The following is a 115,343-nucleotide window of genomic DNA, read 5'->3' as shown; positions in this document are numbered from 1 at the left end:
TCCATGAACTATAACCCTAACAATTCCATCCAAATCATAAATCTCATTTAATACCTTCTCTGTAGTTTCTGCCTTCAAATATCTGTGTGGAAATATTTTTACATCAACAACCTTTATCACTTCACTCATAAATTTCACCTCATTTTTCATAACTCTACTATTTCTTTCAACCTTTATAATACTTTCGATAAATTTAATATTACTTTAAGAAAATTAAAAATTTAAATTTTATTATCTAAATTCATAAATAAAGTTTGCGGATAAACCTAAGTAATATATATCTCTTAAACTCAAATAATGAAAAAGCAAATTCACCAATTCAATCTTTTTATATTACTACATTATAATTAATTTTAAAGGAACAGAATCTAATTTTATGAGGTGTTTATTATGAGAAGAGAATTTCCAGAAGAAGGAGATATAGTTATAGGAACTGTAAAGGATGTTAAGCCGTATGGAGCATTCGTAGAGCTTTTAGAATACCCAGGAAAGGAAGGAATGATTCACATCTCTGAGGTTACATCAGGATGGGTTAAAAACATTAGAGACCACGTTAAAGTTGGGCAGAGAGTTGTTGCAAAGGTTTTGAGAGTTGATGAGAGGAAGGGACATATTGATTTATCCTTAAAGAGAGTTACTGAGCAGCAAAAAAGGGCAAAAGTTCAAGAATGGAAGAGATTCCAAAGAGCTTCAAAGATGCTTGAAAGAGCTGCTGAAAAATTGGGTAAAAGCTTAGAGGAAGCTTGGGAAGAGGTTGGCTATTTGTTGGAGGATGAGTTTGGGGAGCTATACAATGCCTTTGAAACAATGGTTATTGAAGGGAAAGAAGTTTTAGATGATTTAGAGATTAGTGAAGAATGGAAAAATGTTTTATATGAAGTAGCTAAGGAGAGTATTGAGCTAACAAACGTTGAAGTTGAAGGAGTTATTGAGATGAAATCTTACGCCCCAGATGGAATTAAACAAATAAAGAAAGCATTAACAACAGCCTTAAAAGCTAACCCTTATGAGGATGTTGAGGTTAAGATAACCTATATAGGAGCTCCAAAGTATAGGGTTGTTGTTATAGCTCCAGATTACAAGAGTGGAGAGGAGGTTTTTAAAAAAGTTTGTGAAAAGGCAGTAGCAACAATTAAAAAACTTGGTGGAGAAGGAACTTACTATAGGGAGAGTAAGAAATAAAGATAAGTGGTAGAGATGAGAATGAAAAAATGTCCAAAATGCGGGCTATATACTTTAAAAGAAATCTGTCCAAAATGTGGAGAGAAAACGGTAATTCCAAAACCACCAAAATTTTCTTTAGAGGATAGATGGGGAAAATATAGGAGAATGTTAAAAAGAGCTTTAAAAAATAAAAATAAGGCAGAGTAATTTTCTTTTTTTATATCAAAATTTTACATTTCTGGGATATTATGCAACTTAGATTATCATCAGGAAATGTATTAAATGAAAAAGTCCATAAAGTGGGGATTATTGCCCTTGGGTCATTCTTAGAAAATCATGGAGCTGTTTTGCCAATAGACACTGATATAAAGATAGCATCTTATATAGCTTTAAAGGCATCTATTTTAACTGGGGCTAAGTTTTTAGGAGTTGTTATTCCATCAACTGAATATGAGTATGTTAAGCATGGCATTCACAACAAACCAGAGGAAGTTTATAGCTATATGAGATTTTTGATAAATGAAGGTAAAAAAATTGGTGTAGAGAAGTTTTTGATAGTTAATTGCCATGGGGGAAACATCTTAGTTGAAAGTTTTTTAAAAGATTTAGAGTATGAGTTTGATATAAAGGTTGAGATGATAAATATAACCTTTACACATGCATCAACTGAGGAGGTTTCTGTTGGTTACATTATTGGAATAGCTAAAGCTGATGAAGAAACTTTGAAAGAGCACAACAACTTTGAAAAATATCCTGAAGTAGGAATGGTTGGGCTAAAAGAGGCAAGAGAAAACAACAAAGCAATAGATAAAGAGGCAAAAGTTGTTAAAAGATTTGGAGTTAAGTTGGATAAAAAACTTGGAGAGAAAATTTTGAATAACGCAATAGAAAAAGTTGTTGAAAAAATAAAAGAAATGATAAGGTGAAATTATGGGCTGGGAGAATGCTCCATCTCATATATGTAGGGGAGGAGATTTGAGAGGTTTAGCTTTTTGCTGTCCTCCAATAAAATACTGTCCTATTCATAAAGCGTTAGCTGTATTGAAAATGTCACCAGAGGAGTTTATAAGAATAAAGGAAGAATTTGGAAAGAGGACAAAACTTGGTTTAGGAGAAAATACATGCTTTGGTAGTTTAGTTTGGTGTTGTAAAATAACAAAACCCTGCCCTTACAGGGATTATGAGCTTGCTAAAAACAACATAAGTCCAGATGAATACATGGAGCTAAAAAAACAGCTTGCTGAGGAAATTATAAGAAATAGCCAGTTTTTTAAAGAGGCAGTGGAAGTTTTTGTTAAAAAAGGCATTCCAAAAGATATTGCTGAAAAATGTATCTTAGAGACAGGAGATTTAAAGAAAGCCTATGAAATGGCTATAAAAATGATTGATAAGGATTAAGATAATGGGATTTTGTTTTCCTGAAATGTTTTAAACATGTCATACTCTTCTTTTGATAGCTTATAGATGGAGTATTTAACATCTTCAACAATACACATGCTCTTTAACAATCTGTAACTTTTTTCTCCATCATAATCATTTAAAAATGCATATACTGGTTTTCCATCTTTAGCTACAATATATCCAATTTCACTACCCTCAATCTTAATTAAACATGTTCCGTAAGATAGAGCATCAATCAATGAAACATTTTCTAAGATTATAGGTTTTTTTGAAGATATTATTTTCTTAACAACATCGTTAATTGAATCTCCAAACAATAAAACGCCTTCAGGATATTGATTTTTTAAAGAATTTAATTCTTCATTGGATATTTTCTCAATTTTTGCAATTATTTCACTAACGGCAAATGTTGTTTTTAGTTTGCTAATTGCTTTCTTCCCAAATAAAGTTTTTCTACCAAAATATACTGCAAAAACCTCTCTCTTGTTTTTATAAACAACAATCCCTTTTTCATTTTTAAATCTTTTTGGCATAAAAATAACTTTATTTATGTAAGTTAAATATTTATATACATCGTTGTAAGAATTCAAAATAACCTCATTCTCAAAAACCAGGCTTAGCTTAGAAATTTCAACAATAGATTCCTCTGGTTTAAAATTTATAAGAGCAGATTTTACTTCCTTTTCATTTCCTTGATAAATCTCTATTAAAAACTCGTCTGGAATTTGTGAAAATATCTCTTCTAAACTTTTTTCTCTACCATTAAACTTTGATGAGATAAGTTTTGAGTCAATGTAAAAGAGAAGGGCATTGTCTATTCTAATAATTCCTGTAAAATTAACCAATCCAGAAATAATTTCTTTTAAATCTTCAATTCTTCCAAATTTTGAATACACTTTCTCCATAATCTCACAAAAATAATGACGGCGCAGGGGGGGAATCGAACCCCGAGGGCTCTCGCCCTCGACGGATCTGAAGTCCGCCCCGGGCTACCAAGCCCGGTACCCCGCGCCACATTAATGGGTAGTAGGCAGTAATATTGATAGACATCCAAAATATATAAAAGTTTTTCATACAAAATGTAATATAGCTATTAAAATATCTAATAACGAATACTGTTTGTCAATTTAAGATAAAATAAAATATTTTTTATTTTTTAGAAATTTTCCTTTAAAAAATTGAAATAATAACGTTTATATATGAAGTTTGGTAATAACTTAATCTTAATCTATAATGATTTATAATGACAGATTGGGTGAGGTTATGGATTTAAATACTTTGATAAAAATCATTGAAAAAGTTGGTAGAATTGAGATTGAGGATATAAAAATCACCGCAGATGAATTAATTATAAATATCCCATCAGCCCCTCCAATAGTTATTCCTCAAACACCATCAATAAAAGAAAAATTGGCTGAAGAAGGAATTATAGAAATTAAAGATGTCCCAGAGTTAGATTGGGAACCACCAGTTGAAAAATATCCTGGATATATAAGAGAAGTCCAATTTGGAAAACCAAAATCAGAAGGAGGAAGAGGAAAAGTTGTGAAAATTGGGGGACAGAGAGCTTTATATAGATTTGAAGAACCACAGCCAAATCCACCAGTTGTTACTTTCGATATATTCGATATACCAATGCCAGGATTACCAAAACCAATTAGGCAGTTTTTCCAGGATGTTATGGAAGACCCTTGCGAATGGGCAAAGAAGTGTGTTAAAGAATTTGGGGCAGATATGATAACAATTCACCACATCTCCACAGACCCAAAAATTAAAGATAAAAGTCCAAAAGAAGCTGCAAAATTAATGGAAGATTTATTACAGGCAGTTGATGTTCCATTTGTTATTGGAGGTAGTGGAAATCCTCAAAAAGACCCTTTAGTTTTGGAAGCATGTGCTGAAGTAGCAGAAGGAGATAGATGCTTATTAGCTTCAGCAAACTTGGAGTTGGATTATAAAAAGATAGTTGATGCAGCTATGAAATATGACCACAACGTATTAGCATGGAGTATTATGGACCCAAATATGGCGAGAGATTTAAATAGAAAACTTGTTGAAGCTGGTTTGGACCCAAATAGAATAGTTATGGATCCAACAACATGTGCTTTAGGTTATGGGATTGAGTTCTCAATCAACGCAATGGTTAGATTAAGATTAAATGGATTGAAGGGAGATGAGTTGGTTAATATGCCAATGTCATCTGGAACAACAAACGCTATTGGAGCAAGAGAGGCATGGATGAACAATCCTGAATGGGGGCCAAGAGAGTATAGATTACCATTATGGGAAATAACTACTGGAATTACGATGATGATGTGTGGAGTAGATTTATTCATGATGCTCAATCCAATATCAGTTAAAACACTGAAAGAGATTGGAAAAACTCTAACAACCAAGCCAGGAGAGGTTAAACTAAACACAAACAACTATGAGTGGATTGTCAGCCCATAGGAGGAGACCTCCTATTGGGATACCTCCCGTCCATTAAGTTGGGGCTATCAGCCCCAATTAATGTCCAAGCTTAGTTAAATACGTAAGATAAACACCAACAACTACGATTAGATTGTGGCAAAGGCATAAAATTGTAATATAATTGTAATTATTAATCTAAAGGTGATAGAATGCCAAAAAAGATTAGTGCAATGGATATTTACAAATTACTGCCAAAAACAAACTGTAAAAAATGCGGTTATCCGTCATGCATGGCATTTGCTACAAAACTGTTAGAGAAAGAGGCAACAATTGACCAATGTCCTATATTAAACACCCCAAAATTTGAGAAAAATAAAAAGAAGATTATAGAGCTTATCTCTCCACCAGTAAAAGAAGTTTGGTTTGGGAACGAAGAAAAAAAGGCGGTTATGGGTGGAGACGAGGTAATGTATAGATATCAGTTATCATTCTTTAACCCTACACCAATTGGTGTTGATATTAGCGACGAGTTAAGTGAAGAAGAAATTAAAAATAGAGCTAAGGAAATAGAGAACTTTGTATTTGAAAGAACTGGAGAAAAGTTAAAATTAGACTTTATTGTTATAAGAAATGCATCTGGAGATGTTGAGAAGTTTAAAAAAGCTATAGAAATTGTTGAAAAAGAAACAAAGATGCCTATTTGCATTGCCTCATTAAATCCGGAGGTTATAAAGGAAGCTTTAAAAGTTGTTAAATCAAAGCCAATGGTCTATGCCGCAACAAAAGAAACGTTAAATGATTTCATAAAGGTTATTAAAGAAGTTAAAAAGGACGTTGTTTTGGTTTTATCATCAAATAATGTTAAAGATTTAAAAAACATGGCTGCAAAGTGCTTAGCTAATGGTATTGAAGATTTAGTTTTAGAACCTCACACATACCCAGAAAATATCGCTGAAACATTAGATTTGAATGTAATGATTAGGAGGAGTGCTATTGAGAAGGAAGATAAATACTTAGGATTTCCAATATTAAATTTACCAATTAACGCTTATTATTATGCTTTAAAAAATGAATGCCCAATCTCTGGATTTTTTGAGGATAAAGAGGTTGTTGCTAAGATGTTTGAGGCTACAATAGCCAATACATTGATGAACAGATATGCAGATGCTTTAATTATGCATGGAATGGATATATGGGAATTAATGCCAGTCCTAACATTGAGACAGTGTATCTATACAGACCCAAGAAAGCCACAGGCAGTTGAGCCAGGCTTATACCCAATTGGCAATCCAGACGAAAACAGCCCAGTTATATTAACAACAAACTTCTCATTAACATTCTACACAGTTACAGGAGACTTTGAGAAAGATAACGTTACCTGCTGGCTATTGGTTATGGACACTGGAGGAAAGGCTGTTGATGTTTCAGTTGCAGGAGGGCAGTATAATGGAGAAAATGCTAAAAAATTAATTGAAGAGACAGGAATCGCTGATAAAGTTAGCCACAGGATAATAATATTGCCAGCTTTAGCTGCTTCTACAAGAGGAGATATTGAAGACAAAACCGGCTGGACATGTGTTGTTGGAACAAGAGATTCATCTCAAGTTGGTGACTTCTTAAGAAATAACTGGGATAAGATATTAAAAGAATGGAAGGAGAAGAATCAAACAGCTTAAATACATTATTTAAATATTTTTATAAAAAAGAAAAATTGTAGGTTTGGAATTTCTGATTTTGTTGTTTGGTTTATTGATTGTCTTGTTGAATATGTTTGGATTTTGAAAATAAGAGTATTTAGGAATTATTTATTTAGAGGTTTTAAATTTAATTTCTAAGGGTTTGCTGGTTTGATTATTTAGAATATTTGAGTTTATTGAATTATTCAGATTTTTAAAAATAAAAATTAAATAATTATCTAAATAAGATTTCTCTAACTAATAAGTTAAATTTTTGAATTTAAGGAGATAAGAATGCTCTGTTTTATTAAAGGGAGAAAATTTTAAATATTAAAAGAATTAAAATCAGACCGATTCGGAATGGAAACTCATCACAAATAATGTGTGGCTCTCCAAGAATAAACATTTCATTAAAATCAGACCAATATGGAATAAAAATAATTTTTTATTTAGTCTAATTCAATAAATTTGAAAAATAGGAACTAAATTTTTAACTCTTTTAGTTTCTAAAAAAATAGAAATAAATTTAATAGTTTGGATTTTTAAAACTTTTTAAACATCTCTTCTATAATTCTTGCAAATGCGGGTCTTGTTATAAATATCCCTATTAAAACCCCTGCTATTGTAGTTATTGCAAATCCTTTTAACATTCCCACCCCAAGAACAAATAGAGGAAGCATAGCTGCGATGGATGTTGCCGCAGAGGCAAATATTATAAAGAAAGCCCTTTTAATGCTTGCCCTTATCTTACCAGCTCCTCTCTTTAATGCCTCATCAGTTATGACAATTTGGTTATCAACTCCAGTTCCTACAGCAGCAATAATCCCTGCTATTGAAGGTAAATCTAACTTCCAATCTATTAAAGAAGCAAAGCCCAATATAATAATAACTTCTGATATACAGGTTATTAAAATTGGGATTGCTATCTTTGGCTGTTTGTATCTAATACTGACTATTATCCCAACAGCTATAAACGCCAATAATAAAGCAATAGCTGTTCCTTTTAAAAATTCTTTACCAAATTCTGGAGATATTGTAGATATATATTCAATATCCAATTTTACTGGCAAAGCTCCAGATTTTAGAGCTGAATAAATAGCCATTGCTTCGTCAATCTCTTCTTTAGTTGGAGGGTATGCTCCAACAGTAATAACCTGCTGTGGATGAGGTTTTCCATCAGCTAAGTCTGGAGATAAGACAGGAGCTGAGATTAACTTTCCATCCATATACAACTCAACTTTATGATATGCCTTACCTTTAGCAACTTCGGCAAACTTTTTAGCTCCTTCTAATGTTAATTCAAAAGGAACTCCATAAGCCCAAGTTTCCCCTTGTGGAATCTTTGTTGGAAGTTCAACATTCTGCACATCACTTCCAGTATATGCAGTTATATTGTCAATCTTTGCTACAAAAACCCCTTGTTGTTTCAATATTTTAATTATCCTATCAGTATCACAACTTTTTGGAATTTCTACAATAATTTCATCATTTCCTCTTGGATATATTACTACATCGTTTAATCCATTATAATTCAATCTTTCTGTAATAATTTTAATTGTTGCCTCTATTTCTTTGTCACTCATTGGTTTCTCTGCTTTTAAAACAATAATCGTTCCTCCACTTAAATCAATCCCAAAATCAAGTCCTTTAAATACGATTAAGAATACAGATAGAGTAACAAATATAATTAAAATCAGTATTTTTCTATCTTTCAGTAGTTTTGATATATCCATTTATCCCACCTATACCTATATAAGTTGGTAAATTTTAACAAACTCTTTTAAAATTTATAACATTTGTGGTGATTAATATGGACTTTGATATAACTGTTATCGGCTATATTGCTGGAACTTTAACAACCTTTGCATCTCTCCCCCAATTAATAAAGTCTTTGAAGGAGAAAGATATGAGCAACATCTCATTAGCTTTTGTTATAACATTCACAACTGGACTGACACTCTGGTTAATATATGGAATATTAAGAAATGATTACCCAATAATAGTATTTAACATTTTGTCTTTAATGTTTTGGATACCGATAACTTATTTGAAAATAAGAGATGAGATGAGAAAATCTTAATGAAAGCTAAATATAGAAAGTGGGGCTGAACATAGTAAAGCCCACTCGGAGTATAGTAATAGAGGTTCCTCTATATGCTTGCGATACCGATAACCTATCTTAAAATAAAGGAAGAGATGAAGAAATCTTAGATATTGACTATTATCTTATTTTGTATATTTAAATTTAAAAATAAAGCATAGGATGAGAAAATGAAATGGGATGAAATTGGGAAAAATATTGCAAAAGAGATTGAAAAAGAAATTTTACCATATTTTGGAAGAAAAGATAAATCTTACGTTGTTGGAACTTCTCCAAGCGGAGATGAAACAGAAATTTTTGACAAAATTAGTGAAGATATTGCCTTAAAATATTTAAAATCGCTGAATGTTAATATCGTGAGTGAAGAGTTGGGTGTTATAGATAACAGTAGCGAATGGACTGTAGTTATTGACCCAATAGATGGTTCTTTTAATTTTATAAATGGAATTCCATTTTTTGCATTCTGCTTTGGAGTATTTAAAAATAATGAGCCATATTATGGCTTAACCTACGAATTTTTAACTAAAAGTTTTTATGAGGCATATAAAGGAAAAGGAGCTTATTTAAACGGAAGAAAGATTAAAGTTAAAGACTTCAATCCAAATAATATAGTTATAAGCTACTATCCAAGCAAAAAAATAGATTTAGAAAAATTAAGGAACAAAGTTAAAAGAGTGAGAATATTTGGAGCTTTTGGTTTAGAAATGTGTTATGTAGCTAAAGGGACTTTAGATGCTGTTTTTGATGTAAGACCTAAGGTTAGAGCTGTTGATATTGCCTCATCATATATAATCTGCAAAGAAGCAGGAGCCTTAATAACAGATGAAAATGGAGATGAACTGAAATTTGACCTAAATGCAACAGATAGATTGAATATTATTGTAGCAAATAGCAAAGAAATGTTAGATATAATTTTAGACCTCTTATAACCTTAAATATTTTTAGATACTTTCAACTTTTATAGTGTTAGTTTTCTTTTGACCTATTGGATGACCTAATGTGATTAAGTAAATCCCCTTTCCAATTTCTTTTTTAGCCATTTCTCTACAGGTGTTGATTATTTTCTCCATATCATCAAATTCTTCCATCAAACAGCTTTCAACTCCCCAAACCAATCTCAACCTTTTTAAAGTTCTTATATTTGGCGTTGGAGCTATTATTTTACTATTTATCCTTAATTTAGATATTAACTTAGCAGTTCTTCCAGAATATGTTGGAGTTATAACTAACTTAGTATTTAGCTTCTTATATAGCTCATAAACAGCATATACTAAACCTTCATCAATGCTCTCAACCTCTAAACAAACTCTATCACCAAACTCCTCATAATGTTCATCTGCCACTTTGGCAACCTTATTTAATACCTTTATCGCCTCTATTGGGTATTTTCCAATAGTTGTTTCGTTGGAGAGCATTAAGCAGTCAGTTCCATCGTATATGGCATTAGCTATGTCTGTAACCTCAGCTCTTGTTGGAAATGGATTGTTTATCATAGAATCCAATATTTGTGTGGCTGTTATTGACAAAATTCCATATCTATTAGCTATTCTCAATATATTCTTTTGTTCAATTGGAATATTTTCTATTGGAACCTCTACACCCAAATCTCCCCTTGCTACCATCACTCCATCACTTTCTCTTGCTATCTCTTTTATATTCTTTAATCCCTCCTTAGTTTCTATTTTTGATATTACCTCACAATCTCCTTTGTATTCTGATATAATATCTTTTAATTCCTTAACATCTTCCTTATTCCTAACAAATGATAAAGCAATATATTCAAAGTCCTTTTCTACAGCGAATTTTATATTCTTCAAATCAGTTTCATCAATTATTGGGAGTTCTATCCTTGTATCTGGAAGATTAACTCCCATACCTTCTTTAATCTCTCCCCCAACTTCTACAACTGCGATAATTTTATCAGTTTTTTCTACAACTCTTAGCTTAATTTTCCCATCGTTTATTAAAATAAAATGCCCTTCTTCAATTGTGTCTATATTGTAGTTGAGCTTTATATCCTCTCCAATAACAACCTTCTCCCCCATTTTTAATATTTTATTTTTTAATTTAACTTCTTTAATTCTAATTTTTATTCCCTTCAAATCCATAACTTTGGCGATATTATTTTTTTCCAATATATTCAAAAACTTTTCACAATAATCTGTTGTGGCATGAGACATGTTAAATCTAACTCCATCTATCAAATTTATTGCTTTATCTAATTTATTTTCTAAGGATGGTCCTAAAGTGACTAAAATTTTAGTTTTTCTCATCATTCCCACCAAAATTCATTATAGGAACAAATCAAAGTCCTGATTGTATTTTTTACCTATCCTTAAAGCAATCTCTGCCTTAGCTAACTCTCTACCAAAATAAGATGCATGGTCTAACTTTTTTATTAAATTTAATCTTATCGCGGTTTCATAAATTTCTTTTGGTTTCTTTCCTCTAATTATTAAAACTGGTTCTCTTCTTTTATTAAAGTATATTGCTACTATCTCTTTGTTCTTCCTATCAATTTCTATTTTAAAACTTCCTTCATCCAATATCTGCCTCTCATCTTCTTCAGCTTTAATTATTGGGATATTGTAACTATTGAAGGTTATTTCCTCCTCAAATCTTTTATCCTTATAATTTATCAAATTGTAGCCAATATCCTTTGGCAGAGAGTTCCTTTTTTTAGCCAAAAACATCATCTTTGAGGCAATCTTTAACTCTTTTATTGAAAATTTACACTTAGCACTTGCCTCTGGTGTAAATAATATATTAGCTCCAATCTCAGCCCCAATAGCTGCTAACAAAGCATTGACTCCATTACTATCAGCATCAAAAAGCTCTGTAACATTTCCAACACCAAAAAATAGTGGCAATTTATTTCTTTTTTTAAATTCTCTACATGCAATAACGCTCTCTATAAAACTGCATCCGGCATTGTTTATTGGCTCTAATATTGGGTCAGCAACTATTTTTTCAATTCCAGCATCTATTAGCTTTTTTATATTCTCCTCTAAGGATTTAATTTTGCCTTCAATAGTCTCTGGGACATAGTTTGTTTTATAATTTGTTGGCAGAACAACAACTGCCGTTTCTGAATCTTTTAAATATGGAATTAGCTCATCTAAATTCCCAGCATCAACACTCAAAATCATATCTGCCCCTAAATTTATTGCCTCAATTAATTCTTTTGTGTTTAATGTATCTACACTAATTGGATTGTCAGTTAAATCTCTCGCTATCTTTAGCATATCTTTAATTTTATCTGCATTATTTTCATTGCTAACCATTCCCAAATCAATCATATCAGCCCCACTTTCTAAGTAATATATTATTTTCTCCTCCAACTCTTTCTCTTTTAGCCATGGGGCATGGACTATCTCTCCCAAAACTCTCATTGGGAATTTATCTCCAACTTTTAATTTGCCTATCTTTATATCTCCTTCTCCTAATTCCTGCTCCTCTGCTTTCTTAATCTCCTCCTCACATTTCTTTCTAATAATTTCTAATAACTGCAAATCGGCATACTCTTTAGTTGATAGTTTTATCTTATCCAGATTTTCAATCAATATTGGAATATCAGAAGCTTCTCTTGTAGATTTAAAGCATTTTATTCCGGTTTCTTCCTCAACATTCTTTAAATCATGTCTTATCAACCCAGTTACTAAAACAAAATCATAAATATCTTTTAATTTTTTTCCTAATTTGTTTTCTAATTTTTTAATTTCTTTAATTATTAAATTAGGTGTTAAAAAAGCAGCTACAGAGATATTTGCTACATGCACATCTATAAAATCATATTTTTTCACAGCATCTTTAACTTTCCTTTCAGCTAATTTTCCAGTGATTATTAGAATTTTCATAATCTCCCTCAAACTTTCATAGTCAATATAAGATTTAGGACTTTCGTAGAAATAAATTTTTTAAAGAAAATTTATGCTTAAGGGCATCTAAATGCCTTTTAATATATAATACTGCGAAAGTCTTAAAATGAAAACTATAAATGTAATTAAATTAAAACATAATTTATACTTAGCTAAATTTGGTGGATAGTATGAAGTTCGTAGAAAAAGCAAAAATAGAGTTTGAAAATCCCATAGTTATTGAAGCATTTCCTGGAACTGGATTAGTTGGAAGCATAGCAGGTTTTCAAATAATAAAAGACCTAAACCTAAAATATTTTGGATACTTTGAAGTTGATGGAATCCTTCCACTCACAACTATTGAGAAAGGCATTCCCTACCCTCCAGTGAGAGCGTATGCAAACAAAGATTTTATTATTTTATTTTCAGATATAATAATCTCTCCATTTAAGATTAATGGATTGGCGGAGTTTATAGTTAAAACATTTTCAAACAAAAATCCAAAACTATTTGTTTCTCTTGGAGGAATAATGGCAGGAAAATCAGAAAAAGTATTTGGAATAGCAAATAAAGAAGAGTTGATAGAAGATTTAAAAAATTATGTTGAAATATTTGATTTTGGAGTTGTGGGAGGAATGGGGGGAAATTTATTAATAAAATGCCATGACAATGGGTTTGATGCTATTGGTTTGTTGGCTGAAACTGTTGGAATTAGACCAGACCCAAGAGGGGGGGCTAATCTATTAGAGGTTTTGAATAAAATGTTCAATCTAAATGTAAATATTGAAAATCTCATCAAAGAGGCTGAAGCTATTGAAAACAAACTTAAAGAACTGGCAGAGCAACATTTAAAGATGATGTCAAAGAGTAGAAAGGAATATCCAATGTACATTTAACTACCATAGGAGGAAACCTCCTATTGGTATGAACCTTTTAGTAAAAGGTTCATCAAAACCTAACACCTCCTCGCTTATGCTCGGAGGTGTAAATTAGCAATATTAGGGGAGTATCCCAAGAGGGGCGTAGCCCCTTTATGGTGTGGATACCACACGTCCATTAAGTTGGGACTTTCAGTCCCAATTAATGTCCAATCTGAAGATTTTATATTGTTTGAATATGCTAAAACTTTCGAATTGGTATTTTGGTGGTATTATGAAGGTTTATGGATTATTTGGAATTAATGAAAATGCAATTAATGATTTTATTGAAAATCATATAAAGACATTCACTATAATCAATGCATTAAACTTAGAGACAGTTAAAAACCTAAAAGAAGGAGATTTGGTTTTTATAACATCAACACTTAGGGAAGATTTGAGGAATGGAACTGAAGGAATTTTAGGAAGGGTTATAAATGTCTCTTTAGTCCCTCAAATGATAAACGGCTTTGAAGAGAAGGAAATTATAGCTGGAAGGGTTCAATTGGAAATGTTGGGATTTGCTAAATGTGTTAAATATGAATCCATCCATGTAGAGATAACATTTAGAATGTATTAATTTATTTTTGGATAATTTTATTTTTGTGTTCTTCTTCAACAGATTTTGCCCACTTTATCATTTCATTATAGACTTTATCTTGCTTCAATAGATTTTCATTGCCTATCAAAATTAGCTTTCTCTTAGCTCTTGTTATGGCAACATTCAACCTCCTCAAATCCTTCAAAAATCCAAAGTTCTTTGTTCTAACGAATGAGATAACTATAGCCTCATTCTCCCTTCCTTGGAATCCATCTACTGTATTAACCTCTATGTCTATGTTATGCTCTTCAAACAACCTCCTCAAATACCTAACTTGGGCATCGTAAGGAGTTATAACGTTTGTTGGTATCTTATACTTTACAAGTTTTTTAACTATCTCTAAAACCTTCTCCGCCTCTTCTATGTTGTAATAAGATGGAGATTCTTTATCTTTCCTTTCAATCCCTTCAACATTTATAAATTGAACTGGGATTTCGTTTATAATATCTCTATCAACCTCATCAATCTCCTCCTCTTTAACTAAATCTAATAAAGTGATGTTTTTAACGCTCTCATCTGCCTTTAATTTGTTGTTATAAAACATCTTATTTGGGAATTCCATGATTTTTTCGTTCATTCTATACTGAATCTCCAATATTGATGAAAATTCTGGATATTTTTTAATCAATCTCTCAAATAAAGTCTTTTTTAGCTCTTCATTCTCACTTAAAACTGTTGGTGGTAATTGCTTATGGTCTCCAGCCATGATTAGCTTTCTTCCTTTAACAATTGGAATTAAGCAAGAAGGCTCCATTGCTTGGCTTCCTTCATCAATAACAATCACATCAAACTCCCAGCCTTTCAAAATTTCTGAACCAGCCATAGAGTTTGTTGCTACGATAACATCTGCCTCTGCTAAAATCTCATTCATGATTTTTTCAGTAATTTCATCCAAATTATTGATGATTCTTTTAATCTTTTTATTTCTTATAATCCATTCTGCCATACTAACGATTTTTTCCTTAGGAATCCCTCTGTAGGATTTCTTTCTTTTAGCTACTTTTAAAATCTGCTCATCACTCATTCCTCTCCTCCATCTTGGGGAGGGCTTTAAAAATTTATCCCTCTGTTCTTTAATTTCTTTAATCTTCTCTCTTAAAGCTAGGATTTCTTGATATTTCTCATGATTTTCAATTAGATAGGGGAGAGAGTGTTGAATCAAATCCTTTGAAATCCTTGTTGGATGCCCTACCCTAACAACTTTTAAATCTGGATATTTTTTTATTAGGTACTCTAAGATGTTATCTGCTGCTATGTTTGAATCTGCTGTAGCTAAAACCTTATGTTTGTTAAATTTAACCTCTTGGACGATAACCTCTGTTATAGTTCTTGTCTTTCCAGTTCCTGGAGGGCCGTGAATTAAATACAAATCCCTACTTAAAACTGCCTTTTTAACTGCTAATTTTTGTGATTCATTTAAATTTTTATCATAGAACTCTAATTTGATGTCCTCTCTTAAAGGTTTTTCTGGGTGTTCAATGCCTAATATTATATAAGCTAATTTATCCCTCTTTCTTGCAAATTCTCTTAAAGCTTCTTTCATTCTTTTAAATGTTATGTCATTTACGTATAAATCAACTCTTACTCTTTCTTTATAAACCCATTTTGGGACATCAACATCAAAGGCAACATCTATAAAGTTCTTTCCTACGTATATGACATTCGCATATAAATCACTCTGCAATGGGTTTTCTTTACTAACTAAAACAACGTCTCCCGGAGATATTTCTGTTTTAAATGGCTTTTTTCTCCCAAATCTTACAATGGTGCAACCTAAGCTCTCTCCTAAAAATTTCCCTTTTAAATTTAAAATTGCTCTTCCAACATTCTCTCTCTTTTTGCCTAATTTAATAATCTCATTTTTATGAAAATCCATCTCACATCTTCTCTCAATCTCAATCAAATCCATGAATTTCTTTACGTATAAATCAACTAAATTCAAGCTATCACCACTTTTAAACCAATTCTGCAACTATTATATTATCCTTATTTCTCAAAATTCTCACTTTAACTGTCTTCCCTATTAGATTTTGTTCATTATTGCAGTTAATTATCTGAATTACCCTATCCTTAGCAACTCCCAAAACTTCTCCTTTAACTCTTCCATCTAAAACAACTTTTACTTTTGTTACCTCACCAACTTTGAATGGATAAGGCAATCTTTTCCTCTTATGCGTTCCAAAATCCTTTGGTGAAGTTATGAGCTTAACCTCTATACCTTTCTTCTTATATTCTAACTCATATTTCCCTAACAAATAATAAAACTTCTCAAAATCCCAAACCTTCATTTTTTTAGGTCTTCTACCTAATTGATAAACCCTACAAAGTTGGCAACCTAAAATGGGGTCTTTTTTCCCGGTTAATGGATTAATAATGTTTTGAGGATTTTTCTGCTCTAAATCAACAGCATACTCAATAACTCTCTTAAATTCCTCATCGTTTATGTTTGGCAATAAAAGGGGAGCAATCAATAGATGAATCTTAGAGTTTTTTATATATTCAGCAATATCTAAAATCTTCTTAATATTGTAATCTCTCCTACCAGAGAGCATTTTAGCCATTTTTTCATCTAAGGCATTGATAGATAAGTTTATCCTATGCAACCCGGCCTCTTCTAACTCATCTATTAGTTTATAATTTAAAACTGTCCCGTTTGTTTGCATGGAAACGATACCATTACCTTTTTTATTTATCTCTGCCAGTTCTTGAACTAAATCAACTAATGGATAATAAAGGCTTGGCTCTCCCTGCCCATCTAAATGTGCCTCAATAAACTTATTTTCCTTAAAATCAACAATCTTTTTGTAATTCTCAATTAAATACTCTAAATCAACATAGTAATCATTTTTTCTTGTTTTAGAAAACTCTCCTTCATCCACTGAGCAAAATATGCAGTTTAAATTACAGCCACAATGCCCTCTAACTTGGATTATATTTCTACCTCTTTCAATTAAACCAAAGGCAGTATGCCCTATTAGAGGAATTGGCTCATTTATATATATAGTTTTTCTCTTTGTTATTTTGCTCTTTAAATTGTTAGCTATGCTATAAGAAATTAAGTTTAAAATCCCAACCTTTATATTTTCAGCTCTTTTTGGATGAGCATTAATTTTTATTATTGAGCCATCAATTTCAACCTCTTCATAAGGAATTTCAACTTCAATCTCATAAATTTTGTTTATTTCAAGGATTAATGTGTTATCTTTGTTTTTAACGTCGGTTATCATCCTGTATTGTGATAAATCTAAGCACACCATAATCCCACAACATTCAAATATTTACATTAATTAAAAACAATTTAAACAATCTTGTTATATTGGGTTATTATTATTCTAAAAGAAGATTTTGCAGTTACTAATATTGTCCAAATTAAAAAAAGCTCAAAATATTTGGTGCGGGGGATGGGGTTTAAAGCATAGGGCTTCGCCCTATTGCTATACCCAGGATACATTGCTTCCTAATGGAAGCAATGCCTCTTCTAACCCGCTATCAAATATTTGGTGCGGGGGACGGGATTTGAACCCGCGAACCCCTACGGGACCAGACCCTCAATCTGGCGCCTTTGACCTGGCTTGGCGACCCCCGCCCTTAAAGGCAAATTTTATTTATAAACCTCCCTATATAAAACTTACGCCGAAAAGTATATATATGGGTTTGTAATTATAATGATGTTGCGTGCCGAGGTGGCTTAGCTGGTTATAGCGCCCGGCTCATACGGATATCCCAGGCTTTACGCCTGGGTCCTGGGAAACCGGGAGGTCGAGGGTTCGAATCCCTCCCTCGGCACCATTTTTATTCCATAGGGCTTCGCCCTATTGGGATACTCAGAGCAGGGTTGCCAGAGGCAACCCCACTTTCTTTTAAGAGGCATTGCCGAGCGTAGCGAGGCAATGCATCCTATTTTGATGAAATGGAAAGCTACGCTTTCCAGCTATGAAAACTCTTTTAGTTTTCATTTAACCGAAGCGTTAGCTTCGGGCTACAAAATCTGAAAGATTTTGTTTAACTTTTTCTAAAAGTTTCGTTTGTATCCCTCCCTCGGCACCATTTTATTATTTTATTTTAGGTTGTTATATTTATTTTTTTAGATTTATGGATTAACTATTTTTAAATAGTATTTATTTTTTAAATCTTAACTTAACAGTTTTTAATGGTGAATTTATGAAAATTATTGTTTGTATAACCGGGGCGAGTGGAGTCATTTATGCAAAAAGATTGTTAGAGGTATTGAAAGATAGAGCTGAAGTTAATCTAATTATCTCAAATTCAGCTAAAAAAATAATTAAAGAAGAGCTTGATATTGACTGGAAAGAAATAAAAAAATTAGCGACGGACTATTATGAGAATGATGACTTTTTCTCACCTCTTGCATCTGGTTCAAACAAATTTGATGCTGTTGTAGTTGTGCCTTGCTCAATGAAAACTTTATCAGCCATAGCCAACGGATACTCAGCAAATTTAATAGTTAGAGTTTGTGATATCGCTTTAAAAGAAAGAAGGAAATTGATAATTATGCCAAGAGAGATGCCATTTAATAGCATACATTTAGAAAATATGTTAAAACTTTCAAATTTGGGAGCTATAGTAATGCCTCCAATTCCTGCTTTCTATAATAAACCAAAAAATGTAAATGATATAATTAATTTTGTTGTTGGAAGAGTTTTAGATATTTTGGGAATAGATAATAGCTTATTTAAAAGATGGGGAACTGTTTAAAGTATAATTCTAAAATTTCTGAAAACAATAAAATTTTTAATTGAAGAAATATAATATTTTATTAAGTGTTGTATAGTTTAATTTGGTGATATCATGCTCGATAAATTAGGAGAAAATTTAAACAAAGCCCTAAACAAACTAAAAGCTGCTGCCTTTGTTGATAAAAAATTAATAAAAGAAGTTATAAAAGATATTCAAAGGGCTTTAATACAGGCAGATGTTAATGTAAAATTGGTTTTAAAGATGAGTAAAGAAATAGAGAGGAGAGCTTTAGAGGAAAAGACACCAAAGGGTTTATCAAAGAAAGAGCATATCATAAAGATTGTCTATGAAGAATTAGTCAAATTATTGGGAGAAGAGGCAAAAAAATTAGAGTTAAATCCAAAAAAACAAAATGTTATCTTATTAGTTGGTATTCAAGGTTCAGGAAAAACAACAACTGCAGCAAAATTAGCAAGGTATATCCAAAAAAGAGGGTTAAAACCTGCTTTAATCGCAGCTGATACCTACAGACCAGCGGCTTATGAGCAGTTAAAGCAGTTAGCTGAAAAAATCCACGTGCCAATATATGGGGATGAGACAAGAACAAAATCACCAGTAGATATTGTTAAAGAGGGGATGGAGAAATTTAAGAAGGCAGATGTTTTAATTATAGATACTGCTGGAAGACATAAAGAGGAAAAAGGTTTATTGGAAGAGATGAAGCAAATTAAAGAGATAACAAATCCAGATGAAATCATATTGGTTATAGATGGGACTATTGGGCAACAAGCAGGAATTCAAGCTAAAGCGTTTAAAGAGGCAGTTGGAGAGATTGGGAGTATAATAGTAACTAAGTTAGATGGTTCTGCTAAAGGAGGAGGGGCGTTAAGTGCGGTTGCTGAGACAAAAGCACCTATAAAATTCATTGGAATTGGGGAGGGGATTGATGATTTAGAACCATTCGACCCTAAAAAATTTATATCTCGACTGTTAGGGATGGGAGATTTAGAGAGCCTATTAGAAAAAGCTGAAGACATGGTTGATGAGAAAACAGAAGAAAGCATAGATGCAATAATGAGAGGGAAATTTACTTTAAATGAGTTGATGACTCAATTAGAAGCAATTGAAAACATGGGTTCAATGAAAAAAATCCTAAGTATGATTCCTGGATTTGGAGGAGCTATGCCTAAAGAGCTTTCTCATTTAACTGAGGCAAAGATAAAAAAATATAAGGTAATTATAAGTTCAATGACTAAGGAAGAGAGAGAAAATCCAAAGATTATTAAAGCTTCAAGAATCAGAAGGATTGCAAGAGGTTCTGGAACTACAGAAAATGATGTTAGGGAGGTTTTAAGATATTATGAAACAACAAAAAATGCCATAGATAAGTTGAGAAAGGGTAAGATGTTGAGAATTGGAGGACCTTTAGGACAAATAATGAGACAATTAATGTTTAAGGAAGGATAATTCTTTTTTATTTTCTATTTAGCAATTTTAATCTCAGATATAATAGAATCAAATACTTTAGAAGTTTAAAATTTTTATATCTCTTTTTATATATTTTAGGGATTACCTATAGTGTTTTTCAAACTTAATAAAATTTCTAAGGCACTTATATAAAAGCCTATAGGGCTTTTATAAATACCTTATACCGTAAAACATTTGAAAAACACTATAAAAATTTGTAGAGGTTATGATTATGAAAACAATCAAAGAGATTAATGAAAAGATTAAAAAAGGAGAGGCTGTTGTTGTAACAGCGGAAGAGATGATAAAAATAGTTGAGGAAGAAGGAGCTAAAAGAGCGGCTGATTATGTTGATGTTGTTACAACAGGAACATTTGGAGCTATGTGCTCATCTGGAGTATTTATAAACTTTGGACATTCAGACCCGCCAATAAAGATGTTAAGGATTTATTTAAACAATGTTGAAGCTTATGGAGGTTTAGCTGCTGTTGATGCTTATATAGGAGCTGCACAACCGAACGAAGACCCAGATGTAGATATTGATTACGGAGGAGCTCATGTTATAGAGGATTTAGTTAGAGGAAAGGAAGTTGAGCTTTATGCTGAGGGATATACAACTGACTGCTATCCAAGGAAGGAGGTTAATGTTAGAATAACGTTAGATGATGTTAATCAGGCAATTATGGTTAATCCAAGAAATTGCTATCAAACTTATGCTGCAGCAACAAACAGTAGGGAGGAGAAAATATACACCTACATGGGCATTCTACTTCCTGAATATAACAACGTTCATTATTCAGGCGCTGGACAGTTAAATCCTTTACAGAATGATTATAACCCAGAAACAAAATCATTTAATACCATAGGTATTGGAACAAGGATTTTCTTAGGAGGAGGAATTGGATATGTAATTGGTGAGGGTACACAGCATAACCCACCATTTGGAACATTAATGGTTAAAGGAGATTTAAAACAGATGAATCCTAAATTTATAAGGGCTGCTACAATGCCAAGGTATGGAAGCACGTTGTATGTTGGTATAGGCATCCCAATCCCAGTTTTAAATGAAAAGATAGCTGAGAGATGTGCTATTAGAGATGAAGATATTGAAGTGCCAATCTATGATTATGGATTTCCAAGGAGGGATAGACCATTAATAGCAAAAACAAACTATAAAGTGTTAAGAAGTGGAAAAATAACATTAAATGTAAATATAGATGGGAAAGATGTTGAAAAAACCGTAAAAACTGGTTCTGTTTCAAGTTATAAGATGGCAAGAGAGGTTGCTGAAACCCTCAAACAGTGGATTTTGGATGGGAAGTTTTTACTAACTGAGAGGGTTGATACTTTAGGAAGAGCTGAAAACAAGCCAATGAAGTCACCAATAACATTAGTTAAGGATATTTTAAGCAAACCACCAATAACTGCTCATAGCAATATATCCATTATGGAAGCTGCTAAGATTTTGATAAAGCATAATATAAACCATCTTCCTATAGTTGATGAACATGGGAAGTTAGTGGGAATAATTACATCGTGGGATATAGCTAAAGCTCTTGCTCAAAACAAAAAGACAATTGAAGAGATTATGACAAGAAATGTAATAACTGCTCATGAAGATGAACCCGTTGACCATGTAGCGATAAAAATGAGTAAATATAACATTTCTGGTGTTCCAGTGGTTGATGACTACAGAAGAGTTGTGGGCATTGTAACATCTGAAGATATCTCAAGATTATTCGGAGGGAAAAAATGAGAAAGAGAGTGTATTACTGGACAGATTCAGAGCATATAAACAAGCCAGTTATTTCCGATACTATATTAAATACAGGAGTTAAGATAAACATATTAAAAGCTAAGGTAGAGCCACAGGAGGCATTTTTGATATTGGAATTGTTTGGTAGTAAAGAAACTATAGAGAAAGCTTTAAATTATCTATCAAAATTTGGAGAAGTTGAGGAAATCTCTAAAGTTATAAAAAGGGATTTGGAGAAGTGTGTGCATTGTGGCTGTTGCATAACCCAATGCCCTATTAATGTAATTTATATGGATGAGGATTATAATGTAGTATTCAAAGAAGAGGACTGTGTCGGCTGTAAAAACTGTTTAAAAGCCTGTCCATTTAAAGCAATTGAGATTTTTGAGTAATATATTTATCACGCTGAAAGAGTTTAGACTTATGTTTAATAAATTTAAAGGCTTTATTTCTTTATTTAAATAATATTTATTTAATTTCTAAGGGTTTGCTGGTTTGATTGTTTAGAATATTTAACTTAATCAAATTATTTGAATTTTTGAAAATTAGGATTAATTAGGCAAGTAAATAAGATTTCTCTAACAAATAAGTTAAATTTTTGGATTTAAAAAGATAAAAATACTCTGTTTTAGTAAAGAGATAAAATTTTAAATACTAAAAGGTTTATATTGTAAGATGGTTATTTATCCTTAGAAAAATATGGTATAGAAAAGCTTAAATATTAAGAGTGATGAAATATATTATGTTGTGAATGATTACCCTATTAAAATAAGACCTCTTGGAGGATGGAAATTAGGTAGAGAAATCACGGCAAAAACAGGTAGAGTAACAATTAAAATAAGACCTCTTGGAGGATGGAAATCTTTATCCTTATCAATCTTCTGTTTTGGCATGATTTTATTAAAATAAGACCTCTTAGAGGATGGAAACTAATTTTATTATATGGGAATTCTGCTTGCAAATTTATTAAAATCAGACCGTTTCGGAATGGAAACAATTTAAACAAAATATCGCAAAATCAGATTTCTGGAATAAAATACTAATTAAATTCTATTTTTTAAATATTTATAAATAAATTTATAACTTCAATAATAGGACTTTTGTAGGAGTAAATATTTCTTGACTTATATCTACCTTCATATAAATTCTATAATGTTTTGAAAGATACTACAATTCTCATATAAAGATAATAGTATATAAACTGCTAAAGTCCTATTCAAAGAAGGTAAAGTTTAAATAGCATAATCTGCTATTATAGTCAATCAATGTTTTTATAACAACAAAAAGAGGATATATGGTTTTTTGCAAAAGTTATTAAATTGACGAAGGAAGATTGACCGCCTTCTATAAGAAGGCGTTCATTATATGCCTTAATGTATTCTAAATATTTGCAAAAACTATAAAAACACAAATTAAAGATTTTAAGGTGATAACTTATGTCAAAAGGAACTCCATCAATGGGTAAAAGAAACAAAGGTTCATATCACATAAGATGTAGAAGATGTGGGAGAAGAGCCTACCACGTAAGAAAAAAGAGATGTGCTGCATGTGGATTTCCAAATAAAAGAATGAGAAAATATTCATGGCAAAATAAGAAAGTTAATGGTAAGAGAATAAAATAATTAAAATAATTAATTAGAAATTTTATTCTTTTTTAATTGAATTTATAGTATCTTTCAAAACACTTTGAAATTTTCCTTATTAATAAATAAGCTTTATAAATTTTGAAAGACACTATATTACCATTTGGCAATTGGGATAGTTTTTTATATAAATTAAAAGTTATAGTTTTTTGATAATCTTATTTTGGTGATAAAATGAGCGACCTTGAAAATATTGACTATTATGATTATAAGGCATTATTAAAGAGAGCAAGAAGTCAGATTCCAGATTACGTTTTCCAAAAAGATAGATTTGAACTTCCAGAAATTGAGATTTTGATAGAAGGAAATAGAACAATAATAAGAAACTTTAGAGAGTTGGCTAAGGCAGTTAATAGAGATGAGGAATTCTTTGCTAAGTATCTTTTAAAAGAGACTGGTAGTGCTGGTAACTTAGAGGGAGGTAGATTAATCTTACAGAGAAGAATCAGCCCAGAGTTATTAAAATCAAGAATTAATGACTTCTTGAGGGAGTATGTTATCTGTAGAGAGTGCGGTAAGCCAGATACCAAGATTATTAAGGAGGGAAGAGTTCATTTACTCAAATGTATGGCTTGTGGTGCTATAAGACCAATAAGAATGATTTAAATACCATAGGAGGATGCCTCCTATTGGGATATCACATGTCCATTAAGTTGCCCCTTACAGGGGCAATTAATGTCCAATAGGTTGGAATCCCTTTCTACGAGGGATGCTCATAAAAATTTTGATGAAACAGAAAGTTTCAATTCTGGCTACAAAAACTCAAAAAGTTTTCATTTAATCGGAGCGGAGCGAAGAGCTACAAATCCGTTAGGATTTATTTAACCAAAGCGTAGCTTCGGTAATGAAAACCTAACAGTTTCCATCTAAACGTTTATAAAAAGTTCCAAGGGAAATCATGGAAGTAAAAGCCATGGAGATTTTTAAAAAATATCTCTCTTTAAATATTCCAAAAAAGATTTTAATAACCTATTTTTTGTGTTGGGCAGGATTTCTGTTTTCTTTCTCTGTAGGGAAGTTCCTTTTATATTTATCATCTATTTTAAAATCCAATTTTATATCTGAACCAGCTAAATTAGCTCAAAGTGTTGGAACTGCAAAATTTAACGCTGTTTCTTCAGCTGTATCGAATACTGTTGGGGTAAAAAATGCTTACTTAACTTATGCTCTTTCATATATAGTTTCTAATTTTATGGGGTGTTTGATTATAATGTTTGCTCTTGGAGCACTTGCTTATTTATATAAGAAAGACTTAGAAAAAGCTAAAACACTTGAAGAGAAAGAAGAACTATTTAAGTGTTATCAAAAATATCTATTAATATTATTTATCTTTACTGTCATAAATCCACTGACTGGATTAATTGGAGTAAATCTTCAATATTCTGATTTAATTGCTGTCCTTCCACATGGATTTTTTGAATTTTTTGGATTTGCCACTGCAGTCGTTGTTGGAGTAGAATTATCAAATAAAATTCTCCCAATAGTTAAAAGAGAAATAACAAGTAAAAAAATAGTAATTCTTATAGCTTGTTCCTTTATATTTATCTTTATTGCTGGAATGTTGGAGCCAATTGACTGGTTTATCTATAGCTATGCAAAAGCTTATGGAATTCCCCTATTAGCTGCCTTTGCAACTGGGTATAAAAACTTATTTTTGTATCTAATTTCTATGCTTTTTAAATCTTGAGGTGATACGATTAAAGTATTGGCTATAGATATATCTGGAAGGCATCATGAAAATGATATATTTTTTAGAGTTTATGCTGGGGTTTTAGTTGAGATTAAAGCAGATAGAATTGTGCATGTGGAAAAAATAGATGTTATGGTTAAAGAAGAAGAAACTCAGAAGTTGAGAGATATTGTTAAAGAGGTTAAGGAGTTAATTGATAAAGTTGGAGATGAGTTTGATTACATTCTATGTGAAAGAGGAGAGTTTTTCAACATATCCAAGGATATTATTTCAGCAATTTTAAAAAAAGAGGTTATATTTCCAAAGACCAGAGGGGAGTTGGAAGCGATAAATATAGCCCACCATGTTTCTTATTCTGTTAGGAAACTGCTTATAGAAGAAAAAAGAAAAAGTTAATAGAAACTTTATATTGCCTGGTAAAAAATAAAAAGCTGAAACATAATAAGATAGTTTTTAAGAAATAAACTTTGGTGATTCTAATGTATGAGATAGTTAGATACGAAGGAGGGGTTTATAAAAACAACATCTTCAAAGAATGGATTGAGGATATCGGAGGTTTTGTTATTCAAGAGCACGTTATGCAGTTAGACGTTTATATGACCTTGGCAATTCCTCAAAATGAACTTGAAAATATCAAAGAGGAAGCTAAAAAATATAAGGGTAAGATTATAGAAACCCCGTTGGCAGGGACTGAAATAGCTGTTGTGGCTCCAAGTTTATCAAGACATCACCTCCCACATACTGCCTGTGATATTTCAGAATATTTGAGAAGATTTGGAGCTAAGCCAAACATGATTGGTTTAGCAAGAGGGGTTGGGAGAGACATAGCCCAATTGAGAGAAAAAGAAAGGAGATTAATAGAGGAGCATGATTTGGCTGTTTATGTAATGGGTAATTTTGAGGATTGCATTAAAAATAAAACCCATCTATTTGATGTGGATATTCCAGTTGTTGTTACTGGAGGACCTGAAAAAATAGATATTCCTTACCCGTATGTTGGAAATCTTGGGAGAAGAAGCCATAGATTAAGGCATGGAGAAGAAATTAGAGCTTTAAGAAAGATGGTTGAGGTAATAACAGAACTTATAAATGAGAGGAGGAGAGAGTTATCTTACGACCCTCCAATTGTTCCACCAGTAGTTGTTAAAGATGAGATTGAGAAGCAGGTTGAAGAAGTTTATTCAATTTTATCTCCAATGCCTATCGTTACTCAATTGGATGGTTTGAGAGTTAAGTTAGATTATGATAAATATGCAGATAAAATTAGGGAAGTTAAAGTCAAAAACTATACATTGGGAGATATAGCAGATATTAAAAGAAGTGAGATGAAAAACTATATATTAATAAAAATAAAACCAAAATCAGAAGTTGAATTTGAGATGCATAAGGATAAAGCTTAAATTATTTTTATAATTTTTATAAATAACATTACGAGGGAGAAACATGGAGAACTTTAATTTTAAATGCTATGATATAGATGAAAAGGAAATCCCAATACCTCCTGGATTACCTCAATCAATAATTGCCAGATTGATAGAGATTTGTAATGTAAAATTTGACATTAGGGAGGATGAAATATACAATGTTAAATATCCAGTGTTAATAGGAAAAGAAGAAGATTTAAAAGAAGCTAAAAAATATTTAGAGTTAATTACTGAAGCAAAATTGACTTTAAGAGATATTGCAAGATTGGCGAGGAGATTTAAAGTAAAAGCTAAGATTTACACAGATGATGAAGATTTGAGATATATTTTAGATGTTTTGAGTAACGATATAGCCAATAAGGATTATATAGAGATTGTTGAAGAGATGCCAGAAGGAGATAAAGAGGTTATTGAAATTGGAGACAAAAAAATATACGTTGGAATATAAATAAAATTAAATGACTTTAGCCAATAGAGAGACAATATTCATAACATCTATTTCCTTATCTATTTTATTCTCCTCCTTAAACCTTTTTAAGCTATCTCTTATGTGGTATTCACAGAATGGGCAAACTGTAATTACAGCATCTACATTGGCATCATAAATCATCCTTGCCCTACTTTTACCTATTAAGTTAGCAATATCTGGTTTTCCACTCCTAACTCCTCCTCCAGCTCCACAACACCTTGCCTCTATATCAATAAATTCAAGTTCTGGAATGGACTTTAAAATCTCTCTTGGCTGTTTATATATTTTTTGTCCTCTCCTCAAATGACATGGGTCGTGGTAAGTGATTCTCATCTTTAACGGTTTATACTTTAAAAGTCCAACTTCAGTTAAAACCTCTGTTATATCTTTAACTTCAAACTTTCTCTCCTTATAATCGTTTTTTAATGTGCTTCCACAACCAGCACAGATTGTTACAACACAATCAACATCCAACTTGTTAAATATTTCCAAGTTTTTTCTTTTTAGCATTTCAGCAACATCCCTCTGCCCAGTTCTGAAGAATGGTGAGCCACAGCAAACCTGATTTTTAGGAATAACAACTGACACACCATGAGCATTTAAAACCTTTATTGCATCTTTTCCTACATTTTGCAGTCTAAAATCAACTAAACATCCTGTAAAGAAAGCTACTCTTAATTTCTCACTTTCAGCTGGATAGAAATCAGCAACTTGCTTTAATAATGGCAATTCCTCTTCAACAACACTTCTGTTATATTTTAAAACATTTTCCCTAACTTTTAAGTGATTTTCTATATAATAGCCCTTACTAAATGCTAAAGCTCTAAGCTTTTCTATAGCTCTATGAACAATATCAATCTCCTTTGGGCAGACCTCAACACACTTAGCACACGTTGTGCAGTTGTAGATATTTTCAAAGTATGCAGTTATCTCTCTGCCATCTTCGTCCCTCTTATCAAACGCAAATCTCGCCAACTGTCTCATAAAAGTTGGGCCAGGATAGTCGCTAACTTCCCTTGCTGGACATACAGAGAGGCAAGATAGGCAGTCAATACAACCTCTAAGCTCTTTGTTCTCTTCAACATATTTGGGAATGAGAATTTCAAGCTCTTCAGGATAATTTTTTCTTATAAGGTAGTTTTTTATGCCTAATAACTTTTTATAATATGGTTCCCTATCAACAATTAAATCTCTAATAACCTTAAATCCTCTTAATGGCTCAATTATCATGCCATCCTCTACCTTTGTCTCACATGCCAATCTTGGCTCTCCATTTATTGTTACAGCACAACTTCCACACTGAGCATTTCTGCAAGACGCTCTAAATAAAATATTAGCCTCATAATGCTTATTTATATACTCTAAGGCCTCTAAAACTGTTATATTTTCTGGGACTTCATAGCTTTCAAGATACTCTTTCTCTCCGTTAAATCTCTTAACTGTTATCTTTATCATTATCCCATCCTCAAAGAAGCTATTGCAATTATATATAGAGCTAAAAATAAAATTCCTTGCCATCTACCAATCTTTGAGTATTTTGCAAATAAATAGAGTAAAAGGCTCATAATTACCAACACAGCCATTTGTACATTTTCCGCTGGGAGATGCATAAATAAACTTCCAACTGCCAAAGCGCCACCAATATCAGCTATGTTACTTCCAATGACATTTCCTAAGACCATGCCTCCAAGGTTTCTCTTTGCTGCTGCTAAGGAAACCATTAACTCTGGTAGAGATGTTCCAAATGCCACTAAGGTAAATCCAATAACCTTATCAGATATATCTAAAGCTAACGCTATCTTCTTTGCTCCATCAACAAATAATTCAGCTCCAACTAAAACACCAATTAACCCAATTATTAACAAAACTAAGGAGAACACTACTGAAGGGTTGTTTTTATCATTATTTTCTTCTATCTCAGCACTTCCATTCTTTACAGTCCATCTTAAGTAGATAATAAATAAAATTAGCAAAACAACTCCATCAATCCATGAAAATCCATCAATTCCTATAACTGCAGCAAATATAACAAATAGAAGATAAACTAATATATTCTTTTGTAAGTTTTTATCAACTATTATTGGACTTATAATTGCACTTAAGCCAAGGACTAAACCTATATTGCAGATACAAGAACCAATGGCATTTCCTATTGATATGCCCGGAGCATGCATATAAGAAGCATAAGCAGATGTTAATATCTCTGGCAGAGATGTTCCAATAGCCATAACCGTAGCTCCAATGACAAAGTTTGACACATTAAAATGCCTTGCTATCCTCTCACTTCCTAAGACAAACCAATCGCTCCCATAATACAGTAGAATAAGCCCTAATAGAAAATAACCAACCCCTAAAATTAGCATTCTTATCCCTACTAAATTAATTAAAGTTTGTTTTTGAATATATTCTGCAATAATATTTAAACTTAAGCAAAATTTTCAGTTCATCCATATTGTATTTATATTGTCTCCTTTAATAGATAAACCCTATCTCCCTCTCTAACTAAGTGATTTAGCTTAACTCCGACCCTCTCTCCTTTTTTAGCAATTTCAACATCTTTATGGTTTATCTGCATTGATTTAACAACCTCCTCAACACAGCCAGTAGTTTTTCCAATTATTAATATGGTATCTCCAATTTTTAAATCATGCCATAGCTCAATCTCTGCCACACTAACCTTTTTGTAAAAATTAACAACTCTTCCAATCTCAATCTTTCTATACTTTGATGCATTTCCTTCAATCTCATATTGGAAGTCGTGATTTTTATTTATATCTCTAAAGTAAAATCCAGTATCATAGCTCCTATTATAGACCTTCTGAAGCTCTTTTTTGAAATATTCAAGCTTATCATAATAACTGCCGTCTAAAACGCTATCTATTGCTTCCCTATAAATCTTTGTAGTTCTCATCACATAATCGGCATTTTTAGCTCTACCCTCTATCTTAAATGAATCAAAAACCTCCATTAACTCTGGGATGTGTTCTATCATACATAAATCCTTTGGAGATAAAAGATATTTCCCTTCACAAACTATCTCATAAGTGCCGTCATGATGCTCATTAATCAACTTCCACTTTCTTCTACATGGTTGTAGGCAGTCTCCACAGTTTGCATGTCTTCCAAATAAATAGGAGCTTAAAAAGCATCTTCCACTTATAGCAACACATAAAGCACCATGAACAAAGCCCTCAAGCTCTAAATCTACTTTATCCTTCTTTAAATTTTCTCTAATCTCTTTTATTTGATTTAAGGTTAGTTCTCTTGATAATATAACTCTTTTAGCAAACTTTGAATAAAACTTGGCTGTTAAGGAGTTTGTTACGTTGCATTGAACACTTGCATGAACTCTCAGCCCTAATTCATTAGCTAACTGCATAGTTCCCAAATCACTAACTATAACTGCATCAACTTCAGCAGAATTTGCAAAATCTAAAATTTCCTCAACTTTCTTTAAATCATTTTCATAAACAACCGTATTTGTGCAGAGATAAACCTTTTTATTATTATCGTGAGCGTATTTAATTCCTTCTATTAACTCCTCTCTTGTAAAGTTTTTTGCATTTGCTCTCATGTTTAGCTCTTTCAATCCGCAATAAACTGCATCTGCTCCATAATCAATAGCTGTTTTTAGACATGTTAAATCATTAGCTGGAGATAAAAGCTCTACCATAACCATCACTTAGAAATTTTTTTAAATTTTAAATTATATTTGAAGTATAAAATAGCAATAACCAATATGACCTCATTATATAAAAAAGATTATCCTATTGGAACAACTACAGGAATCCCTCTAACATTTTCAATATAAGCATCGACTCCATAAACTGCTTTAATATTCTCTGGATTTATAACTTCTCTCCCTCCTTCAGCATATATAACTCCATCCTTTAGCATTATAAATTTATCGGAGTATCTTAAAGCCAAATTTAAATCATGCATAACTACAATTGAGGCTATGTTTTGAGATTTTGATATATCCATAATGATTTTCATAACCTCCAACTGATTCTTTAAATCTAAGTTGTTTGTTGGCTCATCTAAAAGTAATATTTGAGGCTCTTGCACTAAAGCCCTTGCTATTATTACCTTTTGCAGTTCTCCACCACTCAACTCATTCGTATATCTTAGAGCATAATCCTCTAAGTTTAAAAGCTTTAAAACCTTGTGAGTTATCTCTATATCTCTATCAGAGACTTCCCATTTTATATGTGGCTTCCTTCCCAACAAAACAGCATCAAATACAGTCATGTAATTTCCTTCAGCTCTCTGTGGAACATAACCAACTTTCTTAGCTAATTCAAGATTATCTAAATTCTTTATATCAAAATTATCAATCAATATTGTCCCTCTCTTTGGCTTTAAGATTTTATTTATACATTTTAATAAGGTAGATTTCCCAGCTCCATTAACTCCTAAAATAGAAACAACCTCTCCTCTTTTAACCTCAAATTTTATGTTGTTTAGTATTTGCCTACTTTTATATGCAAATTCAACTCCATCAACAGAGAGAATCATTAAACTCACCTATAATAAATTATGCAAGATATATAGCAAAATTTCCAATATTTTAACTACCATTTCTTCTGATTTTATAACTTTAATTGATTCATCTATGGATGAATCTTTTAAATACATTAAACATCTTAAACACTCCTCCTCTCCTTCAAACTCAAAGATTATCTTATTATTTTCAATTCTCTCAATGCATTTATAATCAATTATTGGCTTTTCTGGAATTTTAGTCATGAATTTTTCACATAGCTCTTTATAAAATGGAAGTGGAGTAAAAGGTAGAAATGAGAGATATCCATGTCTTCTAATATATCCCATTATATCATGATGCAAATACTTCCCTAATTTATGATAGTCTTCTTTATTATCCAGAGAATCCTTTAAAATCCTCTCTAAAAGTTCTTTATTGTTTCTCAATAAAATATAAATTAATTTAAAATAATGAGCAAATATTAAATAATTTACATAACCTTCCCAGTTCAACCTTTTTTCTGATTCGAAGATAAAGGTTATTTTTACAGTTTTTTCCAACATTCCACCCCAAATATTTGGCAAACTAATAATATACTATTATTATACTCTTTTATACATCTTTAACAGCAAGTAAAGAAACATCGGAGCTCCTAAGAAAGATGTTAAAATCCCAACTGGCAACACTATCGGAGCAATTATTGTCCTTGCAAACGTATCAGCAATAAGCAATAAAACAGCCCCAAACAATGCAGAGATTGGAATTAAAAACCTGTAATCTCCTCCAATGCAAATCCTAACTATATGTGGGCAGATTAAACCAACAAATCCAATTATTCCCAAGAATGCTACATTTACTGATGTTAATAATGAAGCTACAAGCATGCCAATCAATCTTGTCCTCTCTGTATTAACTCCTAAGGATTTAGCTGTCTCTTCTCCAGCCTCTAAGGCATTGTAATCCCACCTTTTATACATGAAATATATTAAAGAGGGAATCATAACTGCAGCCATGATATAAATCTCTGTCCATATAGCTCTTCCCAAGTCTCCAAAAGTCCAATAAACCATTGCCGCCAACTGCAAATCATCTGCAAAGTATTGGATGAGCATAGTTCCAGCTGTAAATAGAGAGCTCATAGCAACTCCAGCTAAAATCATGGCCTCTGGAGTTAATCCCCTCAACTTAGCAAGTAATAAGATTACAACAACACCAATCAAAGCCCCTAAGAATGCAAAGATTGTTATCATGTATGGGTTGTTTATAAATATTCTTCCAGTGCTCTCAGCCCCTCCAAAACCAAACATGATTATGGCAAAACATGCACCAAACATTGCTCCATGTGAAATTCCCATCGTAAATGGGCTTGCCAATGGGTTTCTTAAAATGCACTGCATAACTGCCCCAGCTACAGCTAAAGACATTCCAGATATTATTGCGGCAAATATCCTTGGCAGTCTGATATTCCAAATAACTAAGTTTATATCATCTTTTCCATAACCCATTAAGGCATTTACAACCTGATTAACAGTTAATTTATAGTCTCCTACGCATAAGGCATAAATTGAGCTTAAAAATAAAGTTATAAGTAAAATAATCCCAAAAATTATCTTCTTTTTTGTATATAACTTATATTTCTGTGGGATGTCCATACTATCACATTTTTTGAATTATTTTAAAGCTTTTTAGCAACAATCATCTTTGCTGGTGAATTATCTTTAAATCGAAGCGAATCCGAAGGATTCGCTGACTTACGAAAACTCGAAGAGTTTTCGTCAAGTCCTAAAAGTTCTGACATATCAACAACTTCCAAGATTTTAAAACCTAAATCTTCTAAGTATTTTAAATAATCATTGAGATTTAAATCTCCTTCAAATGTGTATCTTATTTTACCCTTCTTAAGCCCTTCTGGTTTAGAGAAGTTCCATTCCATGTTGTTTATATAGTCTTCAATACCCTCTTCCTTATCTGGAAAGAATTGCTTATTTATAAATAAACCTCCTTCATTTAAGGCATTATAAACCTTCTCTGCAATCTTTGGATTTTTTCCACCTGGATTATATGAGCAGAATATTATATCGTAGCCCTTTCCGATATCATCCTTATAAAAATCTCCAGTAATTGTGAAGACGTTTTTTGCATTGTATTTTTTGATAAATTTTTTGGTTTCTTCAATAACATTTGGTAAATCAAAGACATAGCACTTTAAATTTCTGTTTAACATGCTAAATCCAATTGCATACAATCCATGTCCTCCAGCCAAATCAAGAAGTTTTTTGGCGTTTTTAAACTCCTCATATTTTGCCATGTAATTTAAAACCTTCTGCAACTCCCAGCACTTGCATTCATCTGCCATTCTCCTAACAACCTTTGGAAAAAAGTTATCAACATCCATATTTGAGCAGTTGGATTTATTTTTTAAAATATCAGCTAAATTTTCCCAATTTTTAATATTCTCAAAATAGCTGTATATTGGATTGATTATGCTATAATTTGAATCCTTTTTCAGATAGATGTTGGTTATTTCAGCATTTTTGTAATAAATTCTTTCACTTACAACTTTACTCTCAATTAAATCTAATTCATTAAGGATTTTTAGCATATACTCCATTAAAATCAAATCAGCGTCTAAAATCTCTGCCAATTCCTTAGCAGTTTTAAAACTGCTTAAATACTCAAATAAATTTAAATCAATAGCTGTCCTCAACAAATAAAAAATCCTTGCTTTTGAATAAACTTCATCAAAAAGCTTCAATATCTTCTCTGGGCTTTTATCTGGAGATTTTAAAAGCATTTTATCACCAAAATAAAAATTATAAAAAATTAAAAATTAGCTGCTAAACTCTAATTTCTTAAATCCTCCCAATTTCTCTTTCATCTCTTTATAAACTGGCTTTCCAACCAAGAAGGTAAATATCTCATCTGCTTTTTGTTCTGGGTCTATATCTTTAAATCTATCTGGATAAACTACTTTTCCTATATAATAAGCATCAGCAAGAGCTGTTCCTATATTTGTTGTGTAGAAGTTATATGGCAATAAACCATAAACATCTCCATTCTTAAATGCCTTTAATGAGTTGTAAAATTCTTTATTTCTCTTATAGTCTTCAACAACTAACTTCAATCCTCCTTCATCAATGAATATTATATCTGGATTCCATTTTAGAATTTGCTCCTTAGTAACAAATACATGCCCCTCTTTACCCAACTCATCTGCAACGTTCTTTGCATTAACAGCAACAAATGGTGGATATTTGCACTCAGTGCTGTCAATTCCATGCAGTCCTTTGTATCCAATACCTCCAACATAGACACTTGGCTTCTTATCGTCTGGAATATCTTTTGTTCTCTCATTTAAATCATTTTGGCAGTTCTTTATAAATTCAATAACCTCCTTAGCTCTCTCTTCTTTGCCCAATATTTTTCCTGCAAGCTCTAATGATTTAAATAAATCTTCGTTGTTGAATGTTGCCAACTGCCCATAGCTTAAAACAACTACTGGAATACCAGTTTTTTGCTGTAATGCATCAACTTCATCCTTTGGCATGTATGTAACAAATATTACATCTGGTTTGACCTGAATTATAGCCTCTGGGTTTGGTTTTGGACAAGGCCCTCCTTGCCCTATTGTTGGTAAGTTAGCAAGCTCTGGATGTGCAATTCTATAAGGTCTTGTCCATGGAGTCCATTTCTTCTCAGTATCTTCAACTCCAACAACCTTATCCGTTGCGTTTAGATAGACAATAAGTCTTAAACATCCTGGACCACAGCATACAATCCTATTAACTTCTTTAGGCACTTCAACCTCTCTACCATACAAATCAACAACTTTTATGGTGTTAGGAGCTTCACTTGCAGTTGGAGTTTGTTTTTCTATATTCTGCTCCATACATCCACAAAACCCTACGGCAATAATTAGAATTGTTAATAAACCTATTAATTTCTTTAACATATTGTCACCATTTTAGGCTATATGATATGAACAAAAATTTTTAATATCTAATATATATTTTTCGGTAGTTTATCAAAAATAATCGTTAAAAATACATCAATATTCATAAAAATTATATAAAAAATAGAAAAAAGTTATTTAGTTAAAATCTCTACAACATCTTTAATTTCAGATAATTCAGCATTTAACTCCTCTCCCATTAATCCACATTTCATAATCTCCTTATTGTTTGGAATAACTGCAATAACCTTATCTTTATTGACATTTTCAAGAATTAAATCTTTTGTCTCATCATCTACCTTATTAACTATGAAATAAACCTTCTTACCCAATTTCTCTCCAATTTCCTCTATCTTCTTAGATAATCTTATTGATTCATAGGTTGGGTCTATAATTGCAATAATAACATCACATCCTCCCTCAACCCCTCTACCAAAATGCTCTATTCCAGCTTCAGTGTCAACGATAACAACCTCTTTATCCTTCAACTTTAAAGATTTTAAAAACTCTCTTAACAAAGCACCCATTGGACATGCACAACCTTCTCCAAAATCATGGATTTTTCCAATTGCTAAAAGTTTGATATTATCTTTCTCTACTAAATACTCTTTTGGTAAAGAATCTATAGATATCTCTCCCTCAAATAACTCAACTTCTTTACCATCCATTTTTTCTCTCAACTTCTTCATGAACTCCTTTCGTCCTCCAAGATACTCTATAAAGTCCTTTGGCAAATCCATACCAAGCAATTTATGCAAACTTAGATTAGATTCGTCTCCATCAATAACCAAGACATTATGTCCTTTTTTAGCAAACTCCTTTGCCAATAAAGTTGTTATAGAGCTTTTTCCACAGCCTCCCTTTCCACAGATAGAGATTTTCATACCTCTCCCTCAGTCTGATTTAAATTTAATTAAAACCTAATATCTTATTTAGTATAAATCTTTTTCTAACAAGTGGAGGAACATACACTGGTCTGAAACTATGCCAACAGCTTGATTCTCTATCTCAAAGTCTCTTCCATTAATATTATTTTATCTAAAACTTTTGATAAAATGTTTGAATCTATTATTATGCCCTCCAATTAAAATTTTAAAATTAAAAATAAAGTCCAAAAAATAAAACTTAAAATAAGATAATAAAGATTATGCTGCTGGAATGATTAAATCTCTCTCTCCAGCTGGCTCAAACTCTCTTAGAGCCCCTTTAGCTATACATTTTCTTGGCCACTTGAAGTCAAATATCAAGTTGTCGTCAGCAAACGCTACCTTAATTATTGGGTTTAAGCAAAATGCATCTCCCCTTGCCGCATGGGGAGCTTGGGCAATTCCAGCATACTCTGGCTGATGTCCAACGTTCATTGCGTAGTTTGGATAATTTGGTCCTCTACATTCATGCAATAAACCTTCATCACTTCTGATTGATAGTGAGTTAGCTGCTCCACACTGGTCTTGTAAGTCATAACCATAGAATCCTAATCTGCTGTGATACTCCTTATGTAATATCTGGCTTAGATACCATCCATTAATTCCAGCATTTGAGTTTCCTGTTGCAAATGCTACTGAACATCCTGCTGCTGCCGCTGTAACCCCCGCTCTTTGTGACCCACCAAAGTGGTCTTCTAATAAAGCTGGATACTCATCATACTGCTCTAATCCATATAATGTAACTTCAGTTGCTATATCTTTAACAACCTCCATGCTTGGCTTAACTCCACATAATCCATACTTCTTCTCAACATAGTCCATTCCATAATAAACAAAATCATCTAAGATGTCATCTGTGTATGTTGCTGACGCATACTGTGTAAATCCTACTCCTCCAGACATATAGCTTCCTAACCAAACTTGGTCATAAAAGGTAGCTGCTGCACCAATAACCTCCAATGTTACCTGTGCCGGGTCATCTGAAACTCTTGAAGTCTGTATTATGTCAGCGAATATTCCAAATGGCACCCCTCCTGGTTCATTAGGCCCTCTTGCTCTTCTTGCTGGCAGTATCATACCCATTTGAATGACATCAGCGTGCTTTGCAGCGTATGAGAAGTCAGCGATAGCAGCTTCTCCAGCACATAACTTATAGGCAGTAATGAAACTCATCCCTATTTGCATAGCACTCCATCTTGAAACAGTCCCTCCATCACAGCATCTAACAACTATTGTAGGAACCCTACTTACTTGGTAAGTCCTATTTCCAATATATTTCTTAATTTGCTCTGCTTGTTCTTCTGGGAATTCTTTATTTATGTCTATTAAAAATCTCTTGTCAATTTCATCAGCTAATTCATCATTTCCTGTGAATATCTTAGCGTAACAGTCCCAAACTAAACCTGGATGGACTTCAACCATGTGCTCTTGGACAACAGCTCCACCTGGTAAAGCGTGGTTAATTGTTTCCATGTATTCGTTAATTGTTTCTGGTGTAACCTCTACCCCTAATCTCTTCTCTAAGACAGCGTGAGCTGTATCCATCCCTACAATAACAGTTCTCTTAATATCATCAACCAATTGCTGTATTGCTGCGTTATTACAGAAGTGTAAATCATCCCCTTCAACAAATGCATCAGTTCCTGATATTTTGTAGGTCATTAACTTTCTCTGCCCTAATGGAACCCCAATGTCTGGGTTGTAGAATGGAATTCCTCCTCTCTTTTCAATTAATTTTTGAGCAAATTCAACAAACTCTCTTTTTCTTGCTGACTGTCTCCATCCTCCAAATATATAAAATTTGGTGTATTTTTCTTTTGGGTCTTCTTCAAACTTTTCTTTTAAAGCCTTTAGGAAGAGTTTTTTCTCAACATCCATTATTCTTCACCTAATCTCTTTTTCAAATCTTTTTTAAATACTTCTAAACCAAATCCTCCTTTTGTTCTTGCCTCATGGATTATTTGAACAACTTCTAAAGCTTCTTTATCTTCTCTCATTCCGATGTTATCCTTTCTGTAAATTGTTGTTATTTTTGCCAAATAATCGTGTGGTAATGGCTCTCCAACATCTACTGGCTCATCCAATGGTCTTCCAACCTGGTCTTTAACATACAAAACGTGTCCTGTCTTTTCATCATAGATGTATCTCTGCAAACCATCGAACATCAAACCGTTTTCATCCAATCTTAATGAGTGCCCGTGGACAGTAGCTCCTCTAATTCCACAAGTTGCCGGGTCGAAGAACTCTGTGTCAATTAAGAAATTCTTGGAGATTTTTTCTAAGTCAAGCTCTCTCATCTCAATAACTTGCCTTCCTGATAGTGTTCCTGTATCAATCCCTCTAAATCTCCACATGTATGTTCTTGCCCTATCGTAAGGCTGAGCTGGAGCGTTATACATCGAATCAGCGAACTGGATGTATCTAACTCTAACTCCTTCTTTAGCCCCCTGAATCGGCTCAACAATATCTTTAATTGGGTCTTCTTCAAAATCCATCTCTTCCAATGGTGGATGAACCGTCTTATAACTTTCTCCAGGGTTTCTATGCCCCAATATTTTGACTATCTCATCATCTGGAATGTCTCTCAGCTTTTTTAACTCAACCTCTGGATTCATGTGCTTTCTTCTATTCTCAGCAATTAAAGTATTTCCAGGATAAAATTGTGGTTTGTATGCCATCCAATCACCATTTTAAATTACTTTTTCTTTCTCTTTAACCTCTACAGCACCTTCAGCAACATACTTTAGTGGTTCTCTTAAGTGGTCAATAGCACTATAAACAGTTCCTACTAATGCTGATGTTCTTTCAACTGAGAACATTTGAGTTCCTGCGTCTAAACACATTGCAGCTGCAGCACATGGGATAGCAAATCCTTTTGAGTGTCTTGTAACGACGTGGTTTCCATGGAATGTTCCAGGCCCTCCTCCTCCATATATTGAGTGAGAGAAGAATGAGAAACCAACTGCTGTCCCCTCTGCCCTACCAAAATCAACGCTTGGCAAACCAGTTTCGTATTCTAAGATATCGTTGTAGTAGAGGACAGTTGAAGCTACTCCTTGAGCTGCCCTTGCTGCCCCAACATTAACAATAACTGCAGCAACTAAACCTGACGCAGCATAGGCATTCCATAAAGCCCAATCAACTGGTTCATAAACGGTGAAACCAGAAGGCATTGTTTTTAATGGTCTTATGACCCCATCCTCCAAAGCCCTTTCAACAACTGAAGCAACTACAGTTCCAACTGTTCCATCCTTTCCGTTTTCCTTAACAAGCTCATAAGTTAAGTTGTTGGCATTTAATCCCTGAAATGCTAAACCTAATAAGTGCAATCTTTCAAATGCCCCTAAAGCATCTCCCGTTTCAAACATTGCGGTCTGCTCCAATATTGATGCCAAAGCAACAGCATTCAATGTTTTTTTCCTTGTAACTGCTACAATATGGTTTGCCATAATATTTCTCAAACCATAACCTAATCCTTCCAATAAAACTGGAGGTCCTAATAATGTAGCGATATTAGCACCATGGAAATCTACTGTCTGTGGGTATCTCCCCATAACTGCTGTTTTTACTACAGGAGCGTCAAACATATCTACATCAAAGGCATCAACAATTGCCTGAACAGTTGCTCCTCCTCCAATCAGCGCTGATACTGTGTAATCAGCAGCTACTCTCAACCTCTTTGATGGCAATTGTAATAGTAATTGCTTACCTCCGTTGATTAACTTAACAACTGTGTCATCATCTTCTTCAATTTGAACCATTCTTTTAATCTTTTCAGCAATAATTTCAGCGTTTTCTACAATTGGTAAATCTAACTCTCTCCCTGGACAGAAACATGCCTTTCCTCCAACAGCTCCAGTCTTTAAAGCGTTTTCTATTCCTGCCAAGTTTATAGCAACGCTCCTCTTAATGTCATTGACTATTTTCTCAATTGTTGGGTTCTTTAGAGGACTTATCGCTTCTAATGGAACATTTTCCTCCAACAACTTTCCTCTTTCATCATACAAATCTATTCTATCTTCATAATGTAACATTACCAACACCAACCTTTTTGTTAATATATTACTACAGCTATAGAAAATGATAGTAATAGGTATATAAAATTTTCTATTTTATCCTAAAAATTACTAAAAAATGTTAAAATAATAATATTAAAATGATAAAATTAAAAAAATCTTTAAAATCTTTAAAAAAATTTTGAATTCCTCACAGAGGTGAGCCCTATTCAATAGAACTTACGCATTTTTTTGAATCATAAAGAAAGCCTAAAAGTATCATCAATAGCAAATAGAGTATAGCCTCTGCGTAAGTTCCATTGTGGGAGTGATTCCTATGGCATACTCCATATAACAAAATTCATCATATATAATATTTTCGGTTTAATTTTTAATATAAAATTTTATCTTAGATTAAAATATTCATAACATAATATTTGTATATTTAAATTAATCTTTAATAGCAATATTTTTATAAAACATCGTTATTAATACTATCCAGAAAATAAATATTACATGTGATATCATGGAGCGGATTTCATTAACCATCGAGAAAAATCTATTAAAGGAAGTTGATGAAATTATTAATAAGGAAAGAATATCCCGTTCAGAATTTATAAGAAGAGCTTTGGAATACTACGTAAAAAAATACGACTGGTTGAGTAGAATTGAATCAAAGATTGGTGAGATAACCGTTATATATAACTCAAAGGCAGTTGAAGACATCGTTAAATTGGAAAGCCAATATAAGGATATTGTAATTATATCCCTCGAAATTCCATTTGAAGGAAAAATTATTAGGATGATTGCGATTAAAGGGCAGAGGGATAGGATAATAGAATTTACAAATAAATTGAAAGGTATTAGTAGCGTTGAACTTGCTCAACTAACCACAATCAGCATTGAGTGAAATCATGCACAAACTTGAAAAGATTAGGGAGGAGTTAAACTCATATTTCTTAGAAAGAAGGGAGGAGATTGATATAGCCTTAACTTCTATCTTAGCAAATGAGCATACTGTATTCTTAGGAAATCCTGGAGTTGCAAAATCACAATTAATTAGGGCTATAGCTTCCCATATAAACGCCAACTACTTTGAAAAACTTATAACAAGATTCACAACCGAAGATGAGTTATTCGGCCCTTTAAGCATTAAAGAGTTAAAGGATAATGACAGATTCGTTAGAAAAACATCTGGTTATCTACCAACTGCAGAAATAGCATTCTTAGATGAAGTTTTTAAGGCTAACAGTTCAATATTAAACGCTTTATTATCAATAATCAATGAAAGAATTTACCACAATGGAGATAAGATTGAGAAAGTGCCTTTAATTAGTTTGTTTGGTGCATCAAATGAATTGCCAGAGGAGAATGAGTTGTTGGCATTCTATGATAGATTTTTATTTAGGAAAGTGGTTAGAGGGATAAGAAGCTGTGAGAATTTAGTAAAGCTCATTAAATTAGATGAAGAGTATAAACCAAAAACTACCATATCAATAAAAGAACTTAGAAAGATGCAAGAAAAAGCTAATGAAGTTGATATAGAGAATATCATTGGATATTTGGTAGATATAAAGAAGAAATTATCCCAAAACCACATCTATATTTCAGATAGGAGATTTAAAAAGTCAGTTAAAGCTATTAAGTGCTTCGCCTATCTAAATGGTAGAAGAGAGGCAGAAATTGAAGATTTAGAGATATTGAGACATATATTTTGGGATGATATAGATGATATCTTAATTGTTTCAAAGGTAATATTTGATATAACAAACAAATATGCTGAGCAAGTGCTGGATAAGGCAGAAATTATTAAAAATCTCAAAAATGAACTTAAGTACATAGATATTAAGAAAATTGGAGAGTGTAAAAAAGATTATAACAAGTTAATTGAAATTCTCTGTAAGATGGCATATATAAGATTAGAATTGAAAAAAATAAGGAATGAAGCTATAATAAACAAAAGAAAAACTGACTTTATTGATGAGGTAATTAAAGAGACGGATGAATTTAATAATTATATTGAAGGGATTTTAAATGAACTGTGAAGAATATAGAAAGAAATTAAAACTAAATTATGGAAATAGAGAAAAATTAAAGGTTTTGAAGGAACTATATCAAATGGAAGTTGATGAGATAACAAAGTTAAACATTTTAGATGATGTTTTTGAGTTATTGACATCAACGAAGGAGAGGGGGTTTGAGGATATAATATCTACACACTACACTTCTGACTCAAAGAATAAGGCTATTATATATTATTGCATAAAAATTATAGAAAAAGTTGGCATTAAATATCCAAATTTGGTTTATATTTATATTCCTTATTTAATAAAACTCTTAGATAGTGAGTTTGAATGCATTAGATTTGCAAGTGCTGAGGCTTTGGCAAACATCCCTTCAAAACTAACAATCTATGCATATCCAAAACTTATAAAGAAATTGGATAATGAAGTTTATGCCAAAGTGCTGGTTAAGTTAATCATGAAATCAGATAATAAGGAGGCAATTTTATTAAAACTTTTTGAAAATTTTAACGAATATTCTCTCTATGTGATAAAAGAGCTTTATAAATATGATAAGGAGTTAGTTTATGAATTTATCCCATTAATTTTAAAAGAGTTTGGAAATAATGGTTTATATAGTTTTTTGCAAAAGTAATTAAAATTATAAAGGAAAATTGAACGCCTTCAATAAGAAGGCGTTCATTATAACCTTATGTATTTCAAGATGTTTGCAAAAAACTATAATTATGATGCAAGAGATAAAGGCTGATTAACAAATACATTTTCCTCAATTCTGAATTGTTGAGCATAGCTAACTAACTTAGGAAGAGATTTCATCAAATTCTCTACTATACTTACAGATATAAAGTCTGGGATGTTATCATAATCATTTTCAGTGCTTATCTCTCCTTCAATATTTGCTTCAAAGGAAAAGTCTCCATAAGCTTTGATATTACAAACAAAGTTGAATTTTTTTGCGTCTAATTTTTTATACTCAATGTTCCAATCAACATCTAACTCTACCGTTTTATTCTTAGGTATTTTTATTGGGGGCTTTATAGATATACTTAAGAGATTAACCTCCATACTCTCACCGTGTAATACTTTTATACAAGATAGTATATATATTTTATGATTTATTTTAGATTTAGTATTATGGTGAAAGAATGATTAGATATGACAAATATGATAAGATGGTTTGGGAGGGATGTAAGAATAAGATTACCTTCCATTTAAGTGAAAGAGAGACGGAGATAGTGTTTTATCTCTTCTTTAAATATGAAGTTGAAATTTTGACTGAAACTGATTTAATCAAAAAGATTGTGAGGGATAGAAGATTTAAGAATGTAAAATCCATAACTACGTTGGATGAAAACTATTCTTTAATAGCCACTGAATTCTTTTGTGAGAAGCTTAAGGAGTTGAAAGAAAAGGGCAGAGAAGAGGATATAAGTGAATTGTTGGATGAGCTTGAGAGTTATATGGAAAATATAACATCATCTTTTAGTTCTTTTGGTTCTGGTGAGGGATATAAAAGCTATACAGACCCAAAGAAAAAATTAGAATTGACTGAAAAATTATTAAAAAACAACAAACTTAAAGAATTTATGAAAGTTTTAGGAAAGTTTAAAAGAATGGCTATAAAAAAGTATAAAACGAAGATTAAACACTTCTCTGGAGAGAAGTATTCAATAAACTTGGGAAATAATTTAATAAACTTATTATCATCAGAATACAAAAACTTTGCTGAAGAGATATTGTTTGTTGATTTATTGAGAAGATATAATGAAAATAAACCTCTAAATTATAAAATATTGGAGAATAATGAAAACTGCGGGGATTTTGTTGTTTGCTTAGATTTAAGTGGCTCTATGAGAGGAAATAAGGAGATTTGGGCTAAAGCAATAGCCTTATGTTTGATGGATATATCTTTAAAAAGAAATAAAAGATATATATCAATTTTATTTGATGATGGAGTTAGAGATATAAAGATTTATGAAAAAAAGGTATCTTTTGATGAGATTTTGGAATTTGCATCCGTGTTTTATGGTGGAGGGACAAACTTTGAAAAACCTTTAAGAGAGGCGTTAAAGTTTAATGGAGATATTGTCTTTATAACAGATGGAGAGTGTGAAGTCTCTTTAGAGTTCTTAGAGAAGATTAAGGAGGAGAAGCAGAGAAGGAAGATAAAGATTTACTCTATCTGCATAAACACAAAACCAACAGTTAGTTTGAGGCAAATATCAGATGTATCAGTAACAATTTATGAGCTAACGTCAAAAACAGCAGAAAAGGTGTTTGATATGTTGATTTAACAAAAGTTATAAATTTGCAATCTCATATAGATTTAGAATAAAATAATCAACATAGAGGGATTGATAATGAAATTCTTTGATAGGGAGAGGGAGATTAATGAAATTTTGGGCATTTTGGATGAAACTCCAGATAATATCTACTTCATCTACGGCCCTATAAACAGTGGGAAAACTACTCTAATGATGGAGATAATCAACAGATTAAAAGATGACAAAAAATATAGAATCTTCTACTATAATCTAAGAGGAGTTAGAATATCATCTTATAGTGATTTTTTTGATATAATGTTTGAAATTAGGGAGGATAACAAATTTAAACAGATGGTAAAAGATGCTGATGTTTTAGTTGAAGGCATCAAATTTATAGAAAAAACAGCAAAACTGTTCAATGAGAGCATTATTCTCCCTTCTGACTTGGCAAAAGTTATTCTATCCAAACAGAAGGGTTTTGATGTTTTTAGATACTTGGAGAGAGTTTTTAGAGAGATGAATAAAAAGGGTCTAAAGCCTGTAATTATTATTGACGAACTGCAGAGATTAAAAGGATTGAAATCTAATGGAGAGTTGATAGATGATTTATTTAATTTTTTTGTTAGATTGACTAAGGAATTGCATATAACGCACTGTTTTTGTTTAAGCTCTGATAGTTTATTTATTGAGTATGTTTATGATAGGGCTGAACTCAGAGGGAGAGCTGACTATATATTAGTGGATGACTTTGATAAGGAAACTGCCTTAAAATTTATGGATTTTTTATCTGAGGATATTTTAGGCAGGAAACTTTCTGAGGATGAGAAGGAGCTAATTTATAGCTATGTTGGTGGGAAGCCAAAGGATGTTTATGATGTGATTATTAAGCTAAAGCTTGGTAAGGAGTTAAAGGATATCTTGGAGTTCATGCTCAAAGAAGAAATCCAAAAGCTAAAATACTTCTTAGAGGATGTTAAAGAAGATGATGAAGAGCTTTATAACAAAATAGTTGATGCATTGAAGATATTTAAAGAAAATTATGAAATTGAAGATATAAAAATACCTAAGAATATTAGAGAGTTTTTAGTTAAGAAAAATATATTGTTTTTAAATCCAATAGAAGGGACATTAAAGCCTCAAAGTTTTTTAGTATGGAATGCTATAAAGAAATTACTGAATGGACATTAATTGGGACTGAAAGTCCCAACTTAATGGACGAGTTTTGATGAAACTTTTACTAAAAGTTTCCTTTAAAGCCTCAAAGTTTTTTAGTATGGAATGCTATAAAAAAGTTATTATAGAGCTTTGTTTGATAAAGAAGGGGTGTTTCTATGAAATTCTTTGATAGAGAAAAGGAGATTGCTGAAATACTTCATATATTAAATAGAGAGCCAGATGACGTTTATTTTATCTACGGCCCTATAAATAGCGGTAAAACTGCCTTAATCAATGAGATTATTAACAATAGGTTGGACAAGGATAAATATGTTGTGTTTTATTTTGATTTAAGGGAGATTTTTATTTCTAAGTATGACGACTTCATTGAAGTTTTATTTGAAGAATATGAGGGAAATAAAAAGCCAGTAGAAATTATAAAGAGTTTGATAAAGGACGTTCCTTCTCTATGTGGTATTCCAGCACCAAAAAATACATTAGAAGAAATCTTGAAGAAAAAGACAACTAAAAATGTCTTTAGATATATAACTAAAGTATTAATGGATATTAAAAAAGAAGGGAAACAGCCAATTTTAATTATAGATGAATTACAAAAGATTGGTGATATGAAGATTAATGGATTCTTAATCTATGAGTTGTTTAATTATTTTGTTTCTCTAACAAAGCATAAGCATCTATGTCATGTTTTTTGTTTAAGTTCTGATAGTTTGTTTATAGAGAGGGTTTATAATGAGGCGATGTTAGATGGTAGGGCTAAGTATCTATTGGTGGATGATTTTGATAAAGAAACTGCCTTAAAGTTTATGGATTTTTTAGCTAAAGAGAATAACATCAGCTTAACTAATGAAGATAAAGAGTTAATCTATAATTACGTAGGAGGGAAGCCAAAGGATATAAAATATGTTGTTGAAGAAAGCAATTTTAAAGATTTAAAGGAAGTTTTAGATTACCTGTTAAATGATGAGATTTCTAAATTAGATATGTTTTTAGAAATTTTAGATTATTCAAAGCCAAGGGTAGAGGTTGGAAATGAAGTTATTGAGATAAATAAAGAAGATATCATTAAAGCATTAAGATTATTTAAGGATAAGTATGAGATACCTAAGAAAGATATTCCAACACCAGTTTATGTTTACTTAGTTAAGGAGAATATTTTATTTTTAAATCCGCAAAAGAGAATTTTAAAGCCTCAAAGTTATTTAGTCTGGAATGCTATAAAGAGATTGCTATAATTTTAATCCCTACTTGTAGCTTTCAATCTATTTTCATTTAACAATAAATCTAAAGCATCATTTATATCTTTAACAACTATATCAGAGCTTAATATCGTTTTACTCCAAGCTCCTTCATCTCCAATAACGCAGATGCCTAAATCAGCATTTTTTAATAATAGTTCATCGTTATTTCCATTTCCTATAGCAATAATTTTTTTGTTGGGATTTTCTTTTTTTAACTCTTCTAAAATTTTTAATTTAGCTATCTTTTCACTGCCGTATTTCTCTCTATCTACCTTCATACCTTTGACATTTAAGCTTTTAGCAATATCGTTTAAAGTTCCGAAGTATCTGCCGATAAAATATATATTTCAGCTCTTTCTTTTAAAATAGTTAATCTCTCTTTAACTCCCTCTTTTATCTTCCCATCAGTAGCTATTGTTCCATTTAAATCTAAAAGAATAATCATGGTATCAGCCGAATCTGTTTTTTCTATTTGAATTAAGAAAAGAGATATAAAAATGTAGCCATTAGAATTTTTAATAGCTTAGGGATTTTTATAAGCTCCTTCTCTTCTACTTATCTTTCTAATTATTATTATTCTATCATCCCATAAAACAACATATTGAACTCTAAATTTTCCAATTCTAACTCTATAAACCTCATCACTGCCTTTTAATCTTTTAATATCAAATTTTTCTTTTGGAATGGGATTGGTTTTTAATGTTTCTATTAGTTCTTTAAACTTCTTTAAGTTTGAGGGAGGCAAATCCTTTAAATCTTTTAAGACTCTTTTATGTATCTCAACGTTAAACTTCATAATAATCCCAATTCTTTCAAAGCCTCTTCTGCTGGCACAGTCTCTTTTTTATCCAGAGATTTTTTAACATCTTCTATAATTTCTTCATAATCCTCTTCAAATTCCTCCTCTGGAATAGCTAATGCTTTCAATTTTAATAACTTTATTTCTAATTTTTCAATCCTTTCAGAGATTTCATCTCTCAATTTTTTCAATTCATTCAATTCAGTTTCTATTTGTGCTATCTCTTTGTTTATATTGAGCATAGTTATCCCCTTATTTGTCTTATTTTAATTCTTAAGTAGTTTATAATATAAAAACTTTAATCTCTTGTTATCATCGTCCCAATACCCTCCTCTGTAAATATCTCCAACAACAAAGCATGAGGAATCTTTCCATTTATTATATGAACGCTCTTAACTCCATGCTCTAAGGCATATAAGGCACTTTCAGCCTTTGGAATCATCCCTCCCTTTATTCTTCCATCTTCTATCATTTCTTTTAGTTCTGAAGCTGTTAATTTTCTATGCAACGTCTCTGGATTATTTATATCATCCATTATTCCATCAACATCTGTTATTAAAATAAGCTTCTCCGCCTTCAAAGCTCCAGCTATGTCTCCAGCAACGGTATCGGCATTTAAATTATATGCCTCTCCCTTCTCATCCAAACCAATTGGTGATACAACTGGGATGTAGCCGTTGTTTATCAAAATCTCTAATAGTTCAGTATTAACCTCAACTGTCTCTCCAACTCTACCTAAATCAACCTCTATCTCCTCCCCTTTTTCAGTTTTTATTTTCTTTAATTTTTTCTTGGCTAAAATTATCCTTCCAGATTTTCCAGATAGTCCAACAGCCTTTCCACCAAACTTTGATAACTTTGAGACAATGTCTCCATTAATCTTTCCGGCTAAAACCATTTCAACAATATCTAAAGTTTCTTCATCAGTAACTCTCAACCCATGGACAAACTCTGGTTTCTTCCCCATTTTTTCCATTGCTTTGTTGATTTCTGGACCTCCACCATGAACTACAACTGGATTTATTCCAACATACTTCAACAAAACAACATCTTGAGCAGTCCAATTCTTTGCCTTCTCATCAATCATCGCATGCCCGCCATACTTTATGACAAAAATCTTCCCATAAAATTTCTGTATGAATGGAAGAGCTTCCATTAAAATCTCTGCCTTTTCAATCATCTCTATCATGTCCATCCCCATAAAACCTTTTAAGTTTATGAGTGGATAAAGGAATTATTTAAAATTTATCAAACAATAACTTTAAATAATAGAAGCCGTAACTAAGGTAATTAATAAAAATTAAGATTTTAGATAAAACGAGATTTTTGGTAGTTGGTGAGATAAGATGCCGAATTATCATGTGACTTTACAAGCTGCATATATTGTGAGAAACGTAGATGATGTTGAAGACGCTATAAGCGTAACTATATCACAAATAGGGAAGATGTTGAATAAAGAAGGATTGAACTATGTAGATATAGACATTGGATTAACTATCTGTCCGAAATGTGGAGAGTTGGTAGATTGTGTTTTAGTTGTAGCAAGAACAGCTTTGGTTGGTGTTTTACTATCTATGAAGGTATTTAATGCTGAAAGTCCAGAACATGCTATTAGAATAGCTAAGGCAACAATTGGAAAAGTTTTAAAAAATATTCCATTAGAGCCCGTTGATGTTGTAGAGTTAGAAAAATAAAAAAAATTAATTAAATTTTAAATTAAATTAAATTTTATAATTTTATCCTTTTTTAAATCCCAGTCCGAATCCTATTAGGAAAGATGTCCCAAACGAAAATGAATGGATAAGTCCAATAATCTTATCTCCAAACACCAATAACGAATTTTCAAGATTTCCAAGTAATGCTGAAAACGCTTCCTTATTAATGCTAATAACTCCTATTTTAGCCAAATAGAGCAAAGATAATATATAAATCCCTATTAAGAATGCCACTACTTTTATAGCCTTTTTTGCAGCCCAGCCAATAACAAATCCAATAATAAATCCGCTACCTATATCTGGAAGAAACTGTGAGAAGTCCAAAATAATCACCCTATATAAATAACTTATCTAAAACTAAAAAGATTTTCTTTAATTTGGTATATAAAAGTTTCTTTGTGGGAAGTGATAATTATGAAGACATACATTGGAAAGATACATTTAAAATGGTGTAAAAATTGTAATGTCCCATTATTAGGGAGAGTTTGTGAAGTTTGTGGCTCAAAAGCTGAAGAAGTAAAGCTAACTCCACCAGGAGACCCAAGATTGGGATTTCAGTATGACATGGATTTTATAAATAAAATTTTGGAAGAAGAATTTGGAGCTAAAAATGTATTAAATGGAAAAATTATTTTGTTAAATAAAATTCCTGGTAATGAGGAGGCTTATGAGATTATAGTTGATGGAGAAGTTAAATATCTGATATATTTTGATGAAGATAAGGAGAAATGGAAAGTTAAGCTAAAGTTAAATGGAGCAAAGGATTTAATGGAAAAAGGAGCTTACAAAAAAATAATTAAAATAAAGAATGATGTTGTAGAATTTTTAAAAAATAGAAAGGGTTCTGTTTTAAGACCTGGAATAGTCGAATTTACGGATGATATTGAAGAGAAAGATGATGTGATAATAGTTGATGAGAATGACAGAGTTGTTGGTGTTGGATTAGCTGTTGTTTCCTCCGAAGATATAAAAAACATGGAGAAGGGAAAAGTAGTTAAGGTTAGATTTTTTATTAAAGATAATGAAGATTATAAGCCTGGAAAGATTTATGATAACTTAGAAGAGGCATTCGATTTAATGGTTAGAGCTAATGAGGGAGTTATAGATAATTATGAAAGAAATGCTATTGGATTTATAAAAAATACTTATGAAAAAATTAAAAAACCCGTTATGGTTGCATTCTCTGGAGGAAAAGATAGCTTAGTTACTTTAATTTTAACATTAAAGGCTTTAGGTAAAGACATAGATGTTGTGTTTATAGACACTGGCTTAGAATTTGAGGAAACACTAAAAAACGTTGAAGATGTTGAAAGACACTATGGTATTAAAATAATTAGGCTGAGAGGAGAGAATTTCTGGGAGAAAGTTAAAGAATACGGCATTCCAGCAAGAGATTATAGATGGTGTTCTGAAATCTGTAAGTTAGAGCCGTTAAAAAAGTTTATTGAAGAGAATTACGAAGATGATGTTTTGTCCTTTGTTGGGATTAGGAAGTATGAGAGCTTTAATAGAGCTACTAAAAAGAGAATTCATAGAAACACTTACATTAAAAAGCAGATAAATGCCCTCCCAATATTCCATTGGAGTTCTCTGCATGTTTGGATATATCTGTTGAGAGAGAAAGCTCCATACAACAAACTGTATGAGAAGGGATTTGATAGGATTGGCTGTTTTATGTGTCCAGCTATGGAAATGGGAGAGATGAATAAAATAAAAAGAGAATTTCCAAAACTTTGGGAAAAGTGGGAAAATGTTTTGAGAGAATATGCTGAAAAACATAACTTAGGAGAGGGGTGGATAAAAAAAGGTTTGTGGAGATGGAAACATAAAAGGCAATAAACTTTAAGCTTTATATAATGTTTCTTTATATGGAGGGAAACATTTTATAATTATTTCCTTACAAATAGTGAAATTTATTAATTATTTACTTAAAGTGAGATTATGAGGATTGGTGTTGTTATTCATGGACCTGAGATTATAGATAGTGGCTACGCATTAAAAATCATAAATTTACTGAAGAAATTTGGAGAGGTTAAGGCAAAGTTAGGAGGTACAATGGGAAGAGTTGCTGTTATAGACAACAATCTGCAAGATATTATTGATATATCTGAAAAATTGATGCCTTCCCAATCATTAAAAAAATTAGCTAACAATGATATTTTAATTTTAATGAACTATGGAAAATCTAAGATTACAGGGCATACATTTGGAAAAATCGTAGTTGAGAGAGCTAATTTAAATAAACCAATAATTCAGATTGAGAGACCGGGAGAAGAGGATGGAACTATAATTATTTGGAATGATGATAATTCAAAAATTGTTAAAGAAATAGCTAATTATTTATCAAAAGAATTAAATTTAAAGATTGAAAAATGTATAAGTAATGGCTTAGAGGTTTGGGAAAAAGAGGGGAGAGTTTTTAGAAAGGTTCATGGTGTTGATGTTGGTGAAGCAATATTGGTAAATGGCATTGTTGTTGGAAAAGCTAAGAGTAATGAAGTTATTTTAATTGCTGAGAATGGGAAGTTAGTTGATATTATTGGAGGAGAGTTAAAGGAAGGAGGAATTGAAAAATTAAAAAATGTTGATTTAAAAAAGGCAGTTATAAAAACCGGGATTTTGAGGAGGCATCCAACAAATCCAAAGATTGAGAGTAAAGAGATTGATGAAGGATATACAATCATTATAAATCATGCTGGAGAGGATGTTATAGAGATGATTAAAAATAAAGGCGTTGTGGCAGTGATTACAATTGGAGATGATACTACAACAATATGTGGAGATATATTGGCAAGATTTGGAATAAAGATTATTGGCATTACAGATGGGGATAGAGATGAGATATTAAAAAATCCAGTTATATTAAAAGGTTCAGTAATTTTTCTAATTAAAAATATGCGGGATGATGATGTTGGCAGAATATTAGAAAAAAATTTAAACCTTAACAAAAAATACTGCTATCAAGAGCTTTTAGATGAAGTTAAAAAAATATTTAATGATAATAATATTTGTTATGAAGAATTCGTTTATTAAATTTAGCCAATAATGCCTGAAGTTTTTAGTGAGATAATCAGATTTACAACAGTTAATGCAATTGTGATATATAGTAGCATTTTAGTTGAATTTATAGAGTTAATTATAGATTCTTGAGTTTTTGATAAGGATTTAATGCTGTTGCTTAAACTTTCAATCTTTTTGCTATGATGTTTTAAAGTATCTTCCATAAGGTTATATCTATTGCTTATTTTGAGTGAAGATTCCTCTAATGAATGTTTTATATCTCTCATTTCATTTTTAACAGCTATTATTGCGTTATGGGTATTTTCAACAGATTTTTTCATATTTTCTGCAAAATCTAAATATTCTTTTAATTTTTTCTCTAATTCATCCAATTCTGAAACAGATAGATTTATTCTCTCATTTGTTATTCTTAATCCATAATGTATTTCAGTGATATAGTTGTTAATTTCAGAAATTAAGTTATTAAGCTTTGTTATAATTTCATCTAATACAATTTCTGTTTCTAAAACGCTTGAAGAGCTCTTGTCGAGTTCTTCTATTAATTTATTAAGCCAATCAGCTTGTTTATCGTTCATCTTTATCACCTAAACGCCCCTCCCCACAAAAGTTATTTTCAATGCTCATTTAGAAAATTATCAATTTGTAGAAGGAGATTCTTTAATTTATCTTTTAATATTTTAGTTTTTTCAATTAACTCATCTAAATTTTTTCTGTTATCCTCTAACATGTCGTATGCTATTTTAAATTCCTCTATGGCCTGAGTTGCTGACTCCATATTTATAATTTTAAGTTTATCTGTTATTTCTTTTAATGTAGGGATTGATGACGCACAATTCTCAATTTCATTTTTTAAATTGTTAGATGTGCTTTCAATATTTTCAATAACTTTGATTAAATTTTCTAAAGGTTTAACAAATTTTTGGATAATCTCATTATTAGAAAATTTACCACTTTCACGATTTTTTAGAATTATTTGAAAGTTTTTTTCAATAATTTCTAATGTTTTATCAATGTTATCCAACATTTCCGCTAATTGTAATAGCACATTGGAGATACTTTCATTCTCTTTTTTGAATTCTCTGGCACTTCTTAGTAGTGATTTTATAGAACTATCCAATTTTATAAAAAGTTCATCATTTCTATTTTCCATTTGAAACACCCGAAATTCAATTTTTAATTAAGTTCTTTACTTAATAATTATATCATATTATAATTACTTATTTTTAGGTATCAACATCTCGCTAATTTTTGAATAGGGATGACTCCCTCCCTAATTGATATTATTTTATCATCCTCTATTTTAATAATTGTAGAAGGTTTTGAATATTTGCATTTTCCAATATCAATAACATAATCTACTTTTTTCAACACTTCTTTATCTATCTCATCCACAGTAGTAGGGCTTTCTTTTCCAGAAATATTTGCTGATGTGGTTGTTAAAGGAACTATAGAAAGCTCTCTAATAATTGGTTCATCTGGGATTCTTATCCCAATATAATCTTTAGCTACAATATCTGGAATACCTGGTTTTTTCTTTAAAATTATCGTTAAAGGTCCTGGAAGAAATTTATCAATAATTTTTTTAGCTAAATCATTTACATAAGCGTATTTTTCAATCTCATTCTTATCTCTAACACATATTGATAGAGGCTTGTTGAACTCCCTCCTCTTTATATTATAAACTTTTCTTACTGCTTTTTCATTTAAAGCGTTTGCTGAAATACCATATAAAGTGTCAGTCCCACAGATGACAATCTTTCCATTTAATATCTCTTTTTTTAAAAATTCTAAAACTTTTTTTCTCTCCTCTTCATTAAGTTCGTAGATTTTTATTATCTTGTTTTTTAGTCCCATAGGTTATCCCTTTTAAGCATCATAAAGTATTATTGCTCCATACCTACAAACTTTTAAACACTCCCCACACTTTGTGCAGTTATTTTCATTTTTAACAACAACTCTATTGTTTTTTATAGCAAAAACGTTATTTTTACAGACTCTATAACATGATAAACAGTTTTTACATTTGTTATAATCAATCTCAATTATTTTATTTGATTTCTCTTCAATTTTTTCTTTGCCTTTAAATATACCTAAAATTTTAGATAACATTATCTCACCTAAAATAAAAATAATAGCTTATCCAATAATAGCATGTTTTAAAGCCCATAGGGAAACCCTATTGGGATACCCCAACACCTCCTCGCTTACGCTCGGAGGTGTAAATTAAAGGATTTTAGTTTTATAATTTACCCAATAACAGCATGTTTCAAAGCATCTTTGCAGATACACTTTCTCTCTCCAAAGCCATAATTTATAAAGTCCTCAACAACTTTCAAAATTTTATTTTCCATCTCTTTTATTTTTTCCAAAACTTCATCAACTGTTAAAATATTTTTTGATATTCCACAGGCATAGTTTGTTATGTTGCATAGAGAGACATAGCACATCTCCAACTCCCTTGCTAAAACAACTTCAGGATATCCAGTCATTCCTACAACATCCCCCCAGTTTTTGTATATGGCTATCTCTTTTTTTGTTTCAAATCTCGGTCCTTCAGTGCAAACATAAACGCCTTCTCCATAAGAGAAGTTATTTTTATCTAATATTGATTTTAAAATATTTCTCAACTCTGGACAGTAAGGGTCTGTCATATCTATATGAACAACTTTTCCTTCATCGTAAAACGTCTCTTCTCTCTTCTTTGTAAATTCTATAAAATCATTTGGAACAAAAAACATTCCAGGCTTTAAATCTTCTTTTAATGAACCAACTGAATTTATAGCCAATATTCTTTCAACTCCCAACTTTTTTAAAGCGTAGATGTTAGCCCTATAGTTTATTTTATGTGGTGGGATGTTATGTCTTACTCCATGCCTAAATAACAAAACTACTTCGTTTTCTTTATCAATTATAACTCTTGCTTTCCCATATTTTGTATTTATAATCTCTTCTTTGTCTCCTTTTAATATTTCAGCTATTCCTGTCCCTCCTATTATACCAATCACACTATCACCAAAAATAACATGATTAAAAATAAATAAACTAAGTTTTATTTAATAACTTTAAAATAATTTTCTATGTTTTATTTAAAACCCATCTGATAAAAATTTTAATGGATATAATAGATATCCTGAAAAATAAAAATAGATTAAAGTTATAATGCCTCTTTTCCTTCTTCTTTTGTTCTTACTCTTACGACTCTTTCTACTGGTATGACGAAGATTTTTCCATCTCCTGGGTTTCCTGTTCTTGCATTCTCGCATATGATATCAATAACATTATCAACATCTTCCTCTTTTACAACCAACTCAATCTTAACCTTTGGAATTAAATCAACAATATACTCTCTCCCCCTATACCTCTCAACTATTCCACCTTGAACTCCCCTACCCTTAACCTCACTAACAGTCATTCCAACATACCCAGCATCAGACAAAGCCTTTTTAACAATCTCCAACTTCTCCGGTCTTATGATTGCTTCAACTTTTTTCATAATCTCAACCTCATTTTTATAATTTTACAAATTTGGTGGTTTTTAGATTAATTTGAATTTGGTAGTAATCATTTTTATTTTTATCTAAAAGGAAAAAAGATTCTTTATTCCTAAATAATAGGAAGGAAAATTCTTTCCTTAGTAAGTTATATATTTAAGCTTTTCCATTAGGGGAATTAGGAAGATGGGTAGTAGGTAAGATAATTCCTATAAAAGTGTTTGAGGTGAAACATATGGATGGTATTGATGTTTTCTTTTTTATGTGGGCAGCATCGTTAATATTTTTCATGAAGGCAGGGTTTATTGCGTTGGAAATAGGGCAGTTTAGGGCTAAAAACGTCTCATATCATTGTGTTTTAAAGTTGTTGGATTTAGCTGCAGTGTTTATCGCTTATTTGTTCATTGGTTATGGTATCTCTTACGGATTTGAAAATATAATGCCCTTAATAACAGGAACTTTTGATGCTGATTTGGGAGCTTGGTGGATGAAGATGGTTATGTTTGCCGCTGCTGCAGTTACAATTATAACAGGAGGAGTCGCTGAAAGAATTAAAATCTTACCTTACTTTATAGGGGCTTTGATTGTTGGAGGTATTTTGTATCCAATTGTTGAACATTTAGTTTGGGGAGGAGGTTTTGCTAATTTAGGAATAAACTTCCACGACTATGCTGGAAGTGGGGCAGTTCATTTATTTGGTGGTTTAGTTGGTTTAATGGCTGCCTATGTTTTAGGGCCAAGAATTGATAAATATATAAATGGAAAACCACAGGCAATTCCAGGGCATAACATTCCAATAGCTGTTTTAGGAGCTTTTATTTTGGCATTTGGATGGTACGGATTCAACATTGGAAGTGCTTCTGGCATAGCTAATGGAGTAGAGTTGGCAAGCGTAGCTATGGCAACAACAATGGCTTTAGCTGGAGGAATTATAGGGGGAGCATTAAGCTCAAGAAACGACCCTCTTTACACAGCAAACGGTATGTGTGCTGGTTTAGTAGCTGTTTGTAGTGGAGTTGATTTATTCACTCCAATTGGAGCGTTTATAGTTGGTTTATTAGCAGGGATTCAGCAGCCATTTACATACAAGTTTATTGAAGAGAAATTAAAGATTGATGACGTCTGTGCTATAGGGCCAGTTCATGCTATGAGTGGTTTGATTGGAGTTATCTGTGCAGGAATTCCATTCTTATTAAAAGCTGATGCAGTGTCTAAAGTTTCAATTACTGGGCAAATAATTGGGGCTATTGTTATTGCTTTAATTGCAATCGTTGGAGGATTAATTATTTATAAAGGGTTGGATTTAACAATTGGCTTAAGAGTCAGTGAAGAAGCAGAGAAAGTTGGTTTAGATACTGCAATATTGCAAACAACTGCATATTCAGAAGAATAAACTTAATAATTTTTTATTACGCATATTCCTTTTTTTAATCTCCAATTATTTTCCTCGATAAAATATTTATATGATTTTTAGATTTTAAATATTCAGCCAAAAAGATAATTTTATATTGTGATAACATGGAACTTATGATGGCTATTGGTTACCTTGGATTAGCTTTAGTTCTTGGTTCGTTAGTGGCAAAAATTGCTGAAAAGTTAAAAATTCCAGATATACCGTTATTGTTATTGTTAGGTTTAATCATAGGGCCTTTTTTACAAATCATCCCATCAGATTCAGCAATGGAGATTTTTGAATATGCGGGACCGATAGGATTAATATTTATTTTGTTGGGAGGAGCATTTACAATGAGGATTTCACTACTTAAGAGAGTTATAAAAACAGTAGTGAGGTTAGATACAATAACATTTTTAATTACTCTACTTATTTCTGGTTTTATTTTTAATATGGTCTTAAATCTTCCATATACATCCCCAGTTGGCTATTTATTTGGAGCAATAACTGCTGCTACAGACCCAGCAACTTTAATTCCAGTGTTTTCAAGAGTTAGAACAAATCCTGAAGTAGCTATAACGTTAGAGGCGGAGAGTATCTTTAACGACCCATTGGGAATAGTTTCAACCAGTGTTATTTTGGGGTTGTTTGGTTTATTTTCCTCATCAAATCCATTAATTGATTTAATTACACTTGCTGGTGGAGCCATAGTTGTTGGCTTATTGTTAGCTAAAATATATGAAAAAATTATTATACATTGTGACTTCCATGAGTATGTGGCTCCATTAGTTCTTGGAGGAGCAATGCTCCTTTTATATGTGGGAGATGATTTATTGCCAAGTATTTGTGGTTATGGATTTAGTGGTTATATGGCTGTTGCAATAATGGGACTTTACTTGGGAGATGCATTATTTAGAGCGGATGATATAGATTATAAATATATAGTATCGTTCTGTGATGATTTATCTTTGTTGGCAAGAGTGTTTATTTTTGTATTTTTGGGAGCATGTATAAAGCTAAGCATGTTAGAAAATTATTTCATTCCAGGTTTGTTAGTAGCTCTTGGCTCTATATTCTTAGCAAGACCTCTTGGGGTCTTCTTGGGTTTGATAGGTTCAAAACATTCATTTAAAGAAAAACTCTATTTTGCCTTAGAGGGACCAAGAGGTGTTGTTCCTGCCGCTTTAGCTGTAACTGTTGGTATAGAAATATTGAAAAATGCTGATAAGATTCCAGCATCTATAACAAAATATATTACTCCAACAGATATTGCAGGAACAATAATCATTGGAACATTTATGACAATTTTATTGAGTGTTATCTTAGAGGCATCATGGGCTGGAATGTTGGCTTTGAAGTTGTTGGGAGAGTATAAACCAAAGTATAAAGAAGAATCCCACCATTAAAATTATTAAAATTTTTTGGTGAAATTGATGATTATTGAGGGAGAAGTAGTTTCAGGACTTGGAGAAGGGAGATATTTTTTATCCCTCCCTCCTTACAAAGAGATATTTAAGAAGATTCTTGGCTTTGAACCTTATGAGGGGACATTAAATTTAAAATTAGATAGAGAATTTGATATAAACAAATTTAAATATATTGAAACAGAGGATTTTGAATTTAATGGGAAAAGATTTTTTGGAGTTAAGGTTTTACCAATAAAAATATTAATAGGTAATAAAAAAATAGATGGGGCGATAGTTGTGCCGAAAAAAACATATCATAGTAGTGAGATTATAGAGATAATTGCCCCAATGAAACTTAGGGAGCAATTTAATTTAAAGGATGGAGATGTTATAAAAATACTAATTAAGGGAGATAAAGATGAATAATGTAGAAAAAGCCATAGAAGCATTAAAAAAAGGAGAAATAATTTTAGTTTATGACTCAGATGAGAGAGAAGGAGAAACGGACATGGTTGTTGCCTCCCAATTTATAACTCCAGAGCATATAAGGATAATGAGGAAAGACGCTGGAGGATTGATTTGCACAGCTTTACATCCGGATATATGCAATAAATTAGGAATTCCATTCATGGTTGATATATTAGAATTTGCATCTCAAAAATTTAAAGTATTGAGGGAGCTTTATCCAAATGACATTCCTTATGATGAAAAATCATCTTTCTCAATTACAATAAACCACAGAAAGACATTTACTGGAATTACAGATAATGATAGGGCATTTACAATAAAAAAATTGGCTGAATTGGTTAAAGAAGGAAGATTTAATGACTTTGGAAAGGAATTTAGAAGTCCTGGACATGTAACTCTATTGAGGGCAGCAGAAGGTTTAGTTAAAAATAGGCAAGGACACACTGAAATGACTGTAGCTTTGGCAGAGCTGGCCAATTTAGTGCCTATAACCACAATATGTGAAATGATGGGCGATGATGGAAATGCTATGAGCAAAAATGAAACAAAAAGATATGCTGAAAAACATAATTTAATTTATTTAAGTGGAGAGGAGATAATTAACTATTATTTGGATAAATATTTAAAAGATTAAAGGTTAGAGACTAATTATTTTTATTTCTTTTATTTTTTTGATTTTTTGTAATTTTTATCATTTTAATGGGAGATGTAAATGGATAGACATGTAATGGAGGCATTAGGAAAGGCAAGAGTTGTTGTTGAAAATGGCAGAGTTGTTGAAGTTACAGAACCAAAAATAAAATACTGCCCATTGTTTGCTAAGCATAGAGGAATAAAGGAGATAACAAAAGAGAGCATAAAAGAAAACATAGAATTTAGGATAAAGGATTTTGGGCTATTTACAAAAAATAGAGTTGTTGAAGAAAGTAGATATATAGTTCCTTTTGGAGCTTCAGAGATTTTAATGAGTGCTTTAAAGAGAAAAGCTATAGATGTTGCTGTTATAGTGGCTGATTGTGCTGGGACTATTATAACTTCAAATCCAAATTTAGTTCAAGGTCTCTGTGGGAGAATCTCTGGAATAATAGAGACCTCTCCCATTTTAGAGGTTATAGAAAAGATTGAAAAAGCTGGAGGGGTTGTTTTAAATAAAAAAACTGCTGAAATAAATCAGTTTGAAGGTGTTAAAAAAGCTATTGAGTTGGATTATAAAAAAATAGCTGTTACTGTAACAAACTTAGAAGATGCTAAAAGATGCAAATCATTAGAAAATGATGAGATAAAGATATTAACATTTGGTGTTCATTTAACTGGAATTGAGGGAAGTGAAGAAATAGCCAAATACTTTGATTTAGTAACTGCATGTGCATCAAAGGTTTTAAGGGAAAAATTAAAAGGCAAGATAAAAGCACAGATTGGAAAAACTATACCGATATTTGCATTATCTGATTTTGGAAAAGAGATTTTATTGGAGAGAGCTAAAGATTTAGATAAGGTATTAATAAGTATTGAGAACTTGCCAGTATTAAATGATAATCAGCCAAAGCCCTTGATTTAGAAAAATTTTTTTAACAGATATTGTTACAAAACTAAAAACAATAACTGCTATATATCAGCATTTTTAATAACATATTTATACCCAGACATGGGATTAAGTTTTAATGGTGAAAACATGATTATCTTCGGATTATTTGGAAAAACAGGATGTGGAAAGACAGAAATATTAAATGAATTAAAGAAACATCATCCTGTAATAGATATTGAAGAAATTGCAAGAACAAGAGGGAGTATTTTAGGGGATTTATATCACTTAAGTATGAGAAGCCAGGAAGAGTTTGACTATCTAATAAATAAAGAAATTGAAAAGGCTAAAAAATTTGGTTATGCAGTGGTTGAATATGAGGGAAGGAAGATTGGTGGAGAGAAAAAGCTAAAAATTCCTGAGTTGTTGGCTGATATTAAAAACTATACTTACAAAATCTTAATTGACTGTCCTTATGAATGCCAGATAAACAGATTAGTCTCCATTTATAAGCCAAAAAATGAAAAAGAGAAAGAAATTTTGATAAACAAATTTTTAATATTAAAGGAGAGTTTTAAAAAGCCAGAGATGATTGAAGCAGTTGATAACATCATTGAACTCATAAAACAAGACAAATACTATGAAGCAGCAAAATTAATTGAAGAAAAACTTTATAGAGAACATTATATGAGAAATGTGAAAAAGATAAAGCCAGATTTAATTGTTTATAATGAGGATGTTAAAAAATCAGCTAAAATAATTGATGAATTTATTAAGAAAAAATTAAAGGAGCATAATTTAATTTAAGAGGGAAAACATGGACGAGGGAATTTTAGCTCGGCTAATAACCTTTACAGAGGATGTTGTTTTATGTATTGTTTTAAATGATGGGAGGAAGATGATAACTAATGGTAAAAAAATATTGGCTGGAAAAATTGAAGGAGAGCTTGCTTCTTTTATATTATCTGCCTCTAAAGAATTTTTAGAAGATAAAAAGGTCGGTGTAAAAAAATTTAAAGATTACGACATATACTTTGAAAGAATAGATATCAACAAGTTTTTAAAATCCATTGGGGGAGAATTTGTTAAAAATACAATAACTGTTAGTGAGTTGTTAGAGTTGATAAAAAAAGAGGATGTTATTATTGTAGATACAAGAAGTCCAAGAGAATTTAAGGAGGAAACACTCCCTGGAGCTATAAACATTCCACTATTTTTGGATGATGAGCATGCATTAATTGGAAAGACCTACAAGCAGGAAAGTAGAGAAAAAGCTATAGAAATAGCAACAGATATTGTTGAGAAAAGCTTAAAAAGAATTTTAAATGAAGCAAAAAAACTTGATAGGGATAAGTTAATTGTTGTTTTCTGTGCAAGAGGAGGGATGAGGAGTCAAACAATGGCTTTAATTTTACAACTATTGGGTTTTAAAGTTAAAAGATTAATAGGTGGCTTTAAAGCGTTTAAGCATGCAGTAGATAAATAAAAAATTTAAATTTATAAAAGTTTTAAATGTCCTGTTATTTTATCTATTTTCTCATCTTTCTCAGGGCCTATGGCTACAGCTGTCAAAGTTCCTGGCTCTAATTGTGTATGTCCTGCATCTCTAATGATTGAGCACGGCAATCCTTCACTTCTTGCTTTGTTGTAAATATCTATCAACTCTTTTTCAGAATTTACTTTAACCACTACCTTTTTCTGTCCTTCTCTCAACCATTCATCAACAGCCCTTGGATTTTTCCTTTTAGCATCTAAGAAAGCCTCTATTATTGCATGTCCTCCCTGAGCTACCATCTTTCCCTTTCCCATACCTAAATCGTTCCTTATTACTACAACCATCTTCATAATTAAACCTCAAATAAATGTTTAGTATATTGTATTATATTTATACCTAAGAACGCATTAAATACTTATAAATTTAATCATGATGTTTATCAACTAAAAAAATTAAAGGATGAGAAACATGCAGGAAAAAGGTGTTAGTGAGAAAGAAATTTTAGAGGAATTGAAAAAATATAGGAGTTTGGATTTAAAGTATGAAGATGGAAATATTTTCGGTTCAATGTGTTCCAATGTATTACCAATAACAAGAAAAATTGTAGATATCTTCTTAGAAACAAACTTGGGAGACCCTGGACTATTTAAAGGGACTAAATTGTTAGAAGAAAAAGCTGTGGCTTTATTGGGTTCTTTGTTAAATAACAAAGATGCCTATGGACATATAGTTAGTGGAGGGACTGAAGCCAACTTAATGGCTTTAAGATGCATAAAAAATATATGGAGGGAAAAAAGGAGAAAGGGCTTATCAAAAAATGAACATCCAAAGATTATCGTTCCAATAACTGCCCATTTCTCATTCGAAAAAGGAAGAGAAATGATGGACTTAGAGTATATCTATGCCCCAATTAAAGAAGATTATACAATAGATGAGAAATTCGTTAAAGATGCCGTAGAGGATTATGATGTAGATGGCATTATAGGAATTGCTGGAACAACAGAGCTTGGAACTATTGACAACATAGAGGAGCTAAGTAAAATAGCAAAAGAAAACAACATTTATATCCATGTAGATGCGGCATTTGGAGGCTTAGTAATTCCATTTTTAGATGATAAATATAAGAAAAAAGGAGTAAATTATAAATTTGACTTTTCTTTGGGAGTTGATTCTATAACCATAGACCCCCATAAAATGGGGCACTGCCCAATCCCAAGTGGAGGGATTCTATTTAAAGATATAGGTTATAAAAGATATTTGGATGTTGATGCCCCTTATTTAACTGAAACAAGACAGGCAACAATCTTAGGAACAAGGGTTGGATTCGGAGGAGCCTGCACTTATGCAGTTTTAAGATATTTAGGTAGAGAGGGACAGCGAAAAATTGTTAATGAATGTATGGAAAACACCCTTTATCTTTACAAAAAATTGAAGGAAAATAATTTTAAACCAGTCATTGAACCAATATTAAATATTGTTGCAATTGAAGATGAAGATTATAAAGAAGTCTGCAAAAAACTTAGAGATAGAGGCATTTACGTTTCAGTTTGCAATTGTGTTAAAGCTTTGAGAATCGTTGTTATGCCACATATTAAGAGGGAGCATATAGATAATTTTATCGAAATATTGAATAGTATTAAAAGGGATTGATTGAAAAGATTGAAATTGAAAAAGTATTTATATCTTAATAAAATAATAAATATATTAATAATTTATGTATATTAATAATTTATGCTTTTAGTTATTATAAATTGTTATTTTTGGTTATATCTACATATATCTATTAATCTCAATATAATGTTATACAGTATATATTATTTGGCATATACCTTGTAACTTAAAAATTTAAGATGGGGGAGGGGTATGGACGAAACTTGGAGAAAAATTGCTATTAAAAATATAGCAGAAATTAATCAAAAAATAACCAGGTTAGAGTGGCTCTTAAATTCGTATAAAAATGAAGAGGAGATAAAACATATCAATAAAAAGATAAATGAGCTAAAAATTAAAAGAGAAGAGTATATGAAAGCTCTTAGAGAGTAAGATTATTTATTTGTTATTTATTTGGTAATATTTATATTTATTATTTATTACAGCATTTAGCTACGTATATATGTTATAAAAATTGAAAACTTTTCAAAACTTAAGGTTGGAGATGTCAGCGTAATCTTTAAATATCTATTTTCAATATCTCTATGGGTAGGGTATTTTTATCATCTTAACTATTTTGGAGGTGTTGATGATGGAAGAGAGAATATACACAATCCCATTGAGAGATGTTATAAACAAATCAGTTAGAACAAAAAGAGCTCCAAGAGCTATAAAGAAGATAAAACAGTTTTTAAAGAGACACATGAAAGCTGAGATTGTTAAAATTGACAATGAGTTAAATGAAAAGATTTGGGAGAGAGGTATTCAAAAACCACCAGCAAGAGTTAGAGTTAAGGCAGTTAAAGAAGGAAATGTTGTTATAGCTACACTTGCAGAGTAAGGGATGACCATGATTATAAGAAAATACTTCTCAGGAATTCCCACAATTGGTGTATTGGCATTAACAACTGAAGAAATAACTCTATTACCAATTTTTCTTGACAAAGATGATGTTAATGAAGTATCTGAGGTTTTAGAAACAAAATGCCTCCAAACTAATATTGGAGGCAGTTCATTAGTTGGTTCTTTATCAGTAGCAAATAAATATGGGCTATTACTACCAAAAATAGTTGAAGATGAAGAATTAGATAGAATAAAAAATTTCCTAAAAGAAAATAATTTAGATTTAAATGTTGAGATTATAAAATCAAAAAACACGGCTTTAGGTAACTTAATATTAACAAATGACAAAGGAGCTTTAATATCTCCTGAACTAAAAGATTTTAAGAAGGATATTGAAGATTCCTTAAATGTTGAGGTTGAGATTGGCACTATTGCTGAACTTCCAACCGTTGGAAGTAATGCCGTTGTAACAAACAAAGGCTGTTTGACCCATCCTTTAGTGGAAGATGATGAACTTGAATTCTTAAAAAGCTTGTTCAAAGTGGAATATATTGGTAAAGGAACAGCAAATAAAGGAACCACTTCAGTTGGAGCTTGCATTATAGCAAACTCCAAAGGAGCTGTAGTTGGTGGAGACACAACAGGGCCTGAGCTTTTAATCATTGAAGATGCTTTAGGCCTGATTTAATAACTTATTTTCAATTTTGTTGTTTGGTTAATGGATTGTCTTGTTGAATATGTTTGAAATTTGAAAATAAGAGTATTTAGAAGTTATTAATTAGTTCAAAGGATTTTTATTTAATTTCTAAGGGTTTGCTGGTTTGATTGTTTAAAATATTTAACTTAATTAAATTATTTGGATTTTTGAAAATTAAGATTAATTAGGTAAGTAAATAAGATTTCTCTAACAAATAAGTTAAATTTTTGAATTTAGGAAGATAAAAATGCTTAGTTTTAGTAAAGAGATAAAATTTTAAATACTAAAAGGTTTATATTGTAAGATGGTTATTTACCCTTAGAAAAATATGGTATAGAAAAGCTTAAATATTAAGAGTGATGAAGTATATTATGTTGTGAATGATTGCCCTGTTAAAATCAGACCGTTTCGGAATGGAAATCCAGTTGTTATGCTGGGGGTAATGGAGGTTTTTGGCGTTAGTTAAAATCAGACCGTTTCGGAATGGAAATTTATCTGTTATTGATACTTTTCCCTTTTCCCAAATAATTGTTAAAATCAGACCTCTTGGAGGATGGAAATAGATAAGATTGAAGGCATTAAAACAGTATTTACTGAAGATTAAAATCAGACCTCTTAGAGAATGGATAGAGGATGGAAACGGATGAGTATTATATTTCAATGCTTTTAATTTATAAGATAATTAAAATCAGACCGTTTCGGAATGGGATTCTGTTTTAATTAAAATCAGCTTATTGTTATTTTGTTTTTATCTTTATCAATATATTTGAATATAACAATTAATATTTTATAAAAAGTATTTAATAGCAAAAATAACAGAAATTAAAAATTGAATAAAAATGGTGGTATCATGGAAATTATATTTAGAGGAGCGGCGTTAGAAGTTGGAAGAAGTTGTATAGAAATAAAAACTGATAAAAGCAAAATACTATTAGATTGTGGGGTTAAGCTTGGAAAAGAAATAGAATATCCTATATTGGACAACTCCATAAGAGATGTTGATAAAGTTTTTATCTCACATGCCCATTTAGACCATTCAGGGGCTTTACCAGTCCTATTTCATAGGAAGATGGATGTTCCAGTAATTACAACAGAATTATCAAAAAAATTAATTAAGGTTTTATTAAAAGATATGGTAAAAATAGCTGAAACAGAAAATAAAAAAATCCCCTACAACAACCATGATGTAAAAGAAGCTATAAGGCATACAATCCCATTAAATTACAACGATAAAAAATACTACAAAGATTTTTCCTATGAATTGTTTAGTGCTGGGCATATTCCAGGAAGTGCATCCATATTATTAAATTACCAAAATAACAAAACCATCTTATACACTGGGGATGTAAAGTTGAGGGACACAAGATTAACCAAAGGAGCTGATTTAAGCTATACAAAGGATGATATTGATATCTTAATTATAGAATCAACTTATGGAAACAGCATACACCCAGATAGAAAAGCCGTAGAGTTGAGTTTTATAGAAAAGATAAAAGAGATTTTATTTAGGGGAGGAGTTGCTTTAATTCCGGTCTTTGCTGTTGATAGAGCTCAGGAAATATTATTAATTTTAAATGACTACAACATAGATGCTCCAATTTACTTAGATGGAATGGCTGTAGAAGTTACAAAGTTAATGCTAAACTATAAACATATGCTAAATGAATCGTCTCAATTAGAAAAAGCTCTAAAAAATGTTAAAATAATTGAAAAATCAGAGGACAGGATTAAAGCAATCGAAAACTTATCAAAAAATGGAGGAATTGTTGTAACAACTGCAGGAATGTTAGATGGAGGGCCTATACTGTATTATCTAAAATTATTCATGCATAATCCTAAAAATGCCTTATTATTAACTGGTTACCAAGTTAGAGACTCCAATGGAAGACATTTAATTGAAACTGGAAAGATATTTATTGGAAAAGATGAAATTAAGCCAAACTTAGAAGTTTGCATGTATAACTTCTCATGCCACGCTGGGATGGATGAGCTACATGAGATAATTAAAAAAGTCAATCCTGAGCTATTAATTATACAACATGGAGAGGAAGTTCAGGCAACAATTTTAAGAAACTGGGCGTTAGAACATGGATTTGATGCAATAACTCCAAAATTAGGAGAAAAAATAAGAATCTAAAGATAAAGAGGAAGAGATATGTTGGGATTAAAGATTGAAGATGCTATAAAATACAATGAAAAATTAAAAAAGTATGTTTATAAAAAAGGAGATAAGCTTAGAATTAACTTTAAAGACAAAGAGGCGTTAATAGAATATAACAAAACAGTTTTGAAAGTTTTATTTGATTTGGATATAGAATTTCATAAAAATGGATTAATCCCTACACCAATAAACAGATATCTCTTTATAAAATCCACTTTTGAAACTTTAAAGGAGCTTGGTATAGAAAAACCAACTGTTTTAGAGATTGGGACTGGGCACTCTGCCATAATCTCCTTATTAATAAAAAAATTTTATAATGCTGAAGTTTATGCCACTGAGGTTGATGAAGAATTTATAGATTTTGCTAAAAGAAACATAGAGAAAAATAAGTTAGATATAAAGATTATAAACTCTAAGGGTAGAGCTATTGAAGGCATTGAAGAGCTTAAAGATAAAAAATTCGATTTAATTATTTCTTATCCTCCTTTCTATTCAAAAAATTCAGTAGCAAGTGGAAGAAAGTTTGGGGGGGCTTTAGCTAAAAATGTTGAGCTAATTGGTGGAGGAAAATTTGGAGAGGAATTTTCATTTAAAATAATTGAGGAGGGAATCAACTTTTTAAATAAAAAAGGAGTTATCTCTTTAATGATGCCAAAGAAACCAGAAAAAAGAAGAGAGCTTATAATTAAAAAGATGAAAGAAGTTGGATTAGATGTTGAGGTTGATGAAATTAAAACTGGAAATAGGTTGAGATATATTATTAAGGGAATAAAAGGGTGAGATATTTGAATTTAAAAGATACTGTCTTACTTGGAAGGAATTTTAATGAATATGTAAGGATGTTTAATTTAAATGAAGATTTATTAAGCAACAAAATCTTAGATGTTGCCTCTGGAGTTAGCTCTTTTTGTGCAGAAGGGAATAAAAAAGGCTATAACATTACATCTTCAGATAAAATTTATAATCTAAAACCAGAGGAAATTGAAGAAAAATGTAAAAAAGACTTGGATTTTATGGAAAAACATTTAAGAGGGATGTTTAAAAACAACTTTAACTGGAATGAATTTAAAACAGTTGATGAATGGAAGAAAACAAGAGAAAGAACTTACAAAACATTTATTGAGGATTATAAAACAAATAGGAAAAGATATATCTACACAACTTATCCAAAAACGAATTTTAAAGATGATGAATTTGCTATTTCTCTTGTAGGGCATTTTTTGTTGTTGTATGATAATATCCTCAACTATCAATTCCATAAAGAAACAATTGATGAGCTTTTAAGGATTTCTGAAGAAATTAGAATATTCCCAATATTAAATTTAAGAGGGGAGAAATCAATATTTTTGGACAAGATTTTAAAGGAATATAAAGCAAGGATTGAAAAGACAGATTATGAATTTATGAAAGGAGGAAATAAAGTCTTAATTATAAGGAGGTAATATTATGCTAACCATATTAAAATTAGGAGGGAGTATTTTATCAGATAAAAATGTTCCATACTCAATAAAATGGGACAACTTGGAGAGAATAGCAATGGAGATAAAAAACGCCTTGGATTATTATAAAAACCAAAATAAAGAGATAAAATTAATACTCGTCCATGGAGGAGGAGCTTTTGGTCATCCAGTAGCTAAAAAATACTTAAAAATTGAAGATGGCAAAAAAATATTTATAAACATGGAGAAAGGATTTTGGGAAATTCAAAGAGCAATGAGAAGATTTAACAACATCATTATAGACACTCTACAGAGCTATGACATCCCAGCTGTTTCTATACAACCATCTTCGTTTGTCGTTTTTGGGGATAAGTTAATTTTTGATACCTCTGCTATAAAAGAGATGCTTAAAAGGAATTTAGTTCCAGTTATTCATGGAGATATTGTAATTGATGATAAAAACGGCTATAGAATAATTTCTGGAGATGACATAGTTCCATATTTGGCAAATGAATTAAAAGCTGATTTAATTCTCTATGCTACAGATGTTGATGGTGTTTTAATAGATAATAAGCCAATAAAGAGGATTGATAAAAATAATATCTATAAAATTTTGAATTATTTAAGTGGTTCTAATAGTATAGATGTTACTGGTGGAATGAAGTATAAGATAGACATGATTAGGAAAAATAAGTGTAGAGGTTTTGTATTTAATGGAAATAAAGCTAATAATATATACAAAGCTTTATTGGGGGAGGTTGAAGGAACAGAAATTGATTTTTCAGAATAAGTTTTTATTGCTTTAACCATCTATCTAATGTTACCTCCTCCCTATACCACTCTACTTTTTGAGGTTTAAAGGATATTTTTCCATATTCTCCTCCACCACCAGGATAGATGTATATTTTTCCCTTCCTAAATAGATTAATTGTCTCTGCTACTTTTGGATGTATTTTTGAAAGCTCATCAATATCAGCATTTATCAAAACCTCAATCTCATTTCCATACTTTTTAATAAACTCCTCCCATAAGCTTTGAACAGCCTTTGTAAATATCCCTTTACCAATAGTTAGGCTAATCATCTCAGCCAATGGAATTAGCTTATAATAGGGAGGTCTAAATTTTGGATGCTCTATCTTTCCATCACTCAGCTCTTCAACTCTACTTAAAACTCCTTTCTTTATACTTCCTCCACACTTTGGGCATTTCCAATTATATTTCTTAGCATCTTCTAACTTAAACCTTGTGTGGCATTTAGAGCAAGCAGTTAAATGATACTTCCCCAATTTTGGGTCTAATCCATAGTTAGCTATAATTTTATTATGTTTTATTGCCTTTTTTATTTGTTCAAAGTTATCTTCAATTCCGCCAATATAATCAACCTCTATTTGATTAAATTCTCTTCCCAATCTATGAGGATGATATGAATGGGCATCTGAATTTGATAAAAATGGCAAATCTCTTAGCTCAGGAATCATGTCTGCCATATCAGTATCTGCTGACAAACCAAGCTCTACAAAGTCAGGTTTTTTGTTATAGCAGTCATATATTGAATCAAAAGATTTATAGAGGGATGTCCATGGAGTAAAGCAGTTATGTAAAGTTCCTGAAACAGTTACATAGCTTGAATCATCTTCAACCTCCAAGTTATATACAAATCCATCATAATACTCCCTCCCTATTCTTATAATTGGAGCATATAGGTAATTTCCTTTAATCCATCCATATCTAACATCTTTTTTTGGAAGCTTAATATCTTCGTTTTTTAACTCATCTACAATTTTTTCATCCAATATTGATACTCTCCCCTGCCATCTTGCATGGTATTTAATAACTTCTCTATCTCCAATTTTTGGATTTTTTGGAACATGTTTGCTAAATGTTATTATAAAACCTAATCTTAAAGAAATCAATCTTAACTGATTCATTAAAATCTCTGAAGTTGTTACACCTTTATCTCCTCTCCACCATCCAATAAATATTTGAAGTTGTTTATTCTTAGGAAGATATAAAAACTCATTAGGTAAAGCTTTATTCCAAGCTCTTTTTTCGTCTCCACAATAAAACATGTCTCCAAAGAAATCTCTTAAAACTCTTGAGTAATATTTTAATTCTATTCCTTCACTTCTTCCATCATCTCTTATTTTCGGTTTTAAGTTGAATATTTTCTTCATCAAATATTCTATATCATCAATGATTTTTTTCTCATTTTCTCCTAATGCAAATCCTATCCCATCTCTAAAGCAATAACCTTCAGATAAGAAATATCCAACTAATCTACAAAACTCTTCAGAAACTTCAATTTTTTCTGGGATTCTACTTCTACAGAACTCTCTTTTAATATTGCTAAGATACTTATCTAATGACAGATATTTAATGTCTCTCACTCTATTCGGTATTGGATAGACAATCACATCGCCCACTTTTAAATCCTTAGCTATAATCCATTCTCTCTTATATTTTCTATACCTCTTTTTACATGAAGGATTTGTATATTGAGTTAAGCAGTTGAATTTACAAATTCCATGAGAGCCGTCACATCTCTTTTCTGTTTTAATTGCATAAACCGGATGTTCAGGAGTTAATATTATCTCCTCTGGGAAGTATCTAACTTTAATCTTTATTATGTCTCCAATATATCTTCTTTTATAAACTTTTTCAACTTTTTTAAACCTATTTTCATGAGTTAATACCTTATCTCCTACTTTTATATCGACTATTCTTTTAAAGCCATTTTCTAATATCAGCAGTGTATCTGGAGGAACGCAATGAGCAGGACCTATTAAGCCACCAACGTCTCTAACAATCTCTAAAAGCTCAGCTCCACCAATAGATACTCTTGGCCTTCCCTCTTTATCAATATCCTTAGAGTATTTTTTTAAAATCTCTCTAAGCTCTTCTACTTTGCTTATTGAAGGCAATAAGATAAGGTGATGAACTCTGTTTTTATCTTCAATTTCAGTAGTTAAAATTAGCTCTCTATCTTTGTATTGCTTTATCTCTTCTAAATAATCTGGATGTGTGCAGTCGCCAGTTCCAATAATGTTTAATCCCTTTAGTTTTCCATATTTTAGGATGTTCTCTACATTCATATCCTTTGATGTTCCACCAGAGAATCTTGAATGGATGTGCAAATCAACATTAGCTATCATTGTATCACCATTATGGTTAATTTTTAATGCTTAATTTTCCTTACTTTTAAAACTTGTTTTTTAGAGTAATGTATATTTATTTAAATATACAAATTATTATGTCATGTTAGGTAATACCTAATTTTAATAAGATACAAAAAAGATACCGAAAAGTTTATATATTAGATAACCTAAGGTATTATCTGAGAATGAAAAGGTAATGAAAAGGTAAAGTTAGGTGATACCTTATGAATGTGAAATGTCCAGAATGTGGGGCATGGATATATGTTGTTGAAGAAGATAGTGGGGGAGACGCTATGGAAGTAAAATGCCCTAAATGTGGGACTTCAATATACGTAGTAAAACCTATGGGTGAGAAAATGAAAAATAAAAGAGATAAAGATTTTTTAGATGTAAAAATACTTGAAATAGAGGAAACAAAGAAAACTTCACCATATAAAGATACAAAATCTGAGGATGTATTAAAAGCCCTTAGAGTAAAAGCAAACATAAATGGAGAAATATATGAATTCAGAATATGGCAAATTGCTAAAAAACCAGAATATAGAGGAATGGTATATGTAGTTAAATCCGTATCTCACTATTGTGGTAGTGTCAAAACTAAAAATTTCCAAGTTGATGAAGATAACGATATATACGTAAAGCAAAAATTTGGTATTATTGAGGGAGTTAATAAAAGTAAAATAAAGCTACCAAAAGAAAGAATGGAAGAGATAGCAGAAAAATTAGGATTTGAGCTTAAAGAGGGAGATGAAGGACTAAGGTTATACTTAGGAGAGAAATATTCAGAAAATCCACCATTATCACAAAGACCGGAGTTAATTGAAAAGCTTATAAAGTGTTGGATTGCATTTTGGGAGCCAACAATGATTTAAAACTTACTTAATTTTTAATATTAACTATATTATGAACTATCATGGCTAGTATAATAAATAAGCAAATAATAAGTCCAACGGGGAGAAACATGGAGATTATAAATTATGAAATATTAAAAAAATATCCTCTCTGTGATAGATGCTTTGGAAGGTTGTATGCTAAGTTATTACATACAACAAACACTGAAAGAGGTAGGGCGTTAAAGCTATATAAAGCTTTGGAACTTGAGGCAAAGATAAAAAAAGCTAAGGAAAAAGGAATAAATTATGAAGAAGAATTAGAGTTATTAAAAGCTTTGGCAAAAAGTGGAGTTGATGAAATAAGATTGGAAGATATAGAGATAGAGAAAGAGAACTGCCCATGGTGTAGAGGCATTTTTAACAAACAAAAAATGGAAAAGTTGTTAAATAAAGCCATTGAACTTTTAAAAGAATATGATTTTGATACATTTTTAATTGGAACTCACATACCAGAAGAGATTAAAGACCTTGAGAAAGAGATTGAAACAGAATTTATGGAGAGTATAAAGCAGGAATTTGGTAGAGAATTTGGGAAGATGTTGGCAGTTAGGTTAGATAAAGCCCCAGATAAAGAATATCCAGATATTGTTGTGCATATAAATCCATACACTGAAGAAATCTATCTACAAATAAATCCTTTATTTATTAAAGGAAGATATAGAAAATTAGTTAGGGGGATTCCACAAACAAGATGGCCTTGCAGAAAGTGTAGAGGAAAAGGTTGTGAGCTCTGCAACTACACAGGTAAAAAATATCCAATATCAGTTGAAGAAATTATTGCCAAACCATTCTTAGAGGCAACAAAAGGAGTAGATGCAAAATTCCATGGAGCTGGGAGAGAAGATATTGATGTAAGAATGCTTGGAGATGGAAGACCATTTGTTTTAGAGATTAAAGAGCCAAAGATAAGAAAAATTGATTTAAATAAAATTGCTGAGGAAATTAATAAGGATGGTAGAGTAGAGGTTTTAAACTTAGAGTTTGGTGTTAGGAAGGATAAAGTTATATTTAAAAACACTCCACATAGAAAAACATATAGGGCTTTAGTTGAATGCTCTGATAAAATTACTGATGAAGAACTAAAACTCCTTGAAAAAGAACTTGAAAATAGAACTATCTATCAAAAAACACCAAAAAGGGTTTTACATAGAAGAGCTGATTTAGAGAGAATCCGTAAGGTATATAAAGTTAAAACCAGTAAAGTAGATGACAATCATTTTGAGATGATTATATATTGTGATGGTGGATTATATATAAAAGAGCTAATCAGTGGAGATGATGGGAGAACAAACCCATCAGTCTCATCTATATTAAATAAAAACTGTATCTGTAAGGAATTAGATGTTTTGAAAATACACGATAACAACCTTTTAGAAAAAGGTTGATCAAAACAGATGCATTAAGTTGCCTCTTTCAGAGGCAATTAATGCCTCATTTAAAAACCTATTCAAAAAGGTGAGAATTATGGTTCAAATGAGTGAAGGATTTAGAAGAAAAACAAGAAAGAAGTTATCAAAACACCCAAGAGAAAGAGGTCTCTATCCAATAACAAGAGCTTTGAGAGAGTTTAAAGAAGGAGAGTATGTCCATATAGTTATAGATCCATCAGTCCATAAGGGAATGCCACACCCAAGATTTCATGGAAGAACAGGGATTGTTGTTGGTAAGCAGGGAAGAGCATTTATTGTTAAAGTAAGAGATGGAGGAAAATACAAACAAATCATTGCTTACCCACAGCATTTAAGACCTGCTACTGCATAAATATTTAATTTCATAAAAATCTCTATTAATTAAACACTTTAATTATTTTTCCTTGATTTAAATACAACTCCAGAAATAAATTATTAAATTATATTTTTATTGTATCAAGCTAAGAGGGAGAGAATGATAGGCAAAAAAATCCTTGGAGAGAGGTATGTAACAGTATCAGAGGCTGCTGAAATTATGTATAATAGAGCCCAAATTGGAGAGTTATCTTACGAACAGGGATGTGCTTTAGATTATTTACAAAAGTTTGCCAAATTAGATAAAGAAGAGGCAAAAAAATTGGTTGAAGAGTTAATATCTTTAGGAATAGATGAAAAAACAGCAGTTAAAATAGCTGATATATTACCTGAAGATTTAGATGATTTGAGAGCAATATATTACAAAAGAGAATTGCCAGAAAATGCTGAGGAAATCTTAGAAATCGTTAGGAAATATATTTAATTTTTTTATTACTCCTTTAAATTTGTAAATTTAAATGAAACTTTTAGAAAAAGTTAAATGAAAACTCTCCGAGTTTTCATAGCCCGAAGCTAATGCTTCGGTTTCATCAAAACCTAACACCTCCTCGCTACGCTCGGAGGTGTAAATTAAGTCCAGGGTGTTTATTGCTCCGATATATTCGTAGATTTAAATGAAGGGTGAAATTTTATGGTTAGAGGGCAATATAAAAAAGGAAACGATGAAAGAATGAGATTTCCTAAAAAAAATAAGCCACAAAAATTTGAAAACTACGCATGGGTTTTGGATTATTTACCTTACGGTTATCCCGACAAACCTGATGAACCTATAGTTCAAGGGCTTGGAGAATATCAGTTTTTATTAATGGAGATGATTCCAAAACCAAATGTAGATATTGAATTAGGTGAAAGAGTCTATATTGGAAAAGGTAAGAGAGATAAAATAGACCACGTTAGAAGAATGATTAAATATGAACAACTAACTCCAACAGCTAAATCAGAACTTTTATATGTAGTAATGGAAGCCGTTAAAATACAGGAGGATAGGTTTGTGAGATTCTTTAATGAATGCCCACCAATAACCACAAGATTACATACCTTAGAATTACTTCCAGAAATTAAAAAGAAATATATGTGGAAAATTATTGAAGAGAGAGAAGCAAAAAAATTTGAAAGTTTTAAGGACTTTGAAGAGAGAATTGGGAAAAATCCTGTGAGAATTATAGCTAAAAGAATTGAAAAAGAGCTTTCAGATGACAAAAAAGATAAATACTACTTATTTGTAAAATGGAAGAAAGGAATAATATTGAATGAGGATAATATGACATTCTATCTAAAAGAATAGTCATAAATGTGTTTTAGCAAACTCTCTCAAATCTCTAAGAGTCCCAAAATTTAGCAGACCAATATCAGTTATTGCTATAACCTCTGCCTCTAAGTAACTCTTCTTTATAATTTTGGATGATGCAGAGTTATTGATTAAATCATTCCCAGGAGATAAAGGGTTAAAAGCGGGTAAAACAATATAGTTCTTGTTTAATAAATAGGTAGGAAATTTTAGAATAGCACCAACATCATCTCTAAGTTTTATTGAAGGATGTTCATGCCCTAAAATCCAAAACTTCTCTTTTAATAAATCTCTATCTATTTTTATCTCTTTATCCCCATGAAAGATTAAATAATTACCAAGTTCAAAATAATCAAAGATTTCGTAGCCAGCAGATGATATAAAAGTATCATGATTTCCTTTAATTAAAATAACATTAATATATTCTCTCAAAAACTCAATAAACTCTTTTAAAAACTTAATCTCCTTGGGATATGGCTTAAAGTTGTGCTTTATATCCCCATTGATTATTAAATTGTTAATTTTATATTTATCGATTATATTCAAAGTCCTCTTTATAACCTCATCTTTCTGCAATAATGGGAAGTTAGCTCCCCCTTCACCAAAAAAGACATCAAATCCTATATGTGTGTCAGCTATTATTGCATAATCCTTATAAACTAAACATCTATCAACCGTTATATAAAAATCTTTAATTTTAAGTCTCTCCTCCATAAAATCACTTAATTGAGGTTTTATAAACTTAAAAATAAAAGAGAAAAATAGAAGAAAGCTTTATGCTTGTTCGACCAACAATCTTGCTGTTTCTGGTGTGTATCTCCAATCTGCTGGTAACACACCTTTTGACTTGTAGTATTTGACTAATCTTCTAATCTTTGATTCAATTAACTGCAAACCTCTCTTTGAGTGCAAGTCTTTTGGGTGCTGTTCTAAGTGTTTTCTTAAATTGACAGCTCTTCTCATTAAGTTCAATAAATCCTCTGGAACTTTTGGATATAAGCCGTGTTCTTTCATAATCTTACTGATTTTTTTACCAGTAATTAACTTAACATCTGGAATTCCGTAGGTATCTCTCAATATCAAACCAATCTGTGCTGACTGGTAACCTTTCTTAGCTAACTCTACTACTAACTGCTCTACTTGCTCCGGTGTGTATTGGACCCATTCAGGAACTTCCTTCCTGACGGGTCTCTTTGAACCGGAGCGACCTCTTTTTCTTGCGTGCATTCTTGCCATTCTATCACCCGATGGTCGCCAGTCCAAAGAGACCTGGCATGTTTTTTATTTCCATAGGGCTTCGCCCTATTGGGATACTAGACTACAGTGGGGCTGAACGTAGTGAAGCCCCACTCGGGTATCTCAATAGGGGTTTCCCTATGGGTCTGAAGAGACCTGGCATGTTTTTGTTATTTTTATTTTATCGATATGGTAATCTTTTTATTGTATGAGCTATTAAAAATATATCCGCTTTTAATGAACATTCACAAAAGACCTATTTATAATTTTTGGTGAGTATCATGTTATTAAAAGTAGAGGATTTACATGTTTATAGAGGGAACAGAGAGATTTTAAAAGGTGTAAATTTAACTGTAGAGGAAAATGAGATTCATGCAATTATAGGGCCGAATGGAGCGGGAAAATCAACCTTAGCTTATACAATAATGGGAATTTCCGGATATAAACCAACTAAGGGAAGGATTATATTTAAAGGTGTTGATATAATTGATAAAAATATTACTGAAAGGGCGAGGATGGGAATGACTTTAGCTTGGCAGGAACCTGCAAGATTTGAGGGGATTAAAGTTAAAAACTACTTAATGCTTGGAATGAATGAAAAGTATAAGAAAGATAAAGAAATAGCAGAGGAAAAAATTAGGGAAGCTTTAAAATTGGTAAATTTAGACCCAGACAAATATTTAGATAGATATGTGGATGAAACACTAAGTGGAGGAGAGCGAAAGAGGATAGAGTTAGCTTCAATTATCTGTATGGAGCCGGATTTGGCTATCTTAGATGAGCCAGATAGTGGGATAGATATTGTATCATTTGATGAGATTAAGAGAGTTTTTGACTATTTAAAGGATAAAGGATGTTCTTTATTAGTTATTACACACAGAGAGGAGTTAGCTGAACATGCCGATAGAGTCTCTTTAATCTGTGCTGGAGAGGTTATAAAGAGTGGAGACCCAAAGGAAGTTGGAGAGTTTTATAAAAAAGAGTGTGGAAAATGCTATAAGAAAGTGCCAGATGGAAAATAGTCCTACAAAATAATTTACACCTCCGAGCGAAGCGAGGAGGTGTTATAGGTATCGCAATAGGAGTTTCTCCTATGCTGAGGAAAATGCTACAAAAAAGTCCCAGAGGAGAGGGAATAAAATTAAAATCCCAGAGGGAGAGAAATGAGCATCAAAGAGGAATTAATGGAAATAATTGAAGCAATTAAATATACGTCTGAAAAACCTGAAGAGATTGTTCATGGTAAAGGACCAAGAATCATTGTTAAAGAGAGTAGGATTATTGATGTTCAAGGAGATGAAGGAATAATATTAGAAGGGAAGGAAGAGGATGGAAAGATAAAGGCAAAGATTATTGTTAAAAAAGGCTATAAATTTAAATACCCAATTCACATGTGCTTTGGAATCACTGAGGAAAATATATCTCAAATCATAGATGTTGAAATCATCTTAGAGGAGGATAGCTCAATCTCTCTAATGTCTCACTGCTCATTTCCAAAAGGTAAAGGAATTAAGCATATTATGAACGGCATTATAAAGATTGGTAAGAATGCAAAGTTCTCCTATAATGAATTCCACTACCATGGAATGGATGGAGATATTTTAGTTAAGCCAACTGTAAAAGTTGAGATTGATGAAGGTGGCATCTATATATCAAACTTCACATTAACTAAGGGAAGGATAGGGACTTTGGATATAGAACAGGAGATTATTGCCAAAAAAGATGCAATAATTGATATAACCACAAGAACATACGCTATAAAGGAGGATGTTGTTAAGGTTAATGAAGTTGTTAAGTTGAATGGAGAAAATGCTAAATGCATTATAAAGAGTAGAGGAGCGGCGATGGATAACTCAAAAATATCCCTAAAGTTAAAGATTGAAGGAAACGCTCCATACAGCAAAGGACATATTGATTGTGCTGAAATAGTTAAAGGAAATGCTGAGGTTGAATCAATCCCAATAGTTGTTGTTAGAGATGATAAAGCAAGAATAACCCATGAGGCGGCAATTGGAAGTGTTGATAAAAAGCAGTTAGAGACGTTGATGGCTAAGGGATTGGATGAGGATGAGGCAACTGAAATAATTGTTAAGGGAATGATAGGGGATTTATAAAAATATTTGGCGATGATGACAATTTCGCTATCTGATTCTGTGATGACTACTCCCGCAGCTGAGCCAAACCATTATTTTAAAGATTTTTTAGATATTCATCAACATCGTAGTGTCTTTCAAAATTAATAAAAATTTACTAAGGAAGGTTTGAACGCCCTTCCTTCGGAAGGCGTTCATTTATACCTCAGTTATTCCAAGAAGTTTTGAAAGACACTATAATCCAACTTTTCAAACCACATCTTTTTTCCTTTTATAATAATATTTCCTCTCCACTCTTCCTTTGTTTCTGGAAAGTCTTCCCTATAATGTGCTCCTCTACTCTCCTTTCTATATAAAGCAGATTTTGTAACCAACTTAGCAACAACAACCATGTTTTTCAATTCAAAGTAGTTCTGCAAGTCAATAATTCCATTAACTTTGACATTATCTATATTTCTCTCAATTTCATCAATTTTTTCTAAGGCTTTTTTTAATCCATCCTCATTTCTAATAATGGATACATAATCCCACATAACCTTTCTCAAATCTTCAATTAAATTATAGACGTTTAAATCTCCTTTCAAGCTATTTATCTCCTCCAATATTTTGGCAACATCTTCTTCAGCATCAATATTATTAAAATCATGATTTTCAACAAACTCTTTGGCAGATTTTCCAGCAATAGCTCCAAAGACCTGGGTATCTGCTAAAGCGTTCCCTCCTAATCTATTAGCTCCATGAACTCCCCCTGTAACCTCTCCACATGCAAATAATCCAATTATATTGGTTTCACATCTTTCATTAATCTTTAAACCTCCCATAAAATGATGAGCAGTCGGAGAAACAATCATCGGCTCCTTTCTAATATCAATTCCTACTCTCAAAAATTGCTTTAACATAGTTTCTAACTTCTTTTCAATAACCTCATTAGGCAAATGAGAAACGTCTAAATAAACTCCTCCATTAACTCCTCTACCTTCTTGAATCTCTTTATATATAGCTCTTGCAACAACATCCCTTGTCGATAGCTCCATTCTCTCCTTGTCGTATCTTACCATGAATCTCTCTTTATATTTATTGTATAAAATTCCTCCTTCTCCTCTCACGGCCTCTGTAACTAAAATTCCAGTCCCAACCATTCCAGTTGGATGGAATTGAACCATCTCCATGTCTATAAGTTCAGCTCCTTCATTATAAGCTATAGCAAAACCATCTCCAGTCTTTTGTATTGGATTGGATGTTATTGGATATAGTTGCCCAGCTCCTCCAGTTGCCAATATAGTTGCTTTAGCAAATATTGGAAATATATTCCCAGTCTTTAAATCTAAAAATATCGCTCCATAGCATCTGTTATCTTTAACAATCAACTTTATTGCCATAACCTCCTCTAAAATCTTAATCCTTTCAAATTTTGAGATATATTCCATTAAACCTCTCATTATTTCATGTCCTGTTCTATCTCCACAGTAGCAAGTTCTATTAAAACTCTGCCCTCCAAATGGTCTTTGAGCTATAAAGCCATCTTCAGTCCTATCAAACAAAGCTCCAAACCTTTCTAAGTTCAAAAGCTCTTTAGGAGCATTTTTAACTAAAATCTCTACCAGCTTTGGATTGTTTATAAATCCCCCTCCTTTTACTGTGTCATAAAAATGCTTCTTAAAGCTATCTTTTGGATTAAATACTGCGTTATAACCTCCTTCAGCCATAACTGTGCATCCACTCTTTCCAAACAATCCCTTAACAGCTATTATGACATTCTTATCTCTGCATTCTATTGCCGCCCTTGCAGCAGCTCCTCCTCCGCCTATAATTAAGATATCAGTTTTCATTTTTTATCACCAAAAATAGGATACCCTCATCAGATATTTAAAACTTATAAATCAAAATAGCTTTGATGAAAAAAATAATCCTAAATGAAAAAATTGGCATAGTATAAATAAAAAAAGAACAAGAAAATAGTAATATTTTTAATAAGGCACTGGTAATCCTAATTCTTTCCTATGCTCTATTTCCTTCACATGAACCTTTTAGTAAAAGGTTCATCAAAACGGATGCACTGCCTCGCTACGCTCGGCAGTGCCTCTTAGTATGGAATAGGTAGTCCGAGCTCTTTTCTATGTTCGATTTCTTTCATGTTTTTCTCTTTCTTTTGCAGTGCTAATTTCTCAACTAATCCTAATCCTGGTTTAACTTCTTCTATTGGTTTAACTTCTAAATACCCATCTTCAACCATTTTGTTAAATATTTCTTCTCCCTTAGCAGTTCTTATAAATACAGTGCTCCATCCGTCTGGGCTTCCAACTGAACCTGTTGAAATATCTGCCAACTCTGCGGTATAATCTGTACAAACATGGCAAGCGATTTGTTCATAAGGATGAGTTTCTTTTAATTTAATCGCTTTTGTCTCTCCCCATCTTGTATAGACCCAGAACTTACCCTTTCCAATATCCATCTTGACGACATCCTCCATCTTAACTCCACAGTGTTCTTCAACAATCAACTTCAATCCGTAGTATGGGAAGTTCTCCATACAGAAGATTCCGATTATTAAAGCAATCTTATCTGGAACGTGTCTAAATCCTACTGGATATTTCATCAACTTTCTTACAGCTCTAACTTGGCAAGGTGTTCCAACAACTCCAATTTTTTCACAGCCATATTCTCTAACAGCACTCTTTAATACTGAAATGTTTGGGCAGACTGTATATTTTGTTCCAGCTGCCTCTAAAACTTCTTCTGGTGTTGTAGCTACTTTAGGAACTGCCTTAAACTCCCCAGCGTTGTCTGCAACTATAACTCCATCTAATAAATTATTTTCTAATCCATAAATAAAAGCTGTTGAAACGATTCCCCCATCCTGAGCCTTCTTTAAAACTTCTTTTAATGTACTCCTTGCTGAGACAACTTTTTTATAGCTACCAAAAGGATTCATCCTATTCCACCTCAAAAAATTATATTATATTATTTTATTCTATTTTCTCAATTAACTCTGGGAATCTAATTCTTGGACACTGGACAGAGCAAGCTCCACACTTAATACAGAGTTCTTTCAAGACATTTGGCCTTCCATCTAACATTTCTATAGCTCTTGTTGGACAAGCAGCAGCACAAGTTCCACATCCCATGCAAAGGGATTTATTGACAACTTTGTAGATAACATCACATCCGCAAGCTTCACTTCCTTTTTCTGCCAATTCAGCATAAGGTTGTAGATACTCCATATCTCCGTTTAATGCTGCTGTAATTACTCCCACGATTGCCTCTGGTGAAGGTGGGCATCCAGGAATTGCTAAATCTACTTTAATGACTTCAGTTAATGGAGAGAATGAGCTATGAACAGGCTTTGATAATTGGTTTCCTTTACAGTATCTTGTAACCCCTCCTGTTGCAGCACATGCTCCTAAGGCAACAACAATTTTTGCCTTCTTTCTAACTTCTTGAGCTACTTCCAATGAGTGGTGGTCATCTAAACAGACAGAGCCTTCAACTAAAGCAATATCGCATTCAGGAATTTCTCTTGCATCTGCTAAAGTTTGACAATAAACCAACTCAATTGAATTCAAAACATCTAAAAGCTTTTCATATGTGTCTGCTAAAGACACTAAGCAACCGCAACAACTGCATAATTGAACATGAGCAACTTTAACCACTTTAATCACCTCTCAACTCTCTAAGAATTATCTCAACTGCCTTATCAACGGCTTTTTCAACCTCTTCACTCAACCCAATATAAACATCTGGCTCAGAAATATACTTGGCTTGACAGCCGACAACTTTAACCTCTATATTATATTTTTCAGCAACTTCCCTTAATAAAGGAGCTAAAGGCCAGTCATGAGAATCTAATCTATGATATTTTGGATTTGGAAGCTCATCCTTCTCAATTATTTTTATTTCTCCTGGTTTTATTCCCCAATCAATTACATCAACAACAATTATTTTTTTTGTTTTAGAGTTTTCATCTATTAATGTTAAAACTTGCTGAGGGGCTCCAGCTCCAGCATCAACTAAGGCAATTTTTTGTTTTTCTTTGTCAGTTAAGATTTTGTTTAATTTTTCAATGACATGAACGCTAAAGCCATCATCGGCAAATAGTATATTACCACAAGCTAAGACCATAATCTCTTTTTTTAAATATGAAGGGGTTAAATCAAACAATTCATCATCTTGGCTTTCTATCTCTGCCTTCATGGTTTCATTCATTTTAAGTTTTTTAAGGGTTTAATTTAAGCTTCCAAAGAAACAGGACTTTCGCAGTTTATATATGCACTTTGGAACTTTGACATCTTTGGATGTCTATATTCCATTGAATATTTATTCCTGCGAAAGTCCTGTTATGCCTCTCGGGTCCCTTTCGGGTTCCCCTCGAGGCTTATAACATTTTTCTAACTTCTATAATCTCTTTTGTCTCTTCATCTTTAACTATAACGTGTGTTGCACATGAAGCTCATATATCATAAGCTCTCATTATGACTTCAGCATACTGCTGTGGATAGCCTTCAATTGCCTTTTCAACAATTGGGAAGTTCCATGTTGATGCCGCTATAATTCTATAGCTCTTAATTTTTCCATCCTTTCCAACTTCTGCCATGTGTGTGTTTGTAGCTCTTGGAGCTTCATGAACCCCTATTCCAAAGCCATCTTTATATTCTACCTCAGCTCTTGTTTTTCCGTTTAAGTCGAGTTCATCTAAAATCTCTAAAGCTCTATAAACAGCTCCAAGGTTCTCTTGAGCTCTTGCTATATTTATATCCATTGCACTTCCTCCTTCTCTGAAATTACCAAACTTGACCATTCTTGCTCTTGGCCCTCCTTCAGCAGGAACTCCAGCATATAAAGGAATTTGGATTGTTGTTGTTTGTTTAGCTTCTTCATCATCGTAGTATCTTTGGGCTGGAATTTCAGTTACATCATCCCAGTTTATTGCATATCTGTCTCCGTATGTTGTGTGAGTTGCTATATATGGATATTCATGAGCTCCTAAGTCTGGGATTCCAATCTCTTCTAAGTATCTTTCAATTAATTCAGTGTATTTCTCATACAACTCATAGGCATCTTTTTCATACTGTCTTAATGCATAGTATAGTCTTGATTTAGCTCTCTCTGTTATGTTTGTTCTCATTCCACCAATTACAATGTTTGGTGGGTGGATTCCTTCTCCTCCTACAATATCTACAACTAATTGTCCAACCTTTCTCATTCTTTGGATTAATTTTATTAGTTCAATTTTTAAATCTGTCTCATCTGGTTTTAAGAAGTCGTCAATTGTCAATAGGTGGTGTAATGGGTGGGAGTGCAATCTATTTCCAATTCCTACTAACTCCCTTAATAGCAAACCATCATCTGGAACTTCACAGTCAATAGCGTTTTCTATAGCTTCACAGGAGGCAATTCCGTGTGTGGTTTGACAGATTCCACAGATTCTCATCACTGCTATTGGAGCAAACTCTGCTGGCTTGCCCTTTAACATTGTTTCGAATCCTCTAACTGGGGTTGTGTTTAAATAGTATGCTTTATTTACAATTCCCTCCTCATCAACCTCTAAAATTAATTTGGCGTGTCCTTCATGCCTGGTTGTAGGGGCAATTTCTATTCTATTGGTCACAAAATTCACCTCCAAAGTAATAAAACATTGAAAAGAGATATTTGTTTAATCAACTATCATTAGGTTGTTTTATATAAGCTTATATAAGCTAATATCTCTTTAAAAATGCCAATATAGGGATTTAGGTTTTTGGATATGTTAAAAATCAATTTTTTGTATTATTAATCGAATAAAATATTATAAATAGATATTACCATACTCTAAAAAGATTTAAATAAATGTAACGCTAAGAGTATTTATTTGGCAGATGATGACGTTTATCCCCGTCTGAGTTATGATGAGTAGCAAGCCGGCTGATGCCACTTTTCCTTTTTTTATTTATCAACTAATAAAGAAAAGTCATAAAAAACTTCTTTTATTCTAATTAGAGGGGCTAAAAATGGACGAGATGAAAGTAATTGAAATAATCAAAAAAACTCTAAAGTTTTCTAATGAAAATATTGTAAAAGGCATTGATGATGACTGTGCAATTATAAAAATTGATGAAAATTTTTATTTAGTTGCTACAACAGACATGATGGTTAAAAAAGCCCATATCCCTTCTATATTATCCCCATATGAAATTGGAGGGAGAATTTTAACCGCCAATGTTTCAGATATTGCATCTATGGGAGCCAAGCCATTGGCATTTTTAGTATCGATATCCCTATCTAAGGAAGAAGCAAATGAGAAGTTTATTAAAGAGCTTTATTCTGGCTTAGATGATTTTTCTAAGCTTTATGACTGCCCAGTGGTTGGTGGGGATACAAATAGGGGAGATGAGCTCATATTATCAGGAACTGCCTTTGGAATAACTGACAATCCTATATATAGGAGAGGGAAAGTTGGGGATGATATCTGTGTAACTAATGATTTAGGTAGGGTTTATTGTGCTTTAACTCTATATTATATGCTTAAAGAGAACAAAATTAGCTACAAAGAGTTTGAAAGACTCTGCCAGAAATATCCAAAGATTATTGAAAAATTAAGAAAACCTATTGCAAGGATTAAAGAAGGGCTATTAATGAATAAACTCATAAATGGTTGTTGTGACATCTCAGACGGTTTGGGAAAGGAAATTACTTATTTCAAAAATTTTGAGATATACAGTGATAGGATTTTTAAGCTTATTCCAGAAGATGTCATTGAATTTTGTGATGCCTTTAATTTAAACCCCATAAAAGTTGCTCTAAATAGTGGAGAGGAGTTTGAGCTTTTATTCACAACATCTAAATTTAATAAAGTGAAAGATTCACTAAAAGGCTATTCAAAGATTTATAAAATCGGTAAAATTATAGAAGATGGGCAGTTTATTGATGGAGAGGAATTTTATGGTGGAGGATACATTCACAAATGGTAAATTGAGTAAAAAAGAAAAAATTTTGTTTTTGATAAAGTTTTATATTATATTTTTAGTAGTGTTTTTTATTTTAAGCTATTTTGGAAAATATTTAATAGGAATTGTTACATATCTAAGCTACATATTTACAAAAATAATTATTTCAGATGCAAGATTGGCAGATAATTTTATATATTTGCCAAACAACACTGTTGAAGTGGTTGAAGAATGCACAGGAAGTTTTTTAATTGCTGGACTTTTAGCTCTAATTATTGTTTATTCAAAAAACATTAAAGAGTTTATAATTGGAATCTTTTTTGTATTGTTAGCATTTTTTGTAAATATTTTTAGGATTGTATTGATTTGCTATTTGGTAAATATGCATCCGGAGAGTTCTTATCTATATCATGAAATTGCGGGATATGGGGTTATATTAACGTTAGTTCCAGTATTGGTTATAGGTTATTTAAAAATTATTGAAAAATATAGACACTCATCAAATAAATCCCACTTATAAATAGGAAGTAATATAAAAGCCCTTTGGGCTTTTATCAATACCTTATTAAATAATAAAGTTTGATGATTGTCTATAAAGGGGAGAAAATGCAATTTATAAGAGTTAATACTCTAAAGATTAATCCAGAAGTATTGAAAAAAAGATTAGAAAATAAAGGTGTTGTTTTAGAAAAAACTTTCTTAGATTATGCTTTTGAAGTAAAGAAATCTCCTTTCTCAATTGGTTCTACTCCAGAGTATTTGTTTGGCTATTATATGCCTCAATCAATATCTTCAATGATTCCGCCGATTGTTTTAAATCCAAGAGAAGATGATTTTATCTTAGATATGTGTGCCGCTCCAGGAGGGAAAACAACTCATTTAGCCCAATTAATGAAAAATAAAGGGACAATAGTTGCAGTTGAAATTAGCAAAACAAGAACAAAGGCATTAAAATCAAATATAAATAGGATGGGAGTTTTAAACACTATTATAATAAATGCAGATATGAGAAAATATAAAGATTACTTATTAAAAAATGAGATATTTTTTGATAAGATTTTATTAGATGCCCCATGCTCAGGAAATATTATTAAAGATAAAAACAGAAACGTCTCAGAGGAAGACATAAAATACTGCTCTTTAAGGCAGAAGGAGTTGATAGATATAGGTATAGATTTATTAAAAAAAGATGGAGAGTTAGTTTATTCAACCTGCTCAATGGAAGTTGAAGAAAATGAGGAAGTGATAAAATATATTCTACAAAAAAGAAATGATGTTGAGTTAATAATTATAAAAGCAAATGAATTTAAAGGAATTAATATAAAAGAGGGATATATAAAAGGAACTTTAAGAGTTTTTCCACCAAATGAACCATTTTTTATTGCAAAATTGAGAAAAATATAATTGGTGATGAGATGGATTTTATTGTTATTGATGGAAGTTACTTAGAAGGAGGAGGGCAGATTATAAGAACTGCTGTTTCTTTATCAGCTTTAACTCAAAAACCAGTAAAAATTATTAACATAAGGAAAAAGAGAAAGAATAAAGGTTTAGCTCCTCAACATGTATCTGCAGTTAAAGCAGTAAAAAAGCTTTGCAATGCTGAAGTTTTTGGATTAAACGTTGGCTCAGAAGAATTAACTTTTATACCTTCAAAATTATCTCCAAAGGATTTTACAATTGATATTGGAACTGCTGGGAGCATATCTTTGGTTATACAAACTCTCCTCCCATTATCATTAGGAATTAACAAAAAATTCACTGTAAAAATAAAGGGAGGGACTGATGTCAAAAGAGCCCCACCAATTGATTATGTAAAAAATGTAACCTTAAAAATTCTTAGAAATTTTGGAGTATTGACAGAGCTAAAAGTTTTAAAAAGAGGATTTTATCCAGAAGGCGGAGGAGAGGTTATTTTTGAAGTAAAGCCTTCAAAAATTAAAAAATTTGATTTAATAGAACATTCTAAAAGTAACTTAGTTGAAGGAATTAGCTATGTGCAAAATTTAGATGAGAGTATAGCAAGAAGAATGAGAAAAAAGGCAGTTGATTTATTAAACAAAGAAAAACTTCTGCCCAATATAAAAATAGAATGTTCAAAGGGTATTTCTACTGGAGCAGGGATAGTTTTATGGAACGATACTTTAGGGGGAAGTTGTTTAGGAGAGAAAGGGTTAAGGGCGGAGATTGTTGCTGAAAGGGCGGTTAATGAGTTATTAAAGGAGAGGGAAAGTGGGATGGCTTTAGATAAATATATGGGAGACCAAATAATCCCATTCTTAGCTTTTGGTAAAGGAATAGTGGGGGTTTCAGAGATAACCAATCATACAAAAACAAACATGTGGGTTGTTAAACACTTTTTGGATGTAGATTTTGAGATTAAAGAATATAAAGAAAATAATTGCAATGGATTTACTATTGAGGTGGTTTAAATGTTTAATTATTTTGAAACTACTGCTGATTTGGGTGTTGAAGCAAAAGGAAAGAGTTTAGAAGAGGCATTTAAAGAAGGAGCTAAGGGACTTTACAATATTATGGTAGATATTGATAAAGTTGATAAAAAAGAAAAAATAGAGTTTGAAATAACAGGAGAAGATTTGGAAGAGCTCTTATACAATTTTCTAAATGAGTTACTTTTTTATACTGATGTTGAAAATCTGGTTTTTAATGACTTCGATGTAAAAATTGAAAAAAATGATAATGGCTACAGGTTAAAATGTACTGCTTACGGAGAAAAGATAAACAAAGAAAAACATAATATAAAAGAGGAGGTTAAAGCAGTAACCTATCATAAAATGGAAATTAAACAAGAAGAAGATGGATGGAAGATTAGATATATAGTTGATTTATGAGCCATAGAGGGATGAAAAATAAAATATACAATATAATTATATTTTCTATCTAAAAATTAAAAGTTTCCCAATAATCTCAGGAGCATACATAGCTAAAATTATAACTAAATTAATTATTATCATATCCCTCCTAACTAATTTTATTTCTCTTTCAATTTTTTGATTTAATAATTCAATTTTTTTCCCCAATCTTTCTTCTACCAATAAAATATCTTCTTTTGTAGCCAATTCGTTCCTTAACTCATCTCTAACTTCATTTTTAATAATAGTTTTATTTTCTTTGATAATCTCAATAATTGCATTATACAATTCCTCTGCGAAACTTTTCAAAAAAGTTTCATCAAAACATGATGCATTATCTCGCTTCGCTCGATAATCAGATGAAATCCTTATGGATTTCATTACTCACCTCACTATGTTCGGTGATGCCTCTTAGCTTTTCTCATATTTATCCTCTTTTCCGTATTCAGTATTTCATTAATCTTTTATCTTTAACATTTTTATGAATAATCTCATACAACTTAGCATAGGCAACTGTCATAATACCCCTACATTCTTCAAGATTACTTTTTTGTGTTCATTGTTAATGTTTAATTATTTTTTATTCCATATATAACTTCCTAAAACCTCCCCTTTCATATTTATAATTATACAGCTGAATTTTATACCCTTCCATCTTTCACTTAACCTTTCAACAACTCTTTTAGCTATAAAATTGAACACATCATTTAAAACTCCTTTTTCCTCTAAAATTTTAATAACTTCCTCTGTTGTATTTGAATATAAAATTTTTTTTATCGCCTCTTTGTCATCAATAAATAGAGACGAATAAGCTGCTAATATCTCATTTCTACAATCAGCTACCTTTGAATGAGTATTATATATCCCCCCCGCCAACTTAATTATTTTTCCAGCATGTCCAAAGATTAAAATCTCCTCAACACCTTTTTCTTTAGCTTTATCAAGCATAAATCCCCAAAAGTTTGAAACCTCAATAATCTCATCATCATTAGCATTTAAAAGTTGTTTAGCATATTTAGTTCCAATATTTCCAGGAACAAAAATTAATCTCTTATAGCCATTTGCTAATGCAACATCTATTTGTGGAGCTAAAGAGTTCATATATGCTTCATTTGACATTGGTCTAACAATTCCAGTTGTTCCCAATATAGATAATCCACCAACAATTCCAAGTTTTGGATTTAGTGTTTTTTTAGCAAGTTCTTTTCCTTTTGGGATAGAGATTGTTACCTCTACAACTTCATCATCATTTAACAATTTTAAAAGGTTGTTTCTAATCATCTCTCTTGGTTTTGGATTTATAGCTGGCTCTCCTTTCTTTACCTGCAAGCCATTCTTTGTAACTATTCCAACCCCTTCTCCACCTTTGATAATAACATCCTTTTTTCCTTTTTTTAACTCCACTTCAGTAATAATTTCAATTCCGTTTGTTATATCTATATCCCCTCCAGCATCTTTAATAACCACTGCTTTAGCTTTATTTCCACATTTTTCAATTTTTTCTATTGGAATAATTAATTTATCACCATTTAAATTCTCAATCTCAACATAACTAAGTTTTTTTCCAAATTTTAAATAATATAATGCAGAATAAGCCCCAGCAGCAGCACATGAGCCAGTAGTGTAGCCAAATTTTGATTTTTTCCTGAAATCATAAATCATAATCTCCCATTATCTTTTTATAGTTTTTTGCAAAACATTTTGAGTATTAATGAAGAAATGAACGCCTTTGGCGTTCAAATAACCTTAGTAATTTTAATAACTTTTGCAAAAAACTATCTTCTTCTCCTAAACTTTAGTTTTTTAGTTATTAATGGGATTCTCTCTACTTCTAAAGCATCAGCTGTAGGGTAGAGTTCTGAGATATAAGCTGAGAATGTTATAGGAAACCTCTGCCTTTTCATCTCTTCAATAATATCCTCTAATATAAATGGATTTAAGCATATATTTTTATCAATAATTTCAAACTCTATCTCATTCTCTTCCAAAATCTCAGCCATTTCCTTTAAATCATCCTCATTGTCAAAAATCATAATGCCTCTCAATAGTAAGCCATCTTCAGTTATAACCTCATAAGGCTTAGCTACATTCTTAGCTCTATTTATTAATCTATTTCTCATCTGTATGGCATCTTTTAAAACTGATGGGCAGTAGTTAATGAATAAATCACCTTTAAATTCTTTTATAACTTTTAAAGCTGTTTCTTCACTGCCAGCAATTGCATTACTTACATCATCCTTTGGCATAAAACCTCTCTTCTCTAATTCATGATAATTTTCCTCAGAAAACTCAAGCTCATTGATATTCATAAATTTGGCTATTCCATCAATTGCCTCAGCTAACTTTAAAATTTCATTTTCCATATTTGGGATTGCTGGAATTTCAACCCCAACATCTTCAATGTATTTGTTGCATAAGTTCAATTTATTACATAAAAACTTTATATATTCTTCATCATATCCTTCATTGAATATTTTTGTTGGATGTAGCCTTATCTCATCTAAATCTGCCTCTTTTAGAAGTTTTAAGTTCTCTTCATTTACTGTTTCCGGAGTTGTATATAGATGAGCATGAAATTCATCAAACTCTTTTTTTAGTGCTTTTAAGAATTTTACAGTTCTATTTATTTTTAATAAAGGATTACCTCCTGTTATTCCTACTCCCTTACTACTGCAGAGCTTTGCCTCTTCTATAGCCTCTTCAACGGTAGTTATTAACCTCTCATTGGCATATATTACATCTTTATTCTTTCTCTTTTCAGATAAAGGACAGTAGTAGCAGTTGTTATTACAAATTCCTGTGATGAATAAAACTAATTTTCCCCCTTTAACACACTGCTTACATCCCTCTGGCAATTTATCAAAATTTTCTTCCAAATATTTTTCAATCTCTTCAACATTCATGTTTTCACCGTAAATATTGAATAGTAATTTATTATTGGATAGATGAAGCCAAAAGCTTCAAAGTTCCTTAATATATTTAAATTGCATTCAACCTGTTAAACTTTCCTTTAAAGATTTTATTCCTGCGAAGTCCTATTGAGGTAAGTATATATACTTAAAGCTACTTAATATATTTATGGCGGATGATGAACGGAGTAGCTGCTGAGCTATGATGATTGATGGGCGAACTGACGCCACTTTTTATTTTGCAAATATTAATTTATATATTTAAATATAAAAATTTATATGATAGCTATCTTTTTATAATTTTTATACCCTAATCTATAACAATCTCTAAGAATCAGTTTTTAAGGTGGAACGATGAATGTTGGAGATGTTATAAGGGTAGAGACAGACAAAGGGATTTTTGAAGGTATCTTATTGCCATCAACTAACGAAAATATCATTACAATAAAGATGAAAAACGGTTATAACGTTGGAATATTAAAAGAAAATGTAAAAAATATTGAGATTATTGCTAAAGGAGAAAAGCCAAAGTATGAACTACCTCCATTAAACATTGAAAAAAATGAAAAATTAAAAACAATCTCTATTTTATCCACTGGAGGGACAGTAGCTTCAAAGGTTGATTATAAAACAGGAGCTGTTCATCCTTCTTTTACAGCAGATGATTTAATTAGGGCTGTACCAGAGCTTTTAGACATTGCCAACATAAAAGGAAGGGCTGTAATGAACATATTAAGCGAAAATATGAAACCAGAGTATTGGAGAAAGATTGCTGAAGAGATAAAAAAAGAGATAGAAGAGGGAGCTGATGGAATTGTTATTGCCCATGGAACAGACACTATGAGCTATACAGCTTCAGCTCTCTCATTTATGGTTAAAGCTGATGTCCCAATAATTTTGGTTGGAGCTCAGAGAAGTAGTGACAGACCTTCATCAGATGCTGCTCTAAACTTAATAAGTGCTGTTTTAGCTGCAAGAGAACCAATTAAAGGAGTTTATGTAGTAATGCATGGGGAGAGTGGAGATACATTTTGCTATCTACATAAGGGAGTTAAAGTTAGGAAATGCCATTCATCAAGAAGAGATGCATTTAAATCTATAAATTCAATTCCAGTAGCTAAGATAAACCCATTTACAAAGGAAATCATCTATTTGCAGGAAGTTGAAAAATCAGATAACAGCAAAAAGGTAGAGATAAACACAAACTTAGAAGAAAAAGTGGCTTTAATAAAAGTATATCCTGGAATGGATGGGGAAATTATTAGATTCTATGTTGATAAAGAGTATAAAGGGATTGTCTTAGAAGGGACGGGTTTAGGTCATGCCCCAGAGTATATATTTGAACACATAAAGTATGCAACTGATAAAGGAGTAGTTGTTGTAATGACTACTCAAACAATCAATGGAAGAGTAAATATGAACGTCTATTCAAATGGAAGAGAATTACAAAAATTAGGAGTTATTGGTTGTGAAGATATGCCTCCAGAAGTTGCATTGGTTAAATTAATGTATCTCTTAGGAAATTATGAGCCAGAGGAAGTTAAAAAATTAATTAATAAGAATTTGGTTGGGGAGATTGAATATAGGAGCAGATTTGATGCATACTAATAATAACAAATTAATTTGGTGATAACATGGAGATTAACTATGAAAAAGTTGGTTTAAAGGTTGGGTTAGAAATTCATCAACAGTTAAATACAAAGAGAAAGTTATTCTGCCACTGTCCAACAATTTTAAGAGATGATGAACCAGATGGAGAGATTGTTAGAGTTTTAAGACCTTCATTAAGTGAAATGGGAGAAGTTGATAGAGCTGCTTTAATAGAGGCAAGGAAAGGGAAGAAATTCATTTATCAATTTTATAATGACACAACATGTTTGGTTGAGTTGGATGAAGAACCTCCACATCCACCAAGTGAAGAGGCTTTAAGGATAGCGTTAGAGGTTGCTTTATTGATGAATATGAACGTGGTTGATGTTGCATACACAATGAGAAAGATAGTTATTGACGGTTCAAACACTTCTGGATTTCAAAGAACCATATTTTTAGCAAGAGATGGATATATAGAAACATCTGAGGGAAAAGTAGGAATAACAAGCTTATGTTTAGAGGAAGATGCTGCAAGAAAGATAGAAGATAGAGGGGATGCAGTTGTTTATAACTTAGATAGGTTGGGAATTCCATTGGTTGAGATTTCAACAGCTCCCGACATAAAGACTCCAAAGATGGCTAAAGAGGCAGCAAGAAGAATTGGAGAGATATTAAGAGCCACTGGAAAGGTTAAGAGAGGTTTAGGGACTATAAGGCAGGATATAAACATATCAATTAAAGATGGAGCAAGAATAGAGGTTAAGGGAGTTCAAGACTTAGATTTAATTGAAAAGGTTGTAGAGAATGAAGTTATAAGGCAACTAAACTTATTAAAGATTAGAGATGAATTAAGAGAAAGAAATGCAGAGGTTGTTGAGAAGATATTTGATGTTACAGAGATATTTAAAGACTGTAAATCAAAAATTATACAAAATGCTTTAAAGAAAAAGAATGGAAAGGTTAAGGCAGTTTTATTAAAAGGATTTGCTGGTTTAGTTGGAAAAGAGATTCAGCCAGGAAGAAGATTAGGAACTGAATTTTCAGATAGGGCCAAGGTTATAGCTGGCGTTGGAGGGCTTTTCCACACTGATGAGTTGCCAAAATATGGTATTACAGAGGAGGAAGTTAAAAAACTTAAAGAGTTTGTTAATGCAGAAGAAAATGATGCTGTAATTATTGTTGCAGATGAGGAAAGCAAGGTAGATAGGGCGTTAGAGGCTGTAATAGAGAGGGCTAAAGAGGCATTAATAGGAGTTCCAGAGGAAACAAGAAGGGCTTTAGAGGATGGAAATACTGCATATCTAAGACCGCTACCTGGAGCCGCAAGAATGTATCCTGAAACCGATATCCCACCAATAATTATAAAGAAGGAGTTTATTGAGGAGATTAGAGCTAATCTGCCAGAACTTCCAGAGGAGAAGTTTGAGAGGTTTAAGAAAGAATATAAATTAAATGATGAATTAGCTAAAAAGATGGTTTTAAGTTATTACGTTGATTTATTTGAAGATCTATGTAAGAAATTTAAGAATGTTAAGCCGGTTTTAATTGCTACAACCTTAGAAGGGACATTGAAGGAGATTAAAAGAGAAGGATATGATATTGATAAGTTGGAGGATAGACATTTAGAAGAGACCTTTAAAGCTCTATCTGAAGGTAAGATAGCTAAAGAGGGAATTGTTGAGGTTTTAAAAGGCTTTTGTGAGTTTCCAGATAAAAGTATAGATGAGATTTTAGAAATTAAAGGATTAAAAGGATTATCTAAGGAAGAAGTTGAAAAGATTATTGAGGGCATAATTAAAGAACATTTAAATGTGGTTAAAGAAAAAGGAGAAAAGGCCTATGGATTTTTAATGGGTAGATGTATGGCAAAGCTAAGAGGAAAAGCGGATGGAAAGTTAGTTAATGATATATTGAGAAAAAAGTTAAAGGAGATTTAACTCCATTTCTTATAATTACTCTTTTTGATTACTAACTTCTTATAGTATTTTCCATTTACATAAGACTTTTTTACAATTATTTTTCCTTTTCCTGAAATTTTAGTAATATGCAACTCACCAATTTCTGAATTTTTAATAGTAAGTTTTCCATTTCTAATTTCATTAATAGATAATTTTGTTATATTAACTTTATTAAGCGTCATATCTGAACCCCAATCAGGTAATGAATTAATCTTTAACTGATATATGAGGGTATTTTTAATAAATGCACTTCCAGAATTTGATACACCTTCAATATTCACAACTGACAAACTTGAATCTTCAATTTCTAATCCCTTATTGTTCCCAATAATTCCTGTTGATATTGAATTTCCAATTACATTATCAACATATAATTTTCCTCCGCCAGCAATATTTCCAATACTAACATCTATAAGCCCACTAAATCCTTTAAGATCAATTCTTGAATTGATATTGCCTTCTACAAACAACTTTTCAACTTTGCCCCCATATCCAACAAATATCTTCCCGTTTGTTCCGGTAGAACCGTGTATTGTAATTTCTTTTATTATACTTCCATCTTTAACTTCAATGTCACTTCCACCTAATTGGTCTGTTTCTAAGGAATTTATAATTGAACTATCCTCTACTAATATTTTTGGGCTGCCAATTAATTTATTTATTTTCATATTGTTTATTGTTGAATTTGAAAGCTCAAATGTTGGGCTTCCTATCATATTGTTTATTATCATATTTCCAATATTTACGTTTTTAAACTTTACATTTCCTCCACTTACAATATCCCCTAATTTCATTGTAGATATTCGTCCATTTTCAAATACTGTCTCTGCCCCTCCTCCAAAGTTACCACTATTAGTTTCAAATGTATTTATAGCAAAGTCCTTAAATTTTACTTTAGCTCCTCCAGTTATCTTTTCAACATAAAATCTATTAATATTTGTATTACCCACAGTAAGTGAAACACTTCCTCCAATTTGAGATTCTCCGCTATTTTTGTCCCTTATTATGAATTCCTGTATATACGGAACATATACTTTTAAGCTTCCGCTACCAGTTAAATATGTCTGGAATTTATTTATACATAATAAATTACCTAATTTGTAATTAGCACTACCTTCTAAATATATATCTCCATAAACTTCTCCAATAGCATTTTCTTCAACACATTTACTATTTATAGTTTTAGAAATGTCTCCAGAAACATCTTTAGCATCTCCAGATACTATTAAATCTTTCGTTATTAGACCTTTTGAACTTCCTGAAACTCTTATATAAAGATACCCTCCACCAGTTTCATTATTTGAGTTGTTCGATTCTGTATTATTATTACCTAAATTTGATATTGTAGTATTTTCAACTGTTAAATTAAATTTCGATTCATTTATGAACAATCCCATAGTTTCTTTTTTAACTTCTAATGGTTTATCTCCAATAAATATTGGACTTTTTTCTACTAATCCCATAGTAATAACAATTCCAACAACTGTCATACCTAAAATTAATAAAATGAATTCTAATGTGAGTTGCCCTTTTCTTTTTTTGAAAATCATTATACACCACCTAATTACCCATATATCAAATTTTAAAAGTTAATAGTTATATATGCTTTTTTCTTTCCAAATAATATATAAATATTTAGATAAATATTATTATTAAGTTTTTTAAATATTTTTAAATATATTAACTTAATTTATATCTATATATTATCTATATATTAGTTTTATTAAATATAAAATTTTTATTATCTTTCGAGACTGTCAAGTTAATGATTTTACCCAATTGTAGAACATCATGAAGCTTTTAATCCAGCTAATAACTGTATCGAATTTACTATTATTAGGAAACCTATTAAAGAATGCTTTTGTTCTTCGTTTAAGCACTGAGAAGAAGCTTTCTACACAATTTCTTAGTCCGAATTTAACTTTTTCGAATTCTAAGCCTAATTTTCGCAACGCCCACGGATACCACTTTCCACCGTCAACTAAAATCTTTGGCTTATTCGAGCAAAATTTTAATATACTCTTAACGAATAATATAGTATCGAGGTAATTTCTTGTCTTCGATATATAAACTCCTAAGCATTCTTTCGTTTCTACATCGATGGCAGACCATGCATAAATATATTTGTCTCCAACCTTTAGTTTAATCTCATCGATTGCAATTAAGTTTCTTTCCTTTCTTTCTGGCTCGTTTAAAACTTCTTTAATCTTGTGATAATAAATTCTAACCGATTCGTGGCTTATGTCTTCGAATTGGGAAAGGAATAAACTTACCTTCCTTAACGATAATCCGAGGTAATACAAAAGCCCTGCTAAGATTTTAACCTCTATCGATTTCCTATTCCTTTTAAAAAGCTTCCTCTCTACGATTTTCTCCTTTATAACTTCTATTGTGAGCCTCATATTTTATTATTTTTTATCAATATTTTGATAAAAACTTAACTTGACAGTCTCTCCCATCAAATAGATAAATATATAAACTCTTAACTTTAATATATCGATAAAAAATAGTGGAGGTGATAGCGTTATCAAAAAATCAAAAATTCCGAGAGTTAAGCGTTTAATAAAGCTTATGCGAGCTAAGTTTTATCCGATAGTTGCAAAGTATAAATCACCCTATATCCTTAGAGAGATAATCTCTCTAATCGACTTAATAATCTTTTCGGTTTTATGCATGATATATTTTGCAGGAGTGTATAAATGTGGATATGAGTTTTTAATTGAATATTTACAATTATTAGACGAAATCACTTTGTGATTTCGTTGCTCTTCGCTTCGCTCCGATTCCCAAAATGTTGTTCATCGATGCAATGCCAATTAAAACAAAAGAGCTTGTGAGGAAAACTCGACATGAGAGGATAGGAATTTCAAAGCTTATTAAAAAAACAGTAGTATTGGTTACAATCCATCGAAAAAATGTTGGTATTTTGGATATAAAGCAACTTTCATTACCGATGGGAAGTATTTAATGTTACTGTTTATAAATCCAGCAAATCAGCACGATAAGGATATTTTAGAGGAAAATTATAAAGAAATCATTAGGGACTTCAAAAACTGTGTAATAATCGGAGATAAGGGCTATATTGATAAAGGTCTCCAAAATCTATTTAAACTCGGAGGCGTTTATTTCATCCCAATAAAAAGAAAAAACATGATAAAACCGAATGAAGAAGCTAAAAAATATAAAGAGCTGAATAAATTAAGAAAGGCAATCGAAACAAACTTATCCAAATTGGCAGAGTCATTCCCAAGGCACATCCGAGCTGTAAGCAAGAAAGGTTTAAGTGCTAAGCTTTTACTCTTCACAATCGCTTACAACATACAACATAAAAGAATCAATAAATGAATAAAAACATTTAAATGTGTAATGAGAACTACGGTTTGTTTATTATGATATGCTACTATAAGTTATAGAAAATTAAAAACTGTTTCGAACCCTGCTGATTGGTTACAACTATCAACAAATAACCCATCTTTTTAAATTCAATTAATGCCTCTCTAACGTTAGGCAGTAATTCAAATTCCTCTATTTTTTTAACATAGTCTCCAATTAGTCGTTTATTAATAACTCCATCCCTATCTAAAAAAATTGCCTTATTCAACATCATCACCAAACAATCCATCCAAACTAACTGTTGCAGTCCCAACCTTTCCAACAACAATTGAACTTGCCTTATTTGCCAATTTAATCGCATCAACTAAATCATACCCTTCCGAAACTGTTATATATTAGATAGACAAATATAGGCATTGATGATTATGGAGCGACATTATACTTTAAAAGAGGCATCGAAAATCTTGGGAGTTTCGATTAAAACGTTGCAACGATGGGATAAAGCAGGGAAGATTAAATGTATCAGAACCTTAGGAGGAAAAAGAAGAGTTCCAGAAAGTGAGATAAAACGAATCTTAGGAATTAAGGATAAAGAACAAAGAAAAATTATCGGCTATGCAAGAGTTTCATTTAACGCGCAAAAAGATGATTTAGAGAGGCAAATACAACTAATAAAATCCTATGCAGAGGAAAACGGTTGGGATATACAAATACTGAAAGATATTGGTAGCGGTTTAAACGAAAAGAGGAAAAATTACAAAAAACTTTTAAAAATGGTTATGAATCGAAAGGTTGAGAAGGTAATAATTGCCTATCCAGATAGATTAACGAGATTTGGCTTTGAAACGTTAAAGGAATTCTTTAAATCTTACGGAACGGAAATTGTAATCATAAATAAAAAGCATAAGACACCACAGGAAGAGTTAGTAGAAGACTTAATAACAATCGTTTCTCACTTTGCTGGAAAACTTTACGGAATGCATTCTCATAAGTATAAAAAGCTTACAAAAACAGTTAAAGAAATCGTAAGGGAGGAGGATGCCAAAGAAAAAGAATAAACTCCCAACCGAAATTGTATTGACTTATAAGGTTAAACACAACCACGATTTAAAAAACTTACCTGATGAGTTTATAAAAATCTCTCAAAGAGCTATCGATATTATTTGGGAAAACATCAACTGGAAGGAAAAGGTAGTTAAACATCGATACAAAATAGGAAAGAAGAAATACAAATATTACACAACTACTCGACTAATCCCTAAAATTCCAAAGGACAATGATTTCAAAAGAGAGTTGAGAAATCGTTTATTAGAGGGCTGGGAGTTTGCCTCTCACTATGTCGATGGAGCTATTAAGACAGCTTATTCAGCAATAGAGAGTTGGAAATCAAACTATTTAAACGTTAATAGAAAGAAAAATAAACCGATATTCAAAAGACCTTTTGTTAGAGTTAAAACTACCTTGATGAAATACGATAGAAAGAATGGGATTATAAGAATTACAATAAAACCGAGAAAGAGTATTTAATTTTAAACATTAAAGATGAGTGGTTTTTCGAAAGAGTTAAAAAATTTTAACATTGGAGAAGTTATTTTAAAGAATAACGAGGCATTAATAACCTTTAAAAAACCGTTAAATTTATTAGATAAAAAGGTTGTTATTGGTGTTGATAGTAATCTAAAGTCGTTAGATTTGTATCATCCAGAAGAGGGCTGGATTAGAGTAGATTTGTCTGAATTACATTGAATTAAGAGAGTTTATGATACCATACCCGATAAGCTAAAATCTATCTATAAAAAAGCTCCGAAGAGAATTGGTAAATTATTGAAAAAATACTGGAATAGGAGAAAAAACCGAGTCGAAGATTTTATTAACAAGCTAACTTCTCAGTTGTCTAAACTCTTTCCAGATGCGATTTTCATCTTTGAAGATTTAGATAAATTCAACATGTATGATAAGAATTCGAATTTTAATAGGAATTTGGATAGAACTAACTGGAGAAAAATAGCGAAAAAGTTGGAGTATAAGAGTGTTGTCCTATACGTTAATCCTCACTATACTTCAAAAACCTGCCCCGTATGTGGGAGTAAAATGAAGTCCCAAGAGGGGCAGGTTGTAAAATGCGATAAGTGTGGAATTTTTGATAGACAGTTTGTCAGATGCTATAATATTTTTAAAAGAGGAGTTGAATTAGCTAAAAAACTCTTAGGCGGAGTTGGAGTTCCCGTGGCTGGGGCTGAGGTCGATGATTTACTCTCCAATGAACCCAGAGGGGAGTTGAGACTGGTGAAGCCCAATCCCAACGTGGAAGCGAAGCTTCCAGTAAGGAAATCGAACCGAAGGTTCGAGCTACAAAATCCGAAGGATTTTGTTCAAATCTTTGATTTCCCTCTGATGGTCTATACAGTTGATTTAAATGGAAAGTACCTCAAAATCTATAATTGTCCATGAATGACCACGTTGGGAAGACCCCTTATTTAATATATAAGCACACAATGTAAATCCCAAATTCTTTGGTGTTTCTTCCTCTTTAATATCTTTAATATTCCTTCCTTTTAATTTTAATGCTAAATAAGGTACATCTGGACATCCTCCACCAGAGATATTGACTATATTTCCCTCTTTATCAATAGTTATTTTCATATTTCCACATCTGACCAATATAAAGCCATCTACCTCTTTAACTTTTATTAATTCAAGAGGTTTTAAAGAATAATCATTTAGAGAGATAAACTTCAACGGCTTTATATCATTACTTTCTAATTCTCTTTTAATTCCAAATTCATCTATTAATTCATACTCTATTGCCAAATCACAGCCCTCTCTAATTTCTGGAGGGGGAGCAACAACCTTAATTTTATATTTGTCTTTTAAAATGCTCTCTGCTCTCATTGCGTCTTTTGTGTTTTCAAATATAATTAATCCTTTTCCTTCTAAACTCTTTTTAGCTTTTTCTTCTTTTTTCCCTTTTCCTAATTTAAAAAGATTCTTTAATTTTCCTATCAAGTTATCCCTCTAATAAATCTATTTCATCATCCTTTGGAATATAATACCTCAACCTATCTCCAGACCTTAAACCATACAGTAAAGCCCTATCCGTATAGTTTAAAATTAAATGCATCAATTCCTCCCCTCTTATTCTTAAATGCCCATTTGAACAACTTATTTCATTAAATTCTTTAACATTATCAACTCTAACATTTTTGCCGTAAAATAAGATTGGCACACTTTCTCCAGAATGGATTAAATTCCCTACAGAGGGAGTTGAATGGTCTGCAGTTATTATCAGTAAATCATCCTCCCTAAGCTTTAAATTTCCTATAAGCTTATCAATCTTTTCAATGACTTTAACCTTATTTAATGGATTTTTAGTGTGAGCTGCTTCATCTGTTTCTTTTGTATGCAGATGGATGAAATCATAATCCAACTCTGGAATTAAGTCTATCCCTTCCTCAAAGCTCTCAATTTTTATAAAATCCATACCTAAGAATTTAGCTAATCCTTTGAATAGTGAGCTTTCTGCTAAAATAACAGCATTCATTCCCCATTTCTCTTTAAAGCTCTCTACCCTCTTATATCTTGATGCCCATTTTGTCAATAAAAAGTTTGCTGGCATCTTCTCCAACTTCCTTCTCTTTCTATTTATCTTATGGTTTTGTAGAATTTTATAGACGTTTAAAAGATATTTATTTAACGCCCTTGCAGTGTCTTTTGCCTTGCTATACTCTACCTCACTTTTACAAAGCTCTCTTATTGCTTTAACTTTCATAACATACCTATTTTTATAAAATGGGTCAGAATCTGAGATTTTATCTGAAATCCATCCATTTCTTTCTTTAATTTTTAATATAAAATGGACGTCAAAAGAATAGAAAAGCTCAAACTTATATCCATCTACGCATGTAGGGAGGGAATCAACCAACTTCTCAATCTCTTCTCTGCTTATATCTTTTGTTCTTCTGTCTATAACTAAAAATCCCTTCTCATCCTTTTTAACAAAGCCTAAAGATGCCCTCAGATAAATGGCATTTTTCTCTATCTCTATATCCTCCCCTAAAGCTTCAATAACTCCTCTCCCTGGAAATTCTTCTAAGGAGTAGCCCCAAAGTAGAAAATGAGCTACTTCTGTCCCTAAAGGGATGCCTTCTTTATACGTAGTCATTAAGCCACACATGCCGTTTTCAGCTAATCTATCTAAATTTGGAGTCTTTGCAAATTGTAGAGGAGTTTTGTTATTCAAAATTTCGGATGCTCTATCTCCCAAACCATCCAATAGAATTAAAATAGCCCTCATTCTCTCACTAAATAAGCTTTTTAACGATATTTAAATAGTTAAAGTTTCCTTTGTAGCCTTCTTTTAAAATCTCAACTGAAGCAGGGTAGATAAATTCATTTAACATCTTTAAAATCCCTTCCTTATCAAAAATTACCTTTCCATCTTTATCTCTATAGTTTCCACTAAATACACATGAAAATTGCTTCTCCCCTTGCTCCCATTCTTCTCCTATGATTTCTTTGATTTTCTTTCCCTCTCTTATGTATCTTATAGGTAGAATTAACTCAACATCAAAATCTCTGCAGATTTTGCTATAGACATTTAAAACCTCCTCTATTTGGTCAATTTTGAAATCTCCATTGTGATAAAGTCTCTCTCCACTAATTATCTTTCCTCCTAAGTGCTTTGCCAGAGGAATCCTAATTATTCTTAAATATGCGTGGCATCCAATGCATGGACGGTAATAACCATATCTTTTAAAAGATAAAACCACCCATCTCCCATTTAATGCATTCCAGAGTTTTGGCTCAAACATAAAATGCAATGGCAGTAAAATTTTATCCTTATCAATTTCTTTGATTCTTTTATTGACAATCTCCCAGTTTTTGTAAAATATATTTATGTTTCCATAGTCAGTCCCAGTAAATGCAACAACCGGCAGAACAAAATCTATCCCTTCTTCGATGGCTTTGATTATTGCCGCTACGCTATCTCTCCCAGAAAACTCTCCAATAGCAATTTCTCTCAGCTTTATTCCATTCTCTTCAATTATTTTAAACGTTTCATCAGATAGGGGTAGTTCTTTAAAGGATTCCTTAAAATCAATAAAATTTGGAGTATTTTCATTAAATATCATTTATTTCACCTATACATCTCTAAATAATCTTTTAACATTCTCTCAGTTCTTAAAACCTCTTTAATATCCATCAATTCAATCAAAAACATTTTACATTTAATGTCTAAGAGCCTATCCAATATCGGCTTTAAATTGTTGAGATTTTTGGGTGGTAGGTGCTTTCCATCAACTTCAATCTCATAAACGTGAGAGTTATAAACTCTATCTGAGCAGATTTCTAAGAACTCCAACCTTCTATTATAAGGAATATGCCCAACATCAAACGTTATATAACAGTTAATTTCATCGGCTATCTCAATTATATTATTCGGATTCGATGAAAATCCTTTCCTTAAATTCTCTATGCATAATTTTATTCCATTTTTCTCTGCAAATTCATTAACAATCGATAAATTTTCAATTAATGTCTCTTTGTTAATTTTCCCATATTTTCCATTGTGCAAGTGGATTGTTAGATAATCCCTACCCTTAATGTTTTCAATTATGTTTTTTAAAATAATAATGCTCTCTTTTTTATCCAAATCCAAAATTGGAGCATGATAACCAATAATGTTGTTGTCTTTTACTATCTTTGGGTTGTAATGCAATCCCCAATCCATCAACTTGTTGTTAAAAAGAAACCCCTCCTTGGAACGCATGCATATAGCTATCATACTCCCACAAAACATTAATAGGAAATTAAGATATATAAAAGTATATATTAGAAAATCTAATAACTAAAAGTAAAAAGAAAGAATTTAAATCATCTCAATAAATGCCTCCAACCTTGTTTTTAACTGCTCTCTATCACTTTCAGAATAGTCAGTTTCAATTCTTATAATTGGAATGCCCTCCTCTTTTAATGCCTCCTCTACCTTAGCTCCCTCTATGTTAAATGTATGGCAATACTGCAAAGTGTAATAAACAACTCCATCGACGTCCAACTCTTTAACCAATCTCTTTATATTTTCAACTCTCTCATCGTTTTTAAATCTACAAGCACATGGGATTTTAAAGTATCTTTTTGCAATGTCCTCTACGCTATAGCCCTCAACAAAGTTTTCAAAGAATCTTGTTCCAGTGCAGCTTTCTTCACCAACAACTACTCCTCCAACTTCCTCAATAATTTCAACAATCTTATTGTTTCCAGCAACCATTGGACAGCCAGTTATTAAAATTCTCTTTCCTTCATAACCTTCTCCTTTTTTAACTCTCTCCTCTAACTCCTCAATTAAATCCTCTAAAATCCCTATTGTGTCATCAATATCCAATAAATAGGCAAACTGGAATAATTTTAAAACATCTAAACCCTTAATTGGAGCTGGTTTATTCTTCCTCAATTCATAGAGTTTATAAAACAACTCCCTAACTTTATTTACTTTATCAACTGTCTCTTTTAACTTTTCCTCTGTTATTTTATTTCCAGTCTCTTTCTCAACCAATTCTTTTAGCTTTTCAACTTCTTTAATCCAGATTTTCAAAGAATCTTCATCTTTCATGTGTGGGAGGTGCATTATATGCATTGGCACCAATCTCTCCATCAACTCAAACATCTTCTTCTTTCCTTCACAGGTAGTTTCTCCAATAACTATATCAGATGCTTCAAAGTAAGGGCAGGTTTTTGCCTTCTTAAAACCATAGGATGATTTTATTAATGGGCATAGGTTTCTTGGCAAATCCTCCTCTGCTATTGGGATTGTGTCATTTTTACCTCCACACAAACCAACTGGGATTGCATTTGCTGCTAAAATTATTTCTATTGGAACATAGGCACAGAACATTCCAAAAACTTTTCTACCTTCTTCTTTTTGCTTATATAGCTGTTCTTTTCTACTGGCGAATTTTTGCATCAACTTTTCAATTGCCTTTAATTTCATCATATCACCAAATTTAATATCTATTTAGTTATTAGATTTTCTAATAACTTATGAAGATTTGGGTTATTTTTTTAAGAAATTCATTAAAAGAGTATATTTCTAATCATAAAAATCTTATCTTCAAAATTTTTAATGGTTTAGTTGATATTAGAAAATCTAATAATAGTAGTAATACTTATTTAAAATTCTATCTTATTTAAGTAATAATAATTTAAATTAAGTAGTAAATTTTATATATGATAGTTGAAAATAGTATTAATATATTAGTAATATCATTGACATAATAAATATTAAAAAAGGTATCAAAAATCTAAGATTAGTAAGATAAAGGAAAGCTAGAAATCAAAATTAAAACTTAGACAAAAATAAACACAGAGAATTTTTATGACAAATAGAACATTTAGGTGATATTATGAAAGTTGTTCATACTATCTGCCCAGGTTGTAGTGTTGGATGTGGAATTGATTTGATTGTTAAAGATGATAAAGTTGTTGGCACTTATCCATACAAGAGACATCCAATAAATGAAGGTAAAAACTGTTCAAATGGAAAAAATAGCTATAAAATAATCTATCATGAAAAGAGATTAAAAAAGCCATTGATTAAGAAGAATGGAAAGCTTGTTGAAGCTACATGGGATGAGGCTTTAAGCTTTATTGCAGAGAAATTAAAGAATTATAATGCTGATGATATAACCTTCATAGCCTCTGGAAAATGCACAAATGAAGATAACTACGCATTAAAAAAGTTGGTTGATAGCTTAAAAGCTAAAATTGGGCATTGTATCTGCAACTCTCCAAAGGTAAATTATGCTGAGGTTTCTACAACAATTGATGATATTGAGAACGCAAAAAACATTATAATTATTGGTGATGTCTTCTCTGAACATGCGTTAATTGGTAGAAAAGTTATTAAGGCAAAAGAAAAAGGATCTAAGGTAACAATTTTTAACACAGAGGAGAAGGAAATCCTAAAGCTAAATGCCGATGAATTTGTGAAGGTTGATAGTTATTTAGGTGTTGATTTGAGTAATGTCGATAAAAATACCATTATCATAATTAATGCCCCAGTAAATGTTGATGAGATAATTAAAACTGCAAAGGAAAATAAAGCTAAGGTTTTGCCAGTTGCGAAGCACTGCAATACAGTTGGAGCAACACTTATAGGCATCCCTGCTTTAAATAAGGATGAATATTTTGAATTATTAAAAAATTCAAAGTTCTTATACATAATGGGAGAGAATCCAGCTTTAGTTGATAAAGATGTCTTAAAAAATGTTGAATTTTTAGTTGTCCAAGATATTATAATGACTGAGACAGCGGAGATGGCAGATGTTGTTTTGCCTTCAACATGCTGGGCTGAAAAGGATGGGACGTTTATAAACACTGATAAGAGAATTCAGAAAATAAATAAAGCTGTAAATCCTCCTGGAGATGCTATGGATGATTGGCTTATAATAAAAAGCTTAGCTGAAAAGCTTGGTAGTGATTTGGGCTTTAACTCCTTAGAGGATATACAACAGGATATTCACAGGAATAAACTTCTATAAGGAAATTGACGCTTTTAGGCATCTAAATACCTTGAGGATATATAAACTGTGAAAGTCCTGTTTAAAAGAAATAACTAAGGTGATATCATGAAATACGTTTTAATTCAAGCTACAGACAATGGGATTTTGAGGAGGGCTGAGTGTGGTGGTGCTGTTACAGCCTTATTTAAATATCTATTAGATAAAAAGCTTGTTGACGGCGTTTTAGCTTTAAAGAGAGGAGAAGATGTTTATGATGGAATTCCAACATTTATAACGAATTCTAATGAGTTGGTTGAGACTGCTGGTTCTTTACACTGTGCTCCTACAAACTTTGGAAAGTTGATTGCAAAATACTTAGCAGACAAAAAGATTGCCGTTCCTGCAAAGCCATGTGATGCAATGGCTATTAGAGAATTGGCAAAATTAAATCAAATAAACTTAGACAATGTTTATATGATTGGTTTGAATTGTGGAGGAACGATAAGTCCAATAACAGCCATGAAGATGATTGAATTATTTTATGAAGTTAATCCATTAGATGTTGTTAAGGAAGAGATTGATAAGGGTAAGTTTATTATCGAATTAAAGAATGGGGAGCATAAGGCTGTAAAAATAGAAGAATTGGAGGAGAAAGGCTTTGGTAGGAGGAAAAATTGCCAAAGATGCGAAATAATGATTCCAAGGATGGCAGATTTAGCCTGCGGGAATTGGGGGGCTGAAAAGGGTTGGACATTTGTTGAAATCTGTTCAGAGAGAGGGAGAAAATTAGTTGAAGATGCTGAGAAAGATGGTTATATTAAAATTAAACAACCTTCAGAGAAGGCAATACAAGTTAGGGAGAAAATTGAAAGTATAATGATAAAGTTGGCTAAAAAATTCCAAAAGAAGCATTTAGAGGAAGAGTATCCAAGCTTAGAAAAATGGAAAAAATATTGGAATCGATGTATAAAATGCTACGGTTGTAGGGATAACTGCCCTTTATGTTTCTGTGTTGAATGTAGTTTAGAAAAAGATTACATTGAAGAAAAAGGTAAAATCCCACCAAATCCATTAATATTCCAAGGGATTAGATTGAGCCATATATCCCAAAGTTGTATAAACTGTGGGCAGTGTGAAGATGCATGCCCAATGGATATTCCTTTAGCTTACATATTCCATAGAATGCAGCTAAAAATAAGAGACACATTAGGCTATATCCCGGGAGTAGATAACAGTTTGCCACCACTATTTAATATTGAGAGGTAAATTAAACCAATATAGCTCCAACACAGCAAACAATCTGTGGTTCTTTTGGAATTAGTAGTTTTTTATTCAATTTTTTCTCAAACATCTCAACCAAAACCTTATTTTTAGCAACTCCTCCACTAAACACTATGTTTTGAATTTTAAGCCTATTGGTCATTGGGATAACCCTATTTATTATACTCTCATAGACGCCCATTAAAATGCCTTCCTTTGGAACTTTTTTTGATAGTAAGCTTATTATCTCACTTTCAGCAAAGACAGCACACATTGAAGATATTTTAGCGATATTATCTGATTTGTATTTATTTATCTCATTTTTATCAATTTTTAAAATATCTAATGCCTTTTCTAAGAATTTTCCAGTTCCAGCGGCACATTTATCTGATAGGATAAAATCAACAACTTTTCCGTTTTTATCAATCTTTAAGACCTTTGTATCTTGCCCTCCAATGTCTATAACTCCATCTGCCTCGTTAAAGAAATAGTTAGCTCCTTTTCCCAATGCAATAACTTCTGGAACTATCTTATCTGCAAAACTAACCTTATGCCTTCCATATCCAGTTGCAACGATTTTATCTATTGGATATTTTTGTTCAATCTCCTTAACCATTTTTAATAAAATATCTTCCTCAATAACAACTCCAATATCCTCTATCTTATACCAAATTATCTTGCTATCTTCCATTAGAACCATCTTCGTTGTTGTAGATCCAACATCTATCCCTAAAATCATTTTATCATCTTCTCTAAAGTTTTTACAAATTTATTGTAATCTTTTTCATTTTTTGGATATTCTATTGCTTTAATGATGATATTTAATTTTTCAACCTCTTTAAAAAATTCTTCCATCAAAATTCCTCTATTTTTAAAAATATCACAAGTTGTAGAGTTTTCTATCCCAATTAAGATAAATTTATAGTTGTCTTTTTTATATTCTTGCAGATATTTGATTATTGGTTCCAAAAGTTTTTTGCAAAGTTCTCTGTATTCCTTTGTGTCATATTCCTCTTTTGTTTTTCCTTCTCTATCAATTCCCAAATAAATCAACTCTGGACATGGAAGTTGTATTATTCCATAATTATTCTTTAAAAGAATCTCAACAACTTCATTAAAAGCTCCTTCAGCCCTTTCCAACCCATTAACAACACTATTTTGATTTAATATGCGATGAGAAACAATGGCTATTCTTTTTCCTTTCATACTCTCACAATTTAATAGAATGTTAAGAGAAATAAATTTTTAAGGAAAGTTGATGACTTTTGATATTCAATACCTTATGAGAATATATAAATAAAGTACAATTATTATTTTTAATAATCTAACTCTGATAAAATCACTGGTTTTTCTCAAAATAGGAGTATATAAAGTTATTGGTAAAAAATTTAATTACTAACTGGATATTAAAAAAGCTAATATCATCCACACAAAATTTTACGAACATTTAGATTTGGACATCTTGTATTTTCTGGTCTTAGTTTTAAATAACTTTACAATATATCAAAAATTTTCATATCTTATAGAGATAAAAATTTAAATTAAAAAGTTTAAGTCATGATTGCCTTAACCGTTGAAGCAACTATTTTATGGAATATTACTGCCCCAACAGCTAATCCAAATAGATAGGCTATAGCTGTTTTGTTTCCTTCAGCAGCCATAATATAATTCCTTAGAGGACAGCCCCCTTGAACAACTGAAAAGAATCCAACTCCAAAACCTCCAATAATTGCCTAATGGGTCTCCTGGGATTGGTGAAAACCATTATCAACAAACCATGGGAACGCTGAAATATTTCCAGTAGCACTAAATATAATATATCCAATCAATGCGTCAACAAACAATCCAAATAAACCTTTAATTAACTAAACGCTAAATATTCTCCATAATCAGTTCTCAATGTTTCTCTAATTGGACAACCACCCATTAATAGAGCATCAAAATACCAATTATAAAAAATTATATAAAAAATTACATAAGTCCTATTATAAAATACTACCAATTAGAATTTCTAATAATTTTGGAGATATTAAAAATCCAATAGCATGGAGATATTTATGGAAGTTCCAATATTCGTCGTTATCTCTGGCAGTGATTTGTATGGGATTCCAAATCCAAGTGATGTAGATATCAGAGGCGCTCATATCTTGGATAGAGAGCTATTTATTAAGAACTGCCTATATAAAAGCAAGGAAGAAGAAGTTATAAATAAAATGTTTGGAAAGTGTGATTTTGTTAGCTTTGAGCTTGGAAAGTTTTTAAGAGAGTTATTAAAGCCAAATGCTAACTTTATTGAGATAGCCTTATCTGATAAGGTTTTGTATTCATCGAAGTATCATGAAGATGTTAAAGGGATAGCTTATAATTGCATTTGCAAAAAGCTATATCATCATTGGAAGGGATTTGCCAAACCTCTACAAAAATTGTGTGAGAAAGAAAGTTATAACAATCCAAAGACACTTTTATATATTTTGAGAGCTTATTATCAAGGTATTTTATGCTTAGAGAGTGGAGAATTTAAATCAGATTTTAGCTCATTTAGATGCTTAGATTGCTACGATGAGGATATTGTGAGCTATCTTTTTGAATGTAAAGTAAATAAAAAGCCAGTTGATGAGAGTTATAAGAAGAAAATAAAAAGCTATTTTTATGAGTTGGGTGTATTGTTAGATGAGAGCTATAAAAACTCTAACCTAATTGATGAGCCATCAGAAACTGCAAAGATTAAGGCTATAGAGCTTTATAAAAAGCTATACTTTGAGGATGTGAGAGAATGATAAGCAGTAGATGCAAAAATATAAAACCATCAGCAATTAGGGAGATATTTAACTTAGCTACATCTGATTGCATAAATTTAGGAATAGGAGAGCCAGATTTTGACACTCCAAAGCATATCATTGAGGCTGCAAAAAGGGCTTTAGATGAGGGGAAAACTCACTACTCTCCAAACAATGGAATTCCAGAGCTTAGAGAGGAGATAAGCAATAAGTTAAAGGATGATTACAACTTAGACGTTGATAAGGACAATATTATTGTTACCTGTGGAGCTTCAGAGGCGTTAATGTTATCTATTATGACTTTGATTGACAGAGGGGATGAGGTTTTAATTCCAAATCCATCTTTTGTGTCTTATTTTTCACTAACAGAGTTTGCTGAGGGTAAGATTAAGAATATAGATTTAGATGAAAACTTTAATATTGATTTAGAGAAAGTTAAAGAATCAATAACTAAAAAAACAAAGCTAATAATATTTAACTCTCCATCAAATCCTACTGGAAAAGTCTATGATAAGGAGACCATAAAAGGCTTGGCAGAGATTGCTGAGGATTATAATCTAATTATTGTTTCAGATGAAGTCTATGATAAGATTATCTACGATAAGAAGCATTACTCTCCAATGCAATTTACTGATAGATGCATATTAATTAACGGTTTCTCTAAAACCTATGCCATGACTGGATGGAGGATTGGATATTTGGCTGTTTCTGATGAACTAAATAAGGAGTTAGATTTAATCAACAATATGATTAAGATTCATCAGTATAGCTTTGCATGTGCTACAACCTTTGCTCAATATGGGGCATTAGCAGCTTTAAGAGGTAGTCAAAAGTGTGTTGAGGATATGGTTAGAGAGTTTAAAATGAGGAGAGATTTAATCTATAATGGATTGAAGGATATCTTTAAAGTCAATAAGCCAGATGGGGCATTCTATATATTCCCAGATGTTTCTGAGTATGGAGATGGGGTAGAGGTAGCTAAGAAATTGATTGAGAATAAGGTTTTATGTGTTCCTGGAGTTGCATTTGGTGAGAATGGAGCTAACTATATTAGGTTCAGCTATGCTACAAAATATGAAGATATAGAGAAAGCTTTAGGGATTATAAAAGAGATTTTTGAGTGAATTTTTAGTATTTTATTTTAATGCTCATTTCTCTTCTGATTTTAATAAAAGAGTGTAGAAAAGAGTAATTGAGTTTAATAAAGAAAAACGTTTTATCCCGAATTGGTCTGATTTTAATAAAATAGGAAATAATATTGTAACTATCACAGACATAGATTTCCATTCCGAAACGGTCTGATTTTAATCATTAACCACTATAAACTTTTTTGTAACTTAAAATAAGATTTCCATTCCGAAACGGTCTGATTTTAATCATTAACCACTATAAACTTTTTTGTAACTTAAAATAAGATTTCCATTCCGAAACGGTCTGATTTTAATCATTAACCACTATAAACTTTTTTGTAACTTAAAATAAGATTTCCATTCCGAAACGGTCTGATTTTAATTGGGGGGATGAGATATGATTTTAGAAGGTTTCGATAAAAAATTTCCATTCCGAAACGGTCTGATTTTAATTGGCTCGGTAATGCTTGGGAACAATTCAAATCTGGATTATTTCCATTCCGAAACGGTCTGATTTTAATGAAGAATTAGAAAGCTTTTTAAAAGCAAGAGGGTGGTAATAATTTCCATTCCGAAACGGTCTGATTTTAATTTAAAAGAAGCGTTAAAGTATTATTATGCTTTAATTATGTCATTTCCATTCCGAAACGGTCTGATTTTAATACAGCTTAATCCCCCTTAACATTAACCATTGTTTTAACTTATTTCCATTCCGAAACGGTCTGATTTTAATATTAGATTTACCTGTGAGTGTTGTAGTTCCAAGTAGATATTTCCATTCCGAAACGGTCTGATTTTAATATGGGAATGTTAAATAAAAAAAGGTTAAGGAGGGAGATATAATTTCCATTCCGAAACGGTCTGATTTTAATTTAAAAGAAGCGTTAAAGTATTATTATGCTTTAATTATGTCATTTCCATTCCGAAACGGTCTGATTTTAATTCCACTATCTAAGTCATAAGCAACTACTTCACCAATATTTCCATTCCGAAACGGTCTGATTTTAATTCTGAATTTCTGTCTATCAATTGTTATAATGCTGTTTGCTTTCCATTCCGAAACGGTCTGATTTTAATTGTTCCATCAACAAACGCAGTTATTGAGACAATTTCTACTTTCCATTCCGAAACGGTCTGATTTTAATTTATGATGAGGAAGCTGAAAGGGATATAATTAAAGTTAGTCTTTCCATTCCGAAACGGTCTGATTTTAATTATGGGGAAAAATTTTGAACTTGAAGGTATCGCCACAAGCTGCTTTCCATTCCGAAACGGTCTGATTTTAATTCTTCAAACATCCAAATAAAGCATCAAATTCTTCTATCTTTCCATTCCGAAACGGTCTGATTTTAATTTTGATTTCCATCGTGAAGTAATCCAAGTCGTAGAAATTACTTTCCATTCCGAAACGGTCTGATTTTAATTTTGCATTATAAATTTATAAAAAAGTATTACATTAATCTTTCCATTCCGAAACGGTCTGATTTTAATTCTATTAGGTGCTATTCTATTAGCCTCATCAATTATGCTTTCCATTCCGAAACGGTCTGATTTTAATTTCGAAAGTTGTAAAACTGCAGAATATGTTAAGAGACAGTTTTTCCATTCCGAAACGGTCTGATTTTAATTCCGCAGTATTCAGTATCTTCACTGTTTGTATTAGATTTTTCCATTCCGAAACGGTCTGATTTTAATTTATAATATCCGCACTGCCAGAATACAACTCTGCAAAATTTCCATTCCGAAACGGTCTGATTTTAATTAATACGCTACATACGCTCCTCCATCTAATGCAGGAGCAAATTTCCATTCCGAAACGGTCTGATTTTAATTAGGGCAATCATTCACAACATAATATACTTCATCACTCTTAATATTTAAGCTTTTCTATACCATATTTTTCTAAGGGTAAGTAACTACTTCATAATATAAACCCTTTAGTATTTAAATCTTTCTTTCCATAATAAAACAGAGTATTTTTATCTCCTTAAATTTAAAAATTTAACTTATTTGTTAGAGAAATTTTATTTACTTACCTAATTAATCCTAATTTTCAAAAATTCAAATAATTTGATTAAGTTAAATATTCTAAACAATCAAACCAGCAAACCCTTAGAAATTAAATTTAAAACCTCTAAATAAACAAATAAGAAATTTACATGAATCTTTTTTAATTATAAAGTTTCTCAATGTAATAAACACTAATGTA

The 115,343-nt window shown here is 31.6% G+C and carries 115 protein-coding genes, 3 tRNA genes, 7 pseudogenes and 1 CRISPR repeat array (1 of these 126 running past the window's edge); of the genes and pseudogenes, 68 read left to right on the top strand and 57 right to left on the bottom strand.

The window, feature by feature from the left end:
- Positions 1 to 129, bottom strand: partial view of a methyl-coenzyme M reductase operon protein D gene (gene mcrD / locus MJ_RS00610; RefSeq protein WP_064496400.1) — the start only. Its footprint begins 354 nt before the window's first position; the window shows 129 of its 483 coding nt (coding positions 1–129); it begins with the start codon at positions 127 to 129; the stop codon falls past the left edge of the window.
- A 261-nt stretch (positions 130 to 390) separates the two neighbouring features.
- Between mcrD and MJ_RS00605 the strand changes: the two genes are divergently transcribed.
- From MJ_RS00605 to MJ_RS00590, 4 genes are read left to right on the top strand one after another with little or no spacing between them, the layout of a single operon-like run.
- A complete protein-coding gene (locus MJ_RS00605) occupies positions 391 to 1,182 on the top strand; it encodes a translation initiation factor IF-2 subunit alpha (RefSeq protein ID WP_064496399.1) in 792 nt (263 codons plus the stop codon).
- Positions 1,183 to 1,197: 15 nt separating this feature from the next.
- On the top strand, positions 1,198 to 1,371 hold the full coding sequence (locus tag MJ_RS00600; protein ID WP_064496398.1) for an RNA-protein complex protein Nop10: 174 nt from the start codon (positions 1,198 to 1,200) through the stop codon (positions 1,369 to 1,371).
- Positions 1,372 to 1,412: 41 nt separating this feature from the next.
- Positions 1,413 to 2,090: a 2-amino-5-formylamino-6-ribosylaminopyrimidin-4(3H)-one 5'-monophosphate deformylase gene (gene arfB, locus MJ_RS00595; RefSeq protein ID WP_010869608.1), complete on the top strand. Its 678-nt coding sequence runs from the start codon at positions 1,413 to 1,415 to the stop codon at positions 2,088 to 2,090.
- Between the two features lie 4 nt (positions 2,091 to 2,094).
- A complete protein-coding gene (locus MJ_RS00590; RefSeq protein ID WP_010869607.1) occupies positions 2,095 to 2,562 on the top strand; it encodes a methanogenesis marker 9 domain-containing protein in 468 nt (155 codons plus the stop codon).
- Here MJ_RS00590 and MJ_RS00585 read toward each other — a convergent pair.
- Positions 2,559 to 3,470: a hypothetical protein gene (locus MJ_RS00585; RefSeq protein ID WP_010869606.1), complete on the bottom strand. Its 912-nt coding sequence runs from the start codon at positions 3,468 to 3,470 to the stop codon at positions 2,559 to 2,561. The genes MJ_RS00590 and MJ_RS00585 overlap by 4 nt on opposite strands.
- A gap of 19 nt (positions 3,471 to 3,489) precedes the next feature.
- Positions 3,490 to 3,578 (bottom strand) — tRNA-Sec (locus MJ_RS00580).
- 220 nt (positions 3,579 to 3,798) lie between these two features.
- On the opposite strand from MJ_RS00580, the gene cdhD reads away from it, so the two are divergent.
- On the top strand, positions 3,799 to 5,016 hold the full coding sequence (gene cdhD, locus MJ_RS00575) for a CO dehydrogenase/acetyl-CoA synthase subunit delta (protein WP_010869605.1): 1,218 nt from the start codon (positions 3,799 to 3,801) through the stop codon (positions 5,014 to 5,016).
- Positions 5,017 to 5,186: 170 nt separating this feature from the next.
- Positions 5,187 to 6,653 carry an acetyl-CoA decarbonylase/synthase complex subunit gamma gene (gene acsC / locus MJ_RS00570; protein ID WP_010869604.1) on the top strand — a complete coding sequence of 489 codons (1,467 nt, stop codon included), beginning with the start codon at positions 5,187 to 5,189 and terminating at the stop codon, positions 6,651 to 6,653.
- Positions 6,654 to 7,195: 542 nt separating this feature from the next.
- Here acsC and MJ_RS00565 read toward each other — a convergent pair.
- The gene (locus MJ_RS00565; RefSeq protein WP_010869603.1) at positions 7,196 to 8,386 is read right to left on the bottom strand and encodes a preprotein translocase subunit SecD; all 1,191 of its coding nucleotides are present in this window, start codon (positions 8,384 to 8,386) and stop codon (positions 7,196 to 7,198) included.
- 77 nt (positions 8,387 to 8,463) lie between these two features.
- Between MJ_RS00565 and MJ_RS00560 the strand changes: the two genes are divergently transcribed.
- Positions 8,464 to 8,733, top strand: coding sequence for a SemiSWEET transporter (locus MJ_RS00560; protein ID WP_064496395.1), 270 nt, complete (start codon positions 8,464 to 8,466; stop codon positions 8,731 to 8,733).
- Positions 8,734 to 8,924: 191 nt separating this feature from the next.
- A complete protein-coding gene (locus MJ_RS00555) occupies positions 8,925 to 9,683 on the top strand; it encodes a bifunctional fructose-bisphosphatase/inositol-phosphate phosphatase (RefSeq protein WP_010869601.1) in 759 nt (252 codons plus the stop codon).
- Positions 9,684 to 9,695: 12 nt separating this feature from the next.
- Here the strand turns inward: MJ_RS00555 and pyk are convergent, their stop codons facing one another.
- Together pyk and MJ_RS00545 are read right to left on the bottom strand one after the other, a co-directional pair.
- The gene (pyk, locus tag MJ_RS00550; RefSeq protein ID WP_064496394.1) at positions 9,696 to 11,027 is read right to left on the bottom strand and encodes a pyruvate kinase; all 1,332 of its coding nucleotides are present in this window, start codon (positions 11,025 to 11,027) and stop codon (positions 9,696 to 9,698) included.
- Positions 11,027 to 12,611, bottom strand: a pseudogene (locus MJ_RS00545) (dihydropteroate synthase-like protein). Before MJ_RS00545 ends, pyk begins: the two are co-directional and overlap by 1 nt.
- A gap of 191 nt (positions 12,612 to 12,802) precedes the next feature.
- Here MJ_RS00545 and MJ_RS00540 point away from each other — a divergent pair.
- Both MJ_RS00540 and MJ_RS00535 read left to right on the top strand, forming a co-directional pair.
- On the top strand, positions 12,803 to 13,507 hold the full coding sequence (locus MJ_RS00540; RefSeq protein ID WP_064496393.1) for a proteasome assembly chaperone family protein: 705 nt from the start codon (positions 12,803 to 12,805) through the stop codon (positions 13,505 to 13,507).
- A gap of 256 nt (positions 13,508 to 13,763) precedes the next feature.
- Positions 13,764 to 14,108, top strand: a complete 345-nt coding sequence (locus MJ_RS00535; protein WP_064496392.1) for a DUF473 domain-containing protein — start codon at positions 13,764 to 13,766, stop codon at positions 14,106 to 14,108.
- A 1-nt stretch (position 14,109) separates the two neighbouring features.
- Here the strand turns inward: MJ_RS00535 and MJ_RS00530 are convergent, their stop codons facing one another.
- The 3 genes from MJ_RS00530 to MJ_RS00520 all read right to left on the bottom strand — a co-directional run bounded on the left by MJ_RS00530 (position 14,110) and on the right by MJ_RS00520 (position 17,715).
- On the bottom strand, positions 14,110 to 16,071 hold the full coding sequence (locus MJ_RS00530) for an IGHMBP2 family helicase (RefSeq protein ID WP_064496391.1): 1,962 nt from the start codon (positions 16,069 to 16,071) through the stop codon (positions 14,110 to 14,112).
- Positions 16,072 to 16,084: 13 nt separating this feature from the next.
- Positions 16,085 to 17,386 carry a radical SAM protein gene (locus MJ_RS00525; RefSeq protein ID WP_010869595.1) on the bottom strand — a complete coding sequence of 434 codons (1,302 nt, stop codon included), beginning with the start codon at positions 17,384 to 17,386 and terminating at the stop codon, positions 16,085 to 16,087.
- Positions 17,387 to 17,627: 241 nt separating this feature from the next.
- Positions 17,628 to 17,715, bottom strand: a tRNA-Leu gene (locus MJ_RS00520).
- A 91-nt stretch (positions 17,716 to 17,806) separates the two neighbouring features.
- Between MJ_RS00520 and MJ_RS00515 the strand changes: the two genes are divergently transcribed.
- From MJ_RS00515 to MJ_RS00465, 12 genes are all read left to right on the top strand, one after another.
- Positions 17,807 to 17,918, top strand: a tRNA-Met gene (locus MJ_RS00515).
- A gap of 372 nt (positions 17,919 to 18,290) precedes the next feature.
- Positions 18,291 to 18,845 carry a UbiX family flavin prenyltransferase gene (locus tag MJ_RS00510; RefSeq protein WP_010869594.1) on the top strand — a complete coding sequence of 185 codons (555 nt, stop codon included), beginning with the start codon at positions 18,291 to 18,293 and terminating at the stop codon, positions 18,843 to 18,845.
- Positions 18,846 to 18,938: 93 nt separating this feature from the next.
- Entirely contained in the window at positions 18,939 to 20,294 is a 1,356-nt protein-coding gene (locus tag MJ_RS00505; protein WP_010869593.1) for a signal recognition particle protein Srp54, read from the top strand.
- A gap of 232 nt (positions 20,295 to 20,526) precedes the next feature.
- Positions 20,527 to 22,050 carry a homocysteine biosynthesis protein gene (locus MJ_RS00500; RefSeq protein ID WP_064496390.1) on the top strand — a complete coding sequence of 508 codons (1,524 nt, stop codon included), beginning with the start codon at positions 20,527 to 20,529 and terminating at the stop codon, positions 22,048 to 22,050.
- Positions 22,047 to 22,442 carry a 4Fe-4S binding protein gene (locus MJ_RS00495; RefSeq protein ID WP_010869591.1) on the top strand — a complete coding sequence of 132 codons (396 nt, stop codon included), beginning with the start codon at positions 22,047 to 22,049 and terminating at the stop codon, positions 22,440 to 22,442. The genes MJ_RS00500 and MJ_RS00495 overlap by 4 nt, the downstream gene beginning before the upstream one ends.
- A 355-nt stretch (positions 22,443 to 22,797) precedes the next feature.
- Positions 22,798 to 22,959 carry a hypothetical protein gene (locus MJ_RS09430; protein WP_162484740.1) on the top strand — a complete coding sequence of 54 codons (162 nt, stop codon included), beginning with the start codon at positions 22,798 to 22,800 and terminating at the stop codon, positions 22,957 to 22,959.
- Positions 22,960 to 23,486: 527 nt separating this feature from the next.
- The gene (locus tag MJ_RS00490; RefSeq protein ID WP_010869590.1) at positions 23,487 to 23,672 is read left to right on the top strand and encodes a 50S ribosomal protein L37e; all 186 of its coding nucleotides are present in this window, start codon (positions 23,487 to 23,489) and stop codon (positions 23,670 to 23,672) included.
- A gap of 195 nt (positions 23,673 to 23,867) precedes the next feature.
- Complete coding sequence (locus tag MJ_RS00485) at positions 23,868 to 24,299, top strand: translation initiation factor IF-2 subunit beta (protein ID WP_010869589.1); 432 nt, start codon at positions 23,868 to 23,870, stop codon at positions 24,297 to 24,299.
- Between the two features lie 292 nt (positions 24,300 to 24,591).
- A complete protein-coding gene (locus tag MJ_RS00480) occupies positions 24,592 to 25,380 on the top strand; it encodes a hypothetical protein (RefSeq protein ID WP_010869588.1) in 789 nt (262 codons plus the stop codon).
- Between the two features lie 18 nt (positions 25,381 to 25,398).
- The gene (locus MJ_RS00475) at positions 25,399 to 25,779 is read left to right on the top strand and encodes a DUF2209 domain-containing protein (RefSeq protein ID WP_010869587.1); all 381 of its coding nucleotides are present in this window, start codon (positions 25,399 to 25,401) and stop codon (positions 25,777 to 25,779) included.
- Between the two features lie 83 nt (positions 25,780 to 25,862).
- Complete coding sequence (locus tag MJ_RS00470) at positions 25,863 to 26,783, top strand: methanogenesis marker 7 protein (protein ID WP_064496388.1); 921 nt, start codon at positions 25,863 to 25,865, stop codon at positions 26,781 to 26,783.
- Positions 26,784 to 26,826: 43 nt separating this feature from the next.
- A complete protein-coding gene (locus MJ_RS00465) occupies positions 26,827 to 27,255 on the top strand; it encodes a hypothetical protein (protein ID WP_010869585.1) in 429 nt (142 codons plus the stop codon).
- Positions 27,256 to 27,261: 6 nt separating this feature from the next.
- On the opposite strand, the gene tfrB is transcribed toward MJ_RS00465, so the two are convergent.
- From tfrB to mcrB, 12 genes are all read right to left on the bottom strand, one after another.
- The gene (tfrB, locus tag MJ_RS00460; RefSeq protein ID WP_010869584.1) at positions 27,262 to 28,731 is read right to left on the bottom strand and encodes a fumarate reductase (CoM/CoB) subunit TfrB; all 1,470 of its coding nucleotides are present in this window, start codon (positions 28,729 to 28,731) and stop codon (positions 27,262 to 27,264) included.
- The gene (locus tag MJ_RS00455) at positions 28,731 to 29,639 is read right to left on the bottom strand and encodes a calcium/sodium antiporter (RefSeq protein WP_010869583.1); all 909 of its coding nucleotides are present in this window, start codon (positions 29,637 to 29,639) and stop codon (positions 28,731 to 28,733) included. The genes tfrB and MJ_RS00455 overlap by 1 nt, the downstream gene beginning before the upstream one ends.
- 95 nt (positions 29,640 to 29,734) lie before the next feature.
- The gene (locus tag MJ_RS00450) at positions 29,735 to 30,949 is read right to left on the bottom strand and encodes a U32 family peptidase (RefSeq protein WP_064496387.1); all 1,215 of its coding nucleotides are present in this window, start codon (positions 30,947 to 30,949) and stop codon (positions 29,735 to 29,737) included.
- 89 nt (positions 30,950 to 31,038) lie between these two features.
- A complete protein-coding gene (locus tag MJ_RS00445; RefSeq protein ID WP_064496386.1) occupies positions 31,039 to 31,794 on the bottom strand; it encodes an ABC transporter ATP-binding protein in 756 nt (251 codons plus the stop codon).
- A 9-nt stretch (positions 31,795 to 31,803) separates the two neighbouring features.
- Entirely contained in the window at positions 31,804 to 32,325 is a 522-nt protein-coding gene (locus MJ_RS00440; RefSeq protein ID WP_244409432.1) for a hypothetical protein, read from the bottom strand.
- Positions 32,326 to 32,364: 39 nt separating this feature from the next.
- Positions 32,365 to 33,414 (bottom strand): FecCD family ABC transporter permease, encoded by a 1,050-nt coding sequence (locus MJ_RS00435; protein WP_010869579.1) that lies wholly within the window; start codon positions 33,412 to 33,414, stop codon positions 32,365 to 32,367.
- A 23-nt stretch (positions 33,415 to 33,437) separates the two neighbouring features.
- Entirely contained in the window at positions 33,438 to 34,556 is a 1,119-nt protein-coding gene (locus MJ_RS00430; RefSeq protein WP_010869578.1) for a methyltransferase, read from the bottom strand.
- A gap of 36 nt (positions 34,557 to 34,592) precedes the next feature.
- Positions 34,593 to 35,714: an iron ABC transporter substrate-binding protein gene (locus MJ_RS00425; RefSeq protein WP_010869577.1), complete on the bottom strand. Its 1,122-nt coding sequence runs from the start codon at positions 35,712 to 35,714 to the stop codon at positions 34,593 to 34,595.
- 134 nt (positions 35,715 to 35,848) lie between these two features.
- The gene (locus tag MJ_RS00420; RefSeq protein WP_010869576.1) at positions 35,849 to 36,598 is read right to left on the bottom strand and encodes an ATP-binding protein; all 750 of its coding nucleotides are present in this window, start codon (positions 36,596 to 36,598) and stop codon (positions 35,849 to 35,851) included.
- A 261-nt stretch (positions 36,599 to 36,859) separates the two neighbouring features.
- Positions 36,860 to 38,518, bottom strand: coding sequence for a coenzyme-B sulfoethylthiotransferase subunit alpha (gene mcrA / locus MJ_RS00415; protein ID WP_010869575.1), 1,659 nt, complete (start codon positions 38,516 to 38,518; stop codon positions 36,860 to 36,862).
- The gene (gene mcrG, locus MJ_RS00410) at positions 38,518 to 39,318 is read right to left on the bottom strand and encodes a coenzyme-B sulfoethylthiotransferase subunit gamma (RefSeq protein WP_010869574.1); all 801 of its coding nucleotides are present in this window, start codon (positions 39,316 to 39,318) and stop codon (positions 38,518 to 38,520) included. The genes mcrA and mcrG overlap by 1 nt, the downstream gene beginning before the upstream one ends.
- Positions 39,319 to 39,330: 12 nt before the next feature.
- Positions 39,331 to 40,674: a coenzyme-B sulfoethylthiotransferase subunit beta gene (gene mcrB, locus MJ_RS00405; protein WP_010869573.1), complete on the bottom strand. Its 1,344-nt coding sequence runs from the start codon at positions 40,672 to 40,674 to the stop codon at positions 39,331 to 39,333.
- Positions 40,675 to 41,161: 487 nt separating this feature from the next.
- Between mcrB and MJ_RS00400 the strand changes: the two genes are divergently transcribed.
- From MJ_RS00400 to MJ_RS00390, 3 genes are read left to right on the top strand one after another with little or no spacing between them, the layout of a single operon-like run.
- Positions 41,162 to 41,545: a CopG family ribbon-helix-helix protein gene (locus MJ_RS00400; protein ID WP_010869572.1), complete on the top strand. Its 384-nt coding sequence runs from the start codon at positions 41,162 to 41,164 to the stop codon at positions 41,543 to 41,545.
- A gap of 4 nt (positions 41,546 to 41,549) precedes the next feature.
- Entirely contained in the window at positions 41,550 to 42,680 is a 1,131-nt protein-coding gene (locus MJ_RS00395; protein ID WP_064496385.1) for an AAA family ATPase, read from the top strand.
- The gene (locus MJ_RS00390) at positions 42,670 to 43,293 is read left to right on the top strand and encodes a hypothetical protein (RefSeq protein ID WP_010869570.1); all 624 of its coding nucleotides are present in this window, start codon (positions 42,670 to 42,672) and stop codon (positions 43,291 to 43,293) included. The genes MJ_RS00395 and MJ_RS00390 overlap by 11 nt, the downstream gene beginning before the upstream one ends.
- 89 nt (positions 43,294 to 43,382) lie before the next feature.
- Here the strand turns inward: MJ_RS00390 and MJ_RS00385 are convergent, their stop codons facing one another.
- Positions 43,383 to 43,724: a hypothetical protein gene (locus tag MJ_RS00385; RefSeq protein WP_010869569.1), complete on the bottom strand. Its 342-nt coding sequence runs from the start codon at positions 43,722 to 43,724 to the stop codon at positions 43,383 to 43,385.
- Positions 43,725 to 43,804: 80 nt separating this feature from the next.
- On the opposite strand from MJ_RS00385, the gene MJ_RS00380 reads away from it, so the two are divergent.
- From MJ_RS00380 to MJ_RS00370, 4 genes and pseudogenes are all read left to right on the top strand, one after another.
- On the top strand, positions 43,805 to 44,953 hold the full coding sequence (locus MJ_RS00380) for a vWA domain-containing protein (RefSeq protein WP_010869568.1): 1,149 nt from the start codon (positions 43,805 to 43,807) through the stop codon (positions 44,951 to 44,953).
- A 66-nt stretch (positions 44,954 to 45,019) separates the two neighbouring features.
- The gene (locus MJ_RS00375) at positions 45,020 to 46,111 is read left to right on the top strand and encodes an ATP-binding protein (RefSeq protein ID WP_064496384.1); all 1,092 of its coding nucleotides are present in this window, start codon (positions 45,020 to 45,022) and stop codon (positions 46,109 to 46,111) included.
- 62 nt (positions 46,112 to 46,173) lie between these two features.
- Positions 46,174 to 46,224: pseudogene (locus MJ_RS09910) on the top strand (hypothetical protein); the annotation flags it as partial.
- Between the two features lie 30 nt (positions 46,225 to 46,254).
- Complete coding sequence (locus tag MJ_RS00370; RefSeq protein ID WP_010869566.1) at positions 46,255 to 47,331, top strand: ATP-binding protein; 1,077 nt, start codon at positions 46,255 to 46,257, stop codon at positions 47,329 to 47,331.
- A 2-nt stretch (positions 47,332 to 47,333) separates the two neighbouring features.
- Here MJ_RS00370 and MJ_RS00365 read toward each other — a convergent pair.
- The 4 genes and pseudogenes from MJ_RS00365 to argB form a co-directional block, all read right to left on the bottom strand.
- Positions 47,334 to 47,782: pseudogene (locus MJ_RS00365) on the bottom strand (HAD family hydrolase).
- 78 nt (positions 47,783 to 47,860) lie between these two features.
- Positions 47,861 to 48,133 (bottom strand): type II toxin-antitoxin system RelE family toxin, encoded by a 273-nt coding sequence (locus tag MJ_RS00360; RefSeq protein ID WP_010869563.1) that lies wholly within the window; start codon positions 48,131 to 48,133, stop codon positions 47,861 to 47,863.
- Positions 48,130 to 48,378, bottom strand: a complete 249-nt coding sequence (locus MJ_RS00355; RefSeq protein ID WP_010869562.1) for an antitoxin — start codon at positions 48,376 to 48,378, stop codon at positions 48,130 to 48,132. Before MJ_RS00355 ends, MJ_RS00360 begins: the two co-directional genes overlap by 4 nt.
- A gap of 56 nt (positions 48,379 to 48,434) precedes the next feature.
- Positions 48,435 to 49,325, bottom strand: a complete 891-nt coding sequence (gene argB / locus MJ_RS00350) for an acetylglutamate kinase (RefSeq protein WP_012980040.1) — start codon at positions 49,323 to 49,325, stop codon at positions 48,435 to 48,437.
- 157 nt (positions 49,326 to 49,482) lie between these two features.
- On the opposite strand from argB, the gene MJ_RS00345 reads away from it, so the two are divergent.
- On the top strand, positions 49,483 to 49,830 hold the full coding sequence (locus MJ_RS00345) for a DUF555 domain-containing protein (protein ID WP_010869560.1): 348 nt from the start codon (positions 49,483 to 49,485) through the stop codon (positions 49,828 to 49,830).
- A gap of 42 nt (positions 49,831 to 49,872) precedes the next feature.
- Here the strand turns inward: MJ_RS00345 and MJ_RS00340 are convergent, their stop codons facing one another.
- Positions 49,873 to 50,184, bottom strand: coding sequence for an FUN14 domain-containing protein (locus MJ_RS00340; RefSeq protein ID WP_010869559.1), 312 nt, complete (start codon positions 50,182 to 50,184; stop codon positions 49,873 to 49,875).
- An 81-nt stretch (positions 50,185 to 50,265) separates the two neighbouring features.
- Between MJ_RS00340 and MJ_RS00335 the strand changes: the two genes are divergently transcribed.
- Positions 50,266 to 51,690, top strand: a complete 1,425-nt coding sequence (locus MJ_RS00335) for a phosphoadenosine phosphosulfate reductase domain-containing protein (protein WP_064496383.1) — start codon at positions 50,266 to 50,268, stop codon at positions 51,688 to 51,690.
- Between the two features lie 102 nt (positions 51,691 to 51,792).
- Positions 51,793 to 52,884: a DUF2117 family protein gene (locus tag MJ_RS00330; protein ID WP_010869557.1), complete on the top strand. Its 1,092-nt coding sequence runs from the start codon at positions 51,793 to 51,795 to the stop codon at positions 52,882 to 52,884.
- 2 nt (positions 52,885 to 52,886) lie between these two features.
- On the opposite strand, the gene MJ_RS00325 is transcribed toward MJ_RS00330, so the two are convergent.
- The 6 genes from MJ_RS00325 to glnK1 form a co-directional block, all read right to left on the bottom strand.
- Complete coding sequence (locus MJ_RS00325) at positions 52,887 to 53,447, bottom strand: hypothetical protein (protein WP_064496382.1); 561 nt, start codon at positions 53,445 to 53,447, stop codon at positions 52,887 to 52,889.
- 38 nt (positions 53,448 to 53,485) lie between these two features.
- Positions 53,486 to 54,022, bottom strand: a complete 537-nt coding sequence (locus MJ_RS00320; RefSeq protein ID WP_064496381.1) for a hypothetical protein — start codon at positions 54,020 to 54,022, stop codon at positions 53,486 to 53,488.
- A gap of 80 nt (positions 54,023 to 54,102) precedes the next feature.
- Positions 54,103 to 54,726 (bottom strand): L-threonylcarbamoyladenylate synthase, encoded by a 624-nt coding sequence (locus MJ_RS00315; RefSeq protein ID WP_010869554.1) that lies wholly within the window; start codon positions 54,724 to 54,726, stop codon positions 54,103 to 54,105.
- Between the two features lie 12 nt (positions 54,727 to 54,738).
- Positions 54,739 to 54,981, bottom strand: coding sequence for an ATP-binding protein (locus MJ_RS00310; RefSeq protein WP_010869553.1), 243 nt, complete (start codon positions 54,979 to 54,981; stop codon positions 54,739 to 54,741).
- Between the two features lie 137 nt (positions 54,982 to 55,118).
- Complete coding sequence (gene mtnP / locus MJ_RS00305; RefSeq protein ID WP_010869552.1) at positions 55,119 to 55,877, bottom strand: S-methyl-5'-thioadenosine phosphorylase; 759 nt, start codon at positions 55,875 to 55,877, stop codon at positions 55,119 to 55,121.
- Positions 55,878 to 56,026: 149 nt separating this feature from the next.
- Positions 56,027 to 56,365, bottom strand: a complete 339-nt coding sequence (glnK1, locus tag MJ_RS00300) for a P-II family nitrogen regulator GlnK1 (RefSeq protein WP_010869551.1) — start codon at positions 56,363 to 56,365, stop codon at positions 56,027 to 56,029.
- Between the two features lie 233 nt (positions 56,366 to 56,598).
- On the opposite strand from glnK1, the gene amt reads away from it, so the two are divergent.
- The 7 genes from amt (at position 56,599) to MJ_RS00265 (ending at position 62,638) form a co-directional block, all read left to right on the top strand.
- On the top strand, positions 56,599 to 57,756 hold the full coding sequence (amt, locus tag MJ_RS00295) for an ammonium transporter (protein ID WP_064496380.1): 1,158 nt from the start codon (positions 56,599 to 56,601) through the stop codon (positions 57,754 to 57,756).
- A 125-nt stretch (positions 57,757 to 57,881) separates the two neighbouring features.
- A complete protein-coding gene (locus tag MJ_RS00290; protein ID WP_010869549.1) occupies positions 57,882 to 59,162 on the top strand; it encodes a cation:proton antiporter in 1,281 nt (426 codons plus the stop codon).
- Between the two features lie 27 nt (positions 59,163 to 59,189).
- On the top strand, positions 59,190 to 59,588 hold the full coding sequence (gene ribK / locus MJ_RS00285; protein WP_064496379.1) for a CTP-dependent riboflavin kinase: 399 nt from the start codon (positions 59,190 to 59,192) through the stop codon (positions 59,586 to 59,588).
- Positions 59,581 to 60,264 carry a 3,4-dihydroxy-2-butanone-4-phosphate synthase gene (gene ribB, locus MJ_RS00280; protein ID WP_010869547.1) on the top strand — a complete coding sequence of 228 codons (684 nt, stop codon included), beginning with the start codon at positions 59,581 to 59,583 and terminating at the stop codon, positions 60,262 to 60,264. Before ribK ends, ribB begins: the two co-directional genes overlap by 8 nt.
- A 78-nt stretch (positions 60,265 to 60,342) precedes the next feature.
- The gene (locus MJ_RS00275) at positions 60,343 to 61,188 is read left to right on the top strand and encodes a methanogenesis marker 8 protein (RefSeq protein WP_010869546.1); all 846 of its coding nucleotides are present in this window, start codon (positions 60,343 to 60,345) and stop codon (positions 61,186 to 61,188) included.
- 114 nt (positions 61,189 to 61,302) lie between these two features.
- Entirely contained in the window at positions 61,303 to 61,959 is a 657-nt protein-coding gene (locus tag MJ_RS00270) for a selenouridine synthase SelU-like subunit (protein ID WP_064496378.1), read from the top strand.
- A gap of 10 nt (positions 61,960 to 61,969) precedes the next feature.
- Positions 61,970 to 62,638, top strand: coding sequence for a selenouridine synthase SelU-like subunit (locus MJ_RS00265; RefSeq protein WP_010869544.1), 669 nt, complete (start codon positions 61,970 to 61,972; stop codon positions 62,636 to 62,638).
- 11 nt (positions 62,639 to 62,649) lie between these two features.
- Here MJ_RS00265 and pth2 read toward each other — a convergent pair whose 3' ends face one another.
- A complete protein-coding gene (pth2, locus tag MJ_RS00260; protein WP_010869543.1) occupies positions 62,650 to 62,997 on the bottom strand; it encodes an aminoacyl-tRNA hydrolase in 348 nt (115 codons plus the stop codon).
- A gap of 118 nt (positions 62,998 to 63,115) precedes the next feature.
- Between pth2 and mfnA the strand changes: the two genes are divergently transcribed.
- The 8 genes from mfnA (at position 63,116) to MJ_RS00220 (ending at position 70,227) form a co-directional block, all read left to right on the top strand.
- Complete coding sequence (gene mfnA, locus MJ_RS00255) at positions 63,116 to 64,297, top strand: tyrosine decarboxylase MfnA (protein WP_064496377.1); 1,182 nt, start codon at positions 63,116 to 63,118, stop codon at positions 64,295 to 64,297.
- A gap of 213 nt (positions 64,298 to 64,510) precedes the next feature.
- Positions 64,511 to 64,690, top strand: a complete 180-nt coding sequence (locus MJ_RS00250) for a hypothetical protein (RefSeq protein ID WP_064496376.1) — start codon at positions 64,511 to 64,513, stop codon at positions 64,688 to 64,690.
- Positions 64,691 to 64,886: 196 nt separating this feature from the next.
- The gene (locus tag MJ_RS00245) at positions 64,887 to 65,138 is read left to right on the top strand and encodes a 50S ribosomal protein L31e (protein ID WP_209320031.1); all 252 of its coding nucleotides are present in this window, start codon (positions 64,887 to 64,889) and stop codon (positions 65,136 to 65,138) included.
- 9 nt (positions 65,139 to 65,147) lie between these two features.
- A complete protein-coding gene (locus MJ_RS00240) occupies positions 65,148 to 65,828 on the top strand; it encodes a translation initiation factor IF-6 (RefSeq protein WP_064496375.1) in 681 nt (226 codons plus the stop codon).
- Positions 65,829 to 66,687: 859 nt separating this feature from the next.
- Positions 66,688 to 67,974, top strand: coding sequence for an MBL fold metallo-hydrolase (locus MJ_RS00235; RefSeq protein ID WP_010869538.1), 1,287 nt, complete (start codon positions 66,688 to 66,690; stop codon positions 67,972 to 67,974).
- Between the two features lie 18 nt (positions 67,975 to 67,992).
- Positions 67,993 to 68,778, top strand: a complete 786-nt coding sequence (locus MJ_RS00230; protein ID WP_010869537.1) for an RlmF-related methyltransferase — start codon at positions 67,993 to 67,995, stop codon at positions 68,776 to 68,778.
- The gene (locus MJ_RS00225; protein WP_010869536.1) at positions 68,775 to 69,440 is read left to right on the top strand and encodes a hypothetical protein; all 666 of its coding nucleotides are present in this window, start codon (positions 68,775 to 68,777) and stop codon (positions 69,438 to 69,440) included. The genes MJ_RS00230 and MJ_RS00225 overlap by 4 nt, the downstream gene beginning before the upstream one ends.
- 4 nt (positions 69,441 to 69,444) lie before the next feature.
- Entirely contained in the window at positions 69,445 to 70,227 is a 783-nt protein-coding gene (locus MJ_RS00220; RefSeq protein ID WP_010869535.1) for an isopentenyl phosphate kinase, read from the top strand.
- Positions 70,228 to 70,231: 4 nt separating this feature from the next.
- On the opposite strand, the gene MJ_RS09670 is transcribed toward MJ_RS00220, so the two are convergent.
- Positions 70,232 to 71,611: a TIGR00375 family protein gene (locus MJ_RS09670; RefSeq protein WP_341871962.1), complete on the bottom strand. Its 1,380-nt coding sequence runs from the start codon at positions 71,609 to 71,611 to the stop codon at positions 70,232 to 70,234.
- Between the two features lie 399 nt (positions 71,612 to 72,010).
- Positions 72,011 to 72,358, bottom strand: a pseudogene (locus MJ_RS09905) (TIGR00375 family protein); the annotation flags it as partial.
- A 458-nt stretch (positions 72,359 to 72,816) separates the two neighbouring features.
- On the opposite strand from MJ_RS09905, the gene MJ_RS00210 reads away from it, so the two are divergent.
- The 5 genes from MJ_RS00210 (at position 72,817) to MJ_RS00190 (ending at position 76,554) form a co-directional block, all read left to right on the top strand.
- Positions 72,817 to 73,464, top strand: a complete 648-nt coding sequence (locus MJ_RS00210; protein WP_010869533.1) for an MJ0042-type zinc finger domain-containing protein — start codon at positions 72,817 to 72,819, stop codon at positions 73,462 to 73,464.
- Positions 73,465 to 73,553: 89 nt separating this feature from the next.
- A complete protein-coding gene (locus tag MJ_RS00205; protein WP_064496374.1) occupies positions 73,554 to 74,870 on the top strand; it encodes a tRNA pseudouridine(54/55) synthase Pus10 in 1,317 nt (438 codons plus the stop codon).
- 79 nt (positions 74,871 to 74,949) lie between these two features.
- Positions 74,950 to 75,246 carry a 50S ribosomal protein L21e gene (locus tag MJ_RS00200; RefSeq protein ID WP_010869531.1) on the top strand — a complete coding sequence of 99 codons (297 nt, stop codon included), beginning with the start codon at positions 74,950 to 74,952 and terminating at the stop codon, positions 75,244 to 75,246.
- Positions 75,247 to 75,369: 123 nt separating this feature from the next.
- Positions 75,370 to 75,693: an RNA polymerase Rpb4 family protein gene (locus MJ_RS00195; protein ID WP_064496373.1), complete on the top strand. Its 324-nt coding sequence runs from the start codon at positions 75,370 to 75,372 to the stop codon at positions 75,691 to 75,693.
- 207 nt (positions 75,694 to 75,900) lie between these two features.
- Positions 75,901 to 76,554, top strand: a complete 654-nt coding sequence (locus tag MJ_RS00190) for a DUF655 domain-containing protein (protein WP_010869529.1) — start codon at positions 75,901 to 75,903, stop codon at positions 76,552 to 76,554.
- Here the strand turns inward: MJ_RS00190 and MJ_RS00185 are convergent, their stop codons facing one another.
- Positions 76,555 to 77,271 (bottom strand): metallophosphoesterase, encoded by a 717-nt coding sequence (locus MJ_RS00185; protein WP_010869528.1) that lies wholly within the window; start codon positions 77,269 to 77,271, stop codon positions 76,555 to 76,557. It abuts the gene before it with no gap.
- Positions 77,272 to 77,331: 60 nt separating this feature from the next.
- On the bottom strand, positions 77,332 to 77,793 hold the full coding sequence (locus tag MJ_RS00180) for a 30S ribosomal protein S15 (RefSeq protein WP_010869527.1): 462 nt from the start codon (positions 77,791 to 77,793) through the stop codon (positions 77,332 to 77,334).
- A gap of 281 nt (positions 77,794 to 78,074) precedes the next feature.
- On the opposite strand from MJ_RS00180, the gene MJ_RS00175 reads away from it, so the two are divergent.
- Both MJ_RS00175 and MJ_RS00170 read left to right on the top strand, forming a co-directional pair.
- Positions 78,075 to 78,815 carry an ABC transporter ATP-binding protein gene (locus tag MJ_RS00175; RefSeq protein ID WP_064496372.1) on the top strand — a complete coding sequence of 247 codons (741 nt, stop codon included), beginning with the start codon at positions 78,075 to 78,077 and terminating at the stop codon, positions 78,813 to 78,815.
- A 141-nt stretch (positions 78,816 to 78,956) separates the two neighbouring features.
- Positions 78,957 to 79,907: a SufB/SufD family protein gene (locus tag MJ_RS00170; protein ID WP_010869525.1), complete on the top strand. Its 951-nt coding sequence runs from the start codon at positions 78,957 to 78,959 to the stop codon at positions 79,905 to 79,907.
- Between the two features lie 188 nt (positions 79,908 to 80,095).
- Here MJ_RS00170 and tfrA read toward each other — a convergent pair whose 3' ends face one another.
- The 5 genes from tfrA to frhA all read right to left on the bottom strand — a co-directional run bounded on the left by tfrA (position 80,096) and on the right by frhA (position 85,491).
- On the bottom strand, positions 80,096 to 81,715 hold the full coding sequence (gene tfrA, locus MJ_RS00165; protein ID WP_010869524.1) for a fumarate reductase (CoM/CoB) subunit TfrA: 1,620 nt from the start codon (positions 81,713 to 81,715) through the stop codon (positions 80,096 to 80,098).
- A 254-nt stretch (positions 81,716 to 81,969) separates the two neighbouring features.
- Positions 81,970 to 82,818, bottom strand: coding sequence for a coenzyme F420 hydrogenase subunit beta (frhB, locus tag MJ_RS00160; RefSeq protein WP_064496371.1), 849 nt, complete (start codon positions 82,816 to 82,818; stop codon positions 81,970 to 81,972).
- Positions 82,819 to 82,852: 34 nt separating this feature from the next.
- Positions 82,853 to 83,536 (bottom strand): coenzyme F420 hydrogenase subunit gamma, encoded by a 684-nt coding sequence (gene frhG, locus MJ_RS00155; RefSeq protein WP_064496370.1) that lies wholly within the window; start codon positions 83,534 to 83,536, stop codon positions 82,853 to 82,855.
- A 1-nt stretch (position 83,537) separates the two neighbouring features.
- Positions 83,538 to 84,077: a coenzyme F420-reducing hydrogenase, FrhD protein gene (gene frhD / locus MJ_RS00150; RefSeq protein WP_064496369.1), complete on the bottom strand. Its 540-nt coding sequence runs from the start codon at positions 84,075 to 84,077 to the stop codon at positions 83,538 to 83,540.
- Positions 84,078 to 84,258: 181 nt separating this feature from the next.
- Entirely contained in the window at positions 84,259 to 85,491 is a 1,233-nt protein-coding gene (gene frhA, locus MJ_RS00145; RefSeq protein ID WP_083774535.1) for a coenzyme F420 hydrogenase subunit alpha, read from the bottom strand.
- Between the two features lie 379 nt (positions 85,492 to 85,870).
- On the opposite strand from frhA, the gene thiL reads away from it, so the two are divergent.
- The 5 genes from thiL (at position 85,871) to MJ_RS00120 (ending at position 89,658) form a co-directional block, all read left to right on the top strand.
- Positions 85,871 to 86,830, top strand: coding sequence for a thiamine-phosphate kinase (thiL, locus tag MJ_RS00140; RefSeq protein WP_010869520.1), 960 nt, complete (start codon positions 85,871 to 85,873; stop codon positions 86,828 to 86,830).
- On the top strand, positions 86,802 to 87,326 hold the full coding sequence (artE, locus tag MJ_RS00135) for an archaeosortase family protein ArtE (protein ID WP_244409431.1): 525 nt from the start codon (positions 86,802 to 86,804) through the stop codon (positions 87,324 to 87,326). The genes thiL and artE overlap by 29 nt, the downstream gene beginning before the upstream one ends.
- Positions 87,327 to 87,412: 86 nt before the next feature.
- Entirely contained in the window at positions 87,413 to 88,210 is a 798-nt protein-coding gene (locus MJ_RS00130; protein WP_064496367.1) for an NOL1/NOP2/sun family putative RNA methylase, read from the top strand.
- Positions 88,211 to 88,221: 11 nt separating this feature from the next.
- A complete protein-coding gene (gene rtcA / locus MJ_RS00125) occupies positions 88,222 to 89,238 on the top strand; it encodes an RNA 3'-terminal phosphate cyclase (RefSeq protein ID WP_010869517.1) in 1,017 nt (338 codons plus the stop codon).
- Positions 89,239 to 89,658, top strand: a complete 420-nt coding sequence (locus MJ_RS00120) for an archease (RefSeq protein WP_010869516.1) — start codon at positions 89,239 to 89,241, stop codon at positions 89,656 to 89,658.
- Between the two features lie 45 nt (positions 89,659 to 89,703).
- Here the strand turns inward: MJ_RS00120 and MJ_RS00115 are convergent, their stop codons facing one another.
- The 3 genes from MJ_RS00115 to MJ_RS00105 all read right to left on the bottom strand — a co-directional run bounded on the left by MJ_RS00115 (position 89,704) and on the right by MJ_RS00105 (position 92,582).
- A complete protein-coding gene (locus tag MJ_RS00115; RefSeq protein WP_083774557.1) occupies positions 89,704 to 89,988 on the bottom strand; it encodes a hypothetical protein in 285 nt (94 codons plus the stop codon).
- Between the two features lie 264 nt (positions 89,989 to 90,252).
- Positions 90,253 to 91,341, bottom strand: coding sequence for a cobalt-precorrin-5B (C(1))-methyltransferase CbiD (gene cbiD / locus MJ_RS00110; RefSeq protein WP_010869514.1), 1,089 nt, complete (start codon positions 91,339 to 91,341; stop codon positions 90,253 to 90,255).
- Positions 91,342 to 91,454: 113 nt separating this feature from the next.
- Positions 91,455 to 92,582 carry a radical SAM protein gene (locus tag MJ_RS00105; RefSeq protein ID WP_010869513.1) on the bottom strand — a complete coding sequence of 376 codons (1,128 nt, stop codon included), beginning with the start codon at positions 92,580 to 92,582 and terminating at the stop codon, positions 91,455 to 91,457.
- A 360-nt stretch (positions 92,583 to 92,942) separates the two neighbouring features.
- Here MJ_RS00105 and gatD point away from each other — a divergent pair, with 360 nt between their 5' ends.
- Together gatD and gatE are read left to right on the top strand one after the other, a co-directional pair.
- Complete coding sequence (gatD, locus tag MJ_RS00100) at positions 92,943 to 94,196, top strand: Glu-tRNA(Gln) amidotransferase subunit GatD (protein WP_010869512.1); 1,254 nt, start codon at positions 92,943 to 92,945, stop codon at positions 94,194 to 94,196.
- A gap of 26 nt (positions 94,197 to 94,222) precedes the next feature.
- Positions 94,223 to 96,115, top strand: coding sequence for a Glu-tRNA(Gln) amidotransferase subunit GatE (gene gatE / locus MJ_RS00095; RefSeq protein WP_010869511.1), 1,893 nt, complete (start codon positions 94,223 to 94,225; stop codon positions 96,113 to 96,115).
- On the opposite strand, the gene MJ_RS00090 is transcribed toward gatE, so the two are convergent.
- Together MJ_RS00090 and MJ_RS00085 are read right to left on the bottom strand one after the other, a co-directional pair.
- On the bottom strand, positions 96,112 to 97,686 hold the full coding sequence (locus tag MJ_RS00090; RefSeq protein ID WP_010869510.1) for a class III signal peptide-containing protein: 1,575 nt from the start codon (positions 97,684 to 97,686) through the stop codon (positions 96,112 to 96,114). The two genes, gatE and MJ_RS00090, sit on opposite strands and share 4 nt — an antisense overlap.
- Positions 97,687 to 97,893: 207 nt before the next feature.
- A complete protein-coding gene (locus MJ_RS00085) occupies positions 97,894 to 98,538 on the bottom strand; it encodes an IS6 family transposase (protein ID WP_010869509.1) in 645 nt (214 codons plus the stop codon).
- Between the two features lie 490 nt (positions 98,539 to 99,028).
- Here MJ_RS00085 and MJ_RS09270 point away from each other — a divergent pair, with 490 nt between their 5' ends.
- Entirely contained in the window at positions 99,029 to 99,481 is a 453-nt protein-coding gene (locus tag MJ_RS09270; protein WP_162484775.1) for a transposase, read from the top strand.
- 88 nt (positions 99,482 to 99,569) lie between these two features.
- On the opposite strand, the pseudogene MJ_RS00075 reads toward MJ_RS09270, so the two are convergent.
- Positions 99,570 to 99,737, bottom strand: a pseudogene (locus tag MJ_RS00075) (HAD-IIIA family hydrolase); the annotation flags it as partial.
- Positions 99,730 to 99,855, bottom strand: a pseudogene (locus MJ_RS09425) (bifunctional heptose 7-phosphate kinase/heptose 1-phosphate adenyltransferase); the annotation flags it as partial. The pseudogenes MJ_RS00075 and MJ_RS09425, both read right to left, overlap by 8 nt.
- 39 nt (positions 99,856 to 99,894) lie before the next feature.
- Between MJ_RS09425 and MJ_RS00070 the strand changes: the two are divergent.
- Together MJ_RS00070 and MJ_RS00065 are read left to right on the top strand one after the other, a co-directional pair.
- Positions 99,895 to 100,527, top strand: a complete 633-nt coding sequence (locus tag MJ_RS00070) for an IS607 family transposase (RefSeq protein ID WP_064496365.1) — start codon at positions 99,895 to 99,897, stop codon at positions 100,525 to 100,527.
- Positions 100,508 to 101,920, top strand: a pseudogene (locus MJ_RS00065) (IS200/IS605 family accessory protein TnpB-related protein). Before MJ_RS00070 ends, MJ_RS00065 begins: the two are co-directional and overlap by 20 nt.
- Here the strand turns inward: MJ_RS00065 and MJ_RS00060 are convergent.
- The 5 genes from MJ_RS00060 to MJ_RS00040 all read right to left on the bottom strand — a co-directional run bounded on the left by MJ_RS00060 (position 101,882) and on the right by MJ_RS00040 (position 106,460).
- The gene (locus MJ_RS00060; RefSeq protein WP_010869504.1) at positions 101,882 to 102,475 is read right to left on the bottom strand and encodes a DUF3343 domain-containing protein; all 594 of its coding nucleotides are present in this window, start codon (positions 102,473 to 102,475) and stop codon (positions 101,882 to 101,884) included. The pseudogene MJ_RS00065 and the gene MJ_RS00060 overlap by 39 nt on opposite strands.
- A 1-nt stretch (position 102,476) precedes the next feature.
- Entirely contained in the window at positions 102,477 to 103,763 is a 1,287-nt protein-coding gene (apgM2, locus tag MJ_RS00055) for a 2,3-bisphosphoglycerate-independent phosphoglycerate mutase ApgM2 (protein WP_010869503.1), read from the bottom strand.
- Positions 103,764 to 103,770: 7 nt separating this feature from the next.
- Entirely contained in the window at positions 103,771 to 104,601 is an 831-nt protein-coding gene (locus MJ_RS00050; RefSeq protein ID WP_010869502.1) for a hypothetical protein, read from the bottom strand.
- A gap of 5 nt (positions 104,602 to 104,606) precedes the next feature.
- On the bottom strand, positions 104,607 to 105,254 hold the full coding sequence (locus MJ_RS00045; RefSeq protein ID WP_064496364.1) for a sugar phosphate isomerase/epimerase family protein: 648 nt from the start codon (positions 105,252 to 105,254) through the stop codon (positions 104,607 to 104,609).
- Positions 105,255 to 105,338: 84 nt separating this feature from the next.
- Positions 105,339 to 106,460 carry a double-cubane-cluster-containing anaerobic reductase gene (locus tag MJ_RS00040; RefSeq protein ID WP_010869500.1) on the bottom strand — a complete coding sequence of 374 codons (1,122 nt, stop codon included), beginning with the start codon at positions 106,458 to 106,460 and terminating at the stop codon, positions 105,339 to 105,341.
- A 409-nt stretch (positions 106,461 to 106,869) separates the two neighbouring features.
- On the opposite strand from MJ_RS00040, the gene MJ_RS00035 reads away from it, so the two are divergent.
- Together MJ_RS00035 and MJ_RS00030 are read left to right on the top strand one after the other, a co-directional pair.
- Entirely contained in the window at positions 106,870 to 108,006 is a 1,137-nt protein-coding gene (locus tag MJ_RS00035; protein WP_010869499.1) for a molybdopterin oxidoreductase family protein, read from the top strand.
- Positions 108,007 to 108,093: 87 nt separating this feature from the next.
- A complete protein-coding gene (locus tag MJ_RS00030; RefSeq protein ID WP_010869498.1) occupies positions 108,094 to 109,233 on the top strand; it encodes a Coenzyme F420 hydrogenase/dehydrogenase, beta subunit C-terminal domain in 1,140 nt (379 codons plus the stop codon).
- 1 nt (position 109,234) lies between these two features.
- On the opposite strand, the gene MJ_RS00025 is transcribed toward MJ_RS00030, so the two are convergent.
- Both MJ_RS00025 and MJ_RS00020 read right to left on the bottom strand, forming a co-directional pair.
- Complete coding sequence (locus tag MJ_RS00025) at positions 109,235 to 109,966, bottom strand: acyl-CoA dehydratase activase (protein WP_010869497.1); 732 nt, start codon at positions 109,964 to 109,966, stop codon at positions 109,235 to 109,237.
- The gene (locus tag MJ_RS00020) at positions 109,963 to 110,433 is read right to left on the bottom strand and encodes a CD3072 family TudS-related putative desulfidase (protein ID WP_010869496.1); all 471 of its coding nucleotides are present in this window, start codon (positions 110,431 to 110,433) and stop codon (positions 109,963 to 109,965) included. Before MJ_RS00020 ends, MJ_RS00025 begins: the two co-directional genes overlap by 4 nt.
- 851 nt (positions 110,434 to 111,284) lie before the next feature.
- On the opposite strand from MJ_RS00020, the gene MJ_RS00010 reads away from it, so the two are divergent.
- The gene (locus MJ_RS00010) at positions 111,285 to 112,004 is read left to right on the top strand and encodes a nucleotidyltransferase domain-containing protein (protein ID WP_244409429.1); all 720 of its coding nucleotides are present in this window, start codon (positions 111,285 to 111,287) and stop codon (positions 112,002 to 112,004) included.
- Complete coding sequence (locus MJ_RS00005; RefSeq protein ID WP_010869494.1) at positions 112,001 to 113,128, top strand: pyridoxal phosphate-dependent aminotransferase; 1,128 nt, start codon at positions 112,001 to 112,003, stop codon at positions 113,126 to 113,128. The genes MJ_RS00010 and MJ_RS00005 overlap by 4 nt, the downstream gene beginning before the upstream one ends.
- 155 nt (positions 113,129 to 113,283) lie before the next feature.
- A CRISPR array of direct repeats spans positions 113,284 to 114,966; the repeat unit is 30 nt; unit sequence ATTTCCATTCCGAAACGGTCTGATTTTAAT.
- Positions 114,967 to 115,343: the final 377 nt, after the last annotated feature.

The sequence above is a fragment of the Methanocaldococcus jannaschii DSM 2661 genome (assembly GCF_000091665.1).
Lineage (GTDB): Archaea > AGJL01 > Methanococci > Methanococcales > Methanocaldococcaceae > Methanocaldococcus > Methanocaldococcus jannaschii.
The sequence above is the reverse complement of the archived record's forward strand: the minus strand, read 5'-3'. Positions and strand labels throughout refer to the sequence as shown.

Bases quoted from the DNA above. Each gene is read 5' to 3' on its own strand.
- MJ_RS00605 (WP_064496399.1), top strand. From the start codon at position 391: ATGAGAAGAGAATTTCCAGAAGAAGGAGATATAGTTATAGGAACTGTA.
- MJ_RS00600 (WP_064496398.1), top strand. From the start codon at position 1,198: ATGAGAATGAAAAAATGTCCAAAATGCGGGCTATATACTTTAAAAGAA.
- arfB (WP_010869608.1), top strand. From the start codon at position 1,413: ATGCAACTTAGATTATCATCAGGAAATGTATTAAATGAAAAAGTCCAT.
- MJ_RS00590 (WP_010869607.1), top strand. From the start codon at position 2,095: ATGGGCTGGGAGAATGCTCCATCTCATATATGTAGGGGAGGAGATTTG.
- MJ_RS00585 (WP_010869606.1), bottom strand. From the start codon at position 3,470: ATGGAGAAAGTGTATTCAAAATTTGGAAGAATTGAAGATTTAAAAGAA.
- cdhD (WP_010869605.1), top strand. From the start codon at position 3,799: ATGATTTATAATGACAGATTGGGTGAGGTTATGGATTTAAATACTTTG.
- acsC (WP_010869604.1), top strand. From the start codon at position 5,187: ATGCCAAAAAAGATTAGTGCAATGGATATTTACAAATTACTGCCAAAA.
- MJ_RS00565 (WP_010869603.1), bottom strand. From the start codon at position 8,386: ATGGATATATCAAAACTACTGAAAGATAGAAAAATACTGATTTTAATT.
- MJ_RS00560 (WP_064496395.1), top strand. From the start codon at position 8,464: ATGGACTTTGATATAACTGTTATCGGCTATATTGCTGGAACTTTAACA.
- MJ_RS00555 (WP_010869601.1), top strand. From the start codon at position 8,925: ATGAAATGGGATGAAATTGGGAAAAATATTGCAAAAGAGATTGAAAAA.
- pyk (WP_064496394.1), bottom strand. From the start codon at position 11,027: ATGAGAAAAACTAAAATTTTAGTCACTTTAGGACCATCCTTAGAAAAT.
- MJ_RS00540 (WP_064496393.1), top strand. From the start codon at position 12,803: ATGAAGTTCGTAGAAAAAGCAAAAATAGAGTTTGAAAATCCCATAGTT.
- MJ_RS00535 (WP_064496392.1), top strand. From the start codon at position 13,764: ATGAAGGTTTATGGATTATTTGGAATTAATGAAAATGCAATTAATGAT.
- MJ_RS00525 (WP_010869595.1), bottom strand. From the start codon at position 17,386: ATGGTGTGCTTAGATTTATCACAATACAGGATGATAACCGACGTTAAA.
- MJ_RS00510 (WP_010869594.1), top strand. From the start codon at position 18,291: ATGAAAATTATTGTTTGTATAACCGGGGCGAGTGGAGTCATTTATGCA.
- MJ_RS00505 (WP_010869593.1), top strand. From the start codon at position 18,939: ATGCTCGATAAATTAGGAGAAAATTTAAACAAAGCCCTAAACAAACTA.
- MJ_RS00500 (WP_064496390.1), top strand. From the start codon at position 20,527: ATGAAAACAATCAAAGAGATTAATGAAAAGATTAAAAAAGGAGAGGCT.
- MJ_RS00495 (WP_010869591.1), top strand. From the start codon at position 22,047: ATGAGAAAGAGAGTGTATTACTGGACAGATTCAGAGCATATAAACAAG.
- MJ_RS00490 (WP_010869590.1), top strand. From the start codon at position 23,487: ATGTCAAAAGGAACTCCATCAATGGGTAAAAGAAACAAAGGTTCATAT.
- MJ_RS00485 (WP_010869589.1), top strand. From the start codon at position 23,868: ATGAGCGACCTTGAAAATATTGACTATTATGATTATAAGGCATTATTA.
- MJ_RS00480 (WP_010869588.1), top strand. From the start codon at position 24,592: ATGGAAGTAAAAGCCATGGAGATTTTTAAAAAATATCTCTCTTTAAAT.
- MJ_RS00470 (WP_064496388.1), top strand. From the start codon at position 25,863: ATGTATGAGATAGTTAGATACGAAGGAGGGGTTTATAAAAACAACATC.
- MJ_RS00465 (WP_010869585.1), top strand. From the start codon at position 26,827: ATGGAGAACTTTAATTTTAAATGCTATGATATAGATGAAAAGGAAATC.
- tfrB (WP_010869584.1), bottom strand. From the start codon at position 28,731: ATGATAAAGATAACAGTTAAGAGATTTAACGGAGAGAAAGAGTATCTT.
- MJ_RS00455 (WP_010869583.1), bottom strand. From the start codon at position 29,639: ATGCTAATTTTAGGGGTTGGTTATTTTCTATTAGGGCTTATTCTACTG.
- MJ_RS00450 (WP_064496387.1), bottom strand. From the start codon at position 30,949: ATGGTAGAGCTTTTATCTCCAGCTAATGATTTAACATGTCTAAAAACA.
- MJ_RS00445 (WP_064496386.1), bottom strand. From the start codon at position 31,794: ATGATTCTCTCTGTTGATGGAGTTGAATTTGCATATAAAAGTAGGCAA.
- MJ_RS00440 (WP_244409432.1), bottom strand. From the start codon at position 32,325: ATGTTGGAAAAAACTGTAAAAATAACCTTTATCTTCGAATCAGAAAAA.
- MJ_RS00435 (WP_010869579.1), bottom strand. From the start codon at position 33,414: ATGGACATCCCACAGAAATATAAGTTATATACAAAAAAGAAGATAATT.
- MJ_RS00430 (WP_010869578.1), bottom strand. From the start codon at position 34,556: ATGCTTTTAAAATCTCCAGATAAAAGCCCAGAGAAGATATTGAAGCTT.
- MJ_RS00425 (WP_010869577.1), bottom strand. From the start codon at position 35,714: ATGTTAAAGAAATTAATAGGTTTATTAACAATTCTAATTATTGCCGTA.
- MJ_RS00420 (WP_010869576.1), bottom strand. From the start codon at position 36,598: ATGAAAATCTCTATCTGTGGAAAGGGAGGCTGTGGAAAAAGCTCTATA.
- mcrA (WP_010869575.1), bottom strand. From the start codon at position 38,518: ATGGATGTTGAGAAAAAACTCTTCCTAAAGGCTTTAAAAGAAAAGTTT.
- mcrG (WP_010869574.1), bottom strand. From the start codon at position 39,318: ATGGCATACAAACCACAATTTTATCCTGGAAATACTTTAATTGCTGAG.
- mcrB (WP_010869573.1), bottom strand. From the start codon at position 40,674: ATGTTACATTATGAAGATAGAATAGATTTGTATGATGAAAGAGGAAAG.
- MJ_RS00400 (WP_010869572.1), top strand. From the start codon at position 41,162: ATGGAGCGGATTTCATTAACCATCGAGAAAAATCTATTAAAGGAAGTT.
- MJ_RS00395 (WP_064496385.1), top strand. From the start codon at position 41,550: ATGCACAAACTTGAAAAGATTAGGGAGGAGTTAAACTCATATTTCTTA.
- MJ_RS00390 (WP_010869570.1), top strand. From the start codon at position 42,670: ATGAACTGTGAAGAATATAGAAAGAAATTAAAACTAAATTATGGAAAT.
- MJ_RS00385 (WP_010869569.1), bottom strand. From the start codon at position 43,724: ATGGAGGTTAATCTCTTAAGTATATCTATAAAGCCCCCAATAAAAATA.
- MJ_RS00380 (WP_010869568.1), top strand. From the start codon at position 43,805: ATGATTAGATATGACAAATATGATAAGATGGTTTGGGAGGGATGTAAG.
- MJ_RS00375 (WP_064496384.1), top strand. From the start codon at position 45,020: ATGAAATTCTTTGATAGGGAGAGGGAGATTAATGAAATTTTGGGCATT.
- MJ_RS00370 (WP_010869566.1), top strand. From the start codon at position 46,255: ATGAAATTCTTTGATAGAGAAAAGGAGATTGCTGAAATACTTCATATA.
- MJ_RS00360 (WP_010869563.1), bottom strand. From the start codon at position 48,133: ATGAAGTTTAACGTTGAGATACATAAAAGAGTCTTAAAAGATTTAAAG.
- MJ_RS00355 (WP_010869562.1), bottom strand. From the start codon at position 48,378: ATGCTCAATATAAACAAAGAGATAGCACAAATAGAAACTGAATTGAAT.
- argB (WP_012980040.1), bottom strand. From the start codon at position 49,325: ATGATAGAGATGATTGAAAAGGCAGAGATTTTAATGGAAGCTCTTCCA.
- MJ_RS00345 (WP_010869560.1), top strand. From the start codon at position 49,483: ATGCCGAATTATCATGTGACTTTACAAGCTGCATATATTGTGAGAAAC.
- MJ_RS00335 (WP_064496383.1), top strand. From the start codon at position 50,266: ATGAAGACATACATTGGAAAGATACATTTAAAATGGTGTAAAAATTGT.
- MJ_RS00330 (WP_010869557.1), top strand. From the start codon at position 51,793: ATGAGGATTGGTGTTGTTATTCATGGACCTGAGATTATAGATAGTGGC.
- MJ_RS00325 (WP_064496382.1), bottom strand. From the start codon at position 53,447: ATGAACGATAAACAAGCTGATTGGCTTAATAAATTAATAGAAGAACTC.
- MJ_RS00320 (WP_064496381.1), bottom strand. From the start codon at position 54,022: ATGGAAAATAGAAATGATGAACTTTTTATAAAATTGGATAGTTCTATA.
- MJ_RS00315 (WP_010869554.1), bottom strand. From the start codon at position 54,726: ATGGGACTAAAAAACAAGATAATAAAAATCTACGAACTTAATGAAGAG.
- MJ_RS00310 (WP_010869553.1), bottom strand. From the start codon at position 54,981: ATGTTATCTAAAATTTTAGGTATATTTAAAGGCAAAGAAAAAATTGAA.
- glnK1 (WP_010869551.1), bottom strand. From the start codon at position 56,365: ATGAAAAAAGTTGAAGCAATCATAAGACCGGAGAAGTTGGAGATTGTT.
- amt (WP_064496380.1), top strand. From the start codon at position 56,599: ATGGATGGTATTGATGTTTTCTTTTTTATGTGGGCAGCATCGTTAATA.
- MJ_RS00290 (WP_010869549.1), top strand. From the start codon at position 57,882: ATGGAACTTATGATGGCTATTGGTTACCTTGGATTAGCTTTAGTTCTT.
- ribK (WP_064496379.1), top strand. From the start codon at position 59,190: ATGATTATTGAGGGAGAAGTAGTTTCAGGACTTGGAGAAGGGAGATAT.
- ribB (WP_010869547.1), top strand. From the start codon at position 59,581: ATGAATAATGTAGAAAAAGCCATAGAAGCATTAAAAAAAGGAGAAATA.
- MJ_RS00275 (WP_010869546.1), top strand. From the start codon at position 60,343: ATGGATAGACATGTAATGGAGGCATTAGGAAAGGCAAGAGTTGTTGTT.
- MJ_RS00270 (WP_064496378.1), top strand. From the start codon at position 61,303: ATGATTATCTTCGGATTATTTGGAAAAACAGGATGTGGAAAGACAGAA.
- MJ_RS00265 (WP_010869544.1), top strand. From the start codon at position 61,970: ATGGACGAGGGAATTTTAGCTCGGCTAATAACCTTTACAGAGGATGTT.
- pth2 (WP_010869543.1), bottom strand. From the start codon at position 62,997: ATGAAGATGGTTGTAGTAATAAGGAACGATTTAGGTATGGGAAAGGGA.
- mfnA (WP_064496377.1), top strand. From the start codon at position 63,116: ATGCAGGAAAAAGGTGTTAGTGAGAAAGAAATTTTAGAGGAATTGAAA.
- MJ_RS00250 (WP_064496376.1), top strand. From the start codon at position 64,511: ATGGACGAAACTTGGAGAAAAATTGCTATTAAAAATATAGCAGAAATT.
- MJ_RS00245 (WP_209320031.1), top strand. From the start codon at position 64,887: ATGATGGAAGAGAGAATATACACAATCCCATTGAGAGATGTTATAAAC.
- MJ_RS00240 (WP_064496375.1), top strand. From the start codon at position 65,148: ATGATTATAAGAAAATACTTCTCAGGAATTCCCACAATTGGTGTATTG.
- MJ_RS00235 (WP_010869538.1), top strand. From the start codon at position 66,688: ATGGAAATTATATTTAGAGGAGCGGCGTTAGAAGTTGGAAGAAGTTGT.
- MJ_RS00230 (WP_010869537.1), top strand. From the start codon at position 67,993: ATGTTGGGATTAAAGATTGAAGATGCTATAAAATACAATGAAAAATTA.
- MJ_RS00220 (WP_010869535.1), top strand. From the start codon at position 69,445: ATGCTAACCATATTAAAATTAGGAGGGAGTATTTTATCAGATAAAAAT.
- MJ_RS09670 (WP_341871962.1), bottom strand. From the start codon at position 71,611: ATGAAGAAAATATTCAACTTAAAACCGAAAATAAGAGATGATGGAAGA.
- MJ_RS00210 (WP_010869533.1), top strand. From the start codon at position 72,817: ATGAATGTGAAATGTCCAGAATGTGGGGCATGGATATATGTTGTTGAA.
- MJ_RS00205 (WP_064496374.1), top strand. From the start codon at position 73,554: ATGGAGATTATAAATTATGAAATATTAAAAAAATATCCTCTCTGTGAT.
- MJ_RS00200 (WP_010869531.1), top strand. From the start codon at position 74,950: ATGGTTCAAATGAGTGAAGGATTTAGAAGAAAAACAAGAAAGAAGTTA.
- MJ_RS00195 (WP_064496373.1), top strand. From the start codon at position 75,370: ATGATAGGCAAAAAAATCCTTGGAGAGAGGTATGTAACAGTATCAGAG.
- MJ_RS00190 (WP_010869529.1), top strand. From the start codon at position 75,901: ATGGTTAGAGGGCAATATAAAAAAGGAAACGATGAAAGAATGAGATTT.
- MJ_RS00185 (WP_010869528.1), bottom strand. From the start codon at position 77,271: ATGGAGGAGAGACTTAAAATTAAAGATTTTTATATAACGGTTGATAGA.
- MJ_RS00180 (WP_010869527.1), bottom strand. From the start codon at position 77,793: ATGGCAAGAATGCACGCAAGAAAAAGAGGTCGCTCCGGTTCAAAGAGA.
- MJ_RS00175 (WP_064496372.1), top strand. From the start codon at position 78,075: ATGTTATTAAAAGTAGAGGATTTACATGTTTATAGAGGGAACAGAGAG.
- MJ_RS00170 (WP_010869525.1), top strand. From the start codon at position 78,957: ATGAGCATCAAAGAGGAATTAATGGAAATAATTGAAGCAATTAAATAT.
- tfrA (WP_010869524.1), bottom strand. From the start codon at position 81,715: ATGAAAACTGATATCTTAATTATAGGCGGAGGAGGAGCTGCTGCAAGG.
- frhB (WP_064496371.1), bottom strand. From the start codon at position 82,818: ATGAATCCTTTTGGTAGCTATAAAAAAGTTGTCTCAGCAAGGAGTACA.
- frhD (WP_064496369.1), bottom strand. From the start codon at position 84,077: ATGAAGGCAGAGATAGAAAGCCAAGATGATGAATTGTTTGATTTAACC.
- thiL (WP_010869520.1), top strand. From the start codon at position 85,871: ATGGACGAGATGAAAGTAATTGAAATAATCAAAAAAACTCTAAAGTTT.
- artE (WP_244409431.1), top strand. From the start codon at position 86,802: ATGGTGGAGGATACATTCACAAATGGTAAATTGAGTAAAAAAGAAAAA.
- MJ_RS00130 (WP_064496367.1), top strand. From the start codon at position 87,413: ATGCAATTTATAAGAGTTAATACTCTAAAGATTAATCCAGAAGTATTG.
- rtcA (WP_010869517.1), top strand. From the start codon at position 88,222: ATGGATTTTATTGTTATTGATGGAAGTTACTTAGAAGGAGGAGGGCAG.
- MJ_RS00120 (WP_010869516.1), top strand. From the start codon at position 89,239: ATGTTTAATTATTTTGAAACTACTGCTGATTTGGGTGTTGAAGCAAAA.
- cbiD (WP_010869514.1), bottom strand. From the start codon at position 91,341: ATGATTTATGATTTCAGGAAAAAATCAAAATTTGGCTACACTACTGGC.
- MJ_RS00105 (WP_010869513.1), bottom strand. From the start codon at position 92,582: ATGAATGTTGAAGAGATTGAAAAATATTTGGAAGAAAATTTTGATAAA.
- gatD (WP_010869512.1), top strand. From the start codon at position 92,943: ATGAATGTTGGAGATGTTATAAGGGTAGAGACAGACAAAGGGATTTTT.
- gatE (WP_010869511.1), top strand. From the start codon at position 94,223: ATGGAGATTAACTATGAAAAAGTTGGTTTAAAGGTTGGGTTAGAAATT.
- MJ_RS00090 (WP_010869510.1), bottom strand. From the start codon at position 97,686: ATGATTTTCAAAAAAAGAAAAGGGCAACTCACATTAGAATTCATTTTA.
- MJ_RS00085 (WP_010869509.1), bottom strand. From the start codon at position 98,538: ATGAGGCTCACAATAGAAGTTATAAAGGAGAAAATCGTAGAGAGGAAG.
- MJ_RS00070 (WP_064496365.1), top strand. From the start codon at position 99,895: ATGGAGCGACATTATACTTTAAAAGAGGCATCGAAAATCTTGGGAGTT.
- apgM2 (WP_010869503.1), bottom strand. From the start codon at position 103,763: ATGAGGGCTATTTTAATTCTATTGGATGGTTTGGGAGATAGAGCATCC.
- MJ_RS00050 (WP_010869502.1), bottom strand. From the start codon at position 104,601: ATGATATTTAATGAAAATACTCCAAATTTTATTGATTTTAAGGAATCC.
- MJ_RS00045 (WP_064496364.1), bottom strand. From the start codon at position 105,254: ATGATAGCTATATGCATGCGTTCCAAGGAGGGGTTTCTTTTTAACAAC.
- MJ_RS00040 (WP_010869500.1), bottom strand. From the start codon at position 106,460: ATGATGAAATTAAAGGCAATTGAAAAGTTGATGCAAAAATTCGCCAGT.
- MJ_RS00035 (WP_010869499.1), top strand. From the start codon at position 106,870: ATGAAAGTTGTTCATACTATCTGCCCAGGTTGTAGTGTTGGATGTGGA.
- MJ_RS00030 (WP_010869498.1), top strand. From the start codon at position 108,094: ATGAAATACGTTTTAATTCAAGCTACAGACAATGGGATTTTGAGGAGG.
- MJ_RS00025 (WP_010869497.1), bottom strand. From the start codon at position 109,966: ATGATTTTAGGGATAGATGTTGGATCTACAACAACGAAGATGGTTCTA.
- MJ_RS00020 (WP_010869496.1), bottom strand. From the start codon at position 110,433: ATGAAAGGAAAAAGAATAGCCATTGTTTCTCATCGCATATTAAATCAA.
- MJ_RS00010 (WP_244409429.1), top strand. From the start codon at position 111,285: ATGGAAGTTCCAATATTCGTCGTTATCTCTGGCAGTGATTTGTATGGG.
- MJ_RS00005 (WP_010869494.1), top strand. From the start codon at position 112,001: ATGATAAGCAGTAGATGCAAAAATATAAAACCATCAGCAATTAGGGAG.